A 114,812-nucleotide genomic window follows, 5' to 3' on the forward strand; every position below is an offset into this window, starting at 1 on the left:
GAGCGGCAAGTACGACGTCGGCATGTCCTCGTTCACCGACAACAAGGAGCGTGAGAAGATCGTCGACTTCGTCACGTACTTCTCCGCCGGCGAGAGCTTCTACGTCAAGTCCGACAGCAGCAAGACCTTCGACGGCCTCGACTCACTGTGCGGCGCCAAGGTCGCGGTCGAGAACGGCACCACCGAGCAGTCCGATGCGCTCGCGCAGTCCAAGAAGTGCACGGCCGCGGGCAAGCAGGCGGTGACGGTGCAGCAGTTCTCCGACCAGAGCGGGGCGAACCTCGCAGTGTCGAGCGGGCGCGCGGACGTCGGTTTCGCCGACTCGCCGCCGGTCGCCTACATCATCCAGCAGTCCAACGGGCAGTTCAAAGAAAGCGGCAAGCCCTTCGGCACCGCGCCGTACGGCATCGCGCTGCCTAAGGACAACGGCATGGCCAAGGCGGTTCAGGCCGCGATGACCGAGCTGATCGCGAACGGCGACTACGCCGACATGCTGAAGAAGTGGGACCTGAGCGACGGTGCGATCACCGAGTCGGTGATCAACGGAGCCCAGAGCTAGGCCAGTCGCTTCATGACTCACGAAGCGCCGGAGCGCACCGGCACGCAGGCTCCGTCCCGGATCCGTGCCGTGCCGGTGCGCCACCCGGGCCGGTGGGTGGCAGCCGCGGTGCTGCTCCTGCTCGCCGCGATGGCAGTGCACGCGACCGTCTTCGCGCGGGTCCAGCGCGGCAAGTCCAGGCAGGACCGTTTCGGTTGGCAGGTGGTGGGGGACTACTTCCTGTCGAAGCAGGTGCTGGACGGTCTGGTCGTTACGCTGGAACTCACCGCGATCGCGATGGCCATCGGCATTGCCGGCGGCGTGCTGTTGGCGGTGATGCGCCTGTCGCAGAACCCGATCGTGCGGTGGGTGGCCTGGGCCTACATCTGGTTCTTCCGTGGCACCCCGGTTCTCGTGCAACTGCTGTTCTGGTTCAGCCTGAGCTACGTCTTCCCCACGCTCTCGCTCGGCGTTCCGTTCGGGCCCGAGTGGGTGCAGATCAGCGCGAACGACATCACGCCGTTCATCCTCGCGTTCGTCGGGCTCGGCCTGAACGAGGCGGCGTACATGTCCGAGATCGTGCGGGCCGGCATCATCTCGGTCGACGAGGGGCAGTCCGAAGCGGCGCAGGCGCTCGGGATGACCCGGCTGCGCACGATGCGGCGCATCGTGCTGCCGCAGGCGATGCGAGTGATCATCCCGCCCACCGGCAACGAGACGATCTCGATGCTGAAGACGTCCTCGCTCGCGAGCGTGATCACGGTGACCGAGTTGCTGTACTCGGTCCAGTTGATCTATGCGAGCACGTATCAGATCGTGCCCATGCTGCTGGTTGCCAGCCTCTGGTATCTGATCGTCACCTCGGTGCTCACGGCCGGGCAGTACTACGTGGAGCGCTACTTCGGCCGGGGCTCCTCGCGCGCGCAGCCTCCGACCCCGCTGCAGCGGTTCCGGGCGATGTTCTCCACCCGGCCCATGGCCGCCGACCTGGGTGAATTGCCTGCGCGGAACGCCGAGGGGGCGCGATGACCTCGCTGCGAAAGGGCGACGGCGCGACCTCACCGGCCGGTGGTGCGTCGCTGATGGTTCATGCCGAGGGCGTGCACAAGCACTACGGCCTGGTGAAGGTGCTCAAGGGCATCGACCTGAAGGTCGCGGCCGGCGAGGTGATGGTGATCATCGGCCCGTCCGGTTCGGGCAAGTCGACCTTTCTGCGCTGCATCAACCATCTGGAGAAGGTCGACGGCGGGCGGCTGTTCGTGGACGGCGAACTCGTCGGCTATCGCCAGCGTGGCGACAAGATCTACGAGCTCAAGGACGCCGAGATCTGCCGCAAGCGGTCCGAGATCGGCATGGTGTTCCAGCGGTTCAACCTGTTCCCGCACATGAGCGTGCTGGACAACATCATCGAGGCTCCGGTGGGCGTCCGCGGCCAGAAGAAGGCGGCTGCCACCAAGCGTGCCCTCGAGTTGCTCGATCGGGTGGGGCTCTCGGACAAGCGTGCCGCCTACCCGAGCCAGCTGTCCGGTGGTCAGCAACAGCGTGTTGCCATCGCGCGGGCGCTCGCCATGGAGCCGAAACTGATGTTGTTCGACGAGCCGACCTCGGCCCTGGATCCTGAACTCGTCGGCGACGTGCTCGATGCGATGAAGCAGTTGGCCAAGGACGGCATGACCATGGTCGTCGTCACGCACGAGATCGGATTCGCGCGAGAAGTGGGCGACTCGCTCGTGTTCATGGATGCCGGCGTCGTCGTCGAGTCGGGCAACCCGCGTGAGGTGCTCGCCAACCCGCAGCACGAGCGCACCAAGGCCTTCCTCTCCAAGGTGCTGTGAGGCAGCGACCCGCGTGAGTGTCGGTTGGGACGCTCATCCCGACGTGGCCGCCTGGACCGGCCTGGCGCCGCTCGACGGCGACCGCACGGCCGACGCCTGCGTGATCGGTCTCGGCGGTTCGGGCCTGGCGGCTATCGAGGCGCTGCTCGCGCGCGGGCTGTCCGTGGTGGGCCTGGACACCGGACGGGTGGCCGCGGGCGCTGCCGGGCGCAACGGCGGGTTCCTGCTCGGTGGCCCGGCGCTGTTCCTGCACGACGCGATCGCGCGCTGGCGAGCCGACGCCGCGGTCGAGCTGTATCGCCAGACGCTGGCCGAACTGGACCGGCTCGAGACCGAACTCGGCCCGGACGTGGTGCGCCGGGTCGGGTCGATCCGGCTGGCCGGGCTGCCGGGCGAGCCGGTGACCGATGACGAGGCCGCCGACCGCGAGCGCGAGCGCGCCGACTGCGCCGCGCACGCCTCGGCGCTGCGCGAGCACGGCATCGCGGTGCAGGACTACGCCGGCCCGCTGGGTCACGGGATCTTCCTGCCCGACGACGCCGCGATGAACCCGGCGCGCCGCGCGCTGTCGCTGGCCACCCGGTTGCGCGCACGGGCGGATCTGCACGAGCACACCGCGGTGCGGTCGGTGGCGTCCGGCCGCGCCGTCACCGAGCACGGAACCGTCAGCGCCGCCGTTATCATCGTCGCCGTCGACGGTCGGCTCGACGCGCTGCTGCCCGCGCTCGCCGGGCGGGTACGCACGGCGCGGCTGCAGATGCTCGCGACGGGTCCGGTTCCGGCGCGGCTGCCCTGCCCGGTGTACGGCAGGTGGGGCTACGACTACGCGCAGCAACTGCCCGACGGCACGCTCGCGGTCGGCGGTGGGCGCGACCGCTACGTCGAGCGGGAGTGGACGGACGAGGTAGAACCGAGCCGGCCGGTGCAGCGGCACATCGAACGCGTCGCGGCGCGGATGGCCGGCGTGCCGGTGACCGTGCGGCACCGCTGGGGCGCGTCGGTCGGCTTCACCGCCGACGGACGTCCGCTGTGCACCGAGGTCGAGCCGGGCGTGGTCGCGCTCGGCGGCTACAACGGCACCGGCAACCTGGTCGGTCCGGTGGCCGCGCGCGCAGCCGTGGCGCTCGCCCTGGACGGGGTCACGCCGCCGACCTGCTTCGCCCCCTGATTCCCCGGGTGGCGGCGTGGGCCAGAATGGCGCGGTGACGTCGAGCGATCCAGCAGGTCTGGCCGCAGCGCTGCGCCGGGCCGGGCTGGCCGACGTCGACCACTCCGCCCGTCGCCGAGCCGAGTACTCCAGCGACGCGTCCAACTACCGCATCGTCCCCGCGGTCGTCGCCTTCCCGCGGCACGCCGACGAGGCCGCCGCCGCGCTCGGCGTGGCCCGCGAGTTCGGCGTGCCGGTCACCAGCCGTGGCGGCGGCACCTCGACCGCGGGCAACGCCGTGGGCGCCGGGATCGTCCTGGACTTCTCGCGGCACCTCAACCACGTCGTGCAGGTCGACCCCGAGACGCGCACCGCGACCGTGCAGCCGGGCACGATCCTCGACGACATCACCGCCGTGGCGGCCCGGCACGGGCTGCGCTTCGGCCCCGACCCGTCCACCCATGCCCGCGCCACGATCGGCGGATCGCTGGGCAACAACGCGTGCGGTTCGCGCGCGCTCAAGTACGGCCGCACCGCGGACAACGTCGTCGAGCTCGACCTGCTGCTGGCCGACGGCACGCAGTTGACCGCGCGCCGGTTCGAGCGGGACGGGCTGGCCGCGGCGGGCCCCGCCGGCGTCGCACTCGAGCGGCTCGTCAGCCCCCGGCTGGGCATGATCCGCACCGAGTTCGGCCGGTTCACCCGGCAGGTGTCCGGCTACTCGCTGGAGCACCTGCTGCCGGAGAACGGGCACGACCTCGCCAAGTTCCTGGTCGGCACCGAGGGCACGCTCGGCATGATCCTCGGCGCCACCGTCCGGCTGGTCGAGTCGCCGAAGGCGGTCGCGCTGGCCGTCCTCGGCTACCGCGACATGCCGGCCGCCGCCGACGCCGTGCTCGACCTGCTGCCGCACAAGCCGGTCGCGATCGAGGGCATGGATGCGCTGCTGGTCAACGTGGTGCGCGCCCGCCGCGGGGCGTCCGCCGTCCCCGACCTGCCGCGCGGCGAGGGCTGGCTGTTCGTCGAGACGGCGGGTGCGACCGAGGCCGAGGCGCGCGCCGCCGCCGACAAGGTGATCGCCGACTCCGGCTGCATCGACTCGCTCGTGGTCACCGGGGCGCCCGCGCGCGCGTTGTGGCAGATCCGCGAGGACGGTGCCGGGCTGGGCGGCCGCACGCCCGCCGGTGCGCCCGCGTGGCCCGGCTGGGAGGACGCCGCCGTGCCGCCCGACCAGCTCGGGGAGTACCTGCGCGAGTTCGGCCGGCTGATGCGCGAGCACGGCGTGGACGGCCTGACGTACGGGCACTTCGGCGACGGGTGCGTGCACGCGCGCATCGACTTCCCGCTGAGCACGGCGCCGAAGAAGTACCGCGAGTTCGTGGTCGCGGCGGCGCAGCTCGTCGGCCGGCACGGCGGCTCGATGTCCGGCGAGCACGGCGACGGGCGCGCTCGCGGCGAGCTGCTGCCGTACATGTACTCCTCCGACGCGATAGCTACGTTCGCCGCAGTCAAGACGATCTTCGACCCCGGCAACCTGTTCAACCCGGGGGTGCTCGTCGACCCGGCGCCGCTGGACGCGGACCTGCGGGTACCGCATGCGCGTGCGCTGCGGCACGGCCTGGGCTTCGCCTACTCGCACGACGGCGGCGACCTGTCGACCGCAGTGCACCGCTGCGTCGGCATCGGCAAGTGCCGCGCGGACAACACCGCCAGCGGCGGCGTGATGTGCCCGTCGTACCTCGCGACGCGCGACGAGAAGGACTCCACCCGGGGCCGCGCCCGCGTGTTGCAGGAGCTGGCCTTCGGGGGCGACTCCGAGCACGCGCACGCGCTGGTGAAGGGCTTTCGCTCCGACGCGGTGCTGGAGTCGCTGGACCTGTGCCTGTCCTGCAAGGGCTGCTCGTCGGACTGCCCGGCCGGCGTGGACATGGCGACGTACAAGTCCGAGGCGCTCTACCAGCGTTACCGGCGCCGGCTGCGGCCGCCCGCGCACTACGCGCTGGGCTGGCTGCCGCGCTGGGCCCGGCTCGCCGCGCGGATGCCGCGGCTGGCGAACTTCACCCTGCGCCGCGACTCGATCACCCGTGTGGCCAAGCGGCTCGGCGGCATCGACCGCCGCCGTCCGCTGCCGCAGTTCGCCACGCAGACGTTCCGCCAGTGGTTCCAGAGCTGGCCCGGGCGCACCGGCCAGCCGGTGCTGCTGTGGGTGGACACCTTCACCGACCACTTCACGCCGGAGGTGGGCAAGGCCGCGGTACGCGTTCTCGAAGCGGCCGGCTACTCCGTGCGGATCACCGACGAGCCCGTCTGCTGCGGCCTGACCTGGATCTCGACCGGGCAGCTGGACGGTGCGCGCAAGCAGCTGCGCAAGAGCCTGGACGCGCTCGATCAGGCGGTGCGGTTCGGGATCCCGATCGTCGGGCTGGAACCGTCCTGCACCGCGGTGCTGCGTCACGATGTCGTCGAACTGCTGCCGGGCGACGCGCGTGCGGCGAAGGTGCAGGCGGGCACGCGCACCCTCGCCGAACTGCTTGCGGGCACCGACGGCTGGACGGCGCCCGATCTGCACGGGGTGCGCGCGGTCGCGCAGCCGCACTGCCACCAGCACGCGGTGCTGGGCTGGCAGGCCGACTCCGCGCTGCTGACCGGCGCCGGGGCGGAGGTGTCGGCGGTGGGCGGATGCTGCGGGCTGGCCGGGAACTTCGGTGTCGAGCGCGGCCACTACGAAGTCTCCGTGGCGGTGGCCGAGACCGCTCTGCTGCCGGCCGTGCGTGCCGCGCCGCACGACGCCGTGGTGCTGGCCGACGGGTTCAGTTGCCGCACCCAGCTCGAGCAGCTCGCGCGCGTGCAGAGCGTGCACCTGGCCGAACTGCTCGCCGATCACCTGGAGTCCGAGTGACCGCGTTCGTACCGCCGCCGTACCCGTACGACCGGCTCGCCGAGATCACCGCGATCGCGGCCGCCCACGACGGCGGCGCGGTCGACCTGTCGATCGGCACGCCGTGTGACCCGGCGCCGCGCGCGGTGATCGCGGCACTGTCGGACGCCGCGGCGGCGCGCGGCTACCCGCCGTCGATCGGCACGCCGGCCTTGCGGGATGCGGCGGCCGCGTGGCTCGCGCGCCGGCTCGGCGCCACCGTCGACCCGGCCACCGAGCTGGCGGCGGTCGTGGGTAGCAAGGAGTTCGTCGCCTCCACGCCGCAGTACCTGAAACTGCGCGACCCGTCCCGCGACACCGTGCTCTACCCGGCGATCAGCTACCCGACGTACGCGATGGGCGCGACATTGGCGAGCTGCCGGCCCGTCGCGTACACGGCCCTGGACGCGATCGACCCGGCCGACGCCGAACGCGCCCTGTGCGTCTGGGTGAACTCGCCGGGCAACCCGACCGGCGAACTGTCCGACCTCGCCGCAGCCGCCGCGTGGGGCAGGCAGCGGGGCATCCCGGTCCTGTCGGACGAGTGCTATGCCGAGTTCACCTGGACGGGGTCACCGACCACGATCCTGCGCGCGGGCACGTCCGGAGTCCTCGCCGTGCACTCGCTGTCCAAGCGAGACAACTTCGCCGGCGCCCGGATCGGCTTCTACGCGGGCGATCGCGAACTGGTGCACTACCTGCGCGAGGTGCGCAAGCACGCGGGTCTGATGCCGCCGGGCCCGGTGCAGGCCGCGGCCGTGATCGCGCTCGGTGACGACGCGCACGTCGACGCGCAGCGCGAGCGGTACCTGCGCAGGATGACCCGGCTGCGCGCCGTCCTCGCCGCCTGCGGCTACGCGGCGCAGTTGCCGGCGGGCGCGTTCTACCTCTGGGCGCCGGCCCCGGGCGGCGACGCCTGGGCCGCGGCACGCGAACTGGCCGCGCGCGCCGGGATCGTCGTCTCGCCGGGAGAGTTCTACGGCCCGGCCTCGACCGGCTGGTTCCGCGTGGCTGCGGTCCAGCCGGATGAGCGGATCGAGCTGGCCGCGTCCCGCGTGGGGGCCTGAGCCCGGTTTGCCTTGCGGGCAGGCGGGGAAGACGTCCGGTGTCCGGCCAGCCAGTGAGAGGACGAGGCAGATGAGTGGAACCGACAAGGCGAAGAACGCCATCGAAGATGCACAGGGCAAGGCCAAGGAGGCGCTCGGCCGCGCGACGGGCGACAAGGACACCGAGGCCGAGGGCAAGAAGGACCAGGCGAGCGCGGACCTGAAGAACGCGGGCGAGAAGGTCAAGGACGCCTTCAAGCACTGACCGAAGACCGGGGGGCGGCAGGCCCCGGACCGCTGATGCGGTCCGGGGCCTTGCTGTGTCTCGGGCGGCGGGGCAGTGCCGTCCCTGGTAAGCACTTGTCCATGATTGAGAAGCCGGCATGACCGGGCCGCTCCGTCCGCAGAAGCGTGGCCGCACGATCGCGATGACGCCCGCCGAGCTGGACGAGTTCCTGGACACGCAGCGCACCTGCCGGGTCGCCACGGTCGGGCTGGACGGCCCGCACGCGACGCCGCTGTGGTTCTACTGGGACGGCGCGAGCGTGTGGCTCTACTCGATCACGGGTGCCCAGCGCTGGGCCGACCTGGTGCGCGACCCGCGCATCGGCGTCACCGTCGACGCGGGCGAGGAGTACTTCGAGCTGCGCGGCGTGGAGATCACCGGTCGCGTCGAGGTGGTCGGCGAGGTGCCGCGCACCGGCGAGCCGAACCCGGAGCTGGCCGCGGTCGAGACGGCGTTCTTCGGCAAGTACTTCGGCGGCGCGGTGTTCCACGACGGGCGGCACGCCTGGCTGCGCGTCACCCCGGTCAAGATCGCCAGCTGGGACTTCCGCAAACTCGGCGGCTGAGCGCCCCGCGGGAGGTCAGCCGAACTGGACGCCCTGGGCGAGCGGCAGGTCGGTCGAGTAGTTGACCGTGTTCGTCGCGCGCCGCATGTAGGCCTTCCAGGCGTCCGAGCCGGACTCGCGGCCGCCGCCGGTCTCCTTCTCGCCGCCGAACGCGCCGCCGATCTCCGCGCCGGACGGGCCGATGTTGACGTTCGCGATCCCGCAGTCCGAGCCCGCGGCCGAGATGAACTGCTCGGCCTCGCGCAGGTTGAGCGTGAAGATCGACGACGAGAGCCCCTGCGGCACCTCGTTGTGCATGGCGAGCGCCTCATCGAAGTCCGCGTAGGTCATGACGTACAGGATCGGCGCGAACGTCTCGGCCCGCACGATCTCGCTCTGCGTCGGCATCCGCACGAGAGCCGGCTGCACGTAGTACGCGTCGGGAGCCTGGTCCGCGAGCACGCGCGCGCCGCCGGCGACCAGCGTCCCGCCGTTCGCCTGCGCCTTGTCCAGCGCCGCGACGTACCCCTCGTAGGACGCCTGGTCGATCAGCGGGCCGACCAGCACTCCCTCGGCGGCTACGCCCGCACTGCCGGGGGTACCCCCAATAGCCAGCGGCGAGCCGATCGGCAGCGTCTCGTAGGCGGCCTTGATGCGCGCCACCAGGTCGTCGGCGATCGACTCGTGCACGATCACCCGGCGCAACGTGGTGCACCGCTGCCCCGCGGTGCCGGCGGCGGAGAACACGATGCCGCGCACCGCGAGGTCCAGGTCGGCGGACGGCGCGACGACGGCGGCGTTGTTGCCCCCGAGTTCGAGCAGCAACCGGCCGAAGCGGGCGGCGACGCGTGGCGCGACGGCCTTGCCCATCCGGGTCGAGCCGGTCGCGCTGATCAGGGCCACGCGCGGGTCGTCGACGAGCGCCTCGCCGACCTCGGCACCGCCCAGCACCAGAGCCGACAGACCTTCGGGGGCCCCGACCCGGCGGGCCGCCTCGGCGAGCAGCGCCTGGCACGCGAGCGCGGTCAGCAGGGTCTTCTCCGACGGCTTCCACACCACCGCGTCGCCGCAGACGAAGGCCAGCGCGGCATTCCACGACCACACCGCCACCGGGAAGTTGAACGCGCTGATCACGCCGACGACGCCCAGCGGGTGCCACTGCTCCATCATCCGGTGACCGGGCCGCTCGGACGCGATCGTCAGCCCGAACAGCTGGCGCGACTGGCCGACGGCGAGGTCACAGATGTCGATCATCTCCTGGACCTCGCCCAGGCCCTCGGACCGGATCTTGCCCGCCTCGATCGAGACGAGGGCCCCGAGGTCGGCCTTGTGCTCGCGCAGCAGCTCCCCGAGTTCGCGCACCAGCTGACCGCGGACCGGCCCGGGCACCGCGCGCCACTGCCGGAACGCCTCGGACGCGGCGCCGACGATGTCGGCGACCTCCGCGGCCGTGTGCGCGTGCACCCGGGCCAGCTCACCGCCGGTGACGGGGGAGCGGGCGATCAGGCCAGCCCCTGTGCGGGGCAGGTCATGGACGCCGAGGCGGGACAGGATCGCGGCGGTCTCGGTGACGAGCTCGTCGTGCGCGGGGACGGTCATCTCGAACTCCTCGTCGTTGCTTATGACTGCCTAGTGTATGCCGTAAGCTCAGCTTATGGCTAATGGGGACGGCCTCCTGGACGTCGGGCGGCTGCGGCTGCTGCGGGAGGTCGGCCTGCGCGGCACCATCGCCGGCGCAGCTCGATCGCTGGGGCTGACCTCGTCCGCCGTCTCGCAGCAGTTGGCGGTGCTGGAACGCGAGGCCGGGACGGCGCTGGTGGACCGTTCGCCGCGCGGTGTCGTGCTCACCGGTGCCGGCCACGCCCTGGTCCGGCGGGCGGACGAGGTGCTGGACGTGCTCGCCTCGGCGCGCGCCGATCTGGACCGGATCGCCGGCTCGCTCAGCGGTCCGGTGCGCATCGCGGCGGTGGCCAGCGCCGCGGCGACGTTCGTCTCGGCCGCGGCGTGCGAGCTGCGCGAGAGCCATCCCGGCATCGCCCTGTCGGTATTGGTCGCCGAACCGGCCCGATCCCTGGACCTGCTACTTGCCGGCGACGTGGACATCGCGGTCGTCGACGAGTACGACCGCGTCCCGCTCGCGCTACCGGAGTTCGTCCTCGCCCGCGAGCTGTGCGCCGAACCGCTGGTCGCCGTCCTGCCGGGCGGTCACCTGGGCCGGCGTGCCGTGCGGCTTGCCGACCTCGCCGACGCGGACTGGATCATGCCGCCGGACGACGCGGCGTGCGGGCTGGCGGTGCGCTCGGCCTGCCGCGCCGAGGGGTTCGAGCCGCGGGTGCGCTGGGAGACCGACGACATGCTGTTGCTGGCCCGCGCGGTCGCGGCCGGGCACGGTGTCGCGGTGCTGCCGCGCCTGTCGGTCGACACGCGCGCGGCCGCGATCCAGACCCGCAGGCTGGGCGAACCGCAACTGCAGCGCCGGCTGCGCGCGGTCGCGCGCGCCTCGGCGCTGTCGCGGCCGGTGATCGAGGCCGTGGTCGGCGCGCTGGCCGGCCGCGCCGCGGAGGCCGCAGCGCCCGCACGGCGCGGGCGCTGGTAGCACCCTTCCGTGGGATGTCCGTAATCGGGTCCGCGTGAAGCGAGTTTTCGCATTTAGCAGGACTACGGCTTGACGAATGGGAACGACACGCGTGTAATTTCCTACGTGTCACCTCGTTCCCGCCACAACCTTCAGGAGGAAGCCGTGACGGACCTGTCGAGCAACCTCAGTGATGCCGACCTGTCCGACCTGTTCGGCCTGCCGGAAGAGGCAAGCTGGCAGGAGCGTGCCCTGTGCGCGCAGACGGATCCGGAGGCCTTCTTCCCCGAGAAGGGCGGCTCCACCCGGGAGGCGAAGCGGATCTGCACGGGCTGCGAGGTCCGCGCCGAGTGCCTGGAGTACGCGCTGGCCCACGACGAGCGGTTCGGCATCTGGGGCGGGCTGTCCGAGCGCGAGCGTCGCCGGCTCAAGCGCCGCGCGGTCTGACCGCAGCCGTCCGGAACCGCGCGGGCCGCGTCAGTCCAGCTCGTCGATGTCGCGCCCCAGCAGTTCGGCCACCAGCTCTGCCACCACCATGAACACCAGGTCCGAGCGGTCCTCCGGCTCGCCGGCTCGTGCCTCGATCGGGCGCCGGTAGAGCACGATCAGCGGCTGCCGAACCCCGGCCCCCTCGCGCAGCAACCGGCCCAGCGGCACGCCGCGGTCGACGATCACGTCCGGCCCGAAGTCCGTGGACCCGGGCGGCGGGACCTCCTCGACCGCGAACTCGACCGCGGCCAGCTCGCCCGCCCAGTGCCCCTCCAGCTCCTCGACCGCGTCCAGCACGAGCGCGTCGAACGCCTCGCTGCGGGTGCGGGCCAGGGGCACGCCGGCCGGGGCGAGCGGGCCGCGCATGCCCCGCCCGCGCCGCCGGCGACGCGCACGACGTCGCGCCGCCATCCGCCCGCCCGGATCGACCTGCATCCCGGCAGCATAAGACGCGGCGCCGACCGTGGCGCCGCCGTGCAGCCGATCGGGCGGCCGATCGTGCGGCGACACGTGCGACGCGCGACGGCCCAGAAGCCGCTCTGGAGGCTGCCGGGGCGATAGGGTCCCCGGCTGTGAGGATCGAGCGGGCACGGTGTGGGCGATGAGGCACGCGCGGCGCTGCACCCGCACCGGCTGTGCACGCCCCGCGGTCGCCACGCTCACCTACGCCTACTCCGACCTGACCGCGGTCGTCGGCCCGCTGGCCAGCTTCGAGGAGCCGCACTCGTACGACCTGTGCGAGGAACACGCGGTGCGGCTCACCGTGCCCCGGGGCTGGGAGGTGCTGCGCCACGTCGGCGAGTTCCCGGCGCCGATCCCGCACGCCGACGACCTCGAGGCGCTGGCCGACGCGGTCCGCGAGGCGGCGCGGGTCGAGCCCGCCGCCCCGATCGGCGGCGACGGCGAAGCAGTCACCGGCCGCCGCGGCCACCTGCGGGTCGTCCCGCCCGCGCGCTGAGGAACCCGGTTCGTCGGTAGGCTTGCCGGCGTGGACCTGTCGACGATCATCAAGGCCTACGACGTGCGTGGGACCGTGCCCGATCAGCTCGACGAGGCGGTGGCGCGCGCGGTCGGTGCGGCGTTCGTCGACGTCACCGGCGCGGAGCGCATCGTCACCGCGCACGACATGCGCGAGTCCGGGCCGGGGCTGGCCCGCGCGTTCGCCGAGGGGGCGCTGCACCGCGGCGCGTCCGTGGTGGAGGCCGGGCTCGGCTCCACCGACATGCTCTACTTCGCCTCCGGCCACCTCGGCCTGGCCGGTGCCATGTTCACCGCCAGCCACAACCCGGCGCGCTACAACGGCATCAAGATGTGCCGCCCGAACGCGGTCGCGATCGGGCAGGACAGCGGCCTCGTCGACATCCGTGACCGTGCCCAGCACTACCTGGACGACGGCCTGCCCGCCGCGTCCAGCCCCGCCGGCACCGTCGAGCAGGTCGACCTGCTCACCCCCTATGCCGAGTACCTGCGCGCCCTGGTCGACCTGTCCGGCATCCGGCCGCTGAAGGTGGTCGTCGACGCCGGCAACGGCATGGGCGGCTACACCGTCCCGGCCGTCCTCGGCGACAGCGTGCTGCCCGCCCTGCCCCTGTCGATCGTCCCGCTGTACTTCGAACTGGACGGCTCGTTCCCCAACCACGAGGCGAACCCGCTGGTGCCGGAGAACATCGTCGACCTGCAGCGCAAGGTGGTCGAGGAGGGCGCGGACCTCGGGCTGGCCTTCGACGGCGACGCCGACCGCTGCTTCGTCGTCGACGCCGACGGCGCGGCCGTCTCGCCGAGCGCGATCACCGCCCTGGTCGCCGAGCGCGAGCTCGCCAAGTCCCCGGGCGCGAGCGTGATCCACAACCTGATCACCTCGCACGCCGTGCCCGAGGTGATCGCCGAGAACGGCGGCGTGCCGGTGCGCACCCGGGTCGGTCACTCGTTCATCAAGGGCGAGATGAAGGCGCGCAACGCGGTGTTCGGCGGCGAGCACTCGGCGCACTACTACTTCCGCGACTTCTGGTTCGCCGACACCGGCATGCTGGCCGCCATGCACGTGCTGGCCGCGCTCGGTGGCCAGGCCGGATCGCTCGCCGAACTGACCGCGCGCTACAACCGCTACGTCGCGTCCGGCGAGATCAACTCGACGGTCCAGGACCAGGCCGGCCGGGTCGAGGCCATCCGGGCCGCGTTCGCCGACCGGGCCGAGGGCATCGACGAGCTCGACGGGCTGACCGTGACGATGCCGGACGGCGGCTGGTTCAACGTGCGCGCGTCCAACACCGAGCCGCTGCTGCGGCTGAACGTGGAGGCCGGCGACGAGGCGGCCATGGCGGCACTGCGCGACGACGCGCTCGCGGTCATCAGGGGCTGAAGGGCAGACGATGAGCATCGATCCGGAGCTGCTGACCCTGCTGGCCTGCCCGAGCGAGGACCACGCCCCGCTGCGCGAGGACGGTGACAGCCTGGTGTGCACGTTCTGCCGGTCCCGGTTCCCGATCGACGACGGGATCCCGGTGCTGCTGATCGACGAGGCCACGCCCGGCCCGAACGGCCTCGGCGTCGCGGCCGGGTGACCGGACCGCCGTGAGCTTCGACGAGGCCCTGCTCGACGACGAGGACGCCCTGCTGCGCCGCGACGGCCAGGGGCTGCTGTGGGCGCTGGCCACCGCGGGCGCCCAGGTGCGCCGCGCGATCGAGTCCGCCGAGGAGTTCGGGCTGGACCGGCTGCGCGGCGAGCTGCCGCGGGCGCTGCTGATCGCGACCGACGCACCGCCGTCGGTGACCGTGCGGGTGGTGACCAGGCTCAGCTGCGAGCAGGCCCCGGCACTGGCGTGGCACGGCGTGCAGCTGCCCAGGTGGGCCGGGCCCGCGGACGCGCTGCTGATCGGCGCGGTCGACGGGCGGCATCCGCGCCTGGTGGCGCTGGCCGAGCAGGGCGCGCGGCGCGGGCTGGCGATGGCGGTCGTCGCGCCGCAGGACTCGCAGGTGGCAGCCGCGGCCGGCCGCGCCCCGGTGCACCACCTCGCGACGGACCTGAACGTGCGGGCGTTCCGGTGGGCCGTGCTCACCCCGCTGCTGCAGGCCCTGGACGCGCTCGGCGTGCACGCGGTGCCGCCTGCGCTGCTGCACGAGGTCGCCGACGCGCTGGACCAGACCGCCGAGGTGTGCCGCCCCGGCAGCGACCTGTTCACCAACCCGGCCAAGGCGCTCGCCGCCGAGTTCGCCGACACCCAGCCGCTGATCGCCGGCGCGGGCGCGCTGGCCGGCGTCGCCGCGCGCGCGATCGCCGACTCGCTGCAGCTGTGCGCCGGCGTCCCCGCGGTGGCGGTGAGCCTGCCCGACGGCATGGCGCGCGCCGGCGCGGTGCTGCGCGGCGCCGGGCCGTCCCCCATCGGTACCGGCGACGACTTCTTCCGGGACCGCACCGATGACGTGGTCCGCGAGCGCGGCCGGCTGCTGGTCGTCGGCGACGACGGCACCGCCGACGACCCGGAACTCGGGCCGCGATCGGGTGCCCAGATCCAGCTGGACGAGGTGGCCGCCCGGCGGGCCGCGGCCGCGCTGCACGCGCTGGCAGCCGAGCTCGGGCTGCGCTCATCCAGTGTCGACGTCCCCCAAGGCGCGCCGCTGGCCCGCTTCGCCGCCGCTGCCGCGTTCGGTGACTTCACCGCCGGCTACCTCGCCCTCGGCCTGGGGCTCGACCCCGGCGCCGCCACCCCCGGGGAGCTGCCGCATTGACCGGCCACCTGGTCCCGCCCTCCCCGCCCTCCCCGCCCTCCCCGTTCCTCCCGTTGAGTGGCGGGTTATCCGTTGAGTGGCGGCCTATAGCCCGCCACTCAAGCCGAAAGCCGCCACTCAACGGGGTCGGGCGGTGAGCGCGTCGGGGGGCACCAAGGCGGTGGTCGCAGCCCTGGGGGCGAACCTGGGGATCGCGGTGGGCAAGTTCGTCGCGTTCGCGATCACCGGGTCGTCCTCGATGCTCGCCGAGGGCGTGCACTCCGTCGTCGACTCGGGCAACCAGGGCCTGCTGCTGATCGGCGCCCGCTCGGCCAAGCGCAGGGCCACCCCCGAGCACCCGTTCGGGTACGGACGCGACCGCTACGTGTACGGCTTCCTGGTCGCGCTCATGCTCTTCTCCGGCGGCGGCCTGTTCGCGCTGTACGAGGGCGTGCAGAAGATCCGGCACCCGCACCACCTGGACTCGCCGCTGGTCGCGATCATCGTGCTCGTCCTCGCGATCGGGCTGGAGTCCTTCTCGCTGCGCACCGCGGTGCACGAGTCGCGTCCGCTCAAGGGCGACGAGAGCTGGTTCGCCTTCATCCGGCACGCCAAGGTCCCCGAGTTGCCGGTCGTGCTGCTGGAGGACGTCGCGGCGCTGACCGGGCTGGTGTTCGCGCTGGCCGGGGTCGGCATCTCGACGGCGGCCGGCGAACCCGTCTGGGACGGCATCGGCACCTGCGCGATCGGCGCGCTGCTCATCACCGTGGCGATCGTGCTCGTGATCGAGACCAAGAGCCTGCTGCTCGGCGAATCCGCGGCCCCCGCGCAGGTCACCGCGATCGAGGCCGCGCTGGTCGGTGACGGCGTCGAGCGGGTGATCCACCTGCGCACGATGCACCTTGGCCCGGAGGAGTTGCTGGTGGCGGCGAAGCTCGCGATGCCGGCGGGCGCAGCCCTCGCCCAGGTCGCCACCGCGATCGACACCGCCGAGGCCCGGGTGCGCGCCGCCGTACCGTCCGCCCGGGTCATCTACCTCGAGCCCGACCTGGACCGCTCGCTGTTACCGGAAGGAGCCGAATGATGATCGCCTGGGGTATCGCGGCGGCCCGGTCCGCAGCCGGGGCGGTGCTGCTCGCCAAGCCCGAACTGGCCCGCACCCACACCGGCGCGGAGCGGATGCTCACCCGGCTGGTCGGCGTGCGCGACCTGGCGCTCGGCCTCGGCACCGCCGCGGCGCTGACCCGAGGCGACGGCCGGCTCTGGCTGGCCGCCGGGCTCGCCAGCGACGCATCGGACGTCGCGGTGAGCCTGCGCTCGGCACCGGACGTGGGCCGGACGGAGGCCACGCTGGGCGCGCTGCTGGCCGTCCCGTTCATCGCGGCCGCGATCGCCGCCGAGCTCGCCCGCAGGCGGCGGTGACGTGCCGGACGTCTTCGCCGTCGACGGCACGATCCGCGACTACGCCTGGGGATCGAGCACCGCGATCCAGCAGCTGCTCGGGCTCCCGGTCGACGGCCGGCCCGCTGCCGAGCTCTGGTTCGGCGCGCACCCCGGCGCCCCGTCGGCCGCGCTCGGAACCACCCTGGACGAACTGATCGCGGCCGACCCCGCCGGCCTGCTCGGCGAACCGGTCGTCGCCGCGTTCGGGCCACGGCTGCCGTTCCTGCTCAAGGTGCTCGCGGCCGACACGCCGCTGTCGATCCAGGTGCACCCGACGCGCGCCCAGGCCGAGGCCGGGTTCGCCGCCGAGGACGCGCGCGGGATCGCGATCGACGCACCCGCGCGCAACTACCGCGACCGCAATCACAAGCCCGAACTGCTGTGCGCGCTCAGCGAGTTCGACGCGCTGTGCGGCTTCCGGCCGGTTGCCGGCACGCTGCGGCTGCTGGACGCCCTGGAGTTGGACGGGCTCGAACCGGTGCGCGCGCGGCTGGCTGGGGCGGACGGGTTGCGCGCGGCGTTCAGCTACCTGCTGACCCTGGACGATCCGGCGCCGCTGTCGCGCGCGGTCGCCGCACGCGTTGCCGCACTCGCCGATCCCGGGTGGGCCGGCGTCCGGGCCGCGGTTGCCGCGGCCGCGGCGCAGTTCCCCGGTGATGTCGGCGTCGTGCTCGCGCTGCTGCTCAACCACGTCCGGCTGCAACCCGGCGAGGCGATCTACCTGGGCGCCGGCACCGTGCACGCCTACCTGCACGGCGTCGGGATCGAGATCATGGCCAACAGCGACAACGTGCTGCGTTGCGGGCTGACCACCAAGCATGTCGACGTCGGCGAACTGCTCGCGATCACCGACTTCGCCGAGCTGCCCGAGCCGCGCTGGCCGAGCTCCGGGACGGCGGGCTTCGGCGTCGGCTTCGACGTACCGGTTCCCGACTTTCAACTGCACTCGGCCGATCTGGACGCGTACCGCAAGCCCGGCCGGGCCCAGGGAGCGTGCGCGACCGGTGATGCGGGCAAGCCGTACCTGGTGCTGTGCGCCTCGGGGGGCGTCCGCGTCCGGGCCGGGCGGTCCTCGGTCGGCCTGACGCCGGGCCGGGCGGCGTTCGTGCCCGCGCGTGATCCGGTCTTCACCCTGGAAGGCACGGGCCAGACCTTCCTCGCGTCGGTCGGGCTGCCGCAGCGCCGCTGAGGATCGCGGCCCGTCCTCAGCCGGGCGGTGTCACGCTGTCACCGTGGCCGACGCGAGCAGTGCGACGCGCCTGTCGGCGCTGCGGGCCGGCACGGGTCGTGCCGAGGCGGCCGTCTTCGCGGTGGCGCTGCTGGTCCGCCTCGCAGTGCGCCTCAGCAGCGGCGGGCTGACCGCGCTGTCCACGTACGACCCCGGCGTCTACTACGCGGCCGGCGACGCGCTCACCTTCGGCCGCCTGCCCTACCGCGACTTCGTGTTCTTGCACCCGCCGGCCGTCATCGTGGTCCTGGCCCCGTTCGACTGGTTCGGCCGGCTGACCAGCGATCTGGCCGGCTTCGTCGCGGCCAACCTCGCGTTCGCCCTGCTGGGTGCGCTCAACGCCGTGCTGGTCGTGCGCCTCGCCCGCCACCTCGGCCTCGGCACGCGCGCGGCCGTGGCCGGGGGCCTGACCTACGCGTTGTGGTTCGGCTCGGTCGGCGCGGAGTACGGCGTGCGGCTCGAGCCGCTGGGCAACCTGTTCGCGCTGCTCGGGCTGTTGGCGTTCGCGCGCGCCCGGGCGACGGGTGCGCGGCGCCCGGCGTTGTGGTGCGGCGCGGCATTCGGCGCCGCCTCGGCGGTGAAGATCTGGTGGGTGGTGCCGCTGGTCGTCATGCTCGGCTGGCTACTGGCCGGCCGACGCAGCAGGCAGGTCGGCGCCTTCCTCGCCGGCGCGGCGGCGGCGCTCGTCGTGATCTGCGTGCCGTTCTTCCTGGCCGCGCCGCGCCAGATGTTCGACATGGTGATCACCGAGCAACTGGGTCGCAATATCACCGGCGCCCCCCTGGTCCGGCTGGCCGAGCTCAGCACGCTCCGGCCGGCGATCAGCCATCCGTCGCAGGCGCTGACGGTGGTGTGGCTCGTCGGCGTGGCGGCGGTGCTCGTGGTGGTGTGCCGGTTCGCGCTGCGGGAAGCTGCCGCCCGTCCGTTCCTGGTCCTGGCCGGGGCGCAGCTGCTCGTGCTGCTCGCGGCACCGGGCTGGTTCGGCTTCTACGCCGACTACCTCGCGCCGGCCCTCGCGATCACGATCGCCGCCGCCGTCGCCGGGTACCGGCACGGTGGCGCGCAACCGGCCGCGTCCCGCCGCCGGCTGCTCCCGGTTCTGCTGGCGCCCCTCGTGATCGTGGCGCTGACCACGGGGGCGGCGCTCGTGCAGGCCACCCGCGCGGATCAGCATGCGTTCCCGGGGCAGCGGCTGGCGCGCGCGCTGGGCGGGCGGGGTTGCGTCATGTCCGATGCGCCGGGCGCGCTGATCGGGCTGCGCGTGCTCAGCCGCGACCTGGGCTACGGCTGCGCCAACTGGATCGACGTCAGCGGGCGCACCTACGGCGCGGACCGGGCCGGGCGCAACGTCCCACGCCGGGCGAACGCGCGCTGGCAGCGGGACCTGCTGGCCTACCTCCGCTCGGGGCAGGCGATCATCCTGGTGCGCGCACACGCCACCGGCGTGGCCCCCGGCACGATGCGGGCGATCCGCGCCGGGGGTGTGCTCGCCCGCGACGGCGGGTACGTCATCTGGCGCGTGCGGCGCTGAGGGCGAGTCGAGCGTCGCCCGGCAAAGTTGACACGACCGTGGTAGGTTCGCCGGCGATGGCGTCGATGACCATGCAGCAAGCGGCGGCCGCCACCGGGTGGTCCCCACGGATGCTGCGCTACCTGGAGCAGGCCGGCCTGGTCGCCGCGCTGCGCACCCCGGGCGGCCACCGGCACTACGGGCCCCGTCAGATCGAGCGGCTGCAACGGCTGCGCGAGCTGATCGACGGCCACGAACTGGGCATCAGCGACATCGCGTTCGAACTGCGCATGCGCACCGACGCGCGGCTCGCTCGGGCCGTCGATGAGTGGTTCGGCCCGCTGCACCGCAGCGCGGCACCACCGGGAGCCGGTCTGTACCGCCGGCTCGCCACCCCGGAAACCTCGGTACCACCCTCACTCCAAGGAGAGCACGTGAGCATCACTCTGACCCCCGACTCGGCAGGCAGCGTCTCGGACTTCAAGGTCGCCGACCTGTCGCTTGCCGCGTTCGGCCGCAAGGAGATCGAGCTGGCCGAGCACGAGATGCCCGGCCTGATGGCGCTGCGCCGCGAGTTCGGTCCGGCCCAGCCACTGAAGGGCAAGAAGATCGCCGGCTCGCTGCACATGACGGTGCAGACCGCCGTCCTGATCGAGACGCTCACCGCGCTCGGTGCCGACGTGCGCTGGGTCAGCTGCAACATCTTCTCCACGCAGGACCACGCGGCGGCCGCGGCTGTCGTCGGCCCGCACGGGACGATCGAGAACCCGCAGGGCGTGTCGGTCTACGCGTGGAAGGGCGAGACGCTGCCGGAGTACTGGTGGTGCACCGAGCAGATGCTGACCTGGCCGGACGGCAGCGGCCCGGACTCCATCGTCGACGACGGTGGTGACGCCACGCTGCTGATCCACATGGGCACCGAGTTCGAGGCGGCCGGCGCCGTCCCGTCCACCGACGAGAACGACTCCGAGGAGTACGGCGTCATCCTCGACCTGCTGCGCCGCTCCGTCGCCGAACAGCCCGGCAAGTACACCCGGATGGGCCAGGGCATCATCGGCGTCACCGAGGAGACCACGACCGGCGTGCACCGGCTCTACGAGTTCGAGAAGAACAACACGCTGCTGTTCCCGGCGATCAACGTCAACGACTCGGTCACCAAGAGCAAGTTCGACAACAAGTACGGGTGCCGCCACTCGCTGATCGACGGCATCAACCGCGGCACCGACGTGATGATCGCGGGCAAGCTCGCGGTCGTCTGCGGGTACGGCGACGTCGGCAAGGGCTGCGTCGAGTCGCTGCGCGGTCAGGGCGCCCGCGTCGTCGTCACCGAGATCGACCCGATCTGCGCGCTGCAGGCGGCGATGGACGGGCTCGAGGTCGTCACCCTCGAAGACGTGGTCGGCAAGGGCGACATCTTCGTCACCACCACGGGCAACAAGGACATCATCATGGCCGAGCACATGGCCGCGATGAAGCATCAGGCGATCGTCGGCAACATCGGCCACTTCGACAACGAGATCGACATGGCCGGGTTGGCGAAGGTTCCCGGCATCACCAAGACCGAGGTCAAGCCGCAGGTGCACGAGTGGCGGTTCCCGGACGGCAAGAAGATCATCGTGCTCAGCGAGGGGCGGCTGCTCAACCTGGGCAACGCGACCGGCCACCCGAGCTTCGTGATGAGCGCGTCGTTCTCCAACCAGACGATCGCGCAGATCGAGATCCACAAGAACCCGCAGGCCTACATCGTCGACGGCAAGCCGACCGTCACCACGCTGCCGAAGCACCTGGACGAGAAGGTCGCCCGGCTGCACCTGGACGCCGTCGGCGCGAAGCTGACGACACTGTCCAAGGAGCAGGCCGAGTACATCGGCGTCGACGTCGCCGGCCCGTACAAGTCCGACCACTACCGTTACTAACCGCGCGAGCTGGCGTTCGCCGACCACCCCGAAGAACGGGGTGGATCGGCCAACGCCAGCCGCAAGCTCGCTGGCGCTCGCGAGGCGCGCGGCTCTTCGCGCTGGGGGTACCTCCCGCTTGCGGGGGAGCTCATCGCGTGGTGGGTCACCCGCCGTCGCCCATCGCGTCGCGGGGTGGTCAGGCTTTCGCGGTGAAGGCGGGCAGGTAGCCGCCGGACTGGCCGGCCGCGGTCGGGTGGTAGCTCTGCACCAGGTCGGTCCAGTCGACCGAGTGCAGCCACGAGCCGCTGTCGCAGATCTCGTGCCCGTTGCCGAACGCGGCGCGCACGTCGGCGAACGCGAAGCCGTGCCGGGTCGCGGCCGCGGAGATCACGCCGTCGAGCACGTCCGCCGCTTCGTTGATCTTGTTGCGGTCGGTCGAGCTGAGCCCAACGCAGTACCACTTGTCGTGGTAGAAGCGCGGGTAGTCCAGCACCACGACGCGGGCGTTCGGGGCGTGCGCGCGGATCGCGTTGTAGGTGGTGTCCAGCCAGCCGGGCAGTGACGTGCGCGCCGTGTTCTCCGCCGCGTTGAGTTCGTTGACGCAGGTCGTCGTGCTGTACAGGACGCAGTCCTGCATCACCGTGGCGAAGCCGAGATCGTTCCCGCCGACCGAGATGCTCACCAGGGTCGTCGTGCCGCTCAACGCGGACACCTGACTGGCCGTCACGTCCGTTGTCTTCGCGCCCGAGCAGGCGACCGACACGTAGGAGGCGGGCGCATGCGCGTTGGCCCACAGTTGCGAGTACGCCTTCGTGCTGCGCAGGCAACTGCCGCTGGCCGAGATGTAGCTGCCGGCGCCCACGCCCGAGGAGTACGAGTCACCGAGCGCGACGTACCTGACGGTGGCGGCCGCGGCCGGTGCCGCGAACGCGATCAGCGCAGCCGCGGGTGCGGCGAGAAGGGCGATCGAGCGGACGATCCGGGATCTGCGCACGAGGTGCCTCCGATGAGTGAGGGGACCGATATGCGGACAGGACTACCAGTTGTCGCCTATGGCGCGCGTAATGCCGTGATCATGGAATCGGCTCGGATCGTCCGGCCGATTCCGGTCGGCCCGGTTTGGGGCCGCCGCGCTGGTGGTCATCGAGCGGGCGGCGGCGGGGTGACCGGGTGGTTCGGGCGAGCGGCCGCCGGGGAGTCGCTCGGACTCAGTCGCCGGGCCGTCACCGGCGAACCCGGCTAGACCCGGCTCTGCGGCAGCGGCTTGTTCGATATGTGAAGGCGCGGTTGGATTCGGGCAAATCATCGCTGATTTCAGCCGAAATGCGTGACACCGTCCGACCGTTGTTCTAATATGGATGGATGGCAGTCGACGCGACACTCGAGGCGTTCGCACTGCTCGAGGACCTCAACCGCGCCCTGGACAAACTCACCAGCACCGACCTGTCCACCCTGACCGGCGAGCAACTGCTGCGCTTCACCAGCGCCTGGGAACGGCACAAACGCCGCGGCACCGTGCTCGATCACGCCAGCGTCGCCGAACTGGATTCGCGGCACACCGCCGGCGAGAAGGGACTGCGCAGCACCGCCGCACTACTGGGTGAACTGTTGCGCCTGGACCCGGGGCAGGCCCGCCGGCGGGTACGTGACGCCGGCGACTTCGTCCCCCGGCACGGCCTGTCCGGCGAACTGCTGCCGCCGCTACGGCCGGACACCGCCCGGGCCCTGGCCGACGGGGACATCGGGATCGAGCACGCCCGCTCCGTCGGCGACCTGTTCGACGCCCTGCCCGCCCAAACCCTCCAGGCCGAACGGGCCATCGAAGCCGCCGCCCTGGACGCGGCCGCGGTGTGCGCACCGCACCGGCTGCGGCAATGGTGCGTCCAGGCCGCCGCCCACCTTGACCCCGACGGCAGCAAACCGTGCGAGGAGGCCAAACGCCGCGACCGCGGCCTGAGCCTGATCGACCAGCCTGACGGCTGGGCCAAGCTCAGCGGCCGGCTCACCCCCCACGCTGCCGCCGCACTGCGCGCCGTCCTCGGACCCCTGGCCGCACCCGCACCCACCACCGGCAGCGACGGCGAGAGCATCCGGGACGAACGCACCCCCGCCCAACGCCGCCACGACGCACTCGCCGAGGCCTGCACCCGGCTCCTACGCACCGGCACCCTGCCCGACACCGGCGGCGCCGCCACCACCATCTTGGTCACCATCGACTACCGCGACCTCCTGCACCGCTACTGGCAACACACCCGAAGCGGCAGGGGCACCGGCACTGCAGACTACGGCGACGGACTCGGGACCGACGGATGCGGTGCCGACAGGTTCGGCTTCGGCGGCGCGAACGGATTCGCAGGCGCCAGCGACGGGCACGCGGTCACCTCCTACGGCACCCTCATCCCCGTGGACGAACTGCTGCGCCGCGCCGGCGACGCGCACCTCATCCCCGTCGTCCTCAACGACACCGGCGGCGTTATGGCCTACGGCCGCGACCGACGCCTGGCCAGCCCCGGACAACGCCGCGCCCTCGCCGCCCGCGACGGCGGTGTGTGCGCCCCGGCTGCACCATCCCCGCCGACTGGTGCGAAGTCCACCACCTGATCCCCTGGCAACACGGCGGACGAACTGACCTCGACGAGCTTGCCCTCGTCTGCCCACACGATCACGACGAACTCGACCGTGGCGCCACCCTCACCATGATCAACGGCACACCGCACTGGACCGAACCGCCCCACCTCGACCCGCAACAAACACCCCGGCGCAACACCGCCCACCACATCCCCCGCATCCTCACCCACCTCACCGAAGCCGCCGCCGCCGCTCCGGATCCATAGCGAACTGAGTTCGGCAGCAAGGTGAGATTTCGGGCATCGGCGCGTGTTGTTCCCGGACGAGCGGTTCGCGGACCTGTTCTCGTCGGGTCGGGGACGGCCCAGCGTCCCCTGCCGATGCCCAGCCGATCAGCGGGACGCTGCTGAGTCAGCGCATGCCAGGCCGGATCAGGCCGGTTTCGTAGGCGGCGATGACGGCTTGCGCGCGGTCGCTGAGGGAGAGTTTCGCCAGAATGTGCGCGACGTGGGTCTTGGCGGTGGTCTCGGCCACGACGAGCTCGGCGGCGATGTCGGCGTTGGAGCGGCCGCGGCCGATGAGGGTGAGCACTTCGACCTCGCGTGGGGTTAGTGCCGCGAGCTCAGGTGGCGTCGTCGTTGCCGGGGAGGGCCTGGTGCAGAACTCCTCGATGAGGCGCCGGGTGATCGTTGGCGCGAGCAGCGTCTCACCGCGGGCGACGGTACGGATGGCGTCGGTGAGCTGGTGGCGCCGGACGTCTTTGAGTAGGAACCCGCTGGCACCGGCCTTCATCGCCTCGTAGACGTACTCGTTGCGGTCGAACGTGGTTAGCACCAGCACGCGTGGCGGGTTCGGTGCCCTCACGATCTGCCGGGTCGCCTCGATGCCGTCCAGCCCCGGCATCCGGATGTCGACAAGAGCCACGTCCGGGCGGAGTTCACGGATCGCCGCGACAGCCTGCGCACCGTCGGCTGCTTCGCCGACGACCGTCATATCGTTCTCGAGATCCAGGATCGTGCGCAGCCCGTCGCGGACGATCGCCTCGTCATCGGCGATCAAAACACTGATGGCCACGGTCATCGCTCGACGACCGGGAGCCGCGCGCAAAGTCTGAATCCACCGGTGGCCGTGACGTCGGTGTTGAGGATGCCACCGAAGACGGTGATGCGTTCGCGCATGCCGGCCAGTCCTCGTCCAGCCGTCGTCGCCGGTGTCGCGGTTCGGCCGGCATCGCAGACCTCGAGTGCGAGCGCGTCGGGTTCATGAACGATCCGGACCGTGCAGACAGGCGGGCGCGCATGCTTGAGCACGTTGGTCAGCGCCTCCTGCAGCACCCGGTAGCCGGTCAGGTCGAGGCTGGGTGGTAGCGGCGCCGGGTTTCCCGTGACTTGCATTGTGATCTGCGCTCCCGCCCGCCGGGTGGCTTCGACCAACTCGTCGAGCTGGGCAAGGCCCGGTTGAGGCGCCAGCATCGGATCGTCACCTTCGTCGAGCAGGCCGAGCAGTCGCCGCATCTCGGTCAGGGTCTGTCGTGCAGTGTGCTCGGTGCTGGCCAGCTGCTCCCGCGCCTGTTCTACACGGTCGTTGTCCAGCAGGGCGGTGGCGCCGGCCAACTGCAGCACGGTAACGCTCAGCCCGTGTCCGACGATGTCGTGCAGTTCGCGGGCGATCCGAGCGCGCTCGGCGCTCGCCGTGACCTCGGCGAGCCGATCACGCTGGGCAGCGAGTTCCACAGTCCGGGCCTGCAACTGATCGGTGTGCTCCGCGCGGCGCCGGAACGCATGCCCTAGCGGCCATGCACCGGCGACGACGGCGTAGAAGACGGCGTTCGACCCGGTCAGCGTGAACACCGGGTCGGTGAGCTCGTGCACGGCGATGCCCAGCAGGGCCAGCGGCGCGGCCACGGTGACCGCGCTGGTGCCGGCGTAGCGGCCGACGGCGTAGAACGCGACGACCGTGGGCAGCAGCGACCCAAGTCCTTCCGGGGCGCCGAAGCTCAGATACTCCACCGCGTCGACGCTGACGACGAACGCCAACACCGCCACGGGCGACCGCTTCCGCCACACGAGCGCGAGCGCGGTGACGACGTACAAGACCGAGACGACCGGTGCGGGACCGACCAGGTGCCCCAGGTTGTACGACGCCGGCGGCCACACGTCGGCCTGCGCGATCAGCGCCAGCACGACGGGAAGCACCCAGTCCGAGCGGGGCCACGAGACCCGCCGCACCGGGACCGCGAGTGTCTGTGCTCCCACGCACTGGACGATACCGATCGGAACCGGCCAGCACGTCCGTCGTCGGGATGACTCGCGTCGTCACCAGGACGACGCGAGGCCGTCGAGATCATCCGCTGGTGACAACCCGGGGTTGACGACCGGACGCTGCCCGGCTTCCTACCGTGCTTGTGTTCCTGACCGGAGGTGTCCCATCGTGAAGCAGGTCAACCGTCCCGCGCGCCCCGTCCGTAGCCTCGCCACGGCCGCACTTGTGTCGGCGTCGTTGTTCCCGCTCATCGTGATCGCGCTCAACCTCGTCCAGCGACGCGACTACAGTCCCAGCCGCCAGGCGATCAGCGAACTGGCGCTTGGAACCGGCGGCAGCTTCATGGTCCTCGCGTTCTGCGGGCTCGGCATCGGCATCTTCCTGCTCGCGCTGATCCTCTTGCGCACCAGCTGCAAAGCCCGCGCCACACCGCTGCTACTCGCCGTCGCCTCCGTGCTCGCCGGTCCCGTCTCCGCCGCGTTCCACACCGACCGCACCGGAGCCAAGACCACGATGCACGGCAACATTCACAACGGCGCCGGCCTCGCCGCGTTCCTGCTGATCCTGGTCGCGATGATCACGGCGGCCTACCGATTCCGGCACCAGCCCAAGTGGCGGTCCCACGCCGCACCCACCACCGCGTTGGCCGCCCTCGGCGTCGTCACGTTCGTCCTCATCCCCCTGCTCGGCGACAGCCACTTCGGACTCGCCCAACGACTGTTCGTCGGCACCTTCGTCGCCTGGATCCTGACCACCGCCGCTCACGCCCGCAACCTCAGCACGGCCGAGCACGCCACGCGCGCGTCATCGCCGGACGGCAAACGGGCGACGAGCCTCCCCGGCAGTTGACGGGCAGGCTCGGCTGCGAGCGACTTTCCGTGCTCAATCTCCGCTCATCGGAATGACACAGAGGGCAACCATGAGCGGATGGTTCTCGAGCCGCGTAGCACGAACCCGGGCCGCTCGATCTGCGCCCATCCATCCCAGCCTGCTGTCGAACTGATCCCCGAGCACAGTCGCGGTGCCGTACCAGCGAAGTCGAACCCCGTGACCGAGCGGCGAGTTCAGAAGCCGATGGCCTCGCGCAGCAGCAGCACCGTGCCGCGCCCGGGCTGGTACTCGGCGTTGAGGATGAGCAGCCGGTTGACCGCGCTGGGCTGCCCGTACGCCTGCTGGGCGCGGACGTTCTCCAACGGCAGCGCGTGCTCCTCGATGCGGCGCAGCGCGGCGTCCAGGTCGGGCACCACCTTCTGCGCCCCGACGACCCAGATCGCGCGCGCCGCGCCGCCGGCGAACCCCGGCAACTGGCTCCCGCTGGCCGAGGCGATCACCAGCGAGCCCGCCTCGGTGACCGCGGCGACGCTGGCCACAGCGACGTCGGGGCTGGCGAGCAGCCGCCGGATCTCGTCCGCCTGCGTGGCGCGATCCATGGCCACCGCGCGCGATCTGATCGCGTCGTACCGCTCGCCGTTGAGGTCCTCCTCGATGCCGGACAGGCGCAGGGTCTCGCTGGCCCCGGTGAATACACTCGCGCCCGCCGGCACCAGTTCCTTGACACGGGCGCGTGCCGCGTCGGCGTCGTCGAGGATTTCGACGGTGAAGCCGTGCGCGGTCAGCGCCGCGGCCGTGCGTTCCAGGCTGTCGGCTGTCGCGGGCTCGGCAAACGTCGTTGTCGGCGTCGGTGTGGTCATGAAGACTCCTTGAAGATCGGTAGCTGAGTTCTCGTCTCATCACTGCGACAAGATGGCCGACCGCACTGTGAGCGCCCGTGCGCCGACTCACATTCGGACGTGCTGTCCTGTCGTAGTGCTGACGGCCGCCGCGAGCGAGGAAGGCAGGCGAGAGGATGAGCACCCGATCCGAGGCAGGTGAGCCGGACCTGGACGCGGTCATGGGTGAGCGGCGCCGGCTGATCAACGTCACCTACCGGCTGCTCGGCTCGCTCGCCGAGGCGGAGGACGCCGTGCAGGAGGCGTATGCCCGCTGGTACGCCCTGACCCCGGAGCAGCAGCAGGAGATCGAGAACCCCGCTGCCTGGCTGACGACCGTCGCGAGCCGCATCTGCCTCAACCTGCTCGGCTCGGCCCGGGCCAGGCGCGAGCGCTACGTCGGCGAGTGGATACCCGAACCAGTGCCCGATCAGAGCGAGTGGACTGGCGCAGCCGTCGACCCGGCCGACCGCGTCACCCTCGACGAGTCGGTCAACATGGCGTTCCTGGTCGTGCTCGAGTCGTTGACACCGGCCGAACGGGTCGCGCTCATCCTGCACGACGTCTTCCGGTACCGCTTCACCGAAGTCGCCGAGATCGTCGGGCGGACGCCGGCCGCTTGCCGGCAACTGGCATCCTCGGCCCGGCGTCGCCTTCGCGCCGCACGGCAACCGGATACGCCGGCCGGCCAGCGTGCCGAGATCGTCCGCAACTTCAAGCAAGCCTGGCAGGCCAAGGACATCGCGGCCCTCATCGGCCTACTGGATCCCGAAGCCGTGGCGACCGCTGACGGCGGCGGGCTGGCCCTGACGTTCCTCGACCCGATCGAGGGCGGCGAGCAGATCGCGCGCGCGTGGATGGAACTGGCTGATCGAGTGTCGAGCGACATGCAACTGCTCGAGCGCACCGTCAACGGCCAGCCCGGCCTGGTAGCGCAGTCGGGCGGCGTCACCGTGACGGTGTTCGCATTCGACGTCGTCGGCGGGCGGATCAAGCACATCTGGGTGATGCGCAACCCCGACAAGCTGCGACCCTGGACGACAGGGTGACGCGAGCCGCGATCACCAACTGCTGCCCGCGGACGGGGTGGCGCCACGATCGGGGATCCGGGCGGCGGCTTCGGCGCGGCGCCGTCGTTCGCCGAGCACCGCAACAAGCAGCCAGGGCGTGGCCGTTCCGGCCGGTGGAGCGGGGGAGATCACCGCTTCGAGTTGGGCGCGCAGGCTCTCGCCGAGCGAGTGTTGCGCGGCCGGGTTCAGCTGCGGGGCGCGCACCAGGAACTGACGCACGGTGAGCGCGAGCTGATCGTCCAGCCGGGACAGGTCGAGCGTCTGAGCCCACGGCTGCAGGTGCGGCGGCACGGCGAAGTGCTGCGGCGCGAGAGTGCGGGCCGGGCCGCCGCGCTCGTTGAGCACGAACGTGCCGGCCATCATGTCGCCGATGCGCTTGTCACCGGAGCTGAAGATCATGGTGAGGAAACCGGCCGCGGTGCCGAACGGGAACACCAGGCCCGGCTTCTCCAGCACCAGACCGGCCAGGCCGCGGACCAGCGCCTGCCGGAATCCGATCGGGCCGCCGTCGTCGCGCACCACGCGCAGCCCGAGGCACAGCTTGCCGAGCGTGCGACCGCGAGTGAGCCACTCCATCACGATCGGATAGCCCGCGACGACAAGGACCAGCTCGGTGAGGATGACGGCCGTGAGGGCCGCCGAGTCGCCGCCGCCGAAGAGCCGTGCGGTGATCAGCAGCGCGATCACCGCGGCAACGATCTGCACGAGCGCGTCGATCGCCGACGCCGCGATCCTGGACCCGACGCCGGCGCGCGCGAGATCCAGGCCGACGCCCTCGCCGGACACGATCGCGGGGCTGGGCTGCACGGCTCGACCCTAGACTCTGCTGCACCGTGGACATCGACGCTTTCATCACCGCGCACGCACCCGAGTGGGCGCGGCTGGAGGCCTTGTGCCGGCGGCGCCGGCCGAGCGCGGACGAGGCGGACGAGCTGGTGCTGCTGTACCGCCGGGTAGCCACCCACCTCGCGCTCGTCCAGTCGCGCACGCCGGACCCGGCGCTGGCGGCCAGGCTGTCCGGTCTGCTCGCCCGCGCACGGGCCGCGGCGGTCGGCAGATCGCGCTCGAGCGGGTGGGCCGCGCTCGGTCGCGGTGTCACCGTCACCTTCCCGGCTGCGCTGTACCGCACCTGGCGCTGGTGGGTCGGCATGGGCGCGGCGAACATCGCGATCGCGGCGGCGATGATGCTCTGGCTGCGCGAGCATCCCGAGCGGTTGAACCGGCTGCTGTCCTCCGACGCCGTACGCCAACTCGTCGACCGCGACTTTCGCGACTACTACTCCGAGCACCCGGCGCGTGCGTTCGCCGCGCACGTCTGGACGAACAACGCGCTGGTGTCGGCGGTCGCGCTGTTCCTCGGCGTGACGCTGGTCGGCACCCTGTACACGATGTGGCAGAACACGCTCAACCTCGGCGTGGTAGGCGGCGCGATGCTCGGTGCCGGCAAGGCGCACGTGTTCTTCGGGCTGATCCTGCCGCACGGGATGCTCGAGCTGACCGCGGTGTTCATCGCCGGCGGCGTCGGGCTGCGCACCGGCTGGGCGTGGGTCGCGCCCGGCCCGCTGCCCCGCTCGCGTGCGCTCGCCGAGGCCGGCCGGCTGGCCGGCGTGGTCGCGCTCGGACTGGCCGGCGTGCTGCTGGTGTCCGGCGTGATCGAAGCGTTCGTCACGCCGTCCGGATTGCCGACCGCGGCGCGGATCGCGATCGGCACCGCGGCCGAACTCGCCTTCCTCAGCTATGTGTTCGTGCTGGGACGGCGTGCGGCGCGCGCCGGTGAGCCGGACCTGCCCGCTGAGGCGCGCGCCGACGAACTACCCGTGTCGTGAGGTGAATTGTCGGCCTCGCGGTTCGCTCCGCAAGCGTCGCTCAGTGCTGCTGTTCGCTCCGCAAGCGTCGCTCAGTGCTGCTGTTCGCTCCGCAAGCGTCGCTCAGTCGATGATGAACGCCTTCTTGTACGGCGCCCGCACCCAGCCCTCGTGGTCCCAGTGGATGCCGCACGAGGTCATGCTGGCCAGGTCGTAGTGCCCGGCCTTGACGTACCGGTTGTAGCGGCGGAACCCGAACTTGATCGTGGCCCTGCCTTTGCCCGGGAGCGTGACCGACGCCCCGTAGGTCTTGGACATCGTGGACGAGGACTGGATCGTCACGCCGGCCGCCGCCTCCGCCTCCGCCTTCGCCTGTGCGCCTCGCCGACGTCGAAGTGCAGCCTGGCCGTGTAGTTCTTGTGGTTGACCAACTGCACCGCGTCCACCTGGTTGATGGTGTAGCTGTGGCTGGTCACCTTGTGATCGCACAGTAGTGGCTCAAGATCGCAAAAGGGAAGCATCGGACGGGGCGTGGACTACAGCCGGCCGGCCGCCTTGAGATCGAGATACGCGTCGCACACGTGCGAGGCGAACAGGTCGGCAGGCGCGTCGATCACGTGCGCGCCGAACCGGCGCAGCCGCTCGATCACGGCCCGCCGCGCCGCGAGGGTCAGTTCGGCCGCGGCCGCCGCGTACACGTCGGCGGCCCCGCCCCGTCCGGCGGCGAGCGCGCCGAGCGACGGATCGGACACCGACGCGACGACGAGTTCGTGCCGGGCCGCGACCGCGCGCGCCGCCGGCACCAGCCCGGTGTCGGCGGCGGTGTCCAGGGAGCCGAACAGCACGACCAGCGACCGCTTGGCCGCCTGGCGGAGCACCTCGCCGGCCAGCAGTTGCGGATCGGTCTCGACGAGTGCCGGCTCCAGCGGCATCACGGCGTTGACCACGCGCGCCAGCGCATCGCGTCCGCCGGTCGCGCCGACCCGCGCACGAACGGTGACGTCCGCCGCCACCAGCGCCACCCGATCGCCGGCGCGCCCGGCGACGGCTGTGAGCAGCAGACAGGCGTCCAGCGCGGCGTCGAGCCGGGGTTCGTCGCCGACGCGGGCGGCCGAGGCACGACCGGTGTCGACCGCCAGCACGATGTGCCGGTCACGCTCGGGACGCCAGGTTCGCACGACGACGTCGCGGGAGCGGGCCGTCGCCCGCCAGTCGATCGAGCGGACGTCGTCGCCGATCACGTACGAGCGCAACGAGTCGAACTCCGAGCCCTGGCCGCGCTGGCGCACCAGTACGGCACCGTCGAGCTGCCGCAGCCGGGACAGCTTCTCCGGCAGGAACCGGCGGGACGCGAACGACGGCAGCACCCGGACCGAGCCGGGCACCGATCGGCGCCGCTGCCGGGCGGCCAGGGCCAGCGGGCCGAAGCTGCGCACGGTCACGACGGCCGCGGCCCGCTCGCCGCGGCGGGTCGGGCGCAGCGTGCCAACCACCCGGTCGCGCGCACCGGGCCGCACCCGTAGCGGCTGCAGCCGCGGCGTCATCCCGGCTGACGGCAGCCACGCGTCGCGCACCATCGCGCGCAGCGTCCGGCTCCCGCTGTTCGTCACGGTCAGCACCGCCGGGACGCGCTCACCGAGCCGCACCGCCGGCGTCGGCTCCCGCACCAGGTGCAGGTCGGCGATCCGCGCGGCCAGCGCAGCGTCGGCCAGCGCGAGCAGCACCAGCGCCGCGCCGTACCCGATCGCCAGCGCCGCCGACGCCCACGCGATCACCAGCCCGAGCGCTGCGAGCGCCACCAACCGTCCGGTGATGAGCATGCGTCAGCGCGGCGCGGGAACCGAGGCGAGCACCGACTCCAGGACCGCCTCCACGCTGACCCCCTCCAGCTCGGCCTCCGCGCGCAGCCCGATGCGATGGCGGAACGTCGGGCGGGCGAGCGCCTGCACGTCGTCCGGCGTCACGAAGTCGCGACCGCTGAGGAAGGCCCAGGCGCGTGCGGTTGCCAGCAGCGCGGTCGCGCCGCGGGGCGAGACGCCCAGCGAGACGGCCGGGGCGGCGCGGGTGGCGCGGGCGAGCTCGACGATGTAGCCGAGGATCGCCGGGTCGACGCGCACGGCGCGCACCGCGGCGGTGGCGGTGGCCAGATCGGCCGCGGAGGCGACCGGACGAAGGCCGGCACCGGCGAGGTCCTGCGGGTCGAACCCGCCGGCGTGCGCCGCGAGCACCCGCACCTCGGTGTCGCGGTCCGGCAGCGGCATCGTGATCTTGACCAGGAACCGGTCCAGCTGTGCCTCGGGCAGCGGATAGGTGCCCTCGTACTCGACCGGGTTCTGGGTGGCGATCACGCAGAACGGGTCGGGCAGCGGCCGCGGGTGGCCCTCGACGGTGACCTGCCGCTCCTGCATGGCTTCCAGCAGTGCGGACTGGGTCTTCGGCGGCGTCCGGTTGATCTCGTCGGCGAGCAACAAGTTGGTGAACACCGGCCCCTCGCGGAACTCGAACCGGCCACTGGACGTGTCGTAGATCAGCGAACCGGTGACGTCGCCCGGCATCAGGTCGGCGGTGAACTGGATCCGCGCCGTGTGCAGGTCGCAGACCATTGCGAGGGCACGCACGAGCAGCGTCTTGGCGACCCCGGGGACGCCCTCGATCAGTACGTGGCCGCGGCACAGCAGCCCGACCAGCAGGCCGCTGACCGCGGCGTCCTGGCCGACGACCGCCTTGCCGATCTCGGTGCGCAGCCGCTGCAGCGCGGTTCGCGGGTCGCTGCTCGGTTCGCTCACGGTGCGGTTCCCTTCGGTGGCGGGACGGGGACGCCGGGCACAGCCGGCAGGTCGTCGACGCCGTCGGTGTCGTCACGGTCGTGAAGGTCATGAAGATCATCAAGCGCGAGCGCCAAGTCCACCAGGTCGGGGTCGGACTCGGGCGCCGGGCCGGCGAGCAGCGTGCGGACCGCGGTCCCGGGGCGGCCGGTGCGCGCCGCGACCGCGTGCGCGAGGGTCGGCAGCGGGGTACCGCGCGGCAGCCCCAACCGCACCCCCAGGCGATGCACGGCGCCGGCGCGCAGGGCCGCGGCGGCCTGTTCCCGGGCCCGGGCCCGCTGGTAGAGCCGCCCGTGCCCCTCGACCAGCTCGGCCGCGCGCACGACGACCGGCAGCGGCTCGCTGACCACCGGACCGAACCGGCGCGCGCGACAGAGCACCAGGAGCACCCCCAGGGCCGTCAGCCAGAGGAACGCGCGGCGGGCCCCGTCGGGGAAAAGCGCCCACGCGGTCGGCGCGGCCGAGCCGGTTGCCTCGGTGCCCGGCAGCAACCAGGTCAGCTCGCGGACGGTGAGGTCGTCGGTCAGCACGTTGACGTCCAGCGCCGCCACCCCCTCGCGCGCCACCGTGTCGTTGCGCAGCAGGCGGGACGAGCCGAGCACCGCCCAGCCGTCACCGCGCAGCGCCGCGCCGGCGAAGCAGCGCTGCCCGGCGCCGCCCGGATAGCCGAGCGTTCCCGGTGGCAGGTCGACGGTGCCGGCCGCGGTGGCGCCGACCCAGTCGCAACCGGGCGCGGTGCGTCCGGCCAGCAGCATCGGCGGGCCGGCCGTGACGCCCAATGCGGACAGCGACCGCTCGCTGCCACCGAGCAGAACGAGCTCTGCTCGGTGGGACAGGGCGCGCAGCTGCGCCCGCGTGTAGCTGTCCGGATCGGTCACCACGACGCGCCCGCCGGCCCCGGCGAGCTGCGTGCTGGTGTGCACGCGCACCCCGTGCGCGCGCAGCACCGTGGCCAGCGCCTTGCTTCCGTCGGGCGCCGACGAGGCCGGGTCGAGCGCACGGTCCGAGGTGCCGGTCAGCGCCGTGACGGCGAGCGCCGCGAGCACCAGCGCCACCGCGATCGCCACCCAGAACCGGGCCCGCCGCCAGGCGGGCACGAGCAGGGCATCGCTGTCCGCCGCCGGTGTGCGCGCGAGCGTGCTCATCGCGGTACCGCGAAGCCGGTGGCCGCCGCCGGGTCGATCAGCCGGGCGGTGGCGACGGCGTCGGCGGCCCGGCGCGCGGCCCGCACGTCCGCGTCGCTCGCGTGCCGACCGCCGAACCACACCTCGTCGAACGCGCGGGTCGCCACGAGCAGGTCGTCGGCGGCCGCAGGCAGCAGTGGGCCGGCCTCGCGCGCGGTGGCGGCGCCGGTACGTCCGGGGCGCGGCGCGAGCACACCGCGGTCCTCGATCGTCTGCACCGCGGCCCGCAGCCACTCGCGAAGCGCGCCGTTGCGGTCGCCGCGACCGGCCAGTTCGGCGGCCAGTCGCCGGTGATCGGTGGCGGCCAGCGGCCGCAGCAGGTCCGTCGCGCCGAGGCCGGCACGTGCCCTGGCGCGCCGCGGCAGCCCGGCGCGCACGGTTGCGAAGATCACCAAGGCCGCGGCCACCACCAGCAGTACCAGCAGGACGTTGCCGGTCGCGCTGCCGCTGAACAGCGCATCGAGCCGGTCCAGCACCCAGTTCCAGCCCCGGTCGAGGAAGCTCGGATCGCTGCGGTGGTACTCGGCCTTGCGCAGCTCTTCGCTCACCGCGTGCTGCGCATCCGGGCCGAACACCGGCCCGGCCGAGGCAAGCGGCGCGAACATCAGAACGCGGTCCGCGGCGCGGGCGGGACGACCGGCGCAACGCGCGCCGCCGCCTGCTGCAGCGCGATGTCCAGGCCTTCCTTGCGCATCCGCAGGTCGACGTACAACAGCGAGTCGATCCCGGCCCGCACCGGCGCGGTGAAGGTCGCCGACACCGCCGACCCGATCGCGGTGAGCACGACGAACACCACCGGCACGTGGCTGGATCCGGTGCTCGCGGAGAAGACGTCGCTGTCGACCACGATGCCGACGATCTCGAACGGCGCCAGGATGAAGCCGCCGACGAACATGACCATCAGCGCGCCGAGCGCCCGGATTCCCCACACCCGCCAGAACGTCCCGCTGACGAGCGCGCGGGAGCGGCCGAGCGCGCCGCGCACCGTGGTGTTCTCGACCATCAACGCCGGAACCGACACCGCCCAGATGCCCCACAACCAGATCCCCGGCGCGATGCACAGCAGCAGCCCCAGGAACTGCAACAGCGTGGTGAGCACGGCGAGGGCGATCAGCCGCCAGATCCGGCCGCGGGTGCGCTCCCACACCTGGCCGATGGTGAGCGAGATGCCGAGCACGTCCTGCGTCACCGCGATCGTGAGCATGCCGGTCAGGATCGCCCCGAGCAGCGTGCTGACCACGATCCCCGCCAGCTGCACGCTCTCGACGCCGAGCAGCGGGCCGAGCGGGGTCTGCGCGGTCGGGTCCGTCGCGTTCGCCACCTTGATGTCGCCGAGCCGGGCGAACGCGAGCACCTCGAAGATCGCCACGAAGAGCACCTGCACGACCGCGATCGCCGCCGACAGCCCGAGCGTCACCTTCGGGTTCCGGCGGATGACCCTGAAGCTGCCGTCCAGGATGTCACCGAGCCCGAGGGGACGCAGCGGGACGCAGCCGGGACGGGGCGCCTGCGGCAGGCCCGGCATCATCATCGCGGCGCATCCCCTTCGGACCGGGTGTTCGGCGCACCATCTTGACATCCCGGGCGCCGGGTTGCCGGTGTCCGTGCTGCCGGGATGCCACGATAGGTGGCGTGAAACCTCGCGTGCTCGTCGTGGACGACGATTCCGCCCTGGCCGAGATGCTCGGCATCGTGCTGCGCACCGACGGCTTCGAGCCGTCGTTCGTCGCCGACGGCAGCCGCGCCCTGACCGCGTTCCACGAGAGCAAGCCCGACATCGTCCTGCTCGACCTGATGCTGCCCGGGCTGTCCGGCATCGACGTGTGCCGCGCCATCCGCGCCGAGAGCGGCACCCCGATCATCATGCTCACCGCCAAGAGCGACACCGTCGACGTCGTGCTGGGCCTGGAGTCCGGCGCCGACGACTACGTCGTGAAACCGTTCAAGCCCAAGGAACTGGTCGCCCGGATGCGGGCCCGGCTGCGGCACCACGAGGACCTGGCGAGCGAGTCGCTGGCGATCGGGCCGCCCGACTCGCCGGTCCTGATCGACGTCCCGGCGCACCAGGTCAGCCGGGACGGCAAGCCGGTCGGGCTCACCCCGCTGGAGTTCGACCTGCTCGTCGCGCTCGCCCGCAAGCCGCGCCAGGTGTTCACCCGCGAGGTGTTGCTGGAGCAGGTCTGGGGTTACCGCCACGCGGCCGACACCCGGCTGGTCAACGTGCACGTCCAGCGGTTGCGTTCGAAGGTCGAGCGCGACCCCGAGCGGCCCGAGGTGGTGTTGACCGTCCGCGGCGTCGGATACAAAGCCGGTCCTCCGTGACCGATGCCGACCCTGCCGCGTTACCGGCGCCTGCCGAGTTGCCGGTGCCCGCCGAGCCGCGCCGCTCGTTCGCTGCCCGGCTGCGGGCGGTGCTCGACTCGTTCGTGCACGCCTGGCAGCGGTCGCTGCAGGTGCGGGTGGCCACCACCACGCTGCTGATCACCGGTACCGCGGTGCTGGTGATCGGCATCTTCATCGTCGACCAGGTCGCCGGCGGGGTGCTGCGTGCCAAGCGTGAGGCCGCGATCGGGCAGGCCGAACTGGGGCTGGACACGGCCCGGCAGGCGCTAGCCGGGGTCGACCGCAGCTCGCCGGGCGACGTAGCCGAGGCGAAGTCGCAGATCACCGCGACGCTCACCTCGAGCGGGCGCAGCGCCGGGTTGTTCAACATCGCGATCGAGTCCGAGTCGAGCGCCCCGTCGACGGACGGGGCCGAGGTGCGGATCCCCACCTCGCTGCGCCGCGTGGTGCAGTCCGGGCATCTGGCCGTGCAGTACGCGCCGGTGCGCGACACCGGCGCGCAGCCGAACTCGGTGCCGGGTCTGATCGTGGGCGAGACCGTTCCCGCCCGTACGGGCGTCTTCGAGCTGTACTACCTGTTCCCGCTGACCGCCGAGCAGCAGACGATCGCCCTGATGCAGCGGACCGTGCTGTTCTCCGGGCTTGCACTCGTCCTGCTCGTCGTCGGTATCGCGCTGCTGGTGACCCGGCAGGTCGTCGGTCCGATCCGGGTCGTCGCGCAGACCGCCGGCCGGCTGGCCGCCGGTGACCTGTCGCAGCGCATCAAGGTGCGCGGCACCGACGACATCGCCCGGCTGGGCCGCTCGTTCAACGACATGGCCGGCAGCTTGCAGCGGCAGATCCGCCGGCTGGAGGACCTGTCCCGCCTGCAGCGCCGGTTCACCAGCGACGTCTCGCACGAGCTGCGCACCCCGCTGACCACGATCCGGATGGCGTCGGAGATGCTGCACGCCCGGCGGGCCGACTTCCCGCCCGAGCTGTCCCGCTCGGCCGAACTGCTGCAGGCCGAGCTGGACCGGTTCGAGTCGCTGCTCGGTGACCTGCTGGAGATCTCCCGCTATGACGCCGGGGTCGCGCACCTGGAGTCCGAGACGGCCGACATCAGGGGCGTGATCAACTCGACGGTCGAGGCGAACCGGCTGCTCGCCGAGCGGCAGGGCAGCGAGTTGGTCGTGCAGCTGCCGGACGAGCCGGTGAGCGTGGACATGGACTCGCGCCGGGTCGAGCGGATCCTGCGCAACCTGGTCGGCAACGCGCTCGACCACGGCGAGGGCAAGCCGGTGCAGATCAGCGTCGGCTACGACGACGCCGCGGTGGCGGTGACGGTGCGCGATCACGGGGTGGGACTTCGCCCCGGCGAGGCGGCGCTGGTGTTCAACCGGTTCTGGCGTGGTGACACCTCGCGCAGCCGGCTCACCGGCGGGACGGGCCTGGGGCTGGCGATCAGCCTGGAGGACGCCCGGCTGCACGACGGGTGGCTGCAGGCGTGGGGCGAACGCGGACGGGGTGCACAGTTCCGCCTCACCCTGCCGCGCCACGCCGGACATACCCTGATGTCCTCGCCGCTGCCACTGCACCCGGACGAGGAGGCGGACGCCACGTGAGCCGGAACCGCGCCGTCGCCGGCGTCCTCGCCCTGTGCGCCGTGCTCGCCCTGGGCGGGTGCACGGACGTGCCCGCGTCCTCGTCCCCGCAGGTGATCAAGACCCTCGGCCTGGCGCAGCCGCAGCAACCGGCGGTCAGCACGCCGCAGCCCGGCGCGGACCCGCGCACCATCGTCAACGGCTTCCTGATGAACAACGCCTCCGCCGACCAGCACCACCTGGCCGCCCGCGCCTTCCTCACCCCGGAGGCGAAGAACCGCTGGTCCGATTCCGGGCCGACGACGATCGTCGACCGCGTCCAGATCGGCAACTTCGTCGACAACACCGTGACGGTGCGCGGTAACGCGATCGGGACGATCGACCAGTCCGGCGCGTACACGCCCAGCCTGCAGGGCGACGGCACCGGGACGGGCAGCTCGCCGGTCACCGAGACGGTCGAGCTCAAGCTCGTCGACAAGCAGTGGCGCATCGACCGGTTGCAGAACGGGTTGCTGATCAGCGCCAGCCAGTTCGCGCAGTACTACACGCAGCGGCTGATCTACTTCTACGACCAGACCGAGCAGCAGTTGGTGCCGGAGCTGCGCTACAGCCCGCTGACCGACCCGGACCTGCTGGCGACCTGGCTGATGACGCAGCTGGTGAGCCAGCCCAATCCGGCGCTGAGCACCAACCTGCCGTCGGTGCCGAGCGTCACTCAGATCAAGGTCAGCCTGGGGTCCGCGCTGATCGTGGACCTGCCGGGGGCCAACCAGCTGGACAAGGCGACGAAGGACCGGATGGCGGCTCAGGTCGCACTCACCCTCGATCAGGCCGCCACGTCGCTGACCATGCAGATCACCGACGGCGGCCAGCCGGTGAAGATCCCGCAGCTGGGCGACTCGACGTTCACCAGGGCGCAGTTCGCCTACCAGCTCAGCCCCGCCAACCAGTCGCCGACGCTGTTCTTCGTCAACGACGGCGGGATCTACGACGGCAGCGGCAAACCGCTCAGCGGCGCGCTCGGCACCGGCACGTACGGGCTGCGCTCGGCCGCACTCGCGTCGTCGACGAGCACGTCGCACATGCTGGTCGCGGGTACGTCCGGCAGCGCCACCGACGCGCGGCTGCTCGTCGGGCAGTCCGGCGGCACGTTGCGCCAGACAGCGGTGCGCGGAGCGCTGTCCCGGCCGGCCTGGGCCCCGGGGGCGGACGAGGTCTGGGTCGGCGACGGCGCCAAGTTGTACCGGGTCAGCGCGAACGGGACCGCCCAGACGGTGCCGATCACGGCCACCAGCGGCACCGTTCGCGGTCAGATCCTCGCGGTGCGGTTCAGCCCCGAGGGCTCGCGGGTGGGGCTGGTGCTGCGCTCGAGCCAGAGCGAGTCGCAGATCTGGATCGGCTCGGTCGTGCGGGCGCCGGACTCGGTGCGGGTGGTCGGCCTGTACGCGATCAGCCCCGCCGGCGTCGCCATCACGGACGTCGCCTGGAACGACCAGACCAAGCTGTTCGCGATCGGGCGCGAGGTGAGCACCGGTGACCCGAGCATCTACGAGGTGCAGTGCGACGGCTCGCACTGGGACCCGCGCGGGATCGGCAACCTGCCGCAGGCGCCGGACAGCATCACCGTCGCCGAGAACGTCGTGCCTGCGGTGTCCGCGGGCGAGACGGTCTGGGTGCAGCGGGCCGGCACCTGGGTGAGCCCGGACGAGGGCACGACGTCGGGCACCAACCCGGTCTACCTCGAATAGCGTCGACAGCTCGGCGCAGGCCCGTTCAGATCGTCCGGAATCCTTGCGTCGGCGGGTGCGTTCGGCCAAGATCAAGGGCAGACTGCGGGCTCCCGCGGCGAAGTTGGGCCCTATTCCTCCGGGATATGACCTTTATGTCTCTGAGGGGTAGAGAATGCCGCCGAAGTTCAGCGTGACCATGACGCCGGTCGACAACTTCGGCGGCCGCAGCCATGTGCGGTTCGGCGTCGGCGAGCAGATCGAACTGGACGTGAAAGAAACGCCTCCGGTCAAGCCGGCAACCGCTGTCGAGTGGGTCGTCAAGAGCGGTCCGGCCAAGCTGAAGGCGGGAAAGCTGACCGGTTCGGCGCTGGTCACCTGCGGAAACAAGGGTGGCCCGGTCGTGCTCGCACTTCTTGACAAGAAGGACCCGAAGACCGTCTATGCGACAAAGCGGTTCGAAGTGGTCGCCCCATCCGGAGTGACCTTCCTGCACCAGGAGTACGCGGTGAAACGCGGGCTCGGGTTCAAGGGCTACTCCCAGATCGAGCCATTCGACGTGTCGTTCAAGTGGGTCGAGACGCGCGAGGGCGCCGCGCCCTACGAGGGAAAGGGCTACTTCGCGCAGGCCGAGGTGTCGCTGGCCGAGCTTGCCGATGACTACGCGGTGATTCACCCGGTGAAGGGCGCGTGGACGCCTAACTATGGAGGGGCGAAAAAGAACCGGGAGAACTCGGTGGACAACGTGATGACCAGCGTGGGCAAGAACTGGAGCGCTGGGACCTTCACCTGGAACATTCCGTGGCTCTATCGCGTCAAAGGCATGCCAGGTGATTTCCGGTTCACGACCGCCGTGCACAAAGCAGTTATCAAAGAGAACGGCCAGATGACCCTGTCGAAGTTCAACGTCAAGCTGACCGGACAGCTGCCGCCGTCCTCGTGAACCGCCCGCGGGCCGCCGCGTAACGGGTCCGCTCCGGCCTGTGGACGACAGGACCGTCGTCCACACGCCGGCGTGCGTGCCCCGTCGGGTCATCGCCGGTCCGGCAGCCTGATCGGCATGACCGGTCTGCTGGTGTCCCTGGTCGACCTCGTGCTGCCGCGCGAGTGTGCCGGCTGCGGGCGGCCGGGCACGCTGCTGTGCGCCGGCTGCCTGCCCGGGGCCGGACCGGTGCCCGTCCCGTCCGCGGTGCTTCCGGTGCTCGCCGCCGGGCGGTACGACGGCGGGCTGCGGCGTGCGATCGTGCGCTACAAGGAACGCGACCGGCGCGAGCTGGCCGGCCCGCTCGGCGCCGCGCTGGCGAGCGCCGTGGCCGCGCTCGCCGCCTCGGACACCGCCGCCGCCCCCGTTCTCGTGCCGGTGCCGTCGTCGCCGCGGGCGGCCCGGGAACGCGGTGGCGACCACGTGCTGCGGCTCGCCCGGCACGCCGCGCGCCGGACGGCGACGCCGCTCGTGCCCGCGTTGTCGCTGGCGCGGCGGGTGCGCGACTCCGCCGGGCTGCACCGGGACGAGCGGGCGGCCAATCTGGCCGGTGCGATGCGGGCCACCGGCCCGCTCGGCTCCGGTCGCGCCGTGATCGTCGACGACATCGTGACCACCGGCGCCACCTTGCACGAGGCTGCCCGGGCGCTGCGCGAGGCCGGCTGGACGATCTTGGGCGGGGCCGCGGTGGCCGCCACGCCGCGCCGCGCCGGTTCCGCTGGCAGGTAGGCGCCCGGCGGGCTACCGTGAGAATGACCTGACCGACTAGGTGTACCCGACCCGCACCGGGCCTGAAGTACCCATCGCGATCGAGTACACCGCCGAAGCGTGGTGGAGGTCGCATGGAAACTGCCGTGGGACGCATGGAAATTGTCGTGCGCGGCCGCAACGTCGTTGTTCCCGACCACTATCGTCAGCACGTCGCTGACAAGCTGAACAAGCTGGAACGGTATGACCAGAAGATCATCCGCGTCGACGTCGAACTGAACCACGAGAAGAACCCACGGCAGACCGGGCGCTGCCAGCATGTCGAGATCACCTGCCGTACCCGGGGTCCGGTGGTCCGCAGCGAGGCCTGCGCCGAGGACTTCTACAAAGCCCTGGACCTGGCGACCGAGCGGCTGGAGCGGCGGCTGAGCCAGGCCGCCGACCGGCGCCGCGTGCACCACGGCCGCCGCAACCCGGCTTCGATCGCCGCGGTCGCCGCCGACGCGCAGAGCCTGCTCGCCGAGCCGGACGCGGCGCAGGCAGAGAGCGACAACGAGGGCCCGGGGCGCATCGTGCGCGAGAAGGAACACCCGGCCAAGCCGATGACCGTGGACCAAGCGCTGTTCGAGATGGAGCTGGTCGGGCACGACTTCTACCTGTTCGCCGACGCCGACAGCGGCCGCCCCAGCGTCGTCTACCGCAGGCACGCCTACGACTACGGCCTGATCCGCCTCACGGACTGAGCTGGCTGATCAACGCCGCGCGATGCGCGGATTCAGCACGGCGAAGCGGACCTCGTCGGCGTAGCTGCCGTCGGGGTAGCGCAGCCGGGCGGCACGGACGCCGTCGGGCTCGAAGCCGGCGGCCAGGGCGGCCTTCTGCGAGCCGACGTTGTCGGCCTTGGCGCCGAGTTCGAGGCGGGCGAACCCGGCCTGCTCGAACGCCCAGGGCACCAGCAGGCGCAGCGCCCGGGCCGTGTAGCCGCGCCCGCGCAAGGACGGATGCACCGCGTACCCGATCCCGCCCACGCCGGGCGGTCCGGCCTGCCGCAGCCGCAGCGAGCCGGCGAACCGCCCGCTCGCTGCGTCCAGCATCGTGAACGCCGCGACCTGGCCGACGAGCCAGTCCAGCCCGGCCCGGTCGGCCATCCGGCGCACCGCGTCCGGCGCCGGAGCGCGGCCGGTGAACCCGCTCGCCACCGTCTGCGGGTCACACTCCTGCTCGAGGAACCCGGCGCCGTCGTCCGGACGCAGCTCGCGCAGCGTGAGCACCCCGTCGGTCAGCCCACCGGGGGGCAGTCGCGCAAACGCGGGCGGCACCGGGGCGCCCGGGTCGGTCGCCAGCCGGGCGAACCAGGCCAGATCGCTGGTCCGCGGTTCGGCGGCGCCGTCGAGCGGGCGTTGCAGCCGGTCGCGCAGCGCCCCCTCGTAGCCGAAGCCCGCCGCCAGCGCCGTCCGCGCCGAGGCGAGGTTGCGCACGTCGCACATCAGCTGCACCCGGCGAAGGCCGTGCGCGAACGCCCAGCCGGCCAGCACCCGGACCGCCTCGGCCGCGTAGCCGTTGCCCTGCGCGTCCGGGGCGATCCAGTAGCCGACGTCCTGCTCGCCGGTGAGCCGCAGCGCCGCCGACCCGACGACCCGCCCGGAGGAGGACTCGACGACCGCGCTGCCGATGCCGGTGCCGTCGCGGCGGCCTTCGTCGCCCAGTTCGGTGACGAACCGCGTCGCGACCTCGGGCAGGTAGGGGTCCGGCACGGCCAGGAACTCGTGCATCGCGCGGTCCTGCATGATCTCGTGCACCCGGCCTGCGTCGGCCGGGCGCCACGGCCGCAGGATCAGCCGGGGGCCGGTGAGCACGAGATCGTCCAGTTCTTCGCCCTCGAAGGTTCCCACGGCCGCACAGCCTGCCAGACCACGTACCATGGCCGCCGTGGTTCTAGCCAAGCTTCTGCGTGCCGGTGAGGGCAAGACTGTCCGGCGTCTGTCGACGATCGCCGATCACATCGAGACCCTCGAGGACGACTACGTCGAACTGACCGACGCGGAGCTGCGCGCGCTCACCGACACGTTCAAGGAGCGTCTCGGCGACGGCGAGACCCTGGACGACCTGCTGCCGGAGGCCTTCGCCGTCGTGCGCGAGGCCGCGCGGCGCACCCTCGGCCAGTTCCACTACAAGGTGCAGCTGATGGGCGGCGCGGCGCTGCACCTGGGCAACATCGCCGAGATGAAGACCGGTGAGGGCAAGACCCTCGTCTCGACGCTGCCGGTCTACCTGAACGCGCTCGCCGGCGAGGGCGTGCACCTGGTCACCACCAACGACTACCTCGCCAGCCGCGACGCCGACTGGATGGGCCGCGTGCACCGGTTCCTGGGCCTGTCCGTCGGCAAGATCCTCAACGACCTGCCGCCGGAGAAGCGCCGCGAGGCCTACCGCTGCGACATCACGTACGGCACGAACAACGAGTTCGGCTTCGACTACCTGCGCGACAACATGGCCTGGTCGCTGGATGACCTGGTGCAGCGCGGGCACCACTTCGCCGTGGTCGACGAGGTCGACTCCATCCTGATCGACGAGGCCCGCACCCCGCTGATCATCAGTGGGCCGGCCGAGGAGAACCAGCGCTGGTACCTGGAGTTCGCCCGGATCGCGCCGCGGCTGCGCCGTGACGAGCACTACGAGGTCGAGGAGGGCAAGCGCACCGTCGCGGTCACCGAGGCCGGCGTGGCGTTCGTCGAGGATCAGCTGGGCATCGACAACCTGTACGAAGCCGCGAACACGCCGCTCGTCGGGTACCTGAACAACTCGCTCAAGGCCAAGGAGCTGTACAAGCGGGACAAGGACTACATCGTCACCGACGGCGAGGTGCTGATCGTCGACGAGTTCACCGGCCGCGTGCTGCACGGCCGGCGCTACAACGAGGGCATGCACCAGGCGATCGAGGCCAAGGAGGGCGTGCAGATCCAGCAGGAGAACCAGACGCTCGCCACGATCACCTTGCAGAACTACTTCCGGCTGTACGAGAAGCTCGCCGGGATGACCGGTACCGCGCAGACCGAGGCGGCCGAGCTGCACCAGACCTACAAGCTGGGTGTGGTGCCGATCCCGACCAACAAGCCGATGATCCGCCAGGACAAGACCGACTTCATCTACAAGACCGAGGACGCCAAGTTCGCGGCCGTCATCGACGACATCAGCGAGCGGCACGAGAACGGCCAGCCGGTGCTGGTGGGCACCGCCAGCGTCGCGAAGTCCGAGCGGCTGGCGTCGCTGCTGCTGCGCAAGGGGATCCCGCACGAGGTGCTGAACGCCAAGCAGCACGCGCGTGAGGCGGCGATCATCGCCAACGCCGGCCGCAAGGGCGCGGTCACGATCGCGACGAACATGGCCGGCCGCGGTACCGACATCATGCTCGGCGGCAACCCCGAGTTCGCGGCCGACGCCGCGCTGCGCGAACGTGGCCTCAGCCCGGCCGACACGCCGGAGGAGTACGAGGCCGCCTGGGCGGCGGAGCTCGAGCGGGCGACGTCGGAGACGGAGAAGGAGCACGACGAGGTCGTCGAGCTCGGCGGGCTGTACGTGCTCGGCACCGAGCGGCACGAGTCCCGGCGTATCGACAACCAGTTGCGCGGCCGCTCCGGGCGTCAGGGCGACCCGGGCGAGTCCCGGTTCTACCTCTCGCTCGGCGACGACCTGATGATCCGCTTCAACGGCGAGCGCGTGCAGCAGATGATGAACTTCCTGCGCCTGCCCGAGGACGTCCCGATCGAGGCGCGTCCGGTGTCCAAGGCGATCCAGTCGGCGCAGACCCAGGTCGAGCAGCAGAACTTCGAGATCCGCAAGAACGTCCTCAAGTACGACGAGGTCATGAACAAGCAGCGCACCGTGATCTACGAGGAGCGCCGCAAGGTGCTCGAGGGCGCCGACCTGTCCGACCAGATCCGGCCGATGATCGACGACGTCGTGCGCGGCTACGTCGAGGGCGCCACCGCCGCGGGGTATGCCGAGGAGTGGGACCTCGAGCAGCTGTGGACCGCGCTGCGCACGCTGTACCCGATCGCGCTGACCATCGAGGAGGCGATCGCGCAGGCGGGCGGCGAGAAGTCCGACCTGACCCGGGAGTACCTGATCGAGGAGATCCTCGCCGACGCGCGCGCCGCCTACGACGCCCGCGAGGAGGACCTGGGCGCGGAGGTGCTGCGCGAGCTGGAGCGGCGCGTGCTGCTGTCGGTGCTCGATCGCAAGTGGCGCGAGCACCTGTACGAGATGGACTACCTGCAGGAGGGCATCGGGCTGCGCGCGATGGCCCAGCGCGACCCGCTGGTGGAGTACCAGCGCGAGGGCTTCGACATGTTCGCCGCGATGATGGACGGCATCAAGGAGGAGTCGGTCGGCTTCCTGTTCAACCTCGAGGTCGAGGTCGAGGACACCCAGGTTGCCGAGCCGGTCGCGGTCGCTGCCGGCGAAGCGGGCGAGGACGGAGGCGGCGCGCCGCAGCTGGACGTCTCACTGCTCAAGGCGGCGCAGGACGCGCACGATTCGCACGGCGCCGAGGCGAACGGCAAGGCGCCGCAGATCTCGGCCAAGGGTCTGGACCGCGGCAAGACCGAACAGCCGATGATCTACAGCGCACCCGAGCTCGGCTCTGAGGGCCCGTCGGTCAAGCGCAGTGGCGGTGAGGCGGCGAACCCGGCGTCCAAGACCGCGAAGCGGCAGCAGGCACGCGCCAATCCCAACCGCGGCAACCGCGGCAACCGCGCCACCAAGGGCAAGGGCAAGAGGTAGTCAGCCCAGCTGCAGCCGCGTGCAGCGCCAGCGGCCGTGGCGAGCCTCCAGGCGCAGTGCGATCGCGCGCACGCGCGGGCCGGCCTGCAGCGTCGCGCTGAGTTCGGCGACGCCCTCGCTCGGGGAGCTGGCGTGCACGGTCCGCACCGTGGCGGCGTGCGTCCAGTGCGGGGCGCGCAGCCGGTTCGCCCGCTCGAGGTCGGCGCCCAGCCCGAGCGCCACCGACGGGCTCAGCAGCGCGGACAGTTGCTGCAGCGGCCGACGCCCCCCGGCCGTCTCGATGATGCCGATCAGCAGCCGCCGTCCCCAGCCGGCCGGGTCCGGCAGCGTGCACGGCAACGGCACCGGTGGCAGGACCGCATCGCGGTCCGGCTCGCCGAACGGCAGCGGACGGTCGTAGCGGCCGACCGCGTGCAGCTGCACGCCCTGGACCTCGTCGTCGAACGGCGGTTCGCGGCGCGGCGCGGGACGGATCGCGGAGCTGCGCGCCGGGCGGCCCCGGGTGAGGGTGGCGGTCATCAGGGCTCCTGCGTCGTCGCGGTCGGTGTCGTCGGGGTTGCCGGGGTTGTCGGGGCCTGCAGCTGCTGGCCGGGCATGATGCGGTTCGGGTCGGTGCCGATCACCGCCCGATTGGCGGCGTACCAGCGCGGCCAGGTGCGGGCGATCCGGGCCGGCGAGGCGTCCCTCGGCAGGTGTTGCGCCGCGATGCGCCACAGCGAGTCGCCGGGACGGACCAGGACCCGCAGCGCTGTGCCGGCCGCGGGCGGGGACGGCGGCTGCGACCGCCGGGACGGCGGGTGTGCCGACGGCGGCTGTGCCGACGGCGGGTGCGCCGACGGCGGGTGTGCCGACGGCGGGTGTGCCGACGGCGAGGACGGCAGGACCGGGGCCGGCAGCACTCCGCCGTCGGTCGATGTGTCGCCCGCCGCAGCGGCGGTCGGTGCGGTGGGGGCCGGCAGCGGCAGGTGCCGGGCCGGGGCGTGTGCTCCCGCGGCCACCGGCGCCAGCAGGACGCCGAGCCCGACCGCTCCTGCCGCGGCGCGGTACAGCGCACGCGGCAGCACGGCGCGGGCCAGGTGATCGGCGACCCGGCCGGCAGCCCCGGGTGCGCCGGCCAGCGCCGCGGCCGCCAGGCCCGCGCCGAGCCACGCGGCGGTCAGCCACAGTGCGGCTGCCGCCAGGGTCGCTGCCGCGCCGTCGATCCCGGCTTGCTGGGCCCAGTCGGCGGGTGCGTCGAGGTCACCCACGAGCGCGGCCCAGTCCGGCCAGAGCACGGTCAGCAGGGCGATGTCCGCGGCCAGCAGAAGCGCGGCACGAGAGGCGACTCGCATGCGGATACCTCCATTTGCTTGCGTTAGCGTGCAGATGAAGTCATACGCGTATCACCGTGAACCTGTCAATACGGACATCGGCCCAGTCGATCGCCTGTTCCGCTTGGGACTTCGCGGTCGGCTTCATGAGGTACTGCACCGGCGGAGGCGGGGGTGAGCTTGGCGGATCGGCGCGGAGTTGTGTGGCCGTCGGATACGGCCGGCGCGGGGTCAGGGCGCGGGGTCAGTCGGTGTCGGCCGCGGCGAGCCCGGCCGTCCACTTCTCCTCGATCCGGCCGTAGCGCCACACCAGCAGCGCGACGAACCAGGCGAGCACGAACAGGGCCACGATCGCGTAGCCGGCGTAGTCCAGCGGGATGCCGGCGATCGCGGCGATCGGGCCGGAGGTGATGTTCGCCTGCTCGGCGAGCACCCCGACAAGTTCGACGGTGCCGATCACGAGCGCGACCGCGACGGAGATCGAGGTGATCGTGATGTTGTAGAAGACCTTGCGCACCGGCTTGGCGAAGGCCCAGCCGTACGCGGCGTTCATGAACACGCCGTCGACGGTGTCGGCCAGGCACATCCCGGCTGCGAACAGGATCGGTAACACCAAGATCACGTAGAACGGCAGGTTGAAGGCCGCCGCGCCGCCGGCCAGCACGAGCAGGCCGATCTCGGTGGCGGTGTCGAAGCCGAGCCCGAACAGCACGCCGACCGGGTAGATGTGCCAGGCCTTGCGCACCGACCTGGTCAGCCCGCCGAGGAACCGGTTCATGAAGCCGCGCTTGTTCAGGTGCTCCTCGAGCTCCTGCTCGTCGTAACGCCCGGCCCGCATCTCGCGGAACACCTTGAGGATGCCCGCGAGCACGATCAGGTTCAGGATGCCGAGGATCCACAGGAACGTCCCGGACACCGAGGCGCCGATCACGCCGGTGACCGAGTGCAGGCTGGAGTCCTGCTGCTCGACCGGCCCGGCGAGTGCCTTCACGCCGATCGACAGCAGCAGGGCGAGCAGGAAGACGATCGTCGAGTGGCCGAGGGAGAACCAGAAGCCGACCGACAGCGGCTTGCGGCCGCCGTCGCGCTCGACGTTGTCGGCCATCAGCTTGCGGGTGGTGTTGTCGACCGCGGCGATGTGGTCGGCGTCGAACGCGTGCCGCAGGCCGAAGGTGTAGGCCAGGATGCCGACGCCCACGCTGAACACCGGGTGGTCGCCGCCCAGGTTGTAGTGCTTCGGGACGACGAGCCCGAACAACAGCCCGAAGCCGAGCACGTGCAGGAACACGATGAAGCCGGCCATCCCGGCCAGCGACGTCCAGTCCTGCTGGTTCAGGCTGGCGCGAAACCGGTCCAGGCCGGACTGCGCTCGTTCGCCGGGTGCGGCGACCGCGCTCTCGGCCATGCCTGCTTCCCTCCGTGGAGTGATCTCGATCCGTCCGACAGCTTATTGCAAACGTATTGCAACAAGCCAGCCGGCCGCCGGTTAGAGTGACCCGATCCGTCCGCTTCGTCCCCGGGAGGTCCGGTGCGTCCGTCCTCGACAGATCCGGTGCGTTGGGACGCCGTGTTCGCCGACCTGGAGGCGCAGGCGGAGGCGCTGGAGATCGCCGAGCGGGCCGCCGAGGTGCAGGACCGGGTGCGCGCCGAGGTGGGTGAGTTGACCGTCGTCGACCGGCTGCGCCCCGCGGTCGGGACGGTGCTGCGGCTGCGCACCGTCGACGGGCTGGTTTGCGCCGGCACGCTGGCTCGCGTCGGACCGGATTGGGTGCTGCTCGAGCAGGACGGCGACCGCGAACTGCTGGTGTGCCTGGCCGCGGTCACCGGGATCAGCGGTCTGGGCCGGCAGTCGGCGGTGCCGAACAGCATGGACGTCGTCTCGTCGCGGTTGCGGCTGTGGTTCGTGCTGCGGCGGATCGCGCGCGACCGCTCGCCGGTCTCGGTGCGGCTGGCGGACGCGACGGCGCTGGCGGCGACGATCGACCGGGTCGGGGCGGACTTCGTCGAGGTCGCGGTGCACCCGCCGGGGGAGGCACGCCGGGTTGCCGCGGTGCGCGACGTGCTGGTGGTGCCGATGACCGCGCTGGTGTCGGTGCGCCGCTCGGCGAACTAGCCGCTCGGCGAATTGGGCCGTACCGAGCACGCGCGCTGTCAGGCGTGCTCGTCCTGACCCTCGACGAACGGGTGGGCGCTGACGAACGCACGCGTCTGGTCGTACATCCGCGCGATGTACTGCTCCAACTGCTCGCGCTCGACCCGCCACTGGCCGCGGCCGCCGATCTTGATCGCGACCAGCTCGCCGCTGCGCACCAGCGCATACGTCTGCGAGGCGGAGATGTTGAGCACCTCGGCGACGTCGGCGAGCGTCAGGAAGCGGTCGGCGGCCATGGCACCAGTCTGGCATCCGGCAGGCCGTCCGGAGCCGGCTGTCCACAGCGCCCGAGGGGCTGCTATCGCCTGGTATGCGATTGTCCGGCACTATGTCCGGCGTGAGCGTCTCGTCACCGACCCCGAAACGAGTACAGACGCCACGCTGGTTCGACCTGCGGCTCGCCGCGGGAATCGTGCTGGTGCTGGGCTCGGTGCTGATCGGCGCGAAGATCGTCTCCGGAGCCCACGCGACGTACCGGATGCCCGCCCTCACCCATGACGTCGCGGCCGGCACGACGCTGCGGGCGGCCGACCTGCAGCTGGTGCAGGTACGGCTGCCCGACCACGGCAGCGGCGTCTACGTCGGGCACAGTGCCGACGCGGTGGGGCGCCGGCTGAACCGCGCGCTGGCCAGGGGCGAGCTGGTGCCGGCCGCCGCATTGTCGGAGGCACCGGCCCTCACCACGGTCAGCGTGCCGATCGCGCCGGGTCGTGCGCCGGCCCTGCATCCCGGCCAACGCGTGCAGCTGTGGCTCTCGACCAAACTGTGCCCGTCGCTGGTCCTGCTCGCCGACGTCACCGTGCAGGACGCGCACGAGAGCGCCGGCACGATCGGCTCGGCGACCGGGCAGGACATCGTGCTCAGCGTCCCGGCCGCGCTGGCCGACCGGGTGATCGCCGCCCTTGCGCTCCAGGACGCCGCGATCCGGGCCGGCATCCTGACCGGGGCACGCCACGACGGCGCCAACGACGCGCTGCCGAGCCTGAGCGCCTGCGCGGCGCAGCCGTCGTGAAGCTGCCCGTGCTCACCGCCGCGGGCGGGCAGGCGTGGGAGACGAGCCTGGTTGCCGCGCTCGACGGCGGCGAGTTCGGGGTGAGCATCGCGCGCCGCTGCGTCGACGTGGTCGACCTGCTCTCGGTCGCCGCGACCGGACAGGCGCGCGCGGCCCTCGTCGCCTGCTCGCTGCGCCGCTTGGACGCGGACGCGGTCGATCGCCTGCTCGCGGCCGACGTCGCGCCCGTCGCAGTCGTGCCGCGCGGCGACCCGGCGACCGAGGAACGGATGCGGGCGCTCGGGATCGACGCCCTGGTGCCCGACGACGCCGAGCCCGCGGTGGTGGCCGCGGTGCTGCTGGACGCGGTCCGGGCGCGCACCCAGCCGGAGGCGCCCGGCCGCTCGGCGCGCCTGTTCGGTGACCCCATGACGTCGATGGCGGTCCCGCCCGGGGCGAGCGCACCGGAGCCGACCGCCCCGACCCGCCGCGGCACGCTGGTGGCGGTATGGGGGCCGACCGGTGCACCCGGGCGGACCACGCTCGCCGTCACGCTCGCCGACGAGATCGGCCGGCTCGGGCTGGCCGCGCTGCTGATCGACGCCGACGTGTACGGCGCGACCGTTGCCGCGACGCTCGGGCTGCTGGACGACTCGCCCGGGCTCGCCGCCGCGTGCCGGCAGGCGGCGGCGACCCGGCTGGATGCCGACGCCCTCGCCGCGCTGTGCTGGCAGCTCACGCCCGGGCTGCGCGTGCTGACCGGCGTCCCGCTCGCCGCGCGCTGGCCCGAGCTGCGCCCGGCCGCGATCGAGTCGGCCCTGACCGTGGCGCGCGGCATGGCCGACTTCACCGTGCTCGACTGCGGCTTCAACCTCGAAGCGGACGAGGAGCTGTCCTTCGACACCATCGCCCCGCGGCGCAACGGGGCGACGTTGGCCGCGCTCGCGGCCGCCGACGTGCTGATGGTGGTCGGCTCGGCCGATCCGATCGGGATGCAGCGGCTGGTGCGCGCCCTGGCGGACCTGCGCGAGCTGGACCTGCCCGGTGCCGTGTGGGTGGTGCTGAACAGGGTGCGGCCGGGCGTCGTGCCCGGCGACGTGCGCGCCGAGCTGTCCGGCGCGTTGCAGCGCTTCGCCGGCTGCACGCCGAGTGCGCTGCTGCCCCTGGACCAATCCTCGATGGACGCCGCGCTCGCGACCGGCCGCACGCTCGGCGAGGCACGGCCGACGGCACCGTTGCGCCGGGCGGTGCGCGATCTCGCGGCGGCGTTGACCGGTGTCCCGGCCCGTTCCGGCCCTCGCCGGTCGCACCTTCTGCCGTGGCGCTGACCCGTCCCGCCCGGTGCCGTCTGTGACAATGGACGCCCACACCCGTCAGTGCCGAGAGGAGCCTGCCGTGAGTCCGGAGGCAACGCCCAGGCGAGCGATCGTGCTCGGCGGTGGCGGCGTGCTCGGGTTCGCGTGGACGCTCGGCGCGCTCGCCGCTGTCCAGGAGTTCGCCGGCTTCGATGCCCGCGACGTGGACCTCACGGTCGGCACCTCGGCCGGCGCGGTGGTCGCCGGGCTGCTCGGCTGCGGGATCTCCGTCGAGGAGCTGTGCCGGCACCACCAGGGCATCCCGACGCCGGACGACCCGGTGATCCCGTACGCCTACGACGGCACCGGCGCCTCGCTGCCGCCGCGACCGAGACTGCGCCCCGGGGCGCCGCGGCTGGCCCTGGACGGGCTGCGCCACCCGCGGCGGATGGCGCCCCTGGTGGCGTTGTCCGGCCTGCTGCCCGAGGGTGCCGGCACGCTGGAGCCGGTGCACGCCCTGCTCGCCGAGGTCTGCGCGGACACCGGATACGCCGATCGCTGGCCGGAGCGGCCCCGGCCGTGGATCGTCACCGTCGACTACTCGACCGGTTCCCGGGTGGTCTTCGGCAGGGACGACTTCGCCCCGCGACGGGACGGTTCGGCGCGGGCGGTCCGGCGCGCGCGGCTCGCCGACGCGGTGACCGCGTCCAGCTCGATTCCGGGCTGGTACCCGCCGACGGTGATCGACTCCGTGCCCTACGTCGACGGTGGCGTGGCCTCGAACGCCTCGTTGGACCTGCTGATCGGCACCGCGGTGGACGAGGTGTTCGTCCTGGCGCCGATGGGCGGCGCCGGCACCGACCGGCCGCGCACCGTGGTGCAGCGCATCGAGCGGGCGGTGCGCCGCACCATCGCGCGCACCATCGCTCGCGATGCAACCGCCCTGCGCGCGCGCGGCGTGCGGGTGCGCGTGGTCGAGCCGCAACCGGAGGACCTCGCCGTGATGGGCCTGAACCTGATGAACGCGGCACCGCGCCGCGACGTGCTGGAGACCGCCCGCCGCACCGCTGCCGAGCAGCTGCGCAGGCAGCGGATCTCCGCCGGCCAGAGCGCGGGCAGCAGTACCGGGGACGGCAGCGGCCGGCACGTATCCGGAGGCAGCGCGTGAGGATCTACCTGCCGGCCACCTCGGCCGGCTTGCGGGCGCTGCTGGACGACGGCGAGCTCGGCCCGGCGCCGCTGACCGCGTTCGCCGTCACCCCGGGCCTTCGCGAGTGGTACCACGATGATGACGTGGAGGCACTGGAGTACGCCGCGTTGAGCGAGGCGGCCCGCGCGTCGCTGCGGCTGATCGACGCCGACGCGACGGCAGCGTGGCGGCGCGTGGTCGTGGCACTGGACGCCGCCGAGGACCAGGTCGAGGTGCGTGACGACCTGGACCGCGGCGTGGTGCGGCTGGCCGCGCCCGTGATCGCGGCGCAGGTGGCGTCCGTCCACGTCGACGACGCGGACGCCGAGCCCGCCGTGACCGCCGCCGCGGGGGCGATCACCGCCGCGGACCTCGGCGACGAGGGCGCGCAGGAGAAGGTCGACGACGCCGACGGCTTCGAGCTGTCGTGGTACGCCCCCCAGGAGCTCGAGCAGCTGCTCGCCTCGTTCTGACCGTGAGCCCCGGTGCGGCCGCGTGGCACGATCGGGTCATGGATGCCGTCACCCGCCCACCGGTACCGGTCAACGAGCCGGTGCTCGACTACGCCGCGGGCAGCCCCGAGCGGTCCCGCCTGGCCGCCGAACTCGCCGCGCAGGCGGCCGGTCCGGTCGAGCTGACGATGACGATCGGCGGCACGCAGCGGATGGCCGCGGGTGACCGCGTGCCGGTGCGCGCGCCGCACCGGCACGAGCTGCTGCTCGGCGAGACAGCGCAGGCGACCGGTGCCGACGTGGAGGCGGCGATCGGCGCGGCGCTCACCGCCGCGCCGGCCTGGCGGGAGCTGCCGTTCGACGAGCGCGCCGCGATCTTCCTGCGGGCCGCCGACCTGCTGTCCGGGCCGTGGCGGGCCCGGCTGAACGCGGCCACCATGCTCGGCCAGTCCAAGACCGTGCAGCAGGCCGAGATCGACTCCGTCTGCGAGCTGGCCGACTTCCTGCGCTTCAACGTGCACTTCGCCCGGACGATCCTGCAGGAGCAGCCGCAGAGCTCGACCGGGGTGTGGAACCGCACGGACCACCGGCCGCTGGAGGGGTTCGTCCTGGCGATCACCCCGTTCAACTTCACCGCGATCGCCGGCAACCTGCCGTCGGCGCCTGCGCTGCTCGGCAACGTCGTGGTGTGGAAGCCGTCGCCGACCCAGCAGCTCGCGGCGCACCACACGATGCGCCTGTTCGAGGCGGCCGGGCTGCCGCCGGGCGTGCTCAACATGATCACCGGTGACGGTGCGGCGGTGAGCGAGGTGGCGGTGCCGCACCCCGCGCTGGCCGGCATCCACTTCACCGGCTCGACCGCGACCTTCCAGCGCCTCTGGTCGGCGGTCGGGGCGAACATCGGCCGCTACGCCGGCTACCCCCGGGTGGTCGGCGAGACCGGCGGCAAGGACTTCGTCGTGGCGCACCCCTCGGCCGACCCGGCCGCGCTGGTGACCGCCCTCGTGCGCGGGGCCTTCGAGTACCAGGGACAGAAGTGCTCGGCGGCCTCGCGCGCGTACCTGCCGCGCTCGCTGTGGGAGTCGCGGGTGCGCGACGAGCTCGCCGCGGTCACCGAATCGCTCAGCTACGGCGACGTCGTCGACTTCGACAACTTCGGCGCGGCCGTGATCGACCTGCGCGCGTTCACCCGGCTGGCCGGCGTGCAGGAACGGCTCAAGGCCGACAGCGGTGCCCGGATCCTCGCCGGTGGCACCAGCGAGGACCGTGACGGCTGGTTCGTGCGACCCACCGTCGTCCAGCTCGAGGACCCGACGCACGACGCGTTCGCGACCGAGTACTTCGGCCCGGTGCTCGCCGTGCACGTGTACGAGGACTCGGCGTGGAGCGACACCCTGGTGCAGCTGGAGTCGGCGTCGCGGTACGCGCTCACCGGCGCGGTGTTCGCGCGCGACCGTGCCGCCGTTCTGGAGGCCGCGCACGTGCTGCGCTTCGCGGCCGGGAACTTCTACGTCAACGACAAGCCGACCGGCGCGGTCGTCGGGCAGCAGCCGTTCGGCGGGGCCCGCGCCTCGGGCACGAACGACAAGGCCGGCTCGATGCTGAACCTGCTGCGCTGGGTGTCGCCGCGCTCGATCAAGGAGACGTTCGTCCCGGCCACCGACCACAGGTACCCGCACATGGGCTGAGCGCCGCTCACGGCGGTCTCACGGCAGCGCCACCTGGATCGGGATCGGGCCGGCGCCGAACCCGGGACCCCACGCGGGGTCGCCGACCAGGACGCCCCGCCCGGGCGGAGCGTCGCCGCGCCGGCGGGGCAGCCGCACACCGGCCAGCTCCCCGTCGGCCGGGCCGGGTGCCAGCAGCACGGCGCACCGGCTGCGCCGCACCTCGGCGCCCACACCCCGGAACGTGATCGCCAGCTCGCTGCTGTCCCCGGCGGCGACCGCGGCGAGACCGGCCGGGCCGTCGCGCACCAAGGTCGTCAGCGCCTCGCCCGCGGCCGCGTCCAGGAAGGCGGCGCTGTCATCGACCAGTACGGCCCGCGGGGCCGGCCGGTCCGGCGGCTGCTCGCCGGGCCGCAGCACCGGGACGTCCCGTTCGATCGCCAGCGCCGTGAGCGGTGAGCGCGCCGGGGCGGCCACCAGCATCGGCACGTCCAGGGCGAGCAGTTGCAGCAACAGCAGGCGCAGCACGGTCGAGCGCCCGGAGCGCGGCGGCCCGGCCACCAGCAGCCGGGCCTGCCCGGCGAACAGGTCGACCGCGACGGGCGCGGCCGCATCGCCGCCCACGCCCAGCAGCACCCGACCTGCGCGTGCGGGCAGCGCGTCCAACTCGACCTGCGGCGGCAGCGGACGCACCCGCACGGCCCCGGTCGCGCGCGGGCTGTCGCGCCAGCGCGTGCGTGCCCGCGCGATCGCGCGCTGCTGCTCGGCTTCCGTCGGCGCCGCGCCGAGGTGCGCCAGCTGGAGCTCGGCCGCGTCGCCCACCCGCACCGCCCGGCCGGGGCACGCGCGGGTGGGCAGCTGGGCGGGTGCGACGCCGGCGAGGGCGGCGTCGTTGCGGTCGCTCAGCGGCAACAGCAGGCGCACGCCCACCTGGCCGGCCAGCCGTGGCGCGAACGTGCCGGGGCCGCCGGCGATCGCGGTGCTGAACCCCGCGCTGGGCCCGGCACGCAGCAGTTCGAGCAGCGCGTCGGTGGTGCCGCCCGCGTCCAGTTCGTCGACCGCCGCGCTGAACTCCTCCCACCCGTCCAGCAGCAGCAGCACCGGTGGCGGCGGCCCCGGTGCCTCGCGCCGCCGGCCGGCTTCGGTGCGCAGCCGGCGCACCAGCAACGCGGCGGTGGTGGCGTCCGGGCCGACGAGCGAACCGGTGTGCGGCAGCATGCCGAGCGCTCCGAGCCCGCCGCCGGCGAAGTCGATGGCGTAGAGCTGCAGGCGATCCGGCGGCAGCTGCGCCGCCGCGCCGACAGCAAGGGTGAGCAGCGCGGACGTGCGGCCGGTGCGCGGAGCGCCGGCGATGAGCAACGACTGCGGCGCGGACAGGTCCGCGAACAGTGCCCGCCGGCACTGCTGGGTGGGCAGATCCAGCAGCCCGAGCGGCACCTGTGTCTCGGTACCGCCGGTGAGGTCGGCCGCCTTGACCCTCTCGGGAAGCGGCGGCAGCCACGGGGCGTGTGGTTCGGCGATGCCGGCCCGCATGGCCGCCGCGCGCAGCGCCGCCACCACCGCAGGCAGGTCGTTGCCGCCGCTGTCGTCGGCGTGCGCGGGCGCCGGCGCCGGCCGACGCCAGTGATCGAGCGGCACGGACGGGACTCCGGCGTAGGGGTCGCCGCCGAGGTGCGCGACCTGCACGGGTACCGGTGCGCCGCCGGCTAGCTGCAGGTAGGCCCGGCCCGGCGTACGTGGGGTGATCGCAGCTGCGTCGTCGGTGCCGATCACGTCACGCGACTCGCCCGGGTCGCTCACCCGCAGGCAGATCCGCAGCGCGGTGTTCGTGCGGATCTCTGCCGAGATCGACCCGCCGGGACGCTGTGTGGCGAGCACCAGGTGCACGCCCAGGGAGCGACCGCGGCGGGCGATCCCCACCAGCCCGGTGACGAACTCGGCCAGCTCACCGGCCAGTTCGGCGAACTCGTCCACGACGATGACCAGCCGCGGCAACGGCGCAGCGGCGCCGGCCGCCCGGTACTCCTCGAGGTCGCGCGCGGCGACTGCGGCCAGTAGCCGCTCGCGCCGGGTCAGCTCGGCCGTCAGGGAGCGCAACGCGCGCCGGGCGAGGTGCGGGTCGAGGTCGGTGACGACACCGACCGTGTGCGGCAGCCGGGCGCACTCGGCGAACGCGGCGCCGCCCTTGTAGTCGATCAGCACGAAGGTGACCGCATCCGGGCTGTGCCGGATCGCCAGGCCGGCGACCAGCGCACGGAGCACCTCGGACTTGCCCGATCCGGTCGTTCCCGCCACCAGCGCGTGCGGGCCGTCGCGGGCGAGGTCGACCACGCAGGGACCGGCTGCGCCGAGGCCGAGCACGGTGTCCAGGCCACCGGTGTCGGCCGCCCACCGCGTCACGCACCTGTCCCGATCCAGCTCCTCGCCCAGCAGCGGCAGCAGCCGGCAACGCTCCGGCACGGCCGCGTCCGGCCGCGAGCCGCTGTCGCGCAGCGGGGCCAGTGCCCGGGCGAGGCGGTCGGCCCAGTCCGGACCGACCCGGTCGGCGATGACCTCGCAGCGCGTCACACCGGTCCGCAGCACAGCCCGGTTGCCACTCTCGCCGGTCGCCGCGAGCACGCTCGTACAGACCGCGGGCAGCGCGGCCTCCCGCTCGTCGACGCACAGCGCGCTGGTCGTGCCGGCGGCCAGCAGGTCCGGCAGGCCGGGGGTATCGGCGAGCACGCCGTGGCGGTCCACAACGAGCACCAGACGGCCAGGCTGCGCCGCCGCCCGGGCAAGCTCGGCGACGAGGGCCGCGTGCTCGCCCGGCGCCGTCGCCACCCGGCCGCCGAGATGCGGCAGCCACCGTGCCCAGCGCCAGCCCGGCTCGCTCGCCGGCGACAGCAACAGGGCGAGCCGCAGCTGGGCCGGTGGATGGTGCGCGCACAACTGACCCACCAGGCATCGGGCGATGCCGGCCGCGATCGGCGCGGGCGCCGCGATGCCGATCGGGCCGTCGGACAGGCCGATCACGATCGGCACCAGCTCGACGGTGCCGGCCGGGCGGGTCACCGGGCCGTCGCGCACCCGGGTGTGTGCCTCTTGCCGGCCGAGCCCCACACGCAGCCGCACGGCGTCCTCGCCCGGCCGAGCCCACAGCCGCGCGCCGGGCAGCGTGGCGATCGCGAGCACGGCGGCCGGATCAGGGTCGCGCGCTCGCCGCGTGGTCGTTTCGGCGTCCAGCGCGGCCGCCAGTCGCCGGACGGCCTCGCCCGTGCCTTGCCGGTGCGTGGCGAGATTCTTGCGGCGGGTGCGACGCCGGTGCCACCGATCGCCGAGAGCGGTCGCGAGCAGGGCCACCGGCGACAGCGCCGTGAACAGCAGGAACTGGATCGAGTGGAATGCGAGCGCCAACCCCGCTCCTGCCGCGGCGGGGATGAGCGCAGCAAGCCACGGCAGGTGCTGCGGCGCCGGCTCGCACGGCGGGGCGGGGAGCGTGATCTCGACCTCCGGCGCCCGCGCGGCGGGAACCGGCGGCCGGTTCAGCAGCACGGCACCGTCCGGCGCGTCACGCGTCAGGGCCGGCCGATCGGTGCCGCGGCGCACGCACAGCACCGTGTCGCCGAGGCGCAGGTACCGCCCCGGAGCGAGCGCGACCGGCCGCCCGGTGACCGGCTCACCCTCGATCCAGCTGCCGTTGGCCGAGCCCAGCTCGCGCACCTGCGGCCCCGCCGTCCCGACCCACACCTCGGCGTGCCGGCGGGAGACGTCCGGATCGGCCAGGACCAGCGTGCTGTCACGGTGGCGGCCGATGCGCGCCGGGCCCGGACCGAGCGCGATCGCGCGGCCGGCGTCCGGGCCACCGACGACCTCCAGCCGGTACTGGCCGGTCACGACGGGAGCGGGTGGAACGACCAGGCCGCCGCTCACGACCGCCCCGGTGCGCGCTCCCGAGCACGCGCCCGCCGGGATCGCGGCGTCGTGCTCGGTGCCGTCCCGGTCGCGGATGGTGACGTCGATACGCATGCCGGCCACGGTCGTCCCCGGCTGCGACAGGATCGGCCCGCCCGCCGCGCCCTGTGGACGAGGTGCCGGTTATCCACAGGGGAGGCTGCACCGGCGGCGGGCCGACACCGGCAACCCGTAGCGTCCGCTCACATCGCCAGGTCCGCTGTCAGGAGGAGCCATGCCAGGACTGAAGGTCACGCCGAGCCAGCTCGCCGCACTGGGCACTGCTGTCAGCCGGGTGTCGGCCGAGGTGCGCGGCCAGCACCAAGGCCTCAAGGGCCAGCTGTCGCCGCTGTTCGGCGCCGAGTGGTCGGGTACCGCGGCAGCACAGTTCGCCGCACTGTACGAGCAGTTCGACCAGCACGCGCGCGGCATGTCCGACGCGCTCGACGGCATCGGGCAGCTGCTCGCCCACGCCGGCGCGGCCTACGCCGAGGTCGAGCAACAGATCGCGGCGTCGTTCCGCTGACGCCGCCGTCGCGGCCGCTCGATAGCGTTGCCGGATGCAGGACGGACGGTCGGAGGACGTGCTGGCGGGCATCGATGCGCTGCTGCAGGAGCACTTCGGGCAGTCGCCGGTGCGGGCGTCGGTGTCCTTCGTCGGCGTCGAGCCGGTCGAGGTGCTGCGATTCGAACCGGTACCCGGCGAGCGCGCCTACCTGAGCCTGGGCATGGCGCGCCGGCCGATGACCGGTGCCGGCGAGCTGGTGCAACAGGCAGACGGCCCGCGTGCCGAGCTGCTGTTGCAGCTGCGCGATCCGACCGACTCCTTCGGTGACGTGTGGCGCTCGCTTGCCGTGCTCGCGGCCGCGCCCGCCGTCGAGGGAGTGGTCTACTCGCCCGGGATGACGGTCGATCTCGGCGCACCGCTCGCGGCCGGCGTGCGGTGCAGCGGCGTGCTGGTGCACGAGTCCGTGATCGGCGGCGTCGACACCGTGGCGGGCCGGGTCGACGTGCTTCAGGTCGTCCCGGCCACGGCTACCGAGCTGGCCTGGTGCCGCGTGCACGGCAGCGCCGCGCTGCGCGAACGTTGGGCCGGGCAAGAGCTGGACCTGCTCGACCTGGCCCGGCCGGCCGCGGACCTGACGTAGCTACAGCCAGCCGTTGCGTTTGAAGGCGCGGTACAGGGTGAAGCAGATGCACGCGGTCACGAACAACACCAGCGGGTAGCCGAACGTCCAGTGCAGTTCGGGCATGTGCTCGAAGTTCATCCCGTAGATGCCGGCGACCATGGTCGGGATCGCCGCGATCGCCACCCAGGCCGAGATCTTGCGCATGTCCTCGTTCTGCACCACCGACACGCGCGCGAGGTTCGCCGTCACCAGCGTGGTCAGCAGGTCATCGAACGAGTTGACCTGATCGACCACGCGGGTGAGGTGGTCCTCGACATCGCGGAAGTAGTCGCGCACGTCCTCCTGCACGAGCGGCAGCGGCGCCCGCGCGAGCGTGCGCAGCACCGGTGCCAGTGGCGCGGTCGCCCGTCGCAGCGCGAGCGCCTCGCGTTTGAGCACGTACATCGAGTTCGAGTCCGGCGGGCGCTGCCGGGTGCCGAACACGGAGGTCTCGACCTCGTCGATGTCCTCCTGCAGCGCCTTCGTCACGACCAGGTACGAGTCGACCGCGGCGTCCAGCACGCCGTGCAGCACCACCGACGGACCCAGGCAGAGCAGGGCCGGATCGCACTCGAGCTTCTTGCGGACGTTCCGCAGGCTGCCGTGCTCACCGTGCCGCACCGTGATCACGAAGTTCGCGCCGAGGAACACCATCACCTCGCCGGTCTCGACCACTTCGGCCGTGCCGCCGGGCAGCGTGTCGTCGTAGTGCACCGTCTTGACGACGGCGAACAGCTGCGCGTCGTACTGGTCCAGCTTCGGCCGCTGGTGCGCGTGCACGGCATCCTCGACGGCCAGCGGGTGCAGGCCGAAGCGGTCCGCGATGCCGACGATCTGCGCGGCGGTCGGCTCGTGCAGCCCGATCCAGACGAACCCGGTGCCGCCGGCCTCGACGTCGTCGACGGCTTCCTGCCAGCTCGGCGCACCCGGCTGGCGCTCACCGTCGCGGTACACGGCGCAGTCGACCACGGCCGACCCCGCCGCCGCCTCGCCCGGCAGCGGCGGATGGCCGCGCCCCCGGCGGCCGGGGACGAGGCGGCCGGGAACGCGCGGGCGCGGAACATTTGGCATCGGCCACATTCTGCCCCGTCCGGCACGGCGACCGGGCAGGATCACCGGGTAAGTGCCAGCGACAGGAAGAGGGACCACCGTGCAGTTCGGCCGTTTCTACGAGGAGTTCGAGGTCGGCGCCGTCTACAAGCACTGGCCCGGCAAGACGGTCACCGAGTACGACGACCACCTGTTCTGCCTGATCACGATGAACCATCACCCGCTGCACCTGGACGCCAACTACGCCGAGCGGACGACCCAGTTCGGCAAGAACGTGGTGGTGGGCAACTACATCTACTCGCTGCTGCTGGGCATGTCGGTGCCGGACGTCAGCGGCAAGGCCATCGCGAACCTGGAGATCGAGTCGTTGCGGCACGTGGCGCCGACCTTCCACGGCGACACCATCTACGGTGAGACCACGGTGCTGGACAAGACACCGTCGAAGTCCAAGTCCGACCGCGGCATCGTGTACGTCGAGACGATCGGTTACAACCAGGACGGCACGATCGTGTGCGTCTTCCGGCGCAAGGTCATGGTGCCGACGCGCGACTACGCCGGTGCGGCCGAGCAGCCCGGACGGCCGGAGCCGATCCCGCGCGAGACGTGATCAGCGCGGCAGGGCACCCCATTCGGTGAGGCACTCGAGCACGCCCGGCGCCAGCTCCAGCGTCGCGAGTTCGGCCGCCGACACCCATCGCGCCTCGGCGGCGTCGTCGCCCGCGCGCAGGGTGCCAGCGACCAGTTCGCAGACGAAGTCCTCGATCTCGTAGCTGGTGCCGTCGCCGTCGAGCCGGATCGCGCCGGCGCGACGGATCGGTCGCACCAGCAGCCCGGTCTCCTCGGCACACTCGCGCACGCACGCCTCGATGGCGGGCTCGCCGGGCAGGCAGCGTCCGCTCGGCTCGCACCACAGGTCCTGCGACGGCCGGTTGCGCCGCCGCACCATCAGCAGCCGCCCGTCGGCGTCGTACACCAGCGCACCCGCGCACGCCTGCACGTCCATCGGTCCACCGTAGGGTGACCGGGTGCGCATCGACCTCCACACCCACTCGGATGCGTCGGACGGCACCGACACGCCCGCTGAGTTGGTCGTCAACGCGCGCGCCGCGGGCCTGGACGTCGTCGCGATCACCGACCACGACACCACCGCAGGCTGGGACGATGCCATCGCCGCGCGGCCGGAAGGGCTGACCCTGCTCGTGGGCACGGAGTTCTCCTGCCGCTGGCATCCGGAGAACGGCCCGGGCACGCCTCGCTTGCGCGGAAGCATCGCGCTGCACCTGCTCGGCTACCTGTTCGACCGCGAGGACGTCGCGCTGCGGGCCGAGCGGGCGCGGCTGCGCGAGAGCCGCCTCGGCCGCGGTCGCGTGATGGTCGAGCGGATGGTCGCCGACGGCCTGCCGATCACCTGGGCGCAGATCGAGGCGCTCGCCGGCAACGGCACGGTCGGCCGTCCGCACCTGGGCCGCGCGCTGGTCGCCGCCGGGGTCGTGGACAGTGTCGACGCCGCGTTCGCCGGGCCCATCTCCTCGCGATCGCCGTACTACGAACCGAAGGCCGACACCGACGTCTTCACGATGATCCGGCTGGTGCGTGCCGCCGGCGGCCTGCCGGTGTTCGCGCACCCGATCGCCACCCGGCGCGGCCCGACCGTGAGCGATGAGACGGTCGCCGCCATGGCCGCGGCCGGCCTGGTCGGCCTCGAGGTCGATCACCCGGACCACGATGAGCGCGACCGTGCCCGCGCCGCCGGGCTGGCGCGCGACCTCGGCCTGGTCGCGACCGGATCGTCCGACTATCACGGCACGAACAAGAGCCGGAACCCGCTCGGCGCCTGCCTGACCGATCCCGAGGCGTACCAGGCGCTGCTCGAACACGCCAGCGCCCGCGAGCCGCTCCGATGACCGTTGGCCCCCCAGCAGGCAGACACGCCGGGGCTGACCCTGCTACGCGGCCAACGCGGCTGTTCGCGTGCACGCCGTCGCGGTTGGCCGCGTTCGACTGCCCGCGCCGCTACCGGTTCACCTACCTGGACCGCCCGCCGCCGCCGAAGGGTCCGCCGTGGGCACACAACACCGTCGGCAACGCGGTACACCTGGCGCTGGCCCGCTGGTGGTCGCTGCCGCGGGAGAGCCGTACCCCGGACGAGGGCGAGCGGCTCGTCGAGCGTGAGTGGAGCCAGCAGGGCTTCAAGGACGACGCGATGTCCCAGCGCCACCGGGACCTTGCCGCGCGCTGGGTGCGTGACTACCTGGACGGGATCGACCCGGACGCCGAACCGGTGGGCGTCGAGCGCACCGTCGCGTTCCCGACCGGGCAGCTCGCGGTGAGCGGGCGCATCGACCGGGTGGACGAGCGGGATGGCGAGCTGGTGGTGGTCGACTACAAGACCGGACGCCGCGGCGTGAGCGCCGACGAGGCGCGCGGCTCGCAGGCGCTCGCGCTGTACGTGCTCGCCGCCCGGCGCGTGTTCCGGCGCCCGTGCCGGCGGGTGGAGCTGCACCACGTCCCGTCCGGCGAGGTCGCCGCGTGCGAGCACACCGACGGGTCGCTGGCCCGGCACCTGGCCCGCGCCGAGGCGACGGCGCAGGACATCGTGGCGGCGACCGACACGCTGGCCGCCGGCGCGGACGCCGACGAGGTGTTCCCGGCGCGCCCCGGACCGGTGTGCTCGTGGTGCGACTTCCGCGCGCACTGCCCGCAAGGCGCCGCCGCGTCCACCGAGATCACCCCCTGGGCGGGACTGGCCGAGCTCGGCTGAGCGGCCCATCCCGGCGGGCTCCCGCCGCGGGCACCGACCGTGATCAGCCGGCCGCTGCCGCGCGGCGCTTCGCGTCGCGGTACAGCGGACCCTCGCGATAGCGCACCGGCAGGGTGCGGGTGGCGGTGCGCAGCGTGCGCATCCCCGCGGCCGTCGCCAGCTGCGCGCCGGGCAGCGGCGGCAGCCGGTACATGCGCCGCGCCCACGGCGGCAGCAGCCCCACCGCCAGCGAGGTCACGGTCGTCCAGCCGAGCCGGGCGGGCAGCACGTACCGGCGCGGCACCGGCAACGGCGGGGCGAGCACGAACCGGGCCGCCGCGCGCGCCTCGGGCGTGCCGGCCAGTCGCGGCCGGATCTGACGCAAGAACGCGCGCAGCCCGGCCAGATCGCGCACGATCCGATCGTCCGGGACGCCGACCAGTTCGGCCGCGATCACCTGCTCGGCCACGTACCGGTCCACCTCCGCCGCGGTGAGCCGCAGACCGGCTGCGCGCGCCGCGGCCAGGAACGAGTCGACCAGGCAGGCGTGCACCCAGGCCAGCTGCTCGCCGTCGTCCACGCCGAGCCTGCGGTGCACGCCGCGCACCCGGGCCGCGGCCCGGTCGGCGTCCGCCCGCGTCCCGAACGACACGACGGCGACGTAGCGGACGGTGCGCTGCAGCCGCGGCCACGGATCGTCCTGGAAGTCCGACACCTGCGCCAGCTTGGCCATCGCGCCCGGGTGCAGCGCCTGCAGCAGCAGCGCGCGCAGCCCGCCGACGACCGCCACCGGCTCGCCGTGCACGCGCCAGGTGACGCTGTCCGGCCCGAAGTAGCCCAGGTCGCTCACGCGCTCCACAGTGGCACGCTCAGCCCTGCGCCCGCCAGAACTCGATCAACGCGGTCGCGGTGGCCTCGGGATTCTCGACGGCGGGGGAGTGCGCGGCGCCGTCGATCTCGACGCACCGCGCGCCCAGCCGCAGTGCCATCTCGCGCTGCAACTGCGGCAACCACGCGTCGTCGCGCACGCCGAACATTACGAGCATCGGCAGCCCGGCGGCGGCGAGCTCGGCGACCCGGTCGGGTTCGCTCGTCACGGCCTCGCCCATGCCGGCCAGCATCGCCGCCGAACCCGCCACGAACCGCCGCTGCATGAACGCGGCGAGTTCCGGTGGATCCGGGACGTGATCCGGTTCGCTCGCCGCGAGGGCTTCGCTGGCCGCGTAGATTCCGGCGACGCCCAGCTCGGGCAGCAGTGGGCGCATCAGCTCGATGCGCTCGGCGCGCGAACCGCTCAGCGCGGCCGGGCCGGAATCCATCAGCACCAGCGAGGCGAACAGGTCGGCACCGGCGAGGACGGCGGCGCGCGCGACCAGCCCACCGAACGAGTGGCCGACCAGGTGCACCCCGTCGCCGAGCTGCGCGGCGATCTCACGCACCCGGCTGCCGAGCGCGCCGGTCGTGTAGCCCGCGACCTCGGTGGGTCCGGGCGATTCGTACTGCCCGGGCAGGTCGATCGCGACCGCGTGCAGTCCCGCGCCGGCCAGCGCGTCCATGATCGGGCCGAAGTCCTCCTTGCTCCCGGTGTAGCCCGGCAGCAGCAGCGCGGGGCGGCCGTCCGGTGGGCCGCTGTGCAACGCCGCGATCGGCCCGTCCGCAGTGGCGATCGACAGCGGTCGGGCGGCGCCGAGATCGAGCTGGCTGGCGATGCGCGTCATCGATACACCGCCGTCCGGTCGCCGGCCACGACGAAGCCGGTGCCGAACGCGTACGCGGTGCCGCCCGAGGCCGTCCCGACGGCCAGGGTGCGCTGCACGGTGCCGGTCACACCGTCGAGCAGGTTGATCGCGCCGCCGCTGACGGTGGCGACGATCGCGTGGGACAGGTCCGGGGTGGTGGCGTCCTCGCGCGAGGTGACGGCCGGCGGGTTCGCGGTCTGTGCAGACCACAGCACGCTGGTGCCGCTGAGCCCGACGGCGTAGGTGTAGCCGCCGGTGCTGACCAGCTGCGCCCGCGCGGCCGCGATCGCCTGCGGGTGTTCGCGGGCGGGCGCCTGCAGCGGGAGGGTGCTCACGGTCGTGCCCTTCTGCTGGTCCAGCACGGTCAGCGCCGTCCCGCCCGGGTGCACCGCGCTGATCACGCCGTCGGCTGACGCGGGCAGCAGCGTGCTGCCGATCAGGTTCCACTTGATCTTGTCGGGGTTCTTCGCGTCGTCGTGGTTGTCGCCGGCAGTCGCGTCGCGCAGCAGCAGTTGCTGTCCCGCGCCGCAGAACTGGCGCTCGCCGCAGTCGGGCTTGCGGCAGGTCTGGCTGATCAGGGCGCCACTGGACCCGAGTACCGCGCTGTTGATGGTGCAGCCATCCTGGGCGAACACCCAGCGATCCAGGCCGCCGTTGCCGTCGTTCGCGGTGCCGTCCGGGCTGAGGGCGTAGATCACCTGGGGCGTCCACACCATGAAGGTGAACTGCCCGACCGCGTAGGACGGATGCCCGTTCAGCTCGTGGCCGTCCTTGTCCAGCGTGCGGACCCACTGCCGGACGCCGGTCTGGGTGTCGAGCGCGGTCAGCTCGTCGCAGTTGCCGTTGACCTCGTACACCGCGATCGTGACACCGCCGAGCTGTGCAGCGGTGCAGGTGGTGCGGTCGTCACGCGTGTAGCTCCACATCGCCTTGCCGGTCAGGCCGTTGCGTCCCGTGACCGCATGCTGGGAGTAGGTGACCACCGTGCCGCGCCAGTACGGCGTGCCGATGGCCGTGTGGTCGGCACTGGTCCAGGCAGTGCTCAGCGTCGCGGACGTGGTGCTGAGTGGCACGTCGGGAGCTGGGCGAGCGGCGGTGCGCAGCGTCGCGTGCGAGATCTCTCCGTGGTTGTAGGCGATCTTGACGATCACCCCGACGGCGATCACGACCACCGCGATGGCGGCCGCGTACCCGATGCGCCACGGGCGCAGGCGCGCGTTGTACTCCCGGACGCTCACCGGTCCATCCTGACCTATTGCGGCGGCGTCACTCCGCGGCGGGGCCGGTGGAGTTCGCCGGGCGGCGGCGCCGGCGCCGGGCCGGCTTGGCCGCGCCGTCGGCGGCCGGGTTCGCGGCCGGGTCGGCGGACGGAGCCTCGGACGCCGCGGCCCCGTCGACCGGTCGGCCGCCGCGCGTGCGCGTCCGGTTGCGGTTGCGTGCCGGCCGGTCCGCGCGCGGGGCGGCCGAGCGCTGGCCGCCCGGCCCACCCGAACCGCGGCCCGGGCGGGTCGACTTCGGTGCCCGACCGCCGAGGTCCTCCAGCTGCTCGGCGTCCAGGCCGGCGCGGGTACGTTCGGCCCGCGGCAGCACGCCCTTCGCCTCGGCCGGGATGTTCAGCTCGAGGTACAGGTGCGGCGAGGTGGAGTACGTCTCGACCGGCTCGTGCAGCGGCAGGTCCAGCTTGTCGCAGATCAGCTTCCAGCGCGGCATGTCGTCCCAGTCGACCAGCGTGATCGAGTTGCCCTTCGCTCCGGCGCGGGCGGTGCGGCCGATGCGGTGGACGTACGTCATCTCGTCCTCGGGCGCCTGATAGTTGATCACGTGGCTGATGCCCTCGACGTCCAGCCCGCGCGCGGCGACGTCGGTGGCCACCAGCACGTCGACCTTGCCGGACCGGAATGCGCGCAGCGCCTGCTCGCGGGCACCCTGACCGAGGTCGCCGTGCACGGCGGCGGCGGCGAAGCCGCGGCTGAGCAGGTCGTCGGCGACCTTGGCGGCGGTGCGCTTGGTGCGGGTGAAGATCAGGGTGAGGGTGCGGCCCTTGGCCTGCAGCACCCGGGCGAGCAGCTCGAGCTTGTCCATCGAGTGCGCGCGGTAGGCGAACTGGTCGATGTGGTCGGTGCGGGGCGTGCTCGCGCCGTGCTCGGCCCGGATCTGGATGGGCTGGTTCAGGAAGCTGCGCGCGAGCGCCACGATCGGCCCGGGCATCGTCGCCGAGAACAGCATCGTCTGCCGCTTCTCGGGCAGCATCTTCATGATCTTCTCGATGTCGGGCAGGAAGCCGAGGTCGAGCATCTCGTCGGCCTCGTCCAGCACCAGGATGCGCACGTTGCCGAGCACCAGGTGGCCCTGCTGGGCGAGGTCGAGCAGCCGTCCCGGCGTGCCGACGACGACGTCGACGCCCTTGCGCAGCGCGTCGACCTGCGGCTCGTACGCGCGGCCGCCGTAGATGGTGAGCACGCGCGCGCCGAGCTGCTTGCCGGCGGCGGCGAGGTCGCCGGACACCTGCACCGCGAGCTCGCGGGTGGGCGCGACGACGAGCGCCTGCGGTGCGGCCGCTTCGCCGCCGGGCAGCGTGAGCCGGTTGAGCAGCGGCACGCCGAAGCCGAGGGTCTTGCCGGTGCCGGTGCGCGCCTGGCCGATGAGGTCGTTGCCGGCGAGGGCGATCGGCAGGGTCATCTCCTGGATCGCGAAGGTGCGCACGATGCCGACGTCGGCGAGCGCCGCGACGATCTCGGGCTTGACCTCGAAGTCGCTGAACGCGGGGCTTTCGGCCGCAACCGGTGCGCGGGCCTCGAGCGGCTCGGGTATTTCCTCGGTGAGCAGGTCTGTGGAGTTGTCGGTCATGTACGTCCCTGTTTTCAGGTGCGCTGACCGTGTCTGATGTGGTCTCGGTCCTGGCCGCCTGCGACCCCGAGCGGGGGGAGGCGTGCAGCGAGGTGCGGTCAACGCGCAGATTCGTGATGCTCTTGCACCCTCATGCTACCGGTCTGTCCCGATACCCTGCCCACGTGCCCACACCTGACGCGATCATCGACCTGCTGGCGGCGCTCGCGTACGGCGAGCTGAGCGCGTTCGACCGGCTGGCCGACGACGCCCGGATGTCGCCCACGCTGGCCGGCCGCGCCGAGATGTCGGCGATGGCGGCGTTCGAGTTCGGTCACTACGAGCGACTCGCCGGCCGGCTGCGCGAGCTGGGTGCCGACCCCGCGGAGGCGATGGAGCCGTTCGTCGCGGCGCTGGACACCTACCACGCGCTGACCGAGCCCTCGACCTGGCTCGAGGGCGTGGTCAAGGCGTACGTCGGCGACGGGATGGCAGCCGACTTCTACCGCGAGGTGGCCTCGTTCGTGGACGAGTCGACCCGCACCCTGATCCACGAGGTGCTGGCCGACAGCGCGGGTACCGCCGCCAACGCAGGCGTGGCGGGCGGGGGCGGCCGGGCCGAGTTCGCGCTGCGCGAGGTACGGGCCGCCGTCAGCGCCAACCCGGCCGCGGCCGACCGGGCCGCGCTGTGGGCCCGGCGGCTGGTCGGCGAGGCGATCTCGCAGACCCAGCACGTGCTCGCCGACCGCGATTCGCTGATGATGCTGATGGTCGCGGGAACCGGTGGGCTGTCCGGCGTCGCGAGCATGATCACCCGCATCACCGAACGGCACGAGGAGCGGATGCGCGCCCTGGGTCTGGCCAGCTGAGCCGCGGTCGAGGCGGCCGGGCAGCTCAGCCGGCGACGAAGCCCACGCTGCGCTTGTCGGCCTGGGCGATCTCGACGTAGGCGATCAGGTTCGCCGGCACGATCACCTTGCGGCCCTTCTCGTCGGTCAGTGCGAGCTGGCCGTCGACGCTCTTGAGCGCGGTCGCGACGAGCTGCTCGACCTCGTCCGGGGTCTGCGAGCTCTCGATCGCGATCTCGCGCGGCGTGTGCAGCACGCCGATCTTGACCTCCACGCGGGTCCTCCTGCAGTTCGTTGCGGTCGTGGCCGTCCACGCTAGCCGAGCGTGCGCGGCGCCGCCGTCAGAACCCCTGCGCCCAGAGCGAACGCGACCCGGAGTGCCCAGAGCGAACGCGACCCGGAGTGCCCAGAGCGAACGCGACCCGGAGTGCCCAGAGCGAACGGGAGTCAGTGCGGCAGCTCGGCCTGGCGCGGGAAGTTCGCGATGCCCCGCCACAGCAGGCCCTCCAGCAGCCGGATGGCATCGGCCTGCGAGATCGGCCGCTCGCTGGCGAGCCACCAGCGGGCCGCGACCTGGGCGGCGCCGGTCAGCGCGGTGGCGAGCAGCTCGGCCGAGGCACGGTCCAGGCCGGTGTCGACCGCGACCGTGTCGGCGACGGCCTTCATCGTCTTCTCGGTGACGGCCTCGACGCGTGCGCGCACCGCGGGCTCGTTGCCCAGGTCGGTCTCGAAGATCAGCCGGAACGCGCCGTCCTCGTCGTCGCGGTCGACGAACTCGAAGTAGGCGCTCAGCACGCCGTGGATGCGCTGCTGGTTGTCCTCGGTGCGGGCCAGCGCCTCGTGCACGGCGGCCGACAGCGCCTCGGCCTGCGTGTCGAGCAGCGCCAGGTACAGCTCCAGCTTGCCGGGGAAGTGCTGGTACAGCACCGGTTTGGACACCCCGGCCCGCTCGGCGATGTCGTCCATCGCGGCCGCGTGGTAGCCGTTGGCGACGAAGACCTCCTGGGCGGCGGCGAGCAGTTGCTTGCGCCGGGCCGAGCGCGGCAGCCGGCCGGCGCGGCCGAGGCCGGCGGCTCCCGCGCCTGCGCTGCTGCTCATCCTCACCGCCTCCGCCTGGAATGTCCGGCGAACTCTACTCGCGGGTAGCGAGCGCCCGGGTCACGTCCACGCGCAGCCTGTCGTCCAGCGTCCCGGCGAACAGATCCCCACGTTCGGCGACCCGCTGCAGCACCTCGCCCGCGGTGAACCGAAGCATGCCGCCCGACGCGACCTCGGACCACTCGAGCGGCGTCGACACCGTCGGCGTCTCGCGCGCCCGCAGCGAGTACGGCGCGACGGTCGTCTTGGCCGGGTTGTTCTGGCTCCAGTCGACGAGCACCTTTCCCGGCCGCAGCGACTTGGTCATCCGCGACACGACGAGGTCGGGGTGCTGCCGCTCCAGCCGTTGCGCCAGGTTCTTGGCGAACTGCGAGGTGAGTTCCGGATCGGCGACGGACACCGGCGCGCTCACCTGCATCCCCTTCGAGCCGGACGTCTTGGCGAACAGCGTCAGCCCGTCCTCGGCGAGCAGGTCCCGCAGCAGCAGCGCGACCTCGCAGCACTCGCCGATCGTCGCCGGCGGCCCCGGGTCGAGGTCGAACACGATCAGATCGGGCCTCGGTTTGCGCGCCCGGACCGGGATGCGCCACTGCGGCACGTGCAGTTCGAGCGCGGCAAGGTTGGCCAGGCGTACCAGCGTGGCCAGCCCGGTGACCACCACGTAGTCGATGGTCTCGCGATTCTTGGTCGAGCCGGGGACGGGCAGGTTCACCGTGCGCACCCAGTCCGGCGTGCCGCGCGCCGCGTTCTTCTCGAAGAAGAACTTCTCGTCCACGCCGTTGGGGTAGCGCTTCACGGTGAGCGCGCGGTCGGCCAGGTGCGGCAGCAGCACCGGCGCGATCCGCGTGTAGTAGTCCAGCACCTCACCCTTGGTGAATCCGGTCGCCGGGTAGAGCACCTTGTCCAGGTTGCTCAGCTGCAGGTGGTGCCCGTCCACCTCGACGGTGACCTTGCCCGAGCTGTCAGCCATCGCCGGTCGCCTCCTGCGGGTCCTTGTCGGTGCGGACGGTCCGGAACACCGGGTGGCGCAGCCGGCCGTCGTCGGTCCACATCGTGTACTCGACCTCGACCACCACGGTCGGTTCGCACCAGCTCACCACGCGCCCCGGGCTGGGTTGCGGCGGCACGTCGAGCGGGCAGCTCGCGCGTTCGTCCAGCGCGCGCCGGATCGTCGTGCGGGCCCGGGCGTCGAGCCCGCTGCCCACCTTGCCGGCAAAGGTGAACACACCCCCGCGCCGCTGCGCGAGCACCAGCGAGGACAGCTCGTCCGGTTGCCCGGCCGCACCCTCCCAGCCGACCACCACGAACTCGCCGGAGTTGACGAAGCGCAGCTTGCCCCAGTCCGGACTGCGCACGCCGGGACGGTAGGGCGAGGCGAGCCGCTTGGCGAGCACGCCCTCGAGGCCGTGCTCGCGCGCTGCCGCCAGCGTCGCCGCGCCGTCGTCGAAGAACGGGCTCAGCGTCCAACCCGGCCGCTCGGCGATCCACCGGTCGAGGGTCGCGCGCCGCTCGACGTAGGGGCGCGAGGCCAGCCCGACGCCGTAACGGCGCAGCAGGTCGAACACGACGAACGTCACCGGAGTGCCCACGGCCAGCCGCCGGGCCTGGGCGCCCGAGCGCACGTGCATGCGCGCCTGCAGCCGTTCGAAGGACGGACGGCCGCCGGCGAATGCGACGATCTCCCCGTCCAGCAACACGTCGTCGACGCCGGTGGCGAGCTCGACCAGCTCCGGATAGGCCGGGCTGATCTCGTTGCCGTTGCGGCTGCGGATGCTGACGACCCCGTCGCTGACGTCGAGCAGTGCCCGGACGCCGTCCCACTTGAACTCGAACGCCCAGCCCGGACCGTCCGGCAGCGCGCTCAAAGAACTGGCCAGCATCGGCTTCATCCGTACCATTCTGGTCAGGGACGGCACCGAGCGGTCAACGAACGCCTTCACCCGAGGCGCACAGGGACGAGGTTGCGATGCGGTCGATCTGGAAGGGCACGGTGTCCTTCGGCTTGGTGAGTATCGGCGTCAAGCTGTTCTCGGCCACCGAGGAACGCGACGTCGCGTTCCATCAGGTCCGGCGCAGCGACGGCTCGCGGATCCGCTACCGCCGGGTCGCCGAGGCCGACGGCGAGGAGGTGTCCTACGGCGACATCGCCAAGGGATACGAACTGCCGAGCGGTGAAACCGTCGTGCTGACCGACGAGGACTTCGCCGACCTGCCGCTGCCCACCGCGAAGGTCGTCGACGTGCTGCAGTTCGTGCCGGCCGAGCAGATCGACCCGATCTACTTCGCCAAGAGCTACTACCTCGAGCCGGAGAAGAACGCGGTCAAGCCGTACGTGCTGCTGCGCGACGCGCTCGCCGACAGCGGCATGGTCGGCCTGGTGAAGGTGGCGATCCGCAGCCGCGAGCAGCTGGCCACGCTGCGGGTGCGCGAGGGCGTCGTCGTCCTGGAGACGATGATCTGGCCGGACGAGGTGCGTACCCCGAACTTCGGCTTCCTCGACGAGGACGTGCAGCTGCGTGCGCAGGAACGGCAGATGGCGCAGTCGCTCGTGGAGAGCATGTCCGGCGACTTCGACCCGACCGAGTACACCGACGACTACCGCGAGGCGTTGCAGGCGGTGATCGACGCGAAGGTCGAGGGCCGGGAGTTGGTCGAGCCGGAGGAGGCGCAACCGCGGGCCGGAAACGTGGTCGACCTGATGTCCGCGCTGCGCGCCTCGGTCGAGGCGGCCAAGCGCGGCCGTGGCGAGTCGGTGCCGGACGAAGCCGCGGCCACCCGGGCGCCGGCGAAGAAGGCCGCGGCGAAGAAGTCGTCCGACACCGAGGCGCCGGCCGCGAAGACGGCCGCGAAGACGGCCGTGAAGGCGCCGGCAAAGAAGGCCGCGGCGAAGAGGTCGTCCGACACCGAGGCGCCCGCTGCGAGGACGACTGCGAAGAAGGCCGCCGCCAAGGCGCCGGCGAACAAGACGGCTGCGAAGAAGGCGGCGCGCAAGTCCGCCTAGCGCACCCGGTCTAGCGCACCCGGTCTAGCGCACCCGGCCTAGCGCGTGTGGTGTAGCACGCCGCTACATCGGGGTCTGCGTGCACGGATGCGTGCAGACCCCGATGTACGCAGCGAGGTAGGGCTGGCATGGGCCCGACCGGTGTGATCATCGCCGAATCCCCGGTGCCGTCGTCGCTGCCGGCGCGCGGCACGCGGCACGCGGCACGCGGCACGCAGAGCGCGGACGCCGTCGCGACGCGGCCGCGCCCGGTTTGTACAGTCACCGCCATGGCACGCACCCCGAGCCGCTCCGCGCCCGCCGCCCGGCTGTCCGAGATCGAATTGCCGCCGCTGGATCCGGACTCGCGGGTGTGGCCGGACCGCGGCGTGCGGGCCAACGGCGCCGACCTGTGCATCCGGCACGCGCCGGCGCTGGTCGAGGACGCCGAACCGGCGCTGCTCGTGCACGGCCTGGGCGGTTCGGCGCTGAACTGGACCGACTTCGCCGGCCAGCTGCGCACCCGCCTGGACGTGGAGATGATCGACCTGCCCGGGCACGGGTACTCCGGGCCGTCGCCGCGCCGCAACTACTCGCTCGCCGAGCACGCCCGCACGGTGATCGCCTACCTGGATCGCAGTGCGCGCGGACCGGTGCACCTGGTCGGCAACTCGATGGGCGGGGAGATCTCGCTGCGGGTCGCCGCCCAGCGTCCGGACCTGGTGCGCACCCTCACCCTGATCTCGCCCGCGGTGCCGGACGTCCGCCGGCTGCGCCTGCATCCGCTGAAGGCGAACCCGTTGATGGTGCTGCTCGTCCTGCCGGGGCTCGGCGGTGCCGCGTTGCGCCGGATCGGCCGTGCCTCGGCCGAGTCCCGGGTTCGCGGCACGATGCGGATCGTCCTGGCCGACCCGTCGCGCTATCCCGCACAGCGGCTCGCGCAGGACGTGACGGAGACCGAGGACCGTGCGGCGATGGCCTGGGCGAACGAGGCGATGCTGCGCTCGATGCGCGGCCTGGCGATGAACCAGCTCTTTCGCGCGCGCTCGACCTGGGCCGCGATCGGCCGGGTGCAGGCCCCGACGCTCGTGCTGTGGGGCGATCAGGACAAGCTGGTCGCACCGGACCTTGCCGGCTACGTCGCCGCGGCGGTCCCGGACTCTCGGGTGCTGGTGCTCACCGACATCGGGCACACCGCGATGATGGAGGATCCGCAGACGTCCGCGCGTGCCTTCTTCGGCCTGCTCGAGGACGCCGCCGCGGTCGCCCGATCCTGAGACCGGCGGGCGGGTTGACCCGGATTTCCGGGCCGCTGTGGCAACCTGGGACCCGTGGCGGACCGCGATTATCGCGAGCGGGGTGAGCTCGCTCACGCAGTCGGCACGCGTCGTCCGGACGAGCCCGGCCACCACGCCGACCACGACGTCGAAGCTGCCCGGCGCGGCGTCGCCACGTTCGGCGGCGAGTGGCAGCGCGGCGGCGGCCGCCGGGCCGTGCGCGGCTTCGTCGCCAAGTACGGCTGGCGCGCGTACGCGCTGCCGATCCTGCTCGTGCTCACCGTGGCCGCGCTGCTGACCGCGCACAACACGGTTACCACCCACTCCTCGGGCGCCGGCCCCGGCCCGAGCGGCGCGGCGCAGAACAACGCGGTCCCACCCCCGGTCGCGTCGGGCAACACCGCGCTCAAGTCGGACGCACCGGGCGCCGGCGCGCACGACACCGCGCTGCGTTCGGCAGCTTTGCCGCCGGGCGCGAAGTACACGATCAAGGGCGACGGCACCTTCCAGGTGCTCAAGGGCACCAGCAAGGTCGTCGGTTCGGGGCACCTGTTCCGCTACAGCGTCGAGGTGGAGAAGGGCATCACCGGCGTCGACGTGGCGCAGTTCGAGACACTCGTGCAGCAGACCCTGGCCGACCCGCGATCCTGGTCCGGGCACGGGGTGTCGCTGCAGCGCGTCGACTCGGGCACCGTCGACTTCCACGTCTCGCTCACCTCGGTGATGACGGTGCGGGCGCTGTGCGGCTACGAACTCCCGGTCGAGACGTCCTGCTACGTGCCCGCCGGCGACACCAGCCCGGTGAACCGGGTGGTGCTCGACGTGGCGCGGTGGGTGCGCGGTTCGGCCGCGTACGTAGGCGATCTGAACGCCTACCGCCTCTACATGATCAACCACGAGGACGGTCACGCGATGGGGCACCAGCACGCGCACGAGTGCCTGCCCGGTGGCCTCGCGCCGGTGATGATGCAGCAGACGATCGGGCTCACCGACCCCAACACCGGCAAGCTGTGCGCGGCGAACCCCTGGCCCTACCCGCCGGGTGCCGGCGGCGCGCCCGGGGCGGAGCAGCCGGACACCCCGGCGAACAGCGAGTTCCAGATCAACGGCGACTGAGTCCGCCCCTCACTGCTCCGCCGAGTGGCGAGTGGCACCGCCGAGTGGCGACCGGTTGCCCGCCACTCGGGCGGTCCGGTCGCCACTCGGCGAGAGTGCCGGGGGACAATGGGAATGCAGAGCCCCGCCGATGTGGTTCAGCCAGTACATCCGTCGAACCGTGAGGACCGTCCTGTGTCGCTGCCGCCGCTCGTGGAACCTGCCGAGTCGCTGTCCGTCGAGGAGGTGCGGCGCTACAGCCGGCACCTGATCATCCCGGACGTCGCGATGGCCGGGCAGAAGCGTCTGAAGAACTCCAAGGTGCTGGCGATCGGTGCCGGCGGCCTCGGCTCACCGACGCTGATGTACCTCGCCGCGGCCGGTGTGGGCACACTCGGGATCATCGACTTCGACGTGGTCGACGAGTCGAACCTGCAGCGCCAGATCATCCACGGCCAGAGCGACATCGGCCGCTCCAAGGCCGAGTCGGCGCGCAACTCGATCGTCGAGATCAACCCGTTGGTCACGGTCAAGCTGCACGAGGAACGCCTCGACTCGTCCAACGTGATGGACATCTTCAGCCAGTACGACCTGATCGTCGACGGCACCGACAACTTCGCCACGCGCTACCTGGTCAACGACGCGTGCGTGCTGCTCGGCAAGCCGTACGTGTGGGGCTCGATCTACCGCTTCGACGGGCAGGCGTCGGTGTTCTGGGCCGAGCACGGGCCGTGCTACCGCTGCCTCTACCCGGAGCCGCCACCGCCGGGCATGGTCCCGTCCTGCGCCGAGGGCGGTGTGCTGGGTGTGCTCTGCGGCACGATCGGTGCGCTGCAGACCAACGAGGCGATCAAGCTGCTCACCGGCATCGGTGAGCCGCTGCTCGGCTCGCTGATGGTGTACGACGCGCTGGAGATGGAGTTCCGCAAGATCAAGGTCCGCAAGGATCCGAACTGCGCGGTCTGCGGCGAACACCCCACCGTCACCGAGCTGATCGACTACGAGGCGTTCTGCGGCGTCGTGTCCGAGGAGGCGCAGCAGGCGGCGGCCGGCTCGACGATCACCGCGGCCGAACTGAAGGACCTGCTCGACTCCGACAAGCCGGTGTACCTGGTGGACGTGCGTGAGCCGGCGGAGTTCGAGATCGTCTCCATCCCCGGCGCGACGCTGATCCCGAAGGACGAGATCCTGCGCGGCGACGCGCTGGCCTCCCTGCCGCAGGACAAGCAGATCGTCATGTACTGCAAGACGGGCGTGCGCTCGGCCGAGACCCTGGCCGCGGTGAAGAACGCCGGCTTCGCCGACGCCGTGCACGTGCAGGGCGGCGTGACGGCGTGGGTCAGCCAGATCGACCCGAGCCTGCCCTCGTACTGACCCGACCGTTAGCTCAGTCCCCGGCTGATGACGGCGAGGACGGTGCCGATCGCGCGCTCGACCTCCGGCTCGGGCAGGTCGTGTAGCGGTCCGTCCAGCAGCAGGCTGGACAGGCCGTGCACGCCTGACCACGCGGCGTACTCCGCTCCGTCGCGGCGCTCTGGCGTGATCGCTCCCACCGCGACGAGTTCGTCGAGCGCGGCGCTCAGCACGTCGTAGGGGTTCGGCACCGCGTCGTCCGCCGCGGGCGCCTCCCCGGAGCCTTGGTGTGGCCGTGCGGAGCTGAACGCGGTGCGGAACCAGCCCGGTTCGGCGCGCGCGAACTCGAGGTAGGCGCGCCCGATCGCCCCGAGCCGGGCTTGCGCCCGCCGCACGCGGTCGCGGGTGGTGATGCGGTCCATCCGCTCGATCATCAACAGGCTGAGCCGGCTCATGCAGCGCTGCGCTACGGCTGCGAGCAGGTCCTCCTGATTGGCGAAGTGCCGGTACGCGGCGTTGTGCGAGACGCCCGCCTCGCGGGACGCGGCACGCAGTAGAACCGCGTTCGGACCGCCTGTGCGGGCCAGTTCGACGCCCGCGTCGATGAGCGCCTGGCGCAGGTTTCCGTGGTGGTAGGCCCGCGGCTCCCGATCGTCTCCCCGAACCATGTTGACAGTGTCCACCGGCTGTGCCAAGGTCGTCAACCGCAGATGTTGTCGACGTCAACATCGCTGGACCTGATGGAGAGCATGCCATGCCCGAACTGACCGCTCGTCGGCGAACGGTGGTGCTGGCGACGGTGTGCCTCGCCGCCTTCGCCATCAACCTGGACACCACGATCGTGAACGTCGCGGTCCCCGATCTCGCGCGCCAACTCGGCGCGACGACCAGCGACCTGCAGTGGATCGTCGACGGCTACAACCTGGCTTTCGCCGCGCTCGTGCTCACCGCCGGCTCGCTCGGCGATCGGTTCGGCCGCCGCCCGGCGCTGATGACCGGCCTGGCCGGCTTCGCGCTGGCCAGCGGAGTCGGCGCGCTCGTCGGGTCGGCCTCGGCGCTGGTGGCGGTGCGGTTCGTGATGGGGGTCAGCGCGGCGGTGATCTTCCCGACCACGCTGTCGATCATCACGAACACGTTTCCCGACCGCCGCGAGCGGGCCAAGGCGATCGGCGTGTGGGGTGCCGTGACCGGGCTCGGCGTGGCCATCGGACCGGTCACCGGCGGCGTGCTGCTGGCCCACTTCGGCTGGCCGTCGGTGTTCGTCGCGCTCGTCCCGGTCGCCGTCGTCGCGCTGGCTGCCACCTGGGCGTGGGTGCCCGAGTCCAGCGACGCCGCGCAGGCGCGCCTGGACCTGCCCGGCCTCGCGCTGTCCTCCGCCGCGATCGGCGCGCTAGTGTACACGATCATCGAGGCGCCCGGACGTGGCTGGAGCGATACGGCGACGCTGGCCGGCTTCGCAGCCACGGCCGCGCTCGTCGCCGCGTTCGTCGCCGTCGAGCGTCGCCGCGCTCGGCCGATGATCGACCTCACGCTGTTCCGCACGCCCGCGTTCTCGGCCGCGAGCGCGTCAGTGACGGTCGCGTTCTTCGCCCTGTTCGGGTTCATCTTCCTGGTGACGCAGTACTTCCAGTTCCTGCGCGGCTACAGTGCGCTGTCCACCGGCGTACGGATCCTGCCGGTCGCCACCACCATCGCCGTCGGGTCGGTCGGCGGCGTGCTGCTCGCCGGCGGGATCGGGACCCGCGCCGTGGTCACCACCGGGCTGGTCCTGCTCGGCTCCTCGTTCGGCTGGATCGCACTCTCACCGACCTTCATGCCGTACAGCCAGATCGTCGGCCAGATGGTGCTGATGGGCCTCGGCCTCGGGCTGACGACCGCGCCGGCAACGGAGTCGATCCTGTCCGTCCTGCCGCCGGCGAAAGCCGGCGTCGGCTCCGCCGTCAACGACGCGACCCGCGAGGTCGGCGGCACCCTCGGCGTCGCGGTCCTCGGCAGCATCTTCACCAGCGTCTACGCCCAGCACCTGGCCACCACGTCGTTCCGCGGCCTGCCCGGCCACGTCGTCGACGCCGCGCAGAACTCGGTGGCCGCCGCGCTGGGAACGGTCGGCCGGACTCGTGCCGGCCACGCGCAGCACCAGCTCCTCGACGGCGTGCAGGCGTCCTTCATGAGCGGCTTCCACCTCGCCTGTCTCGTCGCCACCGGCATCTGCCTGCTCGGCGTCGCCGGCGCGTCGCTGCTGCCCGGGCGCACCCGCGGGCCGTCCGCCGCCGTGACGGTGCTCGAGCCCGCGGCCGCGCTGTGACGTCCGACGATTGCGACCCGGAGCCCAGCATGACCTACCGCGAGACCAACCTCGTCGCCTCGATCGAGAGACTGTCCGGCGCTCCGCTGGTGGCACTGGCCCAGCCGCAACGTGATCACGTAGACCAGTTCCACGCCGGCGGAGCGGAGGCGGTCGACCGGCTGCTGCCCGGCCTCGGCCTCACCCCCGCGATGACCGTCCTGGACGTCGGGTCAGGTCTCGGCGGCCCCGCCCGGCAGGTCGCCCGGAGCGCCGGCTGTCGCGTCGTCGGCGTCGATATCACGCCCGCGTACGTCGAGGCGGCCCGGGCGCTCACGGACGCCGCCGGGCTGTCCGAGCGGGTCGGCTTCGAGTGCACCGACCTCGCCGCCCTCGACGCGACCGAGTTCGACGCGGCGTACACCGTCCACGTCCAGATGAACGTCGCTGACAAGACGAGGTTCTTCGGCGAGATCGCCCGCCGGCTGCGTCCCGGCGCGCGCTTCGCGGTGTTCGAGGTGTGCCGCAACGGCGCGGCCGAACCGGTGCTCCCGTTGCCGTGGTCCCTCGACGGCACGGACAGCCACCTCGTGGCTGCCGAGGAGTTGCGCGCCACGATCGAGTCCTGCGGCTTCGAGCTGCTCGACTGGGCCGACGAGTCCGCGTGGATCCGGCAGTGGTTCGAACAGACGCCGGCCCGGGTGGCCGCCGCCGCGACCCGCGCCCTGCTGCCGGCGCTGTTACAGGACGGGCCGCGCCGGATGACGAACTTCGCGGCCGCGCTCTTCGGCGGCGTCGTGTCCGTGCACCGCGGCTGCTTCACCCGCACCCGAGCGGTCCGGCCGATCGCGTGAGCGGGTGGGTTTGCCGAGCGGTGACGCGCGGGTAATGCTGCTGGTATGGACAGGTTGCTGGCGATGTTCGCGTCGGGGCAGGCGGAGTTCGGCAAGCGGGTGCATGCCGTCACCGAGTACCAGTGGGCGTCCGCCACCCCGGACACCGAGTGGAGCGTGGCCGACCTGGTGAACCACCTGATCGACGAGCACCGTTGGGTACCGCCGCTGCTGCGCGGCCTCGACCTGAGGTCCGCCGGTGAGGTCGTCGACGGTTCGCGTTCGCTGCCGGTCGACGGCGGTGTCGGGGCCAACCTGGCCCAGGAATGGGACGAGACCGCGGTCGCGTCCGCGAACGCCGTGCGCGCACCCGGCACGCTGGAGCGCACGGTGGAGCTGTCCCGCGGCCAGACTCCCGTGCGCGGCTACCTCGAGGAGCTGGTCTTCGACCTGACGGTGCACGCATGGGACCTCGGCACCGCGATCGGGTACGCCGAGCCGTTGCCGGACGAGCTGGTCGGCTACGTCTACGAGCGAGTGTCCGGGCACGGCGACCTGTCCGGCTCGGGCCTGTTCGGCAAGCCGGTCGACGTCCCCGACGACGCGCCGACGATCGACAAGCTGGTCGCCGCCACCGGCCGCCGGCCGCGCTAGGGAAGCGCACGCGCCGCGCCGCTGTTGTGCGCCTTATGGCTGATGTTGCCCAGCTGCGACTGGTGATCACCGCGGCGGACTACGACGCGGCGGTTCGCTTCTACCGCGACGTGCTCGGGCTGACCGAGAGCGCCGCCTTCGCCTCACCCGGCGGGCAGGTCACGATCCTCGACGCGGGCCGGGCAACGCTGGAGATCGCCGACCCCGCGCATGCCGCGTACGTCGACGAGGTGGAGGTGGGGCGGCGCGTGGCCGGTCACGTCCGCGTCGCATTCGAGGTGCCCGACGCCACCGAGGCGACCGCGCGCCTGGCTGGGGGTGGCGCCGAGGTGGTCGCCGCGCCGACCCGGACGCCGTGGGACTCGCTCAACTCCCGGCTGCACGCACCTGGCGGCTTGCAGCTCACTCTGTTCGAGGAGCTCGGCTAGCCAGCTCAGCCAGCTCAGCCGGCTAGCCGAGCTCAGCCGGCGATCGCGCGGACGACCGCTGCGGCCGGTGCGTCCTGCACTGACGCCCAGCCCGTTCCCGCCCACAGGTTCGGCACGCTGTCATCGCCGGCGGCAGCAGCGGCCGCGCGCAACGGGCGGGTGAGCCGGTGCACCTCGGGGTAGGCGGCCGGTGCGTCGAACCCGGCGAACCTGTTGCGCAGCCCGCGCCCGTGCCGCCCGCTGTACGCGCGGGTCAGCACCGTGTCCGGGTAGCGCCGCTCGAGCAGGGCACGGCGGTGCACCGCGGACGTCCCCGCCTCCGGCGTGCACAGCAACGCGGTGCCGACCTGTACCGCGATCGCGCCGGCAGCCGTTGCACGGCGCAGATCCGCGTCGGTCATCACGCCACCCGCCGCGATCATCGGCAGCGCCGAGACGGCGCGTACGGCCGCGAGCGCATCGAGCAGCAGGGTGCGGTTCGGCGCGTCGTCGGCGAACTGTCCCTGGTGCCCGCCCGCCTCGGTGCCCTGCACGATCAGCAGGTCGGTGCCCGCGGCCTCGGCCTGCCGTGCCTCGGCCGCCGACGTCACCGTCACCGCGACCTGGCAGCCGGCCCGGTGCAACTGCGCGACGTCCGCCGCGGGCGGGCAGCCGAAGGTGAAGCTGACCAGGCGGGGTGCGGCCGCGACGACGACCGCCAGCTTGGCCGGGTACCCGTCGTCGTCCCAGCGTGGCTCGCCGAGCGCGACGCCCAGCCGGTCCGCCTCGGGCTGCAGCCGCCGGGCGTACGCGCCGACCGCGGCCGGGTCGGCCGGTGACGACGGCAGGAACAGGTTCACGCCCAGCGGCGCGGACGTGAGCGCCTGCGTGTCTGCGATCGCCGAACGGAGCGCGCCGGGGGCGAGGTATCCGCCGGCGACGAAGCCGAGCCCGCCGGCTGACGCCACCGCCGCCGCCAGCGCCGGGGTCGACGGACCGCCGGCCATCGGGGCTTGCACGATCGGCAGGTCGCAGGGCAGCACCCGTCCAGCGTGCTCGCCGTCGGCGCCGGGTGCCAGACTTGCCGCGTGTCGGACGAGTCACTGCCGCATCGCATCCTCGCCTGCGTCGAGTCCATCCCGCGCGGGCGGGTGATGAGTTACGGCGACATCGCCGAGTACTGCGGAGCGAACACGCCGCGGCTGGTGGGGCGCGTGCTGTCACTGGACGGCGGCACGGTGCCGTGGCATCGGGTGGTGCGCTCGGACGGCTCGCTCGCGACGCACAAGTCCGACCGGCAACGCGAGTTGCTCGAGGCCGAGGGCGTGCGCTTTCGCCGCGAGCGCGTCGACATGCGCGCCTGCCGGTGGGACGGCGCTCAGAGCTGAAGGAACGCGGCGATCCGGTCCAGGTCGGCGGGCGTCAGTCCCGGGTCCGGGTCGGGGCACAGCAGCAGCGTGCCCGCCCGGGTGTCGAGCGCGGCGAGCTCGGCGGCGTTGCGAGGATCGCCCCGGAACAGCTCCAGCTGGTCGTCGGTCCAGAGCAGCCGCCGGCCGGACTCCGCGACGCGGCGCGCCGCCGGGATCTTCCACCACAGCGGCACCGGGCTCGCCCACTCCGGGGCGATCGAGATCGGGATCGGCGGCAGGCCGAGGGCCGGTGCCAGCCCGGTGACGGCCGCCGCGCGCCAGGTGCTGTGCCAGCGGATCTCGGCCCGCCGCTCCTCGTGCACCGCGGCGATGAACTCGAGCACCGGACGAGCGGCCATGATCGGCAGGTTGACCAGCCCCTGGCTCGGAACCTCGGCGCACACCACCCGCTGCACCCAGGCGTCCGCGGGCCAGGCGTCGGGCCGGCCCATGGCCAGGGCGTTGACGACGCCGTCGATATCGAGCAGCCAGACGGGCGGCCCCGGGTGCGCGGTGGACATGATGGGCAGACACTAGCCAGCCGCCGGCGTCCGGTCGGTGCCTGCCACCGCGCACGCGCGCGGCACACTGCGCCCGCGACCGGAGTGGGCGAGGCCGCGGCCGAAACTGTCAGCGCGGCGTGCTGGGATAGCTGACATGATCGCGGCCGCCGACTCGCAGTACCGGCTGGTGCGGCGCGCGCGGGAACCGGTTGCGCCGCCGCAGCTGGACGCTGCCCAGCGGCAGGTGGTGGAGCACGCCGGCGGCCCGCTGCTCGTGCTGGCCGGCCCGGGCACCGGCAAGACGACGACCCTGGTCGAGGCCGCGGTGGCCCGGGTGTCCGCCGGTGTCCCGGTCGAGCAGATCCTGATGCTGACATTCAGCCGGCGCGCCGCCGGCGAGTTGCGCGACCGGGTCACGGCGCGGCTGGACCGCACCGTCCGCGAGCCGATCGCGCGCACCCTGCACTCGTACGCGTTCGGCGTGCTGCGCATGGCGGCGGTCGCCAGGGGTGAACCCGCGCCACGGCTGCTGTCCGGCCCGGAGCAGGACGTCATCTTGCGTGAACTGGTTGCCGGCGGCTCCACCGCGCGGTGGCCGGTCGCGCTGCGTCCGGCCCTGGCGACCCGCGCCTTCGCCGCGGAGCTGCGCGACCTGTTGATGCGGGCGATCGAGCGCGGTCTCGACGGCCCGCGCCTGGCCGACCTGGGCCGGTCCCGCGGACGGGCCGACTGGGTCGCCGCGGGCGAGTTTCTGCAGGAGTACCAGGACGTCACGGTGCTGCAGCACCCCGGCGGCTACGACCCGGCCGAACTGATCCGCGCCGCGCACGCCACGCTCCTGTCCGACCCGGAGCTGCTCGCTGGTGAGCGGGCCGCGCGGCGGCGGATCTTCGTCGACGAGTACCAGGACACCGATCCGGCGCAGGCCGAGCTGCTCGCGCTGCTCGCCCGCGGTGCCGACGAGCTGATCCTGGTGGGCGATCCGGACCAGTCGATCTACGCGTTCCGCGGCGCCGACGAATCGGCGATCCGCGATGTCGACGACCGGTTCGGCGGCCGTGGTGCCGTCGCGCGGGTCGCGCTGACCCGGTGCCGCCGCTGCGGGCCGGTACTGCTCGCCGCGTCCCGTCGGGTCGCAGAGCGGCTGCCCGGCCCGCCGGAGCAGCGGCGCCTGACGCCGGTCGACGGGGTGGCCGCCGGCCAGGTGGACGTCGGGCTGTTCCGTTCGGCGAGCGAGGAGGCGGCCTACATCGCGGGGACGTTGCGCCGCGCGCATCTCGACGGGATGCCCTGGTCGCGGATGGCGGTGCTGGTGCGCTCCACTGCGACGGTGCTCGCGACGCTGCGCCGGGCGCTCACCACCGCCGGTGTGCCGGTCGCGGTCCGCGGCGAGGACCTGCCGCTGGCCGAGCAGCCGGCGGTGGCGATGCTGCTGGAGGTGCTGCACTGCCTGCTGCGCCCGTCCGCGCTGGATGAGGACGCCGCCGAGCGGCTGCTGCTCGGTCCGATCGGCGGCGGCGACAGCGTCTACCTGCGCAGGCTGCGGCGGGTGCTGCGGCACCTGGACGAGCACGCATTGCTCGCGCCGGCCGTGCAGGACCTGCTGGGTGCCCCGGCCCTGCCTGCGCACGTCCGCGGCCCGGTGCTGCGGGTCGCGCGCGTGCTCGATGCCGGGGCGGCGGCGCTCGGTTCCGGGGGCACCGCCGAGGACGTGCTCTGGGCGATCTGGGACGCCACCGGGCTCGCCGGCCGGTGGGAGGCGGCCAGCCGCGCAGGCGGCGGTGCGGGCGCCGCGGCGGATCGTGACCTGGACGCGGTGGTCGAACTGTTCGACACCGCGGCCCGGTTCACCGACCGGTTGCCGAGGGCCGGCGTGGCCGAGTTCGCCGAGCACCTGGCCGCACAGCAGATCCCCGGGGACAGCCTCAGTGCCGGTGCGCCGGAGGACCAGGCCGTCGCGATCCTCACCGCGCACGCGAGCAAGGGCCTGGAGTGGGACCTGGTGTGCGTCGCGAACGTCCAGGAGGGCGTCTGGCCGGACCTGCGCCGGCGCGGCTCGCTGCTGGGTTCCGAGCAGCTCGTCGACGTGGTTGCCGACCGCGACGGCGCCGGGCTGTCCTCGTTCGCGCCGCAACTGGCCGAGGAACGCCGCCTGTTCTACGTGGCGATCACCCGGGCGCGCAGCAGGGTGCTGGCCACCGCCGTCGCCGGTGAGGAGGAGCAGCCGTCCCGGTTCCTCGACGAGCTGGACCCGCTGCCTGCGGGCGTGGAGCGCGAGCTGACACCTCCGTTGCGGGGCGTGCACCTGCCCGGCCTGGTGGCCGAGCTGCGCGCCGTGGCGTGCGACCCGGCCCGGGCCGGCGGCGACCGCGCCGACGCCGCCGCCGAACTCGCCCGGCTGGCCGCCGCCGGCGTGCCCGGCGCCGACCCCGACACCTGGTGGGGACTGGCCGGGCTGTCCACCGACGAGCCGGTCGTACCCCCCGGCCGCCCGGTGCCGATCAGCCCGTCGCGGCTGGAGGCCTTCCTGCGCTGCGAACTGCGCGCGCTGCTGGTCGATCTCGGTGCGCGCGACCAGGACCAGGTGGCGGCCTCGCTCGGCACCCTGATCCACGACCTCGCCGCCAACACGGAGCCCGGCACGCCGCTCGCCGAGTTCGAACGGCTGCTGGACGAGCGCTGGGCGAGCCTGGACTTCGGCGCACCCTGGCATGCCGACAACGAACGGGCGCGCGCCTCGGCGATCCTGCAGCGCCTCGTCGACTGGTTGCGGACCAGCCGGGCCAAGCTCGAGCTGGTCGCCGTCGAGGAGCCGTTCTCGGTCGAGGTCGGTGACGCGGTGATCCGCGGCCGGGTCGACCGGGTGGAGCGCGACACCGACGGGCGCCTCGTCGTGGTCGACCTCAAGACCGGCAAGAACAAGCCCCGGGCCGACGAGCTCGCCGAACACCCGCAGCTGGCGGCCTACCAGTTCGCGGTCGAGCACGGCGCCTTCCCCGAGGGCAAGCAGGCCGGCGGTGCGGTTCTCGTCCAGCTCGCCGCGCGCGGGGACACCGAGCAGTGGCAGGGACCGCTGGCCGGGTCCGGCACCCAGGAGTGGATCGCCGAGCAGGTGGCCTACGTGGCGGCGCGGATGCGCGGCAGCCAGTTCACCGCGACCGCGAGCGCCGACTGCCGCCGGTGCGACGTGCTCACCAGTTGCCCGCTGCACAACGAGGGCCGGCAGGTGAGCACTTGAGCGGCATCTCCGCAGTCCGGCTGGCCGCGATCCTCGACCTGCCCGAACCCACCGGCGAGCAGGCCGAGGTGATCGAGTCCGCGCTGCAGCCTGCCGTCGTCATCGCCGGCGCGGGCAGCGGCAAGACCGAGACGATGGCCGCACGAGTGGTGTGGCTGGTCGCGAACCGCAAGGTGGCCCCGGACGCGGTGCTCGGCCTGACCTTCACCCGCAAGGCCGCCGCGGAGCTGGGCAAGCGGATCCGGCGCAGGCTCGCGCAGTGGCGCGCGGTGGTCGAGCGGAACGAGCCGGACGACGAGGACTACCTCGCCCTGCTGCGCGCCGGCGAGCCGACCGTCTCGACGTACGCGGCGTACGCGGGCCGGCTGGTGGCCGAGCACGCGCTGCGCCTCGGCGCCGAACCTGATGCGCGGCTGCTCTCGCCGGCCGTCGCCTGGCAGCTCGCCGACCGGGTCATGCGGCGGCACCGCGAGCCGTTGCCACGCGACATCGGTGCGCCGTCGTCGGTCGTCGACTACGTGCTGGCGATGGCCGGCCAGTTCGCCGACCACCTCGTCCGCCCCGATGACGTCGAGGCGTTCTGCGTTGAGGTGATCGCCCGTTTCGACGCGCTGCCTCCCGGCAAGGGCATCCGTTCCGAGCGTCCCGGCAGCACCGCCGACCTGCTCCGGGCGATCGAGCACCGGCTCGCGCTGCTGCCGCTCGTGCGCGCGTTCGCCGCCGCGAAGGCCGAGCTGCCCGGCGTCGACTTCGGCGACCAGATGTGGCTCGCCGCCGAGCTGGCGCAGCTGGAGGAGGTGCGCGCGATCGAGCGCGCGCGGTTCGGCGCGGTGCTGCTGGACGAGTACCAGGACACCGGCCACGCGCAGATCGCCATGCTGCACGGGCTGTTCGGCGCGGGGCATCCGGTCACCGCCGTCGGCGACCCATACCAGTCGATCTACGGCTGGCGCGGCGCGAGTGCCGGAAACATCGGCGCGTTCGAGAGCACCTTCACCCATGCGGACGGATCGCCGGCTGCCGTCCACCCGCTGGCGACCTCGTTCCGCAACGACCGGCTGATCCTGCAGGCTGCGAATCACGTGGCCGCGCCGCTGCGCACCAGCCACGTCACCGTCGCGTTGCGCCCGCACGCGTCCGCCGGGCCCGGCCGCGTTCTCGCCGCGCGGCTGGAGACCGACGGCGAGGAGGCCGGCTGGCTCGCCGCGCAGCTGCATGCCGCATGGAACGAGCTGCCCGTCGGAGCGCGCACCGCAGCCGTCCTGGTGCGCCGCCGCGCACAGATTCCGCTGCTCGCCGACGCGTTGCAGCGGGCCGGCCTACCGGTCGAGATCGTCGGTCTCGGTGGCCTGCTCACGACCGCCGAGGTGGCCGACGTCGTGGCCACCCTGCGGGTGCTGGCCGAGCACAAACCCGGCCGCTCGCTGGTGCGGCTGCTGACCGGTGCACGCTGGCGGATCGGGGCGGCCGATCTGGCCGCGCTGCGCAACCGGTCGCTGTGGCTGGTGCGCCCGCCGGACGGGGACGAGCGTGAGTCCCGGCAGCGCGAGCTGCCCAGCCTGGTCGAGGCGCTCGATGATCCGGGCCCGGCCGAGGCGTACTCGGCCGAGGGGTACCGGCGGCTGAGCGCGCTGTCCGGCGAGTTGCGTCGGCTGCGGCGGCGCACCGGCGTGCCCCTGGCCGAGTTGGTGGCCGAGGTCGAGCGGGTGATCGGGATCGACGTCGAGGTAGCGGCCCGGCCGGACCGTGCCGCCATCGGCCGCGTGCACCTGGACCGGTTCCTGGACGAGGCGGCGCAGTTCGCCGCGGACGCCGACGAGACCGGCCTGCGCGCCTTCCTCGCCTACCTCGACGCGGCCGAGGAGGAGGAGAACGGGCTGGAGGCCGGCGAGGTCGTCGTCGAGGCAGAGCGGGTGCAGATCCTCACCGTGCACGGGGCGAAGGGCCTGGAGTGGGACGTCGTCGCGGTTCCCGGCCTGGTCGAGAAGGTGTTCCCGGCGGAGGCGAAGAGCGTGAACTGGACCCGCACCCGGCACGAGCTCCCCGGTCCGCTGCGGGGCGACTCCGACGGGCTGCCACCGTTCACCCTCGACGGCGCCGCCGATCGCCGCGAGGTGCGCGACCGGCTGCAGCAGCACCACGAGCAGTTACTGGAGCGGCACGCCCAGGAGGAGCGCCGGCTCGCCTACGTGGCGCTGACCCGCGCGAAGTCGGTACTGCTCGTGTCCGGGTTCTGCTGGGACACCACGAAGACGCCGCGCGCTCCGTCGCCGTTCCTGACCGAGCTGCGTGACTACGCCGAGGTGCCGGAGTGGTTCGAACCCGTGGAGGACGCGGCGAACCCCGTCATCGCAACCGTGCGGCAGGCCTGCTGGCCGGCCGACCCGCTCGGCCCGCACGTGGGCGAGTCCGGGCCGGGGCGGCGGCCGGACGTCGAGGCCGGGGCGGCCTTGGTCCGCGCGGCGGGTTCGGGCGACGGTGACGGCGACGGCACGCTGTTCCCCGCGAGCGAGCGGGCCATGCAGTGGCAGCACGACGTGGACGTGCTGCTTGCCGAGCGCAGCGCGTTGCAGCGCGGCGAGGTGGTCGCGATCGAGCTGCCGCCCCAGCTTTCGGTCTCCCAGCTCGTCGAGCTCGAGCGTGACCCGCAAGCCCTCGCCCGCCGGCTGCGCCGGCCGGTGCCGATGCCGCCGGCACCGTGGGCGCGCCGCGGCACTGCGTTCCACACCTGGCTCGAGCAGCGCTGGCAGGCGCAGACGCTGCTCGACGTCGACGAGCTGCCCGGCGCTGCCGACGACGGCGCCGACGACAGCGACTTCCTCGCGTTGCGCGAGGCGTTCGAGCGCAGCGAGTGGGCCGAGCGCACCCCGGCCGAGGTGGAGGTGCCGTTCGAGATGGCGGTCGACGGCACCGTGGTCCGCGGCCGGATGGACGCCGTGTTCCGGACAGCGGACGGCGGCTGGCTGGTGGTCGACTGGAAGACCGGGCGCCGGCCCACCGGCGCCGCCGCGACCGCGGCCGCCGTCCAGTTGGCCGCCTACCGGCTCGCCTGGGCGCGACTGGCGGGCGTGCCCGAAGCCGACCTGCGGCGGGTTCGGGCCGCCTTCCACTACGTGCGCACCGGCGAGACCGTCGAACCCGCGGCGCTGCTCGACGCCGCCGGCCTGCGCCGCCTGGTCACCGGCAGCTGACCCGACCTCCGCTCGCCCCCCTCCGCTTCCCCCACGCCTTCCTCCGCTCGCCTTTCTCCGCTTCCCCCACCGGGTGACGAGAATTCGGCCCGAAATTTCGTCACCGGGTGGGGGAAGCCGGCGCGATTTCGTCACCGGGTGGGGGAAGCCGGCGCACGATCGCCGCTCGACAGGGGAGGCGTGCCAGGGGTCGCCTTCCCGGGCGGCCGGGGGGACGGTGTCGGGCGGTACTAGCGTCCGGTGACATGAGCGACGAACGCACCTACGTGACCGAACACCGCCAAGACCTGCTCGACGACCTCGACCAGTGGCTGCGGATCCCCGGCATCAGCGCCCAGCCCGAGCACCACCCGGACGTGCACCGCAGCGCCGAGTGGTTCGCCGCGGCGGCCCGCAGCACCGGCTTCACGACTGTCGAGATCTGGCCCACCGCCGGCCTGCCGACCGTGTACGCCGAGTGGCCGAGCGACACGCCGGATGCGCCGACCGTGCTGGTGTACGGGCACCACGACGTGCAGCCGGTGGACCCGATCGAGCTGTGGCACACCGACCCGTTCGACCCGACGTTCGTTGGGGGTGCCCCCGACAGTGAGGCCGTAGCCGTCGGGGGAGGGGACCTGTTGCGGGCCCGCGGGGCGTCCGACGACAAGGGCCAGTTGCTGTTCCATCTGCTCGGCCTGCGCGCACACCTGGCCGCGACCGGGCGTAGCACGCCGGCGGTCACCCTCAAGTTCCTGATCGAGGGCGAGGAGGAGTCCGGCTCGCCGCACTTCGAGGCGCTGCTGGCCGAGCGCCGCGCCCGCCTCGACTGCGACGTCGTGGTGATCACCGATACCGGCATGGTCGCCGCCGACAAGCCGAGCACGGTCACCGGCATGCGCGGCCTGGTCTCGTGCACGGTGGCCTTCCACGGCCCGGACCTGGACCTGCACTCCGGCGTGTTCGGCGGCGCCGTGCCCAACCCGGCCACCGCGATTGCCCGGCTCGCCGCCGCACTGCACGACGCCGACGGCCGCGTCCAGGTTCCCGGTTTCTACGACGACGTGCTGGAGCTGAGCGCCGAGGAGCGCGACCTGTTCGCCAAGGTGCCGATGGACGACGCCGAGTTCCTCGCCTTCGCCCAGTCGCGTGCGCTCAGCGGCGAGGCCGGCTACTCGACCCTCGAGCGCATCGGCGCCCGGCCCACCGCGGAGGTGAACGGGATCGGCGGCGGCTACCAGGGCGACGGCGGCAAGACGATCGTGCCGAGCGACGCGTTCGTCAAGCTGTCCTTCCGGCTGGTCGCGGCGCAGGACCGGCGCAAGGTCATCGCCGGCGTCGAGGAGTTCGTCGCCGCGCAGACGCCCGAGGGGATCACGGCGAAGGTCGACTGGGAGGGTGAGGGCGTCGCGCCGTGCCTCGTCCCGCTGGGGACGCCGGCCTACCGCGCGCTCACCGACGCGATCTCCACCGCGTTCGACGGGCTGCCGGTGCTGCCGACACGCGAAGGGGGCAGCGGTCCGGAGGCTGCGCTGCAGCAGGCGCTGGGCGCCCCGCTGGTCTTCCTCGGCGTCGGCCTGCCCGACGATCAGATCCACGCGCCGAACGAGAAGGTCACGGTGTCGATGCTGTACAAAGGGGCAGAGGCCGCCGCGCTGCTTTGGGCCGGTTTCGCCCGGTTGGGTCGCGACGGCCTGCGGGAGTCCTGACCGGGCCCCGACGGCGCGGACCGGTGGGGAGAGCAGCGATGGGCCGACGGACCGCTGGCGCGCTCGCGGTGCTGGTCTGCCTGCTCACCGCCTGCACGTCGGTGGTCGACGGCACCGGCCGGTCGGCGAACCTGCCGGGCCCGTCCGGCACCGGCGGCTTCCCGGCGCCGTCGGGGTCGGCAGCACCGGCTCCGTCGAACTCGGCGGCGCCGACCCCGACCGGGTCCGGCCTCCCGTCGTCGTCCGGTCCCGGCGGGACGCCCACAGCCGGCCCGGGCGTCCCGTCCGGCAGCGGGACCGGCGCGCCACCGGTCGTCAACTGCCCGACGATCAGCTATCCCCGTGCGCACCTGCGCTTCGACTGCGTGACGTCCGGGCTGACGTTCTCGCCGGACGATCCGACCTGGCCGCTGGACCTGCAGAAGCCGACCGAGGCCACCTGGGCGATGTCCGAGGGCGCCGGGCACTGGGGGGCCGCGGGCGGCCGCTCGCTGCAACGGATCGCGACGAACCTGCGGCAGCAGATGCTCGTACAGGATCCGCCCGCCTACGGCACCGACCCCGGTGTGCGGACGACCTCGAGCAAGGCCGCGACGGTCGGTGGCGTGCCGGCCTGGGTGTTGCAGACGACCTTCACGATCAACCCGGCCTTCCGCAAGGAGCGCAACCTGACCGTCCGCACCGAGCGGTCCTGGATCGTCGCGATGCGGGTCGGGGCGGACGACGTGTCGGTCTGGTACGTGACGATCCCGGACAACGTCAAGGCGTTGTGGCCGCACGTGCCGGCCGTCATCGCCGGCATCGCGGTCATCTGAGCCCGGACCGTCGGCTCACGGTGGCGCGGTAGTTAGGGTGGGACGGTGCCGCGACCGATCAAGCTGACTGCGCCCGCCTTCGACCTCACCCACCACACGCTCGAGAACGGCCTGCGCGTCGTCGTCGCGCCGGATCGCTCCGCGCCCGTCGTCGGGGTGGCCGTGCTGTACGACGTGGGCATCCGCTCCGAGCCCGAGGGACGCACCGGGTTCGCGCACCTGTTCGAGCACCTGATGTTCCAGGGCTCGGCCAACCTGGAGAAGCTGGAGCACTTTCGCTACGTCCAGTCCAGCGGCGGAACCTTCAACGGCAGCACCCACTTCGACTACACCAACTACTTCGAGGCGCTGCCGTCGAACGCGCTGGAGCGTGGGCTGTTCCTCGAGGCCGACCGGATGCTCGCGCCACGGATCACCTCGGAGAACCTGGCGAACCAGCTCGAGGTCGTCAAGAACGAGATCCGGGTCAACGTGCTGAACCGCCCCTACGGCGGCTTCCCGTGGATCTACCTGCCGTCGGTCCTGTTCGACACGTTCGCCAACTCGCACAACGGGTACGGCGGCTTCGAGGACCTGGAGAGCGCCACCGTCGAGGACGCCCGGGACTTCTTCGCCAAGTACTACGCGCCGGCCAACGCGGTATTGGCCGTCGCCGGCGACCTGGCCGTGGACGAGACGCTGTCGCTGATCGAGAAGCACTTCGGCCCGATCAAGAAGCGGCGCGCGCCGAAGCGGCCCGACTTCGCCGAACCGTTCCTCACCGCTGAGCGCCGGGCCACGCACGACGATCCGCACGCGCCGATCCCGGCGGTGGCGATCGGCTACCGCGTGCCCGACCCGGTCGGCTCGCTCGAGGAGCACCTGGCCACGCTGCTGCTGGCCGAGGTGCTCAGCGACGGCGACGCGTCCCGCCTGCAGCGCCGGCTGGTGCAGCGCGACCACCTGGTCACCGACATCTCCGCCTACCTCGGCGAGTTCGGCGACCCGTTCGACGAGCGCGATCCCACCGCGCTCACGGTGTCGGCGCACTACCCGGACCGCGATGCGCTGGAGCCGATCCTGCGCGCGATCGACGAGGAGATCGACCGGATCGCCCAGCACGGCCTGGAGCCGGGTGAGCTGGACCGGGTGCGGACCAGGCTGGTGTCGGTTCTGATGCGGGAGGTCGACTCGGTGCTCAACCGCACCCTGGAGTTCGCGAAGTTCGAGCTGATCTACGGACGGGCCGAGCTGATGGCCGAACTGCCGGCGCGGCTCGCGGCGGTCAGCGAGGACGCGGTGCGCTCCGCGGCCGCCGAGCTGCGGCCCGAACGCCGAGCCGTGCTCGAGCTGATCGCGGGGGGTGCGTCCCGATGAGCCCAGTCCTGATGAGCGCAGCAGTTCCGGCTCTCACCAAGCCGCGCAAGGCCAAGCGGCTCGCCCTGGCCGAGCGCACGCTCGGCACCGGGCTGCGCGTGATCGTGGTGCGCAAGCCGGGCGTTCCGCTGGCCGAGGTGCGGCTGCGGATCCCCGCCCTGTCGGCCAAGCCCACCCACCCGGCGCGGGTCGGCCTGTTGGCGGACGCCATGCTCACCGGCGCCGACGGGCTGGACCGTGCCGACATCGCCGGGTCGGTGCAGGCCCTCGGCGGTGACCTGTCCGTGTCGGTCGACGCCGACCGGCTGATGGTCGGCGGCAACGTGCTGGCCGGCAACCTGGCCGGGCTGCTGGGAGTCGTCGCGACCGTCCTCACCGGCGCGCAGTACCCGGCCGCGGAGGTCGCCACCGAGCGCGAGCGCCTGCTCGAGCGGCTGGCGATCGCCCGGTCCCGTCCCGGCGTCGTCGCCGGCGAGGCGCTGGGCCGGCGGATGTGGGGCGAGCACCCGTACTCGCTGGACCTGCCGCAGGTGGCGGCGGTCGCCGCGACCACCGCGGCGCAGGTCCGCAGGGCGCACGCCGACCTGGTGCACCCGCACGGCGCCACCCTGGTGATCGTCGGCGACGTGTCACCCGCACGCGTGCTGGACCAGGCCGAGGAGGCGCTCGCCGGCTGGACCGGGTCGCAGGCAGCCGGCAGGGTGCCCGCCCTGCCGGCCCCGCCCGGCGGCCCGCTGCTGGTCGTGGACCGTCCCGGCTCGGTGCAGTCGTCGCTGCGGATGGGCGGCGCCGCGCTGACCCGCGCGCACGAACGGTATCCGGCGTTGCAGCTGGCCAACCTGATCTTCGGCGGCTACTTCTCCTCGCGTTGGACGGAGAACATCCGCGAGGACAAGGGCTACACGTACGGCCCGCACAGCCGGATCGACCATCACGTGCTCGGCTCGTCGCTGATGTTCGACGTCGAGGTCGCGACCGAGGTGACCGCGCCCGCGGTGCTGGAGACGCGTTACGAGCTCGGCCGGATCGCCTCGCTGCCGGTGACGGCCGAGGAGGTCGAGTCGGTGCGGCAGTACGCGATCGGCACGCTCGCGCTGTCCACGGCAACCCAGGCCGGGCTGGCCTCGACCCTGTCGGCCCTGGCCGCCGTCGGGCTGGGGCTGGACTGGGTGCTGGAGCACCCGGCCCGCCTCGCGGCCGTCGGCGTGGACGAGGTGAGCGCGGCCGCGGCCGAGTTCTTCGCGCCCGCCCGGCTCACGTCCGTGATCGTCGGCGACGCGGGCACGATCAGCGCGCCGCTGGCGGCCCTGGCGGCGATCGAGACCGCATGAGCGTGCAGCCGCTGCTGTCGGCCACGGTGTTCGACCGGGCGGCGCAGCACCGCGGCGACCTGCGCTGGCTGGCCGACGCGTGGGAGCGGTCCCGGGTGCTGTGCGTCAGCCCGAAGTCGGCGACGCCGGTTGTCACCGGGGCCGGGGGAGTGCCGCAGCTGAGCTACCGGGCCGCGGCCGACGTCCCGCCCGCGGTGCCGCGACGGTTCCTCGGCGTCGCCGGCGGCGTGCCGTACTTCGCCGCGACGCTGGAGCCGGACGACGGTGACTGGCGGACGCTGCGCGAGCTGGGGCTTGCCGTCGACGAGCTGGCCGCCGGGCTGTTCACCGCGGCGATCGCCCTGGAGCAGTGGCATCAGCGGCACACGCACTGCCCGCTGTGCGGGGCCCCGACGGTGGAGGCGAACGGCGGCTGGACGCGCACCTGCCCGCAGGACGGCAGCGAGCACTTCCCGCGCACCGACCCGGCCGTCATCATGCTGATCCACGACGGCGCGGACCTCGCCCTGCTCGGCAACGGCGCCGGATGGGGACCGGGCCGTTACTCCACGCTCGCCGGCTTCGTCGAGCCGGGTGAGTCGCTGGAGTCGGCGGTGGCCCGCGAGGTGTACGAGGAGGTCGGCGTGGCGGTGCGCGACGTTCGTTATGTCGCCAGCCAGCCGTGGCCGTTCCCGTCCTCGCTGATGCTCGGCTTCTCCGGGCGGCTCGACGGTGACGCCGCCCTGCGGGTCGACCCGGTCGAGATGCAGGCGGCCGGCTGGTTCACCCGCGCCGAGGTCCAGCGCGCCGCCGACTGGTCCGACGCCGGCACCGAGCCGGACCCGCGGGCCACGGTGCGGTCCATCTCGCCGAAGCTGTCGATCAGCCGATTCCTGATAGACCTGTGGCTGGCCGGAGAGCTGCCGTAGCCTCGCCGCGTCCCGGCCAGCGCAGCCGCACACCGTCGCGGCGCAGCAACCGGCGCAGCAGCAGCACGGTGACCGCGATCGTCGCCCCGGTGAGCAGCGGCGACAGCAGCGTCTTGAGCAGCAGGAACGCGCCCAGCGAGGAGTTCGTGAGCAGCCACACGGTGCCAGCCGCGTTGGCCACGTACATCGCCGCCCACAACGCAGAGGCGTAGCTGAAGAAGCGATTGCCGCGCAGCTGTTCGCTCAGCGCGGCAGGCACCGGGACGAAGTCGTGTGCCAGGTGCTCGAGCAGGGGGCGCCCGGCCAGCGCGGTGACGGCGAAGGACGTGGCGGTGGCGACGGTGCCGGCGACCGGCTGCAGGAAGTACAAGAACGCGCTGCCGGTCCACAACCCGACGCCGGCCCGGACGGTCATCAGCACGGCGCCGAGCATCGTCGCGCCGAGCATCGGGCGCTTGCGCAGGCGGCGCACGACCAGGCCCGCGTAGTACCAGCAGAGCGTGAGCACGATCGCCGCGTTCAGGCCCGCGATCGAGAGTGCTGCGTAGAAGACCGCCATCGGCAGCACCGACGCGAACAGCACCGTGCGGGCAGCATGGGACGCGATCGCCCGGGGGTGCGCCATGTCGATCACGTGCGCCGGTGGTGCCACACTCACGCTTACCCGATCGGCAGCGATCCCAAAAACCCAAGCCGGAGCGTCAGGGGTCGGTGCCGTCCAGCACGGCGCGGCCGAGCCCGGTCGCCGCGTACAGCACGGTGCGTCCGGACCGCTCGCCGCGGATCAGGCCACCTGCGCGCAGTACACGCAGGTGCTGGGACACCGCGCTCGCCGTGACGCCCAGTGATCGGGCCAGATCGGTGGTGGTCGCGGGGGCCTGCAGCGCCTGCAGCAACTGGGCGCGGGTGCGGCCGAGCAGTTCGCCGACGGCAGCACCGGCCGGCCGTGTACCCGCCGACCACAGCAGGCCCACTCCGCGCGCCGGATAGGTCAGCGTCGTCTGGGTGGTGGTGCTCAGCTTGATCATCACGTGCGGCCAGCCGAACACGGACGGCACCAGGACCAGGCCGCGCCGGCCGAGCCGCACCTCGCGATCGGACCGGAAGCCCGACATCGTCAACCGGCCGTCCGCCCAGTGCAGGTCGGTGTGCAGCTCGTTGAACAGGGCGCCGGCGCCGCCGTCGGTCAGCCGGCGGGCGCGATAGCCGATGTCGGCGTCGAGCAGGGCGCGCATCCGTGGCCAGTGCGGCGCCACCAGCCGCTCGTAGGCGGCGCGAAGCTCGTCCGCGATCGCCCGGAGCTCGGCCGCCGGCGCCGCGGCCAGGTCGGCTGCCGCCTCGGGTGGCCGGTCCCCGAACACCCGAGCCAGGCTCGCCCGCACCTGCCCGGCCGGGGTGCGGCGCATGGTGGCGAGCTGCTCGGCGAGGGTGGTGTTCGCACCGGCCGGAGCCGGGCTCAGGAACTCCGGACGGGTCGGGGTGGGCGAGGCGACCAGCGGCCACACCCGCGGCAGTCGCAGCGGCCGGACGGCGAGTTCGTCGTTCGCCCAGCGCACCCAGGGCAGGTTGGGTGCCTGTCGCCCGCCGTCGCGCAGCAGCTGCAGGGCCGCGACCGTCTCGCCCAGCGGGGACACCGCGAATCGCGTCTCGGCCAGCTCGCTGACGCCGAGCTCGGCGCTGATGGTCACGCCGCCATCATGTAGCAATCAGCTACATGATGGCGCGGCCGAGCCTGCGCGCCGGATGCTGCCGCGGTGACTTCCCGCCCACCCCGCCCGACAACTGCGGGACGACTGCCATCGGCGTATTGGCGGTTGTGGTGGGCGAGCGCGGTCGACAACGTCGGCGACGGCGCGTTCGCGGCGGCGATCCCGCTGCTGGCCGTGACGATGACCCGCGATCCGCGGCTGGTCTCGGTCGTGAGCGCGGCGACCTACCTGCCCTGGTTGCTGCTGTCCCTGCCGGTGGGCGCGATCGTCGACCGCTACGACCGGGTGCTGCTCATGTGGCGCTCCCAGCTCGGTCAGGCAGTCGCGGTGGCCGCCGTCGCGGTGCTGGCCGGCTGCCACCTGGTCGGCATCGGATCGCTCGCCCTGCTCGCCTTCGTGATCGGTACCGGCGAGGTGGTGTTCGGCAACGCGGCGCAGGCGGTGCTCCCCGAGATCGTCCCGGCCCCGTTGGTGCACAAGGCGAACGGCGCCCAGTACGCGATCACGACGGTCGGCCAGCTGTTCGTCGGACCTCCGCTGGGCAGCCTGCTGTTCGGGCTCGCGGTCGCCGTGCCGTTCGGGCTGGACGCCGGCACGTTCGCGATCTCCGCCGCGCTGCTGGCCACGCTGCCGCGCAGCCGCCTGCCGGCCACCGAGCCCTCGCCGCTGCGCGCCGCGATCGCCGAGGGGCTGCGTTGGCTGGCCGGGCACCGGCTGCTGCGCACGATCGCGCTGGTGCTGGCGGCGAACAACTTCGCCAACGCGATGGGAACCGCAACGCTGGTGCTGCTGGCGACCCAGACGCTGCACCTGAGCGCAACCGGTTACGGCGTCCTGCTCGCCGGCGGCGCGGTCGGCAGCGTGCTGGGCGGGCTGGTGAACGCGCGGATCGTCGCGCGGGTCGGCGAGCTGCCCGCGCTCGTCACCGCGCTCGCCGCGAACGTGGTGCTGTACCTCGGGCTCGGCCTGGCACCGGACGCGGTAGTGCTCGGCGCCCTGCTCGCGGTGAACGGGTTCGTCACCACGCTGTGGAACATCGTCACCGTCAGCCTGCGCCAGCGGGTCGTCCCGGGCGAACTGCTCGGCCGGGTCAACAGCGTGTACCGGCTGCTGGCGTGGGGACTGATCCCGCTCGGTTCGCTGGCGGGCGGGTTGGTGGCGCACCTGCTCGGGCTGCGCGCGCCGTACCTCGCCGCCGCCGGCCTTCGGGCCGTCGCGCTGGCAGTCGGGTTGCCCGCACTGCTCGGCGCCGTGCGGGCGGCGAGTGTGTTCAACCGCGCACCGCGGGGTGCCGCGGATCGTCCAGCTTGATCACCAGGTCGGCCAGCGCTGCCGGGTCGACCTCGGCGGCGTAGCGCGCGAACGCCGGCAACGTCCAGGACTCGTCCTGCGGCGTGCGCCGGGCGAGCGCTGCGGGCGACAACTGCAGGTGCACGGTGAGCTCGAACGCCAGCCCCAGCCCGAGCAGGAACTGCCCGCTGACCACGAGCACGGTGCCCGGCGCAACGGCGACCGGGCTCTCGCGAGTGGAGCGGTTGGTGCGCGGTTCGCGCAGGCTGGGCAGGTACGAGCCGGCGGGGGCCGCGTCGAGCACCTCGCGCCGCAGTGCGCCGGCGTCCAGCCAGTCGAGGTAACCGTCCGGGTCGTTGCGGCCGTACTCCAAGCGCACCGACGCATCGCGCCAGAACGCGTCCGCCCGCACCAGCGCCACCGGCCGGCCGAGCAGCCGGAGCGGCTCGACGAGGGACGCGGCCAGCGAGTGCGGCTGGGCGGCCGGTGCCCCGTCGATCGCGACGCGGACCGTGCCCGGGTGCGCGACCGCCCGGCCGGCGATCAGCCCGGCCAACGCCTCGGGCGCGGCCGCCCGGAAGCTCACGCCGCGAGTTGGGCCTTGACCTCGGCCAGTGACGGGTTGGTGAGCGCGGTGCCGTCCGGGAACAGCAGGGTGGGCACGGTGCGGTTGCCGCCGTTCACGCTCATCACGAGCTCTGCAGCGGCCGGGTCCTGCTCGATGTTCACCTCGGCGTACTCGATGCCCTCGTGCTGCAAGCCGTGCTTGAGGCGGGTGCAGTAGCCGCACCAGGTGGTCGTGTACATCGTCAGCATGAGCAGCCCTTCGTCCGGTTCCCCCTGCCAAACAGTGGTGCACAGGGCAGCATTCCCGGGGCCCGACCCGGGCGCAGCAACAGTCAGGGGTCGCTGGCACGATCGGGGAATGGCTGACGGGCAGGCGGACGTGGTGCTGGCCGGGCTCGACCCGGAACAGCGGGCCGCCGCGGAGGCCGTCCGCGGCCCGGTCTGCATCCTGGCCGGTGCCGGAACGGGCAAGACCCGCGCGATCACGCACCGGATCGCGTACGCGGTTCGTTCCGGCGCCGTGCCGCCCGGCCAGCTGCTCGCGGTCACGTTCACCGCGCGCGCGGCCGGCGAGTTGCGCACCCGGCTGCGCAACCTGGGCGCGTCCGGGGTGCAGGCGCGCACCTTCCACGCGGCCGCGCTGCGCCAGCTGCGCTACTTCGCTCCGCGGGTGCTCGGTGGCGCGCTGCCGGACGTGGTCGACAACCCGCTGCGCCTCGTCGGCAACGCGGCCGCGCGGCTGCGGCTGCGCACCGACCGCGCCGAGCTGCGCGACCTGGCCGCCGAGATCGACTGGGCCAAGGCGGTGCTGGCCACGCCGGCGAGCTACGCCGAGCGGGCCGCCGCCGCGGGCCGCGACACCCCGCAGCCGGCCGACACGGTCGCGCGCGTGTTCGCCGAGTACGAGCAGGCCAAGCAGCGGGCCGGTGTCGTCGACTTCGCCGACCTGCTGATGATCATGGCGGCGGCCCTCGAGGAGTACCGCGACGTCGCCGAGGAGGTACGCGCCCGCTACCGGCACTTCGTGGTGGACGAGTACCAGGACGTCTCGCCGCTGCAGCAGCGGCTCCTCGACGGTTGGCTCGGCGGGCGCGACGACCTGTGCGTGGTGGGGGACGCCAACCAGACGATCTACAGCTTCGCCGGGGCCACCCCAGAGCACCTGCTCGGTTTCCGGCGCCGCTTCCCGAACGCCGTGCTGGTCCGTCTCGAACGCGACTACCGGTCCACGCCGCAGGTGGTGGAGCTGGCGAACAAGCTGGTCCGCGGCGGCACGGCGGGCAGCAGGCTCACCCTGATCGGGCAGCGCGCGCCGGGCCCGGAACCCGGCTTCGCCGAGTACGACGACGAGCCCGCCGAGGCGGCCGCGACCGCCGAGCAGTGCCGGGCGCTGATCGACTCCGGCACCCCGGCGGCCGAGATCGCGGTGCTGTTCCGCATCAACGCGCAGTCGGAGGTCTATGAGCAGGCGATGGCCGACGCGCGGGTCCCGTACGTGCTGCGCGGCGGCGAGCGGTTCTTCGACCGTCCGGAGATCCGCGAGGCGCGGCTGCTGCTGCGCGGTGCGGCCCGGGCCGGGCAGGACGAGGACAAGCTGGGTGACGCGGTACGGGCGGTGCTCAGCGGGATGAACTGGCGGCCGGACGCGCCGCCCGCCGGTGGCACCGCGCGGGAGCGATGGGAGTCGCTGGCCGCGCTGGTGAACCTGGCCGAGGACCTCAGCGCCACCTTGCCCGAGGCCCGGCTGCCGGAGTTGGTCGCCGAACTGGACGCCCGTGCCGAGGCCCAGCACGCACCGACCGTGCAGGGCGTCACGCTCGCCTCGCTGCACTCCGCCAAAGGGCTGGAGTGGGACGCGGTGTTCCTCGTCGGGCTTACCGACACCACGCTGCCGATCCAGCACGCCACCACCGCGGAGCAGATCGCCGAGGAGCGCCGGCTGCTCTACGTCGGCATCACGCGTGCGCGCGAGCGGCTGGCGCTGTCCTGGGCGCTGGCGCGCAGCCCGGGGCAGCGGCGTGGTCGCCGGCCGAGCCGCTTCCTGGACGGGCTGCGCCCGTTCGTGCCGCGCGAGGACGTCGCGCCCAAGCCCAAGCGCAAGAAGGTGGCGCCCGAGGCCGCCGACGCCGAGCTGTTCGCCCGGCTGCGGGCCTGGCGCAAGGCGCAGGCAGAGGCGCAGAAGGTGCCGCCGTACGTGGTGTTCAGCGACGCCACGCTGGTCGCGATCGCCGACGCGCGTCCGGACTCGCGGCAGGCGCTCGCCCGCATCTCCGGGGTCGGCAGCGTCAAGCTGGACCGCTACACCGAACCGCTGCTCGCCGTGCTCGCCGGCGCCGACCCGGCAGGCGTCCCGCTCGTCCAGCCGTAGGCCGGCCCGCGCCGGCCTGATGCGATCGTCGATCGCATGTCCCGGCAGGAGGTCACTGGACCTCGGTATCGGGCGCGAGCGCGGCGCGGGGGATGAGCGCGGTGATCGCGCCGGCCAGCACGATGAGCACGGCGGACACCAGCAGCGCCAGGTGCAGCCCGCTGCGGAACGCCGTGGTCGCCGCGTCGACCAGGGACGAGATCTCCGCCGGCGGGTGCGCGATGTCGATGCCGGCCGCCCCGCTGCCACCGGTCTTCAAGATGCTGATGATCGCGTCCTTGAGCGCGTCCGGCACACCGCGCTGGGCCAGGTTGTTGCCGAAGTCGTGGGTGATCGTCGCGCTCACCAGCGCGCCCAGCGCGGCGACGCCGACGACCGCGCCCAACTGGCGGGCGGTGTTCGTCGCACCCGCGGCCATTCCGGAGAACGCCGCGGGCACGTGACCGAGAACGGCCGCCGTGAGTGGCACCACCGCGATCCCGAACCCGAAGCCGGCCACGGCGAGCGCGAGGCTCAGCTCGCCGAAGTGCGGATCGGCGGTCACCGCCGATCGGGTGAACAGGATGCCGCCCGCGCTGATCACGCAGCCGGTGAGCATCGGCCCGCGCGGCCCGATCAGACCCACCCAGAACCCGGAGCCGACCGAGCCGGCGACGATCAGCCCGGCCATCGGCCCGAACACGCCGGCCAGCTGCCAGCCGGAGTAGCCGACGACGATGTCCAGGTACAGCGCGGTGAAGAAGAAGATCGAGAAGATGCCGAAGTAGACCGCGAAGGCGACGAACAGGGCGCTGCTGACGGCCGCCTGTTTCAGGTAGCCCAGGTCGAGCATCGGGCTCTGCTCGCGGCGTTCGACGTGCAGGAACAGCACGAGCGCGACGCCGCTGATCGCGAACAGCGCGATGATCCAGCTCGTGCCGTAGCCGTACAGCTCCCCGGCGATGCCGGCGTAGATCAGCGAGCCGAGCATGATCGCGCCGAGCACGAAGCCGCGCACGTCGAGCCGGCCGGGCTGCGGGTCGGCGCTGTTCGGCACGTACAGCGCCGCGAATGCCAGCAGCAGCGCGCCGAGCGCCAGGTTGAACCAGAACACCGTGCGCCAGTCGCCGATCGCCACGAGCAGCCCGCCGATCACCGGGCCGAGCGCCAGCGACAGCCCGGACACCGCCGCCCAGGCGCCGAGAGCGCGCGCCCGCTGCTCGCGGTCCGGGTACAGGTGCCGGATCACCGACAGCGTGCCCGGTTCGGACGCCGCCGCGCCGACCCCCATTACGGCACGGCCGGCGACCAGCCAGCCGATGCTCGGCGCCAGCGCCGCGAACACCGACCCGAGGCAGAACACCACGATGCCCGCGAGCATCAGCCACTTGCGGCCGAGCCGGTCACCGAGCGAGCCGGCGAACAGCATCAAGCTGGCGAACACCAGCGAGTAGCCGTTGACCACCCACTGCAGCGGGATGACGCCGGCGCCCAGGTCGTACTGGATGTTGCCCAGCGCGACGCTGACGATCGTGGTGTCCAGGAAGGTCAGGAACAGCACGAGCAGAACCGTGGTCAGCGCGATGGATCGCGACACCGCGCGGGTGCCGACGACGGTCTGCTCCACGGTGCCCCCGGCCCGTCCGCCGGCTACTTCGGCGGGTTCATGCCGGCCGGCGTCTGGCACTCCGCAGGCGCACTGTTCTCCAGCGTGAGCAACTGGCAGAAGGTGTGCTCGGCCACCTGCCACGTCCCGTTCTCACGCACCGCGAAGCCGGGCTGGTCCGCGAGCATCGGCTGGTTGCCGACGTAGATCGTGTAGACGACCTTGGCCACGTCGGCCGAGGTGAGCGACACCGCGGATACCTTCGCCGACGACTTCTGCGCGTAGCCGCCCTGGCCCTGCTTCTCGATCGTGGCCTTGAATGCGGCGCCGTTCTGCAGCAGGCCGAGCGAGACCTGTTCCGGGGTGTCCGGGGCGAAGAACTTCGCGTAGGCGTTCTTGATCGCAGCCACCGTGGCGGCGTCGGCCGAGGGTGTCGCACTCGACGCCGTGGCGCCGGTCGGTCCGCCGGTGCCGCCGGTCGTGGACGTGGCAGGGCCGGACTTGCTCGAACTGCACCCGGCTGCGGCGACGACGGCCACAGCTGCGGCCGCGACCGCGAGGCGTCCCCTACCGATGCCTGAGATGATCATCGATCGTCCTCTCGGCGGACTCGAATGTCCTCGTCTTCAGTTCTACCGCGCGGCGCTGACGCCGACCATCGGAGCCACCGCGCCGGGCCGCTCCGCACGCCCGGAGAGATCGCCAAAAACCGGTGCGATAAATGTGTTGCCCCCCTCTCTTAGCCTTCGTTAGTCTTGCTCACGACGCGGGCGCGTGCCCGCGCGTCCCGAGACCGAGAGGGGGTGGCCCGCGATGAAGAACACGATCATCACGCCGGTGGCCGCCCTCCGTCCGAGCGGACTGGTGGCCGGGTCGGCCGGCATGTCGTGGCCGGGTGGCGTCGGCACCGCTGCGCATGTCGAGCTCCCGCCGGTCTCGCAGAACGATCGCACCTTCCGTCCGGCCGCCGTCGGCGCTGCCAAGCAGGCCCGCCCACCTCGAGGGGTACCACGCTGAACACGTTCAGCGTCTGGCTCCTCGAGGCCGCGGCTCCCAGCTTGGGAACCGCGGCCTCGTCGTTTCTAGGACACACATCCGCCCACAACACAACCGCTAACTGCGAAAGAAGGAGGTGACCCGACGTGTTGACAGGCCTGGTGCCACAGGCGCCGACCCTGGATGCAATCGGGTTCGACACCGAACTGCTCGACCCGCTCGCCAAGGAATGCCCGGACGATGTGCCGTGCCGGGTGCAGGACGCCGAACTCTGGTTCGCCGAGACCCCGGCCCAACTGGAGCAGGCCAAGGCGTTCTGCACCGATTGCCCGGCCCGGCTCGCCTGCCTCTCCGGCGCCCTCGAGCGTCGGGAGCCCTGGGGAGTCTGGGGCGGCGAGATCTTCGAGCGCGGCGCGATCGTCGCCCGCAAGCGTCCCCGCGGCCGTCCCCGCAAGGACGACCGGACCATCGAGGCGGCCTGATGACCGCCACCGCACGCAACACCGACGTACTTCCCCGAAGGAGCACCACCATGTACGCGATCCAGGAAGCGCTCGCGAGAGACCGAATGCGCGAGCGAGAACATCAGGCGCATCGTTCGCGCCTGTCCGCAGAACTGTCAGCGGCCAACCGCTGGCGCTACCTCGCCGAGCACGCTCGGGCCGCGGCCACGCGGCACGCCGAACGTGCGGCGCAGGCAACGTCCGTCGCCGTTGCCCGCTAGGTGAGAGACAACGGCGGCCGCCGGATCAGCCGATCCGGCGGCCGCCGCGTCATGTCACCACCAGTTCTGGTCCAGCTTGGCCTCGATGGCCCGGACGTGGCGGCGGGTGCAGTCCGCGCACACCCAGCGGGTGCGGGTCCCGCCGCGCGCCTCGACGTTGTCGGCGCACCACCCGAGCGGCGGGTCGCCGTCGCGCTCGGGGTCGGCCACCCGAGCACAGAGGGAGCAGTGTTCGTTCACCTCGCCATTGTTGCCCGGACAGCGGCAGGTTTCCCCCACGACACGAACGGGAAACGCTACCTCACCAGAGCGACATCGAGCGCTCGAAGATGCCGGCAAGATCCTCCGCCGCGACCGGCAGCGGCGCGGTCGCCAGCAGCCGCTGCTGCTTGAGCGCGCCACTGACCAGTTCGTCCACGTCGGCCGGGCCGAATCCGACCGCGGCCACGCCGTCAGGGAGCGCGATGTCACGCATCAGGCTGATCAGCGCCCGCGGCAGCGCGCCGGCGTCGCCCCGTTCGGCCGCGTCCGGGTCGAGCAGTCCGGCGGCGCGCAGGTGCCGCTCGGGTGCGGCTGCGAAGGTGAACCGGAACGACTCCGGGGCGGTGAGCGAGACCGCCATGCCGTGCGGCACGAGCGGCTCGTCGTCCGGATACCCGGCGGGACGGAAGTCGCGCACCTGGCCCGCGATCGGGTACGCGTTCGCGTGCGGGATGTGCACGCCCGCGTTGCCGAAGCCGAGGCCGGCGAACGTGGCCGCCATCGCCATGCCGCGGCGCGCCCCCAGGTCGTCGCCGTCGGCGACCGCGCGCCGGAAGTGTGCGGCGAGCAGCGTGAGGGCCTTCTCCGACCACATGTCCGAGATCGGGTTCGCGCCGCAGTACGGCACCCGCTGCTCGGGCGCCTTGCGTTCGATCGAGTCGTACGGCCGGGCGGTGTAGCTCTCCAACGCATGGCACAAGATGTCCATGCCGGCCGCCGCGGTGACGCCCGCCGGCTGGCTCAGCGTGAGCGCCGGGTCGACGACCGCGAGCGTCGGCCGCAGCCGCTGGTGGCTGATCCCGGACTTGACCCGCTGGGCCAGCACGTCCAGCACGCAGATCGTCGTGCTCTCCGCGCCGGTGCCGGTCGTGGTCGGTACCGCGACCAAGGGGTGCAGCGGGCGCACGGGAGCGAGCCCGCCGCCGACCGGGGCGTTGACGTAGTCGATCAGCTCGCCCGGGTTGGTCAGCAGCAGGTTCACCGCCTTCGCCGTGTCGATGCTCGAACCGCCCCCGACGGCCACGAGCGCGTCCCACGGCCCGTTCGCCCGGGCCCAGTCGATCGCCGCCTGCATGCTGGCGTCGGAGGGTTCGATGTGCACGCCGTCGAAGACCACGGCCTGCACCCCGAACTGCGCCATCTGCGCGGCGACCCGTTCGGGCAGCCCGGTCGCCGCGACCCGCGGGTCGGTGATGACGAGCGCGCGGGTGGCGCCGAGTTGGGCGAGGTCGTAGCCGATCTCGTCCGAGGCGCCGTCGCCGAACTTCAGCGCGGGAGCGCCGTACGTGAAGACCGATTCGATGCTCATCGTGCGAATCCTGGTTGCCAGCGCTCGGCGAGCGCGCGGAACGGCGCGGTTGCGCCGAGTTGGCACAGCACGCCGAGCGAGCCGAGCGTGACGCGATGGATCAGCAGGTACTCCGGCGGCAGGTTGAACAGCCGCCCGACGCGGCTCTCCTCGCTGCGCGGGTCACCCAGCCGGGCCGCCTGGCTGCGCATCCACTCGCGCGAGAAGGTGAACGTCGGCTCGCGCAGCGGGTCGAGGATCGGGCCCAGGTAGTCGATCACCTGACGTGCCGTGACGGCCACGCCGGGGCGAAGGAAGCCGTGCTCGCGCATCAGGGACACCACGCCGTCGCCGTCACCGTCGATGGCCAGCCGGGTGAGCCGGCCGAGCGGTTCCGGGGCACCGCCGGGCAGCCGGGCGACGGCGCCGAAGTCGACGACCCCGAGCCGGCCGTCGGCGAGGATGCGGAAGTTTCCCGGGTGCGGGTCGGCGTGCAGCAGGCCGGCCCGGGTCGGGGCCGAGTAGTGCAGCAGCGCCAGCCTCGTGCCGGCGTGGTCTCGCTGCTCGATGCTGCCCTCGGCGATGATCCGCGACAGCGGCGTCCCGTCCAGCCACTCGGTGACCATCGCCTTCGGGGCGCTGGCGACGACCCGCGGCACGGCGATGTCCGGGTCGTCGGCGAAGGCGGCGGCGAAGGCGCGCTGCGATTCGGCCTCCAGCGTGTAGTCCAGCTCCTCGAGGATGCGCTCCTTGAGCTCGGCGAGCAGCGGCTTGACCTCCAGGCCGGGTGACATCTTCGCGAACAGCCAGGCGAACCGGGACAGCTGGGTGAAGTCGGCGAGCAGCGCCCGCCCGGCGCCCGGGTACTGCAGCTTGACGGCGACCTCGCGGCCGTCGGCCCACACCGCGCGGTGCACCTGGCCGATGCTTGCGGCGGCGGCGGGCACCTCGTCGAACGAGGCGAACCGCTCCGGCCAGCGGCGGCCGAACTGCTCGTTCAGCACGCTGCGGACGGTGATCGCCGACATCGGTGGCGCGGCCTCCTGCAGCCGGGTGAGCGCCTCGCGGTACGGCGCCGCGGACTCCTCGGGCAGCGCCGCCTCGAACACCGACAGCGCCTGGCCCAGCTTCATCGCACCGCCCTTGAGCTCGCCGAGGACGGTGAACAGCTGCTCGGCGGTGCGCGCCTGCAGTTCGGCGGAGACCTCCCCGGCGGAGCGCCCGGAGATCCGCCTGCCCAGCCCCACGGTGGCCCGGCCGGCGACCCCCAGCGGCAGCGACGCGAGTTTGGCGGCCCGGGCGGCGCGGCGCTGCGGGATGTCGGTCACGGTTGCCATTGTTCACCACGACGGGCACACCCCGCCGTGCGGTCGGGGCCCGCTCAGCGGCCCGACTGGCAGTCGCAGTCCGGGTGAACCGGCCAGCTGCGTCGCCTGATCCGCCAGTCCGGCGGATGCTGTTCGAGCGTTCCGTCGATCGCGGCCGGCTGCTCCCCGTCGAGGAAGGCGAGTGCCTGCTGCGTGGCGAGCCCGGCGATCACCGACTCCAGCGCGACCTCGCCCGGCGCCCGGCGCGTCCGCCGTACGGACAGCTGGACGGCGAGCGCGGTCCAGGCCGGGTCGCGGTCGAGCCGGTGCAGGTCCGCGCAGCGCAGACAGCTGCTCAGCCCGGGAATGACGAGCGGCCCGACGACTCCGTGCCCGGCCGCCAGCTGCACCACCAGGTGCGCGCGGCGCTGCCGGTGCAGCACGTCGCGGTGGTCCGGGTCGGCGGGCTTGTCCTCGGCGAGCACCACCAGGTCGGCGGGCTCGTCGGGCGGCAGCGTTTCGGTCGCCGTCTCCGGCGCCGCCCGCAGCACCGCGTCGGCCGTCGCCGCGGCCAGGCTGCGGCCCTCGTCGCCGGGCAGCACGCCGCCGGGCACGCCGTGGTGCAGGCGCACCGGGCCCGGCTCGCGCAGGCTCACCCGGCCGACCCCCGCGGCGGCCAGCAGCGCCGCGACGTGCGGCCCGGCCCGGCCCGAGCCGTGCACCAGCACCGAGGTGAAGCGCCGGGCGGACAGCACCTCGGCCGCACCCTCGCCGCGGCGGGCCGAGAGCGCGGCCAGCTCGGCGGCCAGCCGGGGCACCGGCGGCGTCAGCCGGTCCTCGCCGTCCGGCGCCGGCCGCGGCCAGAGGAAACCGGCGTCGGCCAGCGCCCGAAGGACCGCGGTGCCGGTGGCCGGTCCGGTGTCGGTGGGGGAGCGACGTCCGGCCAGCCGTCGCACGCTGCGCGCGGCCGGCCCGTCGACGACGACGGCACGATCCCCCAGCTCCAGCTGCAGGCAGTTGTTCGAGCGCCACAGCAGCCGGGTGGCGGGGTTGAGCATCCGATCAGGGCCAGCTACGGCGTCCATCCGGTCACTGTGGCACGGCGGGAGACGGGGTCCGAAAGTTATCCACAGCGGCTGCCGGTAGCCCTGCTCGACGTGACGCGCGGGTGACAGCCGAGTAACCCTGAAGTGAATGTCCACACCTGTGGACGGAGGTGTGGACAGTGTCTGCATAACCGGCGCCGGGACTGTGGACGACGCGCGCCGGCTGTGGACGTGGTGGCGTCGGTGCCGCGGGTTAGCGTAGGCACGTGCCAGCAGCGAACCCGGCGAAGACGGCGACGACGGCAGTGACGACCGCGGCGACGACGGCAGCGAGGACCGCGGCGGCGGGCGGCGAGCCGGTCGAGGTGCGCCGCAGTGCCAAACGACGGCGCACGGTCTCCGCGTACCGCGACGGCGGGCGGATCGTGGTGCTGATCCCGGCGCGGTTCACGCGCGCCGAGGAGGCCGAGTGGGTCGCCACGATGGTGGCCCGGTTGCAGCGCGGCGGCGGCGCGAGACGCTCCGGTGACGCCGCCCTGGCCCGCCGGGCCGCCGAACTGTCCCGCGACTACCTGGACGGACGGGCACGGCCCGCCGGCGTCCGCTGGGTCGGCGTGATGCGCACCCAGTGGGCCTCCTGCACCCCGTCCACCGGCACCATCCGGCTCTCCGCCGCGCTGCGCGAGCTGCCCGGCTGGGTGCAGGACTACGTGCTGCTGCACGAGCTGGCACACCTCATCGTGCCCGGTCACGGGCCGCGCTTCTGGGCGCTGCTGCAGGCCTATCCGCGCACCGAGCGGGCTCGCGGGTACCTGGACGGGGTCAGCGCGTCCGCGGGGCTGTCCTTCTCCGACGACCTGCAGGACGACCTGCAGGACGACGTGCACGGCGACCCGCACGAGGATCGGGCCGAGCTCACGCCGACGAGCGGGTAGGCGAGCATTACCCGTGAGTCACCACGCCGGGGTGGCAGGCTCAGGGGCGGTCACCGGATCCGCCCTCGTCCATCCGCCGAGCTGAAAGGCCCCACCTTCGATGTTCACGCGCATCGCCATCGTCAACCGTGGCGAGGCCGCCATGCGGCTCATCCACGCGGTGCGCGACCTCAACGCCGAGGCCCCGGCGGGCGGGCACCGCATCGAGACCGTGGCGCTGCACACCGAGGGCGAGCGGCACGCCATGTTCGTGCGCGAGGCGGACCTCGCCTACGACCTGGGACCTGCGGTGGACCGGCCGTACCTGAACCACGCCGTGCTCGAGCGGGCGCTGCTCGAGTGCGGCGCCGACGCCGCCTGGGTGGGCTGGGGTTTCGTCGCCGAGGATCCCGGCTTCGCCGAGCTGTGCGAGCGGATCGGCGTGCGCTTCATCGGCCCCAGCCCGCAGGCGATGCGCGCGCTGGGCGACAAGATCGGCGCCAAGCTGCTCGCCGAGCAGGTCGGGGTCCCGGTGGCCCCCTGGAGCGGCGGTGGCGTGGACACCCTCGAGGACGCCCTCGCGGCGGCGGCACGGATCGGCTACCCGTTGATGCTCAAGGCGAGCGCCGGCGGCGGCGGGCGCGGCATCCGGATGGTCGGCTCGGACGCCGAGCTGGCCGAGGCCTACCAGCGCACCCGCGCCGAGGCGGAGCGGGCGTTCGGCTCCGGCGTGGTGTTCCTGGAGAAGCTCGTCTCCGGCGCGCGGCACGTCGAGGTGCAGATCATCGCCGACGGCCACGGCACCGCCTGGGCGCTCGGCGTGCGCGACTGCTCGGTCCAGCGGCGCAACCAGAAGGTGATCGAGGAGTCCGCCTCACCGGTCATGACCGCCGAGCAGGCGGCCGGGCTCAAGGCCAGCGCCGAGCGGCTGGCCGTCGCCGTCGGGTACGCCGGCGCCGGCACCGTGGAGTTCCTGTACCGCCCGCGGGATCAGGTGTTTGCCTTCCTCGAGGTCAACACCCGGCTGCAGGTCGAGCACCCGATCACCGAGATCACCACTGGCACCGACCTGGTCAAGCTGCAGCTGCACGTCGCGAGCGGCGGCCGGCTGGAGGGGGAGCCGCCGCGCGAGCACGGGCACGCCGTCGAGGCCCGGCTCAACGCCGAGGACCCGGACCGCGACTTCGCCCCGTCACCCGGACGGATCGCGCTGCTGCGCCTGCCGGCCGGCCCGGGCATCCGGGTCGACACCGGGGTGGCGTCCGGCGACCTCATCCCCGCCGACTTCGACTCGATGATCGCCAAGGTGATAGCGGTGGGCCGCGACCGCGACGAGGCGCTGGCCCGGCTGCGACGGGCGATGACCGAGACCACGGTCGTGATCGAGGGCGGCTCGACCAACAAGTCGTTCATCCTCGAGCTGCTGGCCCAGCCGGAGGTGGCCGACGGCAGCGCCGACACCGGCTGGATCGACCGGGTCCGCGCGCAGGGCCGGCTCGCCTCACACCAGCACGCCGGCATCGCGCTCGTCGCGGCCGGCATCGAGGCGTACGAGGACGAGGAGGCGCTCGAGCGCACCCGGCTGCTGGAGACCGCGCGCGGCGGGCGTCCCCAGGTGCAGCACCGCACCAGCGGGGCCGTCGAGCTCAAGCTGCGCGGGGCCGCCTACAAGCTCACCGTCTCGCGCATCGGTCCGCACCGGTTCCGGGTGGACATCCTGGCCGGAGAGCGGCGCGAGAGTGTCGACGCCGACGTCGAGCGCCTCGACGAGTACACCTGCCGGGTCACCGTCGGCGGCCGCACCTACCGGCTGATCACCGCGACGCACGGCCCGATCCAGCTCGTCGAGGTCGACGGCACGGTCACCCACCGGGTGAGCCGTGACGAGGGCGGCGTGCTGCGGTCCCCGGCGCCGGCGCTGGTGGTGGCCACCCCGGCCGCGGTCGGCACCGAGGTCGCCGCAGGCGCGCCGGTGCTCGTGCTGGAGTCGATGAAGATGGAGACGGTGCTGCCGGCCCCGTTCGCCGCGCGGGTGAAGGAGCTGCTGGTCTCCGCCGGCAGCCAGGTGGAGACCGGGGCGCCGCTGATGCGGCTCGAGCCGGTCGGCGACGGCACCGGCCCGGTGCAGCAGGCCGGGACGCAGGAGGCCGCCGACCTCGACCTGCCTGCGGCCGAGCCGACCCTGGCCGGGCCGGCCGAACGCGCGGTGCGGGCCCGGGCCGACCTGCGCGCCATGCTGCTCGGCTACGACGTGGACCCGCGCGACGAGGGTGGCACGCTGGCGACCTACCTCGCCGCCCGCGAGGAGCTGCTCGCGAGCGACAGCTCGCAGCTGGCCGCAGAGGTTGCGGTGCTGGAGGTGTTCGCCGACTTCGCCGAGCTGAGCCGCAACCGGCCGGCCGAGGAGAAGGAGCACGTCGAGCACCGGGTGCACAGCCCGCGCGAGCACTTCCACACGTTCCTGCAGAGCCTGGACGTCGAGCGGGGCGCCCTGCCCGAGCAGTTCCGCGCCAAGCTCGGCCGGGTGCTGCGGCACTACGGGGTCGACAACCTGGATCGCTCGCCGCAGCTTGAGGAGGCGGTGTTCCGGGTGTTCCTGGCGCAGCAGCGCTCCGCGCCGGACGTGCTGCTCGCGACCGCGCTGTTGCAGCGCTGGCTGGTCGAGCCCGGCCCTGCCGAACCGGTCGCGGGCGTCGCGCGCGAGGTGCTGGACCGGCTCGTGCTGGCCACCCAGCTGCGCTTCCCGGTGATCGGTGACCTGGCCCGCAGCGTGCGGTTCCGGTGGTTCGACCAGCCGCAGGTGGACGCCGAGCGGGCGAGCGTGCTGGGCGGCGTCGCCGGCGAGGTGCAGGCTCTCGCGGCGATGGCGGACGGGCCCGAGCGCCGGGCCCGGATGGACAAGCTGGCCGCGATCCCCGAGCAGATCGTGCGGTTCCTCGCCGAGCGGCTCGAGCACGGCGTCCCGGCGCGCGAGCCGATGCTGGCGGTGCTGGTCAAGCGGCACTACCGCGAGCACGGGCTCACCGGGCTGGGTGAGCTGGACGTCGACGGCCGCCCGTTCGCCGAGGCCGACTACACGCTCGACGGGCGAGCCACCCACCTGGTGTCGACGATCGGGACGGTGGCCGAGCTCAGCGACGGCAGCACCCTGGCGAGCGCCGTGGGCGGCCGGCTGGCCCTTCGCGAGCCGGGCCAGGACGGCGTCGCGGACCTGTACCTGTCCTGGCCGGACGAGCCGCACGCGCCGGACGAGGCCGCCGAGCGGCTGCGCGGGCTGCTCACCGGCCTGCCGTTCGTGCGCCAGGTGCGGCGCGTCGCGATCGCGGTGTGCCCCGGCGGCGGGCGTCCGGTCGGGTACTTCACCTTCCGCCCGGGCGAGGGTGGCTCGCTGACGGAGGACCGGCTGGTCCGCGGCGTGCACCCGATGGTCGGCCGGCGGTTGAACCTGTGGCGGCTGCGCGGGTTCGAGCTCACCCGGCTGGACGCGCCGGAGGACGTGCTGCTGTATCACTGCGTGGCGCCGGGCAACGACGGCGACCAGCGGCTGGTCGCGCTCGCCCAGGTGCGCCAGCTCATCGTCGTCCGCGATGACGAGGGCCGGGTCGCCGCGCTGCCGCATCTCGAGCGCGCCATCGCCAACTGCTTCGAGGCGATCCGCCATGCCCGCTCGGCCCAGGGTGCAGCCGGCGCCCGGCTGGACATGAACTACGTCTGGGTGCAGATCTGGCCCGCCGTCGAGGCCGACCTGGACCAGCTCACCGCGCTGCAGCAGAAGATCTCGCCGCTCACCACCGGTGCGGGCGTCGAGGAGGTGCTGATCCAGGGGCAGATCGCCACACCGGACGGCGACTCCGCCCCCATCGTGGCCCGGTTCCACTACCGCCCCGGCTCCGGCGTGCGCAGCTCGATCGAGCAGCCGCCCACCGAACTGCTCAAGCCGCTCGACGACTACGCGCAGAAGGTGCTGCGGGCGCGGCGCCGTGGCGTCGTCTACCCGTACGAGCTGCAGGCCATGATCGCCGGCCCGGGCGGCACGGCGCAGGAGTACGACCTGGACGACACCGGCGCGCTGGTCCCGGTGCACCGGCCGTACGGGCTGAACAAGGCGGGCATCATCGCCGGGCTCATCACCACGCCGACCGAGCGGTACCCCGAGGGCATCACCCGGGTGCTGTTGTGCGGCGATCCGCTCAAGGCTCTCGGCGCGGTCGCCGAGCCGGAGTGCTCGCGCATCATCGCCGCGATCGACCTCGCCGAGCGGCTAGGT

At 72.8% G+C, this 114,812-nt stretch carries 109 protein-coding genes and 1 pseudogene (2 of these 110 running past the window's edge); 67 read left to right on the top strand and 43 right to left on the bottom strand.

What is annotated here, in order from left to right:
• The 8 genes from M6B22_RS16275 to M6B22_RS16310 all read left to right on the top strand — a co-directional run.
• Positions 1–559, top strand: the 3' portion of a protein-coding gene (locus tag M6B22_RS16275; RefSeq protein WP_269442619.1) for an ABC transporter substrate-binding protein. 380 nt of this gene lie to the left of the window's left edge; only the last 559 of its 939 coding nucleotides appear in the window; its start codon lies beyond the left edge, outside the window; it ends in the stop codon at positions 557–559.
• 12 nt (positions 560–571) lie between these two features.
• On the top strand, positions 572–1,567 hold the full coding sequence (locus M6B22_RS16280) for an amino acid ABC transporter permease (RefSeq protein WP_269442620.1): 996 nt from the start codon (positions 572–574) through the stop codon (positions 1,565–1,567).
• Entirely contained in the window at positions 1,564–2,373 is an 810-nt protein-coding gene (locus M6B22_RS16285; RefSeq protein WP_407935533.1) for an amino acid ABC transporter ATP-binding protein, read from the top strand. Before M6B22_RS16280 ends, M6B22_RS16285 begins: the two co-directional genes overlap by 4 nt.
• A 13-nt stretch (positions 2,374–2,386) precedes the next feature.
• The gene (locus M6B22_RS16290) at positions 2,387–3,541 is read left to right on the top strand and encodes an NAD(P)/FAD-dependent oxidoreductase (RefSeq protein WP_269442621.1); all 1,155 of its coding nucleotides are present in this window, start codon (positions 2,387–2,389) and stop codon (positions 3,539–3,541) included.
• A gap of 34 nt (positions 3,542–3,575) precedes the next feature.
• The gene (locus M6B22_RS16295; RefSeq protein ID WP_269442622.1) at positions 3,576–6,419 is read left to right on the top strand and encodes an FAD-binding and (Fe-S)-binding domain-containing protein; all 2,844 of its coding nucleotides are present in this window, start codon (positions 3,576–3,578) and stop codon (positions 6,417–6,419) included.
• Complete coding sequence (gene dapC / locus M6B22_RS16300; RefSeq protein ID WP_269442623.1) at positions 6,416–7,504, top strand: succinyldiaminopimelate transaminase; 1,089 nt, start codon at positions 6,416–6,418, stop codon at positions 7,502–7,504. The genes M6B22_RS16295 and dapC overlap by 4 nt, the downstream gene beginning before the upstream one ends.
• A gap of 70 nt (positions 7,505–7,574) precedes the next feature.
• Positions 7,575–7,748 carry a CsbD family protein gene (locus tag M6B22_RS16305; protein WP_269442624.1) on the top strand — a complete coding sequence of 58 codons (174 nt, stop codon included), beginning with the start codon at positions 7,575–7,577 and terminating at the stop codon, positions 7,746–7,748.
• Between the two features lie 118 nt (positions 7,749–7,866).
• Complete coding sequence (locus tag M6B22_RS16310; protein ID WP_269442625.1) at positions 7,867–8,334, top strand: pyridoxamine 5'-phosphate oxidase family protein; 468 nt, start codon at positions 7,867–7,869, stop codon at positions 8,332–8,334.
• Positions 8,335–8,349: 15 nt separating this feature from the next.
• Here the strand turns inward: M6B22_RS16310 and amaB are convergent, their stop codons facing one another.
• A complete protein-coding gene (gene amaB / locus M6B22_RS16315) occupies positions 8,350–9,912 on the bottom strand; it encodes an L-piperidine-6-carboxylate dehydrogenase (RefSeq protein ID WP_269442626.1) in 1,563 nt (520 codons plus the stop codon).
• A gap of 55 nt (positions 9,913–9,967) precedes the next feature.
• Here amaB and M6B22_RS16320 point away from each other — a divergent pair, with 55 nt between their 5' ends.
• Together M6B22_RS16320 and M6B22_RS16325 are read left to right on the top strand one after the other, a co-directional pair.
• Positions 9,968–10,909 (top strand): LysR substrate-binding domain-containing protein, encoded by a 942-nt coding sequence (locus M6B22_RS16320; RefSeq protein ID WP_269442627.1) that lies wholly within the window; start codon positions 9,968–9,970, stop codon positions 10,907–10,909.
• 180 nt (positions 10,910–11,089) lie between these two features.
• Complete coding sequence (locus M6B22_RS16325) at positions 11,090–11,335, top strand: WhiB family transcriptional regulator (RefSeq protein ID WP_269445838.1); 246 nt, start codon at positions 11,090–11,092, stop codon at positions 11,333–11,335.
• A 30-nt stretch (positions 11,336–11,365) separates the two neighbouring features.
• On the opposite strand, the gene M6B22_RS16330 is transcribed toward M6B22_RS16325, so the two are convergent.
• Positions 11,366–11,812: a metallopeptidase family protein gene (locus tag M6B22_RS16330; protein WP_269442628.1), complete on the bottom strand. Its 447-nt coding sequence runs from the start codon at positions 11,810–11,812 to the stop codon at positions 11,366–11,368.
• 166 nt (positions 11,813–11,978) lie between these two features.
• Between M6B22_RS16330 and M6B22_RS16335 the strand changes: the two genes are divergently transcribed.
• The 10 genes and pseudogenes from M6B22_RS16335 to ahcY all read left to right on the top strand — a co-directional run bounded on the left by M6B22_RS16335 (position 11,979) and on the right by ahcY (position 21,179).
• The gene (locus M6B22_RS16335) at positions 11,979–12,335 is read left to right on the top strand and encodes a DUF3499 domain-containing protein (RefSeq protein WP_269442629.1); all 357 of its coding nucleotides are present in this window, start codon (positions 11,979–11,981) and stop codon (positions 12,333–12,335) included.
• A gap of 30 nt (positions 12,336–12,365) precedes the next feature.
• Positions 12,366–13,736, top strand: coding sequence for a phosphomannomutase/phosphoglucomutase (locus M6B22_RS16340; RefSeq protein WP_269442630.1), 1,371 nt, complete (start codon positions 12,366–12,368; stop codon positions 13,734–13,736).
• A 10-nt stretch (positions 13,737–13,746) separates the two neighbouring features.
• Complete coding sequence (locus M6B22_RS16345) at positions 13,747–13,938, top strand: Trm112 family protein (RefSeq protein WP_269442631.1); 192 nt, start codon at positions 13,747–13,749, stop codon at positions 13,936–13,938.
• 10 nt (positions 13,939–13,948) lie between these two features.
• Positions 13,949–15,103: an SIS domain-containing protein gene (locus M6B22_RS16350; protein WP_269442632.1), complete on the top strand. Its 1,155-nt coding sequence runs from the start codon at positions 13,949–13,951 to the stop codon at positions 15,101–15,103.
• Positions 15,104–15,236: 133 nt separating this feature from the next.
• Complete coding sequence (locus tag M6B22_RS16355) at positions 15,237–16,166, top strand: cation diffusion facilitator family transporter (RefSeq protein WP_269442633.1); 930 nt, start codon at positions 15,237–15,239, stop codon at positions 16,164–16,166.
• Positions 16,166–16,504: a hypothetical protein gene (locus M6B22_RS16360; protein ID WP_269442634.1), complete on the top strand. Its 339-nt coding sequence runs from the start codon at positions 16,166–16,168 to the stop codon at positions 16,502–16,504. Before M6B22_RS16355 ends, M6B22_RS16360 begins: the two co-directional genes overlap by 1 nt.
• Before the next feature lies 1 nt (position 16,505).
• Entirely contained in the window at positions 16,506–17,714 is a 1,209-nt protein-coding gene (manA, locus tag M6B22_RS16365) for a mannose-6-phosphate isomerase, class I (protein ID WP_269442635.1), read from the top strand.
• A gap of 43 nt (positions 17,715–17,757) precedes the next feature.
• Complete coding sequence (locus M6B22_RS16370) at positions 17,758–19,284, top strand: glycosyltransferase family 39 protein (RefSeq protein WP_269442636.1); 1,527 nt, start codon at positions 17,758–17,760, stop codon at positions 19,282–19,284.
• A gap of 110 nt (positions 19,285–19,394) precedes the next feature.
• Positions 19,395–19,481, top strand: a pseudogene (locus M6B22_RS22015) (MerR family DNA-binding transcriptional regulator); the annotation flags it as partial.
• Between the two features lie 228 nt (positions 19,482–19,709).
• Positions 19,710–21,179, top strand: a complete 1,470-nt coding sequence (gene ahcY / locus M6B22_RS16375; protein WP_407935724.1) for an adenosylhomocysteinase — start codon at positions 19,710–19,712, stop codon at positions 21,177–21,179.
• 178 nt (positions 21,180–21,357) lie between these two features.
• Here ahcY and M6B22_RS16380 read toward each other — a convergent pair whose 3' ends face one another.
• Positions 21,358–22,155 carry an SGNH/GDSL hydrolase family protein gene (locus tag M6B22_RS16380; protein ID WP_269442638.1) on the bottom strand — a complete coding sequence of 266 codons (798 nt, stop codon included), beginning with the start codon at positions 22,153–22,155 and terminating at the stop codon, positions 21,358–21,360.
• A 368-nt stretch (positions 22,156–22,523) separates the two neighbouring features.
• Here M6B22_RS16380 and M6B22_RS16385 point away from each other — a divergent pair, with 368 nt between their 5' ends.
• Positions 22,524–23,762: a DUF222 domain-containing protein gene (locus M6B22_RS16385; protein ID WP_269442639.1), complete on the top strand. Its 1,239-nt coding sequence runs from the start codon at positions 22,524–22,526 to the stop codon at positions 23,760–23,762.
• Positions 23,711–23,995, top strand: a complete 285-nt coding sequence (locus M6B22_RS22250) for an HNH endonuclease signature motif containing protein (protein ID WP_407935534.1) — start codon at positions 23,711–23,713, stop codon at positions 23,993–23,995. Before M6B22_RS16385 ends, M6B22_RS22250 begins: the two co-directional genes overlap by 52 nt.
• Positions 23,996–24,140: 145 nt before the next feature.
• On the opposite strand, the gene M6B22_RS16390 is transcribed toward M6B22_RS22250, so the two are convergent.
• On the bottom strand, positions 24,141–24,803 hold the full coding sequence (locus tag M6B22_RS16390) for a response regulator (protein WP_407935725.1): 663 nt from the start codon (positions 24,801–24,803) through the stop codon (positions 24,141–24,143).
• Between the two features lie 2 nt (positions 24,804–24,805).
• Positions 24,806–25,984: a sensor histidine kinase gene (locus tag M6B22_RS16395; RefSeq protein WP_269442641.1), complete on the bottom strand. Its 1,179-nt coding sequence runs from the start codon at positions 25,982–25,984 to the stop codon at positions 24,806–24,808.
• Between the two features lie 175 nt (positions 25,985–26,159).
• Here M6B22_RS16395 and M6B22_RS16400 point away from each other — a divergent pair, with 175 nt between their 5' ends.
• A complete protein-coding gene (locus M6B22_RS16400) occupies positions 26,160–26,840 on the top strand; it encodes a DUF998 domain-containing protein (protein ID WP_269442642.1) in 681 nt (226 codons plus the stop codon).
• Between the two features lie 215 nt (positions 26,841–27,055).
• Here M6B22_RS16400 and M6B22_RS16405 read toward each other — a convergent pair whose 3' ends face one another.
• Entirely contained in the window at positions 27,056–27,682 is a 627-nt protein-coding gene (locus tag M6B22_RS16405) for an LUD domain-containing protein (RefSeq protein WP_269442643.1), read from the bottom strand.
• 155 nt (positions 27,683–27,837) lie between these two features.
• Between M6B22_RS16405 and sigJ the strand changes: the two genes are divergently transcribed.
• Positions 27,838–28,749, top strand: a complete 912-nt coding sequence (gene sigJ / locus M6B22_RS16410) for an RNA polymerase sigma factor SigJ (RefSeq protein WP_269442644.1) — start codon at positions 27,838–27,840, stop codon at positions 28,747–28,749.
• Positions 28,750–28,761: 12 nt separating this feature from the next.
• On the opposite strand, the gene M6B22_RS16415 is transcribed toward sigJ, so the two are convergent.
• Positions 28,762–29,577, bottom strand: coding sequence for an RDD family protein (locus M6B22_RS16415; RefSeq protein WP_269442645.1), 816 nt, complete (start codon positions 29,575–29,577; stop codon positions 28,762–28,764).
• A 26-nt stretch (positions 29,578–29,603) separates the two neighbouring features.
• Here M6B22_RS16415 and M6B22_RS16420 point away from each other — a divergent pair, with 26 nt between their 5' ends.
• Positions 29,604–30,596: a stage II sporulation protein M gene (locus M6B22_RS16420; RefSeq protein ID WP_269442646.1), complete on the top strand. Its 993-nt coding sequence runs from the start codon at positions 29,604–29,606 to the stop codon at positions 30,594–30,596.
• 102 nt (positions 30,597–30,698) lie between these two features.
• On the opposite strand, the gene M6B22_RS16425 is transcribed toward M6B22_RS16420, so the two are convergent.
• The 7 genes from M6B22_RS16425 to M6B22_RS16455 are packed head-to-tail and all read right to left on the bottom strand — an operon-like array spanning position 30,699 to position 36,115.
• Positions 30,699–30,917 (bottom strand): hypothetical protein, encoded by a 219-nt coding sequence (locus tag M6B22_RS16425; protein ID WP_269442647.1) that lies wholly within the window; start codon positions 30,915–30,917, stop codon positions 30,699–30,701.
• A complete protein-coding gene (locus M6B22_RS16430; protein ID WP_269442648.1) occupies positions 30,914–31,051 on the bottom strand; it encodes a hypothetical protein in 138 nt (45 codons plus the stop codon). Before M6B22_RS16430 ends, M6B22_RS16425 begins: the two co-directional genes overlap by 4 nt.
• Before the next feature lie 60 nt (positions 31,052–31,111).
• Entirely contained in the window at positions 31,112–32,395 is a 1,284-nt protein-coding gene (locus M6B22_RS16435) for a DUF58 domain-containing protein (RefSeq protein ID WP_269442649.1), read from the bottom strand.
• A 3-nt stretch (positions 32,396–32,398) separates the two neighbouring features.
• A complete protein-coding gene (locus M6B22_RS16440) occupies positions 32,399–33,361 on the bottom strand; it encodes an AAA family ATPase (protein ID WP_269442650.1) in 963 nt (320 codons plus the stop codon).
• Positions 33,358–34,545 (bottom strand): DUF4350 domain-containing protein, encoded by a 1,188-nt coding sequence (locus tag M6B22_RS16445; protein ID WP_269442651.1) that lies wholly within the window; start codon positions 34,543–34,545, stop codon positions 33,358–33,360. Before M6B22_RS16445 ends, M6B22_RS16440 begins: the two co-directional genes overlap by 4 nt.
• On the bottom strand, positions 34,542–35,189 hold the full coding sequence (locus tag M6B22_RS16450) for a DUF4129 domain-containing protein (RefSeq protein WP_269442652.1): 648 nt from the start codon (positions 35,187–35,189) through the stop codon (positions 34,542–34,544). The genes M6B22_RS16445 and M6B22_RS16450 overlap by 4 nt, the downstream gene beginning before the upstream one ends.
• Positions 35,189–36,115: a hypothetical protein gene (locus tag M6B22_RS16455; RefSeq protein ID WP_269442653.1), complete on the bottom strand. Its 927-nt coding sequence runs from the start codon at positions 36,113–36,115 to the stop codon at positions 35,189–35,191. The genes M6B22_RS16450 and M6B22_RS16455 overlap by 1 nt, the downstream gene beginning before the upstream one ends.
• 101 nt (positions 36,116–36,216) lie before the next feature.
• On the opposite strand from M6B22_RS16455, the gene mtrA reads away from it, so the two are divergent.
• The 6 genes from mtrA to hpf all read left to right on the top strand — a co-directional run bounded on the left by mtrA (position 36,217) and on the right by hpf (position 42,670).
• Positions 36,217–36,906, top strand: coding sequence for an MtrAB system response regulator MtrA (gene mtrA / locus M6B22_RS16460; protein ID WP_269442654.1), 690 nt, complete (start codon positions 36,217–36,219; stop codon positions 36,904–36,906).
• Positions 36,903–38,531, top strand: coding sequence for an MtrAB system histidine kinase MtrB (mtrB, locus tag M6B22_RS16465; RefSeq protein WP_269442655.1), 1,629 nt, complete (start codon positions 36,903–36,905; stop codon positions 38,529–38,531). The genes mtrA and mtrB overlap by 4 nt, the downstream gene beginning before the upstream one ends.
• Complete coding sequence (locus tag M6B22_RS16470) at positions 38,528–40,258, top strand: LpqB family beta-propeller domain-containing protein (RefSeq protein ID WP_269442656.1); 1,731 nt, start codon at positions 38,528–38,530, stop codon at positions 40,256–40,258. The genes mtrB and M6B22_RS16470 overlap by 4 nt, the downstream gene beginning before the upstream one ends.
• A gap of 154 nt (positions 40,259–40,412) precedes the next feature.
• Complete coding sequence (locus M6B22_RS16475; RefSeq protein WP_269442657.1) at positions 40,413–41,180, top strand: hypothetical protein; 768 nt, start codon at positions 40,413–40,415, stop codon at positions 41,178–41,180.
• A 117-nt stretch (positions 41,181–41,297) separates the two neighbouring features.
• Positions 41,298–41,948, top strand: coding sequence for a ComF family protein (locus tag M6B22_RS16480; RefSeq protein ID WP_269442658.1), 651 nt, complete (start codon positions 41,298–41,300; stop codon positions 41,946–41,948).
• 134 nt (positions 41,949–42,082) lie between these two features.
• On the top strand, positions 42,083–42,670 hold the full coding sequence (hpf, locus tag M6B22_RS16485; RefSeq protein ID WP_407935726.1) for a ribosome hibernation-promoting factor, HPF/YfiA family: 588 nt from the start codon (positions 42,083–42,085) through the stop codon (positions 42,668–42,670).
• A gap of 9 nt (positions 42,671–42,679) precedes the next feature.
• Here hpf and M6B22_RS16490 read toward each other — a convergent pair whose 3' ends face one another.
• Positions 42,680–43,819, bottom strand: coding sequence for a GNAT family N-acetyltransferase (locus M6B22_RS16490; RefSeq protein WP_269442660.1), 1,140 nt, complete (start codon positions 43,817–43,819; stop codon positions 42,680–42,682).
• Positions 43,820–43,856: 37 nt separating this feature from the next.
• On the opposite strand from M6B22_RS16490, the gene secA reads away from it, so the two are divergent.
• Positions 43,857–46,709, top strand: a complete 2,853-nt coding sequence (gene secA / locus M6B22_RS16495) for a preprotein translocase subunit SecA (protein ID WP_269442661.1) — start codon at positions 43,857–43,859, stop codon at positions 46,707–46,709.
• Here the strand turns inward: secA and M6B22_RS16500 are convergent, their stop codons facing one another.
• The 3 genes from M6B22_RS16500 to nicT form a co-directional block, all read right to left on the bottom strand.
• Positions 46,710–47,228 (bottom strand): Rv3235 family protein, encoded by a 519-nt coding sequence (locus M6B22_RS16500; RefSeq protein ID WP_269442662.1) that lies wholly within the window; start codon positions 47,226–47,228, stop codon positions 46,710–46,712.
• Positions 47,228–48,040: a LysM peptidoglycan-binding domain-containing protein gene (locus M6B22_RS16505; RefSeq protein WP_269442663.1), complete on the bottom strand. Its 813-nt coding sequence runs from the start codon at positions 48,038–48,040 to the stop codon at positions 47,228–47,230. The genes M6B22_RS16500 and M6B22_RS16505 overlap by 1 nt, the downstream gene beginning before the upstream one ends.
• Before the next feature lie 223 nt (positions 48,041–48,263).
• Positions 48,264–49,424: a Nickel transporter NicT gene (gene nicT / locus M6B22_RS16510; RefSeq protein ID WP_269442664.1), complete on the bottom strand. Its 1,161-nt coding sequence runs from the start codon at positions 49,422–49,424 to the stop codon at positions 48,264–48,266.
• 123 nt (positions 49,425–49,547) lie between these two features.
• Between nicT and M6B22_RS16515 the strand changes: the two genes are divergently transcribed.
• Positions 49,548–50,132, top strand: coding sequence for a hypothetical protein (locus M6B22_RS16515; protein WP_269442665.1), 585 nt, complete (start codon positions 49,548–49,550; stop codon positions 50,130–50,132).
• 38 nt (positions 50,133–50,170) lie between these two features.
• Here the strand turns inward: M6B22_RS16515 and M6B22_RS16520 are convergent, their stop codons facing one another.
• Entirely contained in the window at positions 50,171–50,407 is a 237-nt protein-coding gene (locus tag M6B22_RS16520) for a helix-turn-helix domain-containing protein (RefSeq protein WP_269442666.1), read from the bottom strand.
• Between the two features lie 101 nt (positions 50,408–50,508).
• On the opposite strand from M6B22_RS16520, the gene M6B22_RS16525 reads away from it, so the two are divergent.
• From M6B22_RS16525 to pruA, 5 genes are all read left to right on the top strand, one after another.
• Complete coding sequence (locus tag M6B22_RS16525) at positions 50,509–51,183, top strand: SAF domain-containing protein (protein WP_269442667.1); 675 nt, start codon at positions 50,509–50,511, stop codon at positions 51,181–51,183.
• Positions 51,180–52,490 carry an AAA family ATPase gene (locus M6B22_RS16530; protein ID WP_269442668.1) on the top strand — a complete coding sequence of 437 codons (1,311 nt, stop codon included), beginning with the start codon at positions 51,180–51,182 and terminating at the stop codon, positions 52,488–52,490. Before M6B22_RS16525 ends, M6B22_RS16530 begins: the two co-directional genes overlap by 4 nt.
• Before the next feature lie 67 nt (positions 52,491–52,557).
• Positions 52,558–53,625 carry a patatin-like phospholipase family protein gene (locus tag M6B22_RS16535; protein ID WP_269442669.1) on the top strand — a complete coding sequence of 356 codons (1,068 nt, stop codon included), beginning with the start codon at positions 52,558–52,560 and terminating at the stop codon, positions 53,623–53,625.
• Positions 53,622–54,119, top strand: coding sequence for a DUF6912 family protein (locus tag M6B22_RS16540; protein WP_269442670.1), 498 nt, complete (start codon positions 53,622–53,624; stop codon positions 54,117–54,119). Before M6B22_RS16535 ends, M6B22_RS16540 begins: the two co-directional genes overlap by 4 nt.
• 38 nt (positions 54,120–54,157) lie before the next feature.
• Positions 54,158–55,786: an L-glutamate gamma-semialdehyde dehydrogenase gene (gene pruA, locus M6B22_RS16545; RefSeq protein ID WP_269442671.1), complete on the top strand. Its 1,629-nt coding sequence runs from the start codon at positions 54,158–54,160 to the stop codon at positions 55,784–55,786.
• An 18-nt stretch (positions 55,787–55,804) separates the two neighbouring features.
• Here pruA and M6B22_RS16550 read toward each other — a convergent pair whose 3' ends face one another.
• Positions 55,805–59,773, bottom strand: a complete 3,969-nt coding sequence (locus tag M6B22_RS16550) for an FtsK/SpoIIIE domain-containing protein (protein ID WP_269442672.1) — start codon at positions 59,771–59,773, stop codon at positions 55,805–55,807.
• Positions 59,774–59,933: 160 nt separating this feature from the next.
• On the opposite strand from M6B22_RS16550, the gene M6B22_RS16555 reads away from it, so the two are divergent.
• Positions 59,934–60,224, top strand: coding sequence for a WXG100 family type VII secretion target (locus M6B22_RS16555; RefSeq protein ID WP_269442673.1), 291 nt, complete (start codon positions 59,934–59,936; stop codon positions 60,222–60,224).
• 34 nt (positions 60,225–60,258) lie between these two features.
• On the top strand, positions 60,259–60,846 hold the full coding sequence (locus tag M6B22_RS16560) for a suppressor of fused domain protein (protein ID WP_269442674.1): 588 nt from the start codon (positions 60,259–60,261) through the stop codon (positions 60,844–60,846).
• Here M6B22_RS16560 and corA read toward each other — a convergent pair whose 3' ends face one another.
• Positions 60,847–61,938, bottom strand: coding sequence for a magnesium/cobalt transporter CorA (corA, locus tag M6B22_RS16565; RefSeq protein WP_269442675.1), 1,092 nt, complete (start codon positions 61,936–61,938; stop codon positions 60,847–60,849). It lies immediately after the preceding gene.
• 79 nt (positions 61,939–62,017) lie between these two features.
• Here corA and M6B22_RS16570 point away from each other — a divergent pair, with 79 nt between their 5' ends.
• On the top strand, positions 62,018–62,524 hold the full coding sequence (locus tag M6B22_RS16570) for a MaoC family dehydratase (protein WP_269442676.1): 507 nt from the start codon (positions 62,018–62,020) through the stop codon (positions 62,522–62,524).
• Here M6B22_RS16570 and M6B22_RS16575 read toward each other — a convergent pair whose 3' ends face one another.
• A complete protein-coding gene (locus M6B22_RS16575; protein WP_269442677.1) occupies positions 62,525–62,920 on the bottom strand; it encodes an NUDIX domain-containing protein in 396 nt (131 codons plus the stop codon). It abuts the gene before it with no gap.
• A gap of 22 nt (positions 62,921–62,942) precedes the next feature.
• Here M6B22_RS16575 and M6B22_RS16580 point away from each other — a divergent pair, with 22 nt between their 5' ends.
• Together M6B22_RS16580 and M6B22_RS16585 are read left to right on the top strand one after the other, a co-directional pair.
• On the top strand, positions 62,943–63,821 hold the full coding sequence (locus tag M6B22_RS16580; protein WP_269442678.1) for a PHP domain-containing protein: 879 nt from the start codon (positions 62,943–62,945) through the stop codon (positions 63,819–63,821).
• Positions 63,818–64,678, top strand: a complete 861-nt coding sequence (locus tag M6B22_RS16585; RefSeq protein ID WP_407935535.1) for a RecB family exonuclease — start codon at positions 63,818–63,820, stop codon at positions 64,676–64,678. Before M6B22_RS16580 ends, M6B22_RS16585 begins: the two co-directional genes overlap by 4 nt.
• A gap of 43 nt (positions 64,679–64,721) precedes the next feature.
• On the opposite strand, the gene M6B22_RS16590 is transcribed toward M6B22_RS16585, so the two are convergent.
• The 4 genes from M6B22_RS16590 to M6B22_RS16605 are packed head-to-tail and all read right to left on the bottom strand — an operon-like array spanning position 64,722 to position 69,243.
• Complete coding sequence (locus M6B22_RS16590) at positions 64,722–65,507, bottom strand: oxygenase MpaB family protein (RefSeq protein WP_269442680.1); 786 nt, start codon at positions 65,505–65,507, stop codon at positions 64,722–64,724.
• 19 nt (positions 65,508–65,526) lie between these two features.
• Positions 65,527–66,375 carry an alpha/beta fold hydrolase gene (locus M6B22_RS16595; RefSeq protein ID WP_269442681.1) on the bottom strand — a complete coding sequence of 283 codons (849 nt, stop codon included), beginning with the start codon at positions 66,373–66,375 and terminating at the stop codon, positions 65,527–65,529.
• Positions 66,372–67,634: a hypothetical protein gene (locus tag M6B22_RS16600; protein WP_269442682.1), complete on the bottom strand. Its 1,263-nt coding sequence runs from the start codon at positions 67,632–67,634 to the stop codon at positions 66,372–66,374. Before M6B22_RS16600 ends, M6B22_RS16595 begins: the two co-directional genes overlap by 4 nt.
• 28 nt (positions 67,635–67,662) lie before the next feature.
• A complete protein-coding gene (locus tag M6B22_RS16605; protein WP_269442683.1) occupies positions 67,663–69,243 on the bottom strand; it encodes a DEAD/DEAH box helicase in 1,581 nt (526 codons plus the stop codon).
• A gap of 164 nt (positions 69,244–69,407) precedes the next feature.
• On the opposite strand from M6B22_RS16605, the gene M6B22_RS16610 reads away from it, so the two are divergent.
• Positions 69,408–70,091: a ferritin-like fold-containing protein gene (locus M6B22_RS16610; RefSeq protein WP_269442684.1), complete on the top strand. Its 684-nt coding sequence runs from the start codon at positions 69,408–69,410 to the stop codon at positions 70,089–70,091.
• 25 nt (positions 70,092–70,116) lie between these two features.
• Here M6B22_RS16610 and M6B22_RS16615 read toward each other — a convergent pair whose 3' ends face one another.
• The 4 genes from M6B22_RS16615 to ligD (M6B22_RS16630) form a co-directional block, all read right to left on the bottom strand.
• On the bottom strand, positions 70,117–70,344 hold the full coding sequence (locus tag M6B22_RS16615; protein ID WP_269442685.1) for a DUF3107 domain-containing protein: 228 nt from the start codon (positions 70,342–70,344) through the stop codon (positions 70,117–70,119).
• A gap of 173 nt (positions 70,345–70,517) precedes the next feature.
• Positions 70,518–71,168, bottom strand: a complete 651-nt coding sequence (locus M6B22_RS16620) for a TetR/AcrR family transcriptional regulator (RefSeq protein ID WP_269442686.1) — start codon at positions 71,166–71,168, stop codon at positions 70,518–70,520.
• 34 nt (positions 71,169–71,202) lie between these two features.
• Positions 71,203–72,138, bottom strand: coding sequence for a non-homologous end-joining DNA ligase (gene ligD, locus M6B22_RS16625; RefSeq protein ID WP_269442687.1), 936 nt, complete (start codon positions 72,136–72,138; stop codon positions 71,203–71,205).
• Positions 72,131–73,057 carry a non-homologous end-joining DNA ligase gene (gene ligD, locus M6B22_RS16630; RefSeq protein ID WP_269442688.1) on the bottom strand — a complete coding sequence of 309 codons (927 nt, stop codon included), beginning with the start codon at positions 73,055–73,057 and terminating at the stop codon, positions 72,131–72,133. Before ligD (M6B22_RS16630) ends, ligD (M6B22_RS16625) begins: the two co-directional genes overlap by 8 nt.
• 77 nt (positions 73,058–73,134) lie before the next feature.
• On the opposite strand from ligD (M6B22_RS16630), the gene ku reads away from it, so the two are divergent.
• From ku to moeZ, 4 genes are all read left to right on the top strand, one after another.
• Positions 73,135–74,169, top strand: a complete 1,035-nt coding sequence (gene ku / locus M6B22_RS16635; RefSeq protein ID WP_269442689.1) for a non-homologous end joining protein Ku — start codon at positions 73,135–73,137, stop codon at positions 74,167–74,169.
• 269 nt (positions 74,170–74,438) lie between these two features.
• Complete coding sequence (locus M6B22_RS16640; RefSeq protein ID WP_269442690.1) at positions 74,439–75,425, top strand: alpha/beta fold hydrolase; 987 nt, start codon at positions 74,439–74,441, stop codon at positions 75,423–75,425.
• A gap of 54 nt (positions 75,426–75,479) precedes the next feature.
• On the top strand, positions 75,480–76,541 hold the full coding sequence (locus M6B22_RS16645) for a DUF3152 domain-containing protein (RefSeq protein WP_269442691.1): 1,062 nt from the start codon (positions 75,480–75,482) through the stop codon (positions 76,539–76,541).
• 174 nt (positions 76,542–76,715) lie between these two features.
• Positions 76,716–77,894 carry an adenylyltransferase/sulfurtransferase MoeZ gene (gene moeZ / locus M6B22_RS16650; RefSeq protein WP_269442692.1) on the top strand — a complete coding sequence of 393 codons (1,179 nt, stop codon included), beginning with the start codon at positions 76,716–76,718 and terminating at the stop codon, positions 77,892–77,894.
• An 8-nt stretch (positions 77,895–77,902) separates the two neighbouring features.
• Here the strand turns inward: moeZ and M6B22_RS16655 are convergent, their stop codons facing one another.
• Positions 77,903–78,541 carry a TetR/AcrR family transcriptional regulator gene (locus tag M6B22_RS16655; RefSeq protein ID WP_269442693.1) on the bottom strand — a complete coding sequence of 213 codons (639 nt, stop codon included), beginning with the start codon at positions 78,539–78,541 and terminating at the stop codon, positions 77,903–77,905.
• Between the two features lie 86 nt (positions 78,542–78,627).
• Here M6B22_RS16655 and M6B22_RS16660 point away from each other — a divergent pair, with 86 nt between their 5' ends.
• From M6B22_RS16660 to M6B22_RS16675, 4 genes are read left to right on the top strand one after another with little or no spacing between them, the layout of a single operon-like run.
• Positions 78,628–80,178 (top strand): MFS transporter, encoded by a 1,551-nt coding sequence (locus M6B22_RS16660; RefSeq protein WP_269442694.1) that lies wholly within the window; start codon positions 78,628–78,630, stop codon positions 80,176–80,178.
• Between the two features lie 29 nt (positions 80,179–80,207).
• The gene (locus tag M6B22_RS16665; RefSeq protein WP_269442695.1) at positions 80,208–81,011 is read left to right on the top strand and encodes an SAM-dependent methyltransferase; all 804 of its coding nucleotides are present in this window, start codon (positions 80,208–80,210) and stop codon (positions 81,009–81,011) included.
• 45 nt (positions 81,012–81,056) lie between these two features.
• Positions 81,057–81,644: a TIGR03086 family metal-binding protein gene (locus tag M6B22_RS16670; protein WP_269442696.1), complete on the top strand. Its 588-nt coding sequence runs from the start codon at positions 81,057–81,059 to the stop codon at positions 81,642–81,644.
• A 35-nt stretch (positions 81,645–81,679) separates the two neighbouring features.
• The gene (locus tag M6B22_RS16675; protein WP_269442697.1) at positions 81,680–82,072 is read left to right on the top strand and encodes a VOC family protein; all 393 of its coding nucleotides are present in this window, start codon (positions 81,680–81,682) and stop codon (positions 82,070–82,072) included.
• A 32-nt stretch (positions 82,073–82,104) separates the two neighbouring features.
• Here M6B22_RS16675 and M6B22_RS16680 read toward each other — a convergent pair whose 3' ends face one another.
• Complete coding sequence (locus tag M6B22_RS16680) at positions 82,105–83,094, bottom strand: nitronate monooxygenase (RefSeq protein ID WP_269442698.1); 990 nt, start codon at positions 83,092–83,094, stop codon at positions 82,105–82,107.
• Positions 83,095–83,139: 45 nt separating this feature from the next.
• On the opposite strand from M6B22_RS16680, the gene M6B22_RS16685 reads away from it, so the two are divergent.
• Positions 83,140–83,439 (top strand): MGMT family protein, encoded by a 300-nt coding sequence (locus M6B22_RS16685; protein ID WP_269442699.1) that lies wholly within the window; start codon positions 83,140–83,142, stop codon positions 83,437–83,439.
• Here M6B22_RS16685 and M6B22_RS16690 read toward each other — a convergent pair.
• A complete protein-coding gene (locus M6B22_RS16690; RefSeq protein WP_269442700.1) occupies positions 83,430–83,981 on the bottom strand; it encodes a hypothetical protein in 552 nt (183 codons plus the stop codon). The two genes, M6B22_RS16685 and M6B22_RS16690, sit on opposite strands and share 10 nt — an antisense overlap.
• Before the next feature lie 136 nt (positions 83,982–84,117).
• Between M6B22_RS16690 and M6B22_RS16695 the strand changes: the two genes are divergently transcribed.
• From M6B22_RS16695 to nudC, 7 genes are all read left to right on the top strand, one after another.
• Complete coding sequence (locus tag M6B22_RS16695; protein ID WP_269442701.1) at positions 84,118–87,201, top strand: ATP-dependent helicase; 3,084 nt, start codon at positions 84,118–84,120, stop codon at positions 87,199–87,201.
• On the top strand, positions 87,198–90,392 hold the full coding sequence (locus M6B22_RS16700; protein WP_269442702.1) for an ATP-dependent helicase: 3,195 nt from the start codon (positions 87,198–87,200) through the stop codon (positions 90,390–90,392). The genes M6B22_RS16695 and M6B22_RS16700 overlap by 4 nt, the downstream gene beginning before the upstream one ends.
• A gap of 245 nt (positions 90,393–90,637) precedes the next feature.
• Positions 90,638–92,080, top strand: coding sequence for a M20/M25/M40 family metallo-hydrolase (locus M6B22_RS16705; protein WP_269442703.1), 1,443 nt, complete (start codon positions 90,638–90,640; stop codon positions 92,078–92,080).
• A 38-nt stretch (positions 92,081–92,118) separates the two neighbouring features.
• Positions 92,119–92,895 (top strand): hypothetical protein, encoded by a 777-nt coding sequence (locus M6B22_RS16710; RefSeq protein ID WP_269442704.1) that lies wholly within the window; start codon positions 92,119–92,121, stop codon positions 92,893–92,895.
• A gap of 45 nt (positions 92,896–92,940) precedes the next feature.
• Complete coding sequence (locus tag M6B22_RS16715) at positions 92,941–94,251, top strand: M16 family metallopeptidase (RefSeq protein ID WP_269442705.1); 1,311 nt, start codon at positions 92,941–92,943, stop codon at positions 94,249–94,251.
• A complete protein-coding gene (locus tag M6B22_RS16720; protein ID WP_269442706.1) occupies positions 94,248–95,582 on the top strand; it encodes a M16 family metallopeptidase in 1,335 nt (444 codons plus the stop codon). Before M6B22_RS16715 ends, M6B22_RS16720 begins: the two co-directional genes overlap by 4 nt.
• The gene (gene nudC, locus M6B22_RS16725; protein ID WP_269442707.1) at positions 95,579–96,490 is read left to right on the top strand and encodes an NAD(+) diphosphatase; all 912 of its coding nucleotides are present in this window, start codon (positions 95,579–95,581) and stop codon (positions 96,488–96,490) included. The genes M6B22_RS16720 and nudC overlap by 4 nt, the downstream gene beginning before the upstream one ends.
• Here nudC and M6B22_RS16730 read toward each other — a convergent pair.
• Positions 96,444–97,148, bottom strand: a complete 705-nt coding sequence (locus tag M6B22_RS16730) for a VC0807 family protein (RefSeq protein ID WP_269442708.1) — start codon at positions 97,146–97,148, stop codon at positions 96,444–96,446. The genes nudC and M6B22_RS16730 overlap by 47 nt on opposite strands.
• A gap of 43 nt (positions 97,149–97,191) precedes the next feature.
• Entirely contained in the window at positions 97,192–98,178 is a 987-nt protein-coding gene (locus M6B22_RS16735) for an ArsR/SmtB family transcription factor (protein ID WP_269442709.1), read from the bottom strand.
• Between the two features lie 126 nt (positions 98,179–98,304).
• Here M6B22_RS16735 and M6B22_RS16740 point away from each other — a divergent pair, with 126 nt between their 5' ends.
• Positions 98,305–99,510 (top strand): MFS transporter, encoded by a 1,206-nt coding sequence (locus M6B22_RS16740; RefSeq protein WP_269442710.1) that lies wholly within the window; start codon positions 98,305–98,307, stop codon positions 99,508–99,510.
• Here the strand turns inward: M6B22_RS16740 and M6B22_RS16745 are convergent.
• Together M6B22_RS16745 and M6B22_RS16750 are read right to left on the bottom strand one after the other, a co-directional pair.
• A complete protein-coding gene (locus tag M6B22_RS16745) occupies positions 99,470–100,075 on the bottom strand; it encodes a nucleoside/nucleotide kinase family protein (protein ID WP_269442711.1) in 606 nt (201 codons plus the stop codon). The genes M6B22_RS16740 and M6B22_RS16745 overlap by 41 nt on opposite strands.
• Positions 100,072–100,305 carry a mycoredoxin gene (locus tag M6B22_RS16750; RefSeq protein WP_269442712.1) on the bottom strand — a complete coding sequence of 78 codons (234 nt, stop codon included), beginning with the start codon at positions 100,303–100,305 and terminating at the stop codon, positions 100,072–100,074. Before M6B22_RS16750 ends, M6B22_RS16745 begins: the two co-directional genes overlap by 4 nt.
• Before the next feature lie 109 nt (positions 100,306–100,414).
• Here M6B22_RS16750 and M6B22_RS16755 point away from each other — a divergent pair, with 109 nt between their 5' ends.
• A complete protein-coding gene (locus M6B22_RS16755) occupies positions 100,415–102,424 on the top strand; it encodes an ATP-dependent helicase (RefSeq protein WP_269442713.1) in 2,010 nt (669 codons plus the stop codon).
• 52 nt (positions 102,425–102,476) lie between these two features.
• Here the strand turns inward: M6B22_RS16755 and M6B22_RS16760 are convergent, their stop codons facing one another.
• Positions 102,477–104,030: an MFS transporter gene (locus M6B22_RS16760; protein WP_269442714.1), complete on the bottom strand. Its 1,554-nt coding sequence runs from the start codon at positions 104,028–104,030 to the stop codon at positions 102,477–102,479.
• Positions 104,031–104,053: 23 nt separating this feature from the next.
• Complete coding sequence (locus tag M6B22_RS16765) at positions 104,054–104,599, bottom strand: hypothetical protein (protein ID WP_269442715.1); 546 nt, start codon at positions 104,597–104,599, stop codon at positions 104,054–104,056.
• A 223-nt stretch (positions 104,600–104,822) separates the two neighbouring features.
• Here M6B22_RS16765 and M6B22_RS16770 point away from each other — a divergent pair, with 223 nt between their 5' ends.
• From M6B22_RS16770 to M6B22_RS16780, 3 genes are all read left to right on the top strand, one after another.
• Positions 104,823–105,026, top strand: coding sequence for a hypothetical protein (locus M6B22_RS16770; protein WP_269442716.1), 204 nt, complete (start codon positions 104,823–104,825; stop codon positions 105,024–105,026).
• A gap of 167 nt (positions 105,027–105,193) precedes the next feature.
• Positions 105,194–105,487 (top strand): WhiB family transcriptional regulator, encoded by a 294-nt coding sequence (locus M6B22_RS16775; RefSeq protein ID WP_331459818.1) that lies wholly within the window; start codon positions 105,194–105,196, stop codon positions 105,485–105,487.
• 50 nt (positions 105,488–105,537) lie between these two features.
• Positions 105,538–105,729, top strand: a complete 192-nt coding sequence (locus M6B22_RS16780) for a hypothetical protein (protein WP_269442718.1) — start codon at positions 105,538–105,540, stop codon at positions 105,727–105,729.
• Positions 105,730–105,783: 54 nt separating this feature from the next.
• Here M6B22_RS16780 and M6B22_RS16785 read toward each other — a convergent pair whose 3' ends face one another.
• From M6B22_RS16785 to M6B22_RS16800, 4 genes are all read right to left on the bottom strand, one after another.
• On the bottom strand, positions 105,784–105,939 hold the full coding sequence (locus M6B22_RS16785; RefSeq protein WP_269442719.1) for a hypothetical protein: 156 nt from the start codon (positions 105,937–105,939) through the stop codon (positions 105,784–105,786).
• A 91-nt stretch (positions 105,940–106,030) separates the two neighbouring features.
• The gene (locus M6B22_RS16790) at positions 106,031–107,299 is read right to left on the bottom strand and encodes a hydroxyacid-oxoacid transhydrogenase (RefSeq protein ID WP_269442720.1); all 1,269 of its coding nucleotides are present in this window, start codon (positions 107,297–107,299) and stop codon (positions 106,031–106,033) included.
• The gene (locus M6B22_RS16795; RefSeq protein WP_269442721.1) at positions 107,296–108,606 is read right to left on the bottom strand and encodes an ABC1 kinase family protein; all 1,311 of its coding nucleotides are present in this window, start codon (positions 108,604–108,606) and stop codon (positions 107,296–107,298) included. Before M6B22_RS16795 ends, M6B22_RS16790 begins: the two co-directional genes overlap by 4 nt.
• Positions 108,607–108,659: 53 nt before the next feature.
• Complete coding sequence (locus tag M6B22_RS16800; RefSeq protein ID WP_269442722.1) at positions 108,660–109,670, bottom strand: hypothetical protein; 1,011 nt, start codon at positions 109,668–109,670, stop codon at positions 108,660–108,662.
• Between the two features lie 227 nt (positions 109,671–109,897).
• On the opposite strand from M6B22_RS16800, the gene M6B22_RS16805 reads away from it, so the two are divergent.
• Entirely contained in the window at positions 109,898–110,566 is a 669-nt protein-coding gene (locus M6B22_RS16805) for a M48 metallopeptidase family protein (RefSeq protein WP_269442723.1), read from the top strand.
• A 100-nt stretch (positions 110,567–110,666) separates the two neighbouring features.
• Positions 110,667–114,812: the 5' portion of an ATP-binding protein gene (locus tag M6B22_RS16810; protein ID WP_269442724.1), read on the top strand. The gene runs 1,383 nt beyond the window's last position; 4,146 of the gene's 5,529 nt are visible here — the first part of the coding sequence; it begins with the start codon at positions 110,667–110,669; its stop codon lies off the right edge, out of view.

Source organism: Jatrophihabitans cynanchi (genome assembly GCF_027247405.1).
GTDB classification, from domain to species: Bacteria; Actinomycetota; Actinomycetes; order Mycobacteriales; family Jatrophihabitantaceae; genus Jatrophihabitans_B; species Jatrophihabitans_B cynanchi.

Coding starts and splice junctions, on each gene's coding strand:
- M6B22_RS16280 (WP_269442620.1), top strand. CDS start 572: ATGACTCACGAAGCGCCGGAGCGCACCGGCACGCAGGCTCCGTCCCGG.
- M6B22_RS16285 (WP_407935533.1), top strand. CDS start 1,564: ATGACCTCGCTGCGAAAGGGCGACGGCGCGACCTCACCGGCCGGTGGT.
- M6B22_RS16305 (WP_269442624.1), top strand. CDS start 7,575: ATGAGTGGAACCGACAAGGCGAAGAACGCCATCGAAGATGCACAGGGC.
- M6B22_RS16310 (WP_269442625.1), top strand. CDS start 7,867: ATGACCGGGCCGCTCCGTCCGCAGAAGCGTGGCCGCACGATCGCGATG.
- amaB (WP_269442626.1), bottom strand. CDS start 9,912: ATGACCGTCCCCGCGCACGACGAGCTCGTCACCGAGACCGCCGCGATC.
- M6B22_RS16320 (WP_269442627.1), top strand. CDS start 9,968: ATGGCTAATGGGGACGGCCTCCTGGACGTCGGGCGGCTGCGGCTGCTG.
- M6B22_RS16330 (WP_269442628.1), bottom strand. CDS start 11,812: ATGCAGGTCGATCCGGGCGGGCGGATGGCGGCGCGACGTCGTGCGCGT.
- M6B22_RS16335 (WP_269442629.1), top strand. CDS start 11,979: ATGAGGCACGCGCGGCGCTGCACCCGCACCGGCTGTGCACGCCCCGCG.
- M6B22_RS16345 (WP_269442631.1), top strand. CDS start 13,747: ATGAGCATCGATCCGGAGCTGCTGACCCTGCTGGCCTGCCCGAGCGAG.
- M6B22_RS16360 (WP_269442634.1), top strand. CDS start 16,166: ATGATCGCCTGGGGTATCGCGGCGGCCCGGTCCGCAGCCGGGGCGGTG.
- M6B22_RS16385 (WP_269442639.1), top strand. CDS start 22,524: ATGGCAGTCGACGCGACACTCGAGGCGTTCGCACTGCTCGAGGACCTC.
- M6B22_RS16405 (WP_269442643.1), bottom strand. CDS start 27,682: ATGACCACACCGACGCCGACAACGACGTTTGCCGAGCCCGCGACAGCC.
- sigJ (WP_269442644.1), top strand. CDS start 27,838: ATGAGCACCCGATCCGAGGCAGGTGAGCCGGACCTGGACGCGGTCATG.
- M6B22_RS16435 (WP_269442649.1), bottom strand. CDS start 32,395: ATGCTCATCACCGGACGGTTGGTGGCGCTCGCAGCGCTCGGGCTGGTG.
- M6B22_RS16445 (WP_269442651.1), bottom strand. CDS start 34,545: ATGAGCACGCTCGCGCGCACACCGGCGGCGGACAGCGATGCCCTGCTC.
- M6B22_RS16450 (WP_269442652.1), bottom strand. CDS start 35,189: ATGTTCGCGCCGCTTGCCTCGGCCGGGCCGGTGTTCGGCCCGGATGCG.
- M6B22_RS16455 (WP_269442653.1), bottom strand. CDS start 36,115: ATGATGATGCCGGGCCTGCCGCAGGCGCCCCGTCCCGGCTGCGTCCCG.
- M6B22_RS16475 (WP_269442657.1), top strand. CDS start 40,413: ATGCCGCCGAAGTTCAGCGTGACCATGACGCCGGTCGACAACTTCGGC.
- M6B22_RS16480 (WP_269442658.1), top strand. CDS start 41,298: ATGACCGGTCTGCTGGTGTCCCTGGTCGACCTCGTGCTGCCGCGCGAG.
- hpf (WP_407935726.1), top strand. CDS start 42,083: ATGGAAATTGTCGTGCGCGGCCGCAACGTCGTTGTTCCCGACCACTAT.
- M6B22_RS16500 (WP_269442662.1), bottom strand. CDS start 47,228: ATGACCGCCACCCTCACCCGGGGCCGCCCGGCGCGCAGCTCCGCGATC.
- M6B22_RS16505 (WP_269442663.1), bottom strand. CDS start 48,040: ATGCGAGTCGCCTCTCGTGCCGCGCTTCTGCTGGCCGCGGACATCGCC.
- nicT (WP_269442664.1), bottom strand. CDS start 49,424: ATGGCCGAGAGCGCGGTCGCCGCACCCGGCGAACGAGCGCAGTCCGGC.
- M6B22_RS16520 (WP_269442666.1), bottom strand. CDS start 50,407: ATGGCCGCCGACCGCTTCCTGACGCTCGCCGACGTCGCCGAGGTGCTC.
- pruA (WP_269442671.1), top strand. CDS start 54,158: ATGGATGCCGTCACCCGCCCACCGGTACCGGTCAACGAGCCGGTGCTC.
- M6B22_RS16550 (WP_269442672.1), bottom strand. CDS start 59,773: ATGCGTATCGACGTCACCATCCGCGACCGGGACGGCACCGAGCACGAC.
- M6B22_RS16555 (WP_269442673.1), top strand. CDS start 59,934: ATGCCAGGACTGAAGGTCACGCCGAGCCAGCTCGCCGCACTGGGCACT.
- M6B22_RS16560 (WP_269442674.1), top strand. CDS start 60,259: ATGCAGGACGGACGGTCGGAGGACGTGCTGGCGGGCATCGATGCGCTG.
- corA (WP_269442675.1), bottom strand. CDS start 61,938: ATGCCAAATGTTCCGCGCCCGCGCGTTCCCGGCCGCCTCGTCCCCGGC.
- M6B22_RS16575 (WP_269442677.1), bottom strand. CDS start 62,920: ATGGACGTGCAGGCGTGCGCGGGTGCGCTGGTGTACGACGCCGACGGG.
- M6B22_RS16585 (WP_407935535.1), top strand. CDS start 63,818: ATGACCGTTGGCCCCCCAGCAGGCAGACACGCCGGGGCTGACCCTGCT.
- M6B22_RS16595 (WP_269442681.1), bottom strand. CDS start 66,375: ATGACGCGCATCGCCAGCCAGCTCGATCTCGGCGCCGCCCGACCGCTG.
- M6B22_RS16605 (WP_269442683.1), bottom strand. CDS start 69,243: ATGACCGACAACTCCACAGACCTGCTCACCGAGGAAATACCCGAGCCG.
- M6B22_RS16620 (WP_269442686.1), bottom strand. CDS start 71,168: ATGAGCAGCAGCGCAGGCGCGGGAGCCGCCGGCCTCGGCCGCGCCGGC.
- ligD (WP_269442687.1), bottom strand. CDS start 72,138: ATGGCTGACAGCTCGGGCAAGGTCACCGTCGAGGTGGACGGGCACCAC.
- ligD (WP_269442688.1), bottom strand. CDS start 73,057: ATGAAGCCGATGCTGGCCAGTTCTTTGAGCGCGCTGCCGGACGGTCCG.
- ku (WP_269442689.1), top strand. CDS start 73,135: ATGCGGTCGATCTGGAAGGGCACGGTGTCCTTCGGCTTGGTGAGTATC.
- M6B22_RS16640 (WP_269442690.1), top strand. CDS start 74,439: ATGGCACGCACCCCGAGCCGCTCCGCGCCCGCCGCCCGGCTGTCCGAG.
- M6B22_RS16655 (WP_269442693.1), bottom strand. CDS start 78,541: ATGGTTCGGGGAGACGATCGGGAGCCGCGGGCCTACCACCACGGAAAC.
- M6B22_RS16660 (WP_269442694.1), top strand. CDS start 78,628: ATGCCCGAACTGACCGCTCGTCGGCGAACGGTGGTGCTGGCGACGGTG.
- M6B22_RS16665 (WP_269442695.1), top strand. CDS start 80,208: ATGACCTACCGCGAGACCAACCTCGTCGCCTCGATCGAGAGACTGTCC.
- M6B22_RS16670 (WP_269442696.1), top strand. CDS start 81,057: ATGGACAGGTTGCTGGCGATGTTCGCGTCGGGGCAGGCGGAGTTCGGC.
- M6B22_RS16675 (WP_269442697.1), top strand. CDS start 81,680: ATGGCTGATGTTGCCCAGCTGCGACTGGTGATCACCGCGGCGGACTAC.
- M6B22_RS16690 (WP_269442700.1), bottom strand. CDS start 83,981: ATGTCCACCGCGCACCCGGGGCCGCCCGTCTGGCTGCTCGATATCGAC.
- M6B22_RS16695 (WP_269442701.1), top strand. CDS start 84,118: ATGATCGCGGCCGCCGACTCGCAGTACCGGCTGGTGCGGCGCGCGCGG.
- M6B22_RS16705 (WP_269442703.1), top strand. CDS start 90,638: ATGAGCGACGAACGCACCTACGTGACCGAACACCGCCAAGACCTGCTC.
- M6B22_RS16710 (WP_269442704.1), top strand. CDS start 92,119: ATGGGCCGACGGACCGCTGGCGCGCTCGCGGTGCTGGTCTGCCTGCTC.
- M6B22_RS16720 (WP_269442706.1), top strand. CDS start 94,248: ATGAGCCCAGTCCTGATGAGCGCAGCAGTTCCGGCTCTCACCAAGCCG.
- nudC (WP_269442707.1), top strand. CDS start 95,579: ATGAGCGTGCAGCCGCTGCTGTCGGCCACGGTGTTCGACCGGGCGGCG.
- M6B22_RS16750 (WP_269442712.1), bottom strand. CDS start 100,305: ATGCTGACGATGTACACGACCACCTGGTGCGGCTACTGCACCCGCCTC.
- M6B22_RS16755 (WP_269442713.1), top strand. CDS start 100,415: ATGGCTGACGGGCAGGCGGACGTGGTGCTGGCCGGGCTCGACCCGGAA.
- M6B22_RS16765 (WP_269442715.1), bottom strand. CDS start 104,599: ATGATCATCTCAGGCATCGGTAGGGGACGCCTCGCGGTCGCGGCCGCA.
- M6B22_RS16770 (WP_269442716.1), top strand. CDS start 104,823: ATGAAGAACACGATCATCACGCCGGTGGCCGCCCTCCGTCCGAGCGGA.
- M6B22_RS16780 (WP_269442718.1), top strand. CDS start 105,538: ATGTACGCGATCCAGGAAGCGCTCGCGAGAGACCGAATGCGCGAGCGA.
- M6B22_RS16790 (WP_269442720.1), bottom strand. CDS start 107,299: ATGAGCATCGAATCGGTCTTCACGTACGGCGCTCCCGCGCTGAAGTTC.
- M6B22_RS16800 (WP_269442722.1), bottom strand. CDS start 109,670: ATGGACGCCGTAGCTGGCCCTGATCGGATGCTCAACCCCGCCACCCGG.